The sequence below is a fragment of the uncultured Pseudoteredinibacter sp. genome, assembly GCF_947500695.1.
Taxonomy (GTDB): domain Bacteria; phylum Pseudomonadota; class Gammaproteobacteria; order Pseudomonadales; family Cellvibrionaceae; genus Pseudoteredinibacter.
On the sequence record NZ_CANMSS010000006.1, the window covers coordinates 115,343 to 230,685 of the forward strand.

Annotated in this window: 90 protein-coding genes and 1 tRNA gene (2 of these 91 running past the window's edge); 51 read left to right on the forward strand and 40 right to left on the reverse strand. The window is 46.4% G+C overall.

The window, feature by feature from the left end; all coding sequences use genetic code 11:
• The 5 genes from Q1A08_RS12465 to Q1A08_RS12485 form a co-directional block, all read left to right on the forward strand.
• A protein-coding gene (locus Q1A08_RS12465) for a TonB family protein (RefSeq protein WP_299773367.1) crosses the window boundary here: on the forward strand, positions 1-656 show its 3' portion. Its footprint begins 616 nt before the window's first position; 656 of the gene's 1,272 nt are visible here — the last part of the coding sequence; its start codon lies off the left edge, out of view; it ends in the stop codon at positions 654-656.
• Positions 657-722: 66 nt separating this feature from the next.
• The gene (locus Q1A08_RS12470) at positions 723-2,144 is read left to right on the forward strand and encodes a protein adenylyltransferase SelO family protein (protein WP_299773369.1); all 1,422 of its coding nucleotides are present in this window, start codon (positions 723-725) and stop codon (positions 2,142-2,144) included.
• Positions 2,145-2,351: 207 nt separating this feature from the next.
• Positions 2,352-3,212, forward strand: a complete 861-nt coding sequence (locus Q1A08_RS12475; protein WP_299773371.1) for an HDOD domain-containing protein — start codon at positions 2,352-2,354, stop codon at positions 3,210-3,212.
• The gene (gene sthA / locus Q1A08_RS12480; RefSeq protein ID WP_299773373.1) at positions 3,209-4,600 is read left to right on the forward strand and encodes a Si-specific NAD(P)(+) transhydrogenase; all 1,392 of its coding nucleotides are present in this window, start codon (positions 3,209-3,211) and stop codon (positions 4,598-4,600) included. Before Q1A08_RS12475 ends, sthA begins: the two co-directional genes overlap by 4 nt.
• 257 nt (positions 4,601-4,857) lie before the next feature.
• Positions 4,858-5,742, forward strand: a complete 885-nt coding sequence (locus tag Q1A08_RS12485; protein ID WP_299773375.1) for an MASE3 domain-containing protein — start codon at positions 4,858-4,860, stop codon at positions 5,740-5,742.
• A gap of 43 nt (positions 5,743-5,785) precedes the next feature.
• Here the strand turns inward: Q1A08_RS12485 and Q1A08_RS12490 are convergent, their stop codons facing one another.
• Positions 5,786-7,318 carry a HAMP domain-containing sensor histidine kinase gene (locus tag Q1A08_RS12490; protein ID WP_299773377.1) on the reverse strand — a complete coding sequence of 511 codons (1,533 nt, stop codon included), beginning with the start codon at positions 7,316-7,318 and terminating at the stop codon, positions 5,786-5,788.
• Positions 7,319-7,442: 124 nt separating this feature from the next.
• Here Q1A08_RS12490 and Q1A08_RS12495 point away from each other — a divergent pair, with 124 nt between their 5' ends.
• Entirely contained in the window at positions 7,443-8,192 is a 750-nt protein-coding gene (locus tag Q1A08_RS12495) for a DUF3365 domain-containing protein (RefSeq protein WP_299773379.1), read from the forward strand.
• Positions 8,193-8,217: 25 nt separating this feature from the next.
• Here Q1A08_RS12495 and Q1A08_RS12500 read toward each other — a convergent pair whose 3' ends face one another.
• Positions 8,218-9,090, reverse strand: coding sequence for an alpha/beta fold hydrolase (locus tag Q1A08_RS12500; RefSeq protein WP_299773381.1), 873 nt, complete (start codon positions 9,088-9,090; stop codon positions 8,218-8,220).
• A 121-nt stretch (positions 9,091-9,211) separates the two neighbouring features.
• Positions 9,212-10,390, reverse strand: coding sequence for an acetyl-CoA C-acyltransferase (locus Q1A08_RS12505; RefSeq protein ID WP_299773383.1), 1,179 nt, complete (start codon positions 10,388-10,390; stop codon positions 9,212-9,214).
• Positions 10,391-10,890: 500 nt separating this feature from the next.
• Here Q1A08_RS12505 and Q1A08_RS12510 point away from each other — a divergent pair, with 500 nt between their 5' ends.
• The 3 genes from Q1A08_RS12510 (at position 10,891) to glpK (ending at position 15,120) form a co-directional block, all read left to right on the forward strand.
• Entirely contained in the window at positions 10,891-11,487 is a 597-nt protein-coding gene (locus tag Q1A08_RS12510; protein ID WP_299773385.1) for a LemA family protein, read from the forward strand.
• Positions 11,488-11,579: 92 nt separating this feature from the next.
• Positions 11,580-13,565 carry a M48 family metallopeptidase gene (locus tag Q1A08_RS12515; protein WP_299773387.1) on the forward strand — a complete coding sequence of 662 codons (1,986 nt, stop codon included), beginning with the start codon at positions 11,580-11,582 and terminating at the stop codon, positions 13,563-13,565.
• A gap of 73 nt (positions 13,566-13,638) precedes the next feature.
• Complete coding sequence (gene glpK / locus Q1A08_RS12520; RefSeq protein WP_299773389.1) at positions 13,639-15,120, forward strand: glycerol kinase GlpK; 1,482 nt, start codon at positions 13,639-13,641, stop codon at positions 15,118-15,120.
• Between the two features lie 45 nt (positions 15,121-15,165).
• On the opposite strand, the gene Q1A08_RS12525 is transcribed toward glpK, so the two are convergent.
• Positions 15,166-16,197: a pyridoxamine 5'-phosphate oxidase family protein gene (locus Q1A08_RS12525; protein ID WP_299773391.1), complete on the reverse strand. Its 1,032-nt coding sequence runs from the start codon at positions 16,195-16,197 to the stop codon at positions 15,166-15,168.
• A gap of 158 nt (positions 16,198-16,355) precedes the next feature.
• On the opposite strand from Q1A08_RS12525, the gene Q1A08_RS12530 reads away from it, so the two are divergent.
• Positions 16,356-17,378, forward strand: a complete 1,023-nt coding sequence (locus Q1A08_RS12530; RefSeq protein ID WP_299773393.1) for an AraC family transcriptional regulator ligand-binding domain-containing protein — start codon at positions 16,356-16,358, stop codon at positions 17,376-17,378.
• Between the two features lie 78 nt (positions 17,379-17,456).
• Here Q1A08_RS12530 and Q1A08_RS12535 read toward each other — a convergent pair whose 3' ends face one another.
• Positions 17,457-18,074, reverse strand: coding sequence for a Yip1 family protein (locus Q1A08_RS12535; RefSeq protein ID WP_299773395.1), 618 nt, complete (start codon positions 18,072-18,074; stop codon positions 17,457-17,459).
• Between the two features lie 284 nt (positions 18,075-18,358).
• Here Q1A08_RS12535 and cysK point away from each other — a divergent pair, with 284 nt between their 5' ends.
• The 4 genes from cysK (at position 18,359) to Q1A08_RS12555 (ending at position 22,130) form a co-directional block, all read left to right on the forward strand.
• On the forward strand, positions 18,359-19,327 hold the full coding sequence (gene cysK / locus Q1A08_RS12540) for a cysteine synthase A (RefSeq protein ID WP_299773397.1): 969 nt from the start codon (positions 18,359-18,361) through the stop codon (positions 19,325-19,327).
• Positions 19,328-19,599: 272 nt separating this feature from the next.
• Positions 19,600-20,877, forward strand: coding sequence for a diguanylate cyclase (locus tag Q1A08_RS12545; protein ID WP_299773399.1), 1,278 nt, complete (start codon positions 19,600-19,602; stop codon positions 20,875-20,877).
• 169 nt (positions 20,878-21,046) lie between these two features.
• On the forward strand, positions 21,047-21,370 hold the full coding sequence (locus Q1A08_RS12550) for a hypothetical protein (protein ID WP_299773401.1): 324 nt from the start codon (positions 21,047-21,049) through the stop codon (positions 21,368-21,370).
• 73 nt (positions 21,371-21,443) lie between these two features.
• Positions 21,444-22,130 (forward strand): YafY family protein, encoded by a 687-nt coding sequence (locus tag Q1A08_RS12555; RefSeq protein ID WP_299773403.1) that lies wholly within the window; start codon positions 21,444-21,446, stop codon positions 22,128-22,130.
• Positions 22,131-22,197: 67 nt separating this feature from the next.
• Here Q1A08_RS12555 and Q1A08_RS12560 read toward each other — a convergent pair whose 3' ends face one another.
• From Q1A08_RS12560 to Q1A08_RS12570, 3 genes are all read right to left on the reverse strand, one after another.
• A complete protein-coding gene (locus Q1A08_RS12560; RefSeq protein WP_299773405.1) occupies positions 22,198-23,064 on the reverse strand; it encodes an EamA family transporter in 867 nt (288 codons plus the stop codon).
• Between the two features lie 167 nt (positions 23,065-23,231).
• Positions 23,232-25,160 (reverse strand): TonB-dependent receptor, encoded by a 1,929-nt coding sequence (locus tag Q1A08_RS12565; protein ID WP_299773407.1) that lies wholly within the window; start codon positions 25,158-25,160, stop codon positions 23,232-23,234.
• A 239-nt stretch (positions 25,161-25,399) separates the two neighbouring features.
• The gene (locus tag Q1A08_RS12570) at positions 25,400-27,487 is read right to left on the reverse strand and encodes a GGDEF domain-containing phosphodiesterase (protein WP_299773409.1); all 2,088 of its coding nucleotides are present in this window, start codon (positions 27,485-27,487) and stop codon (positions 25,400-25,402) included.
• A gap of 509 nt (positions 27,488-27,996) precedes the next feature.
• Between Q1A08_RS12570 and Q1A08_RS12575 the strand changes: the two genes are divergently transcribed.
• Entirely contained in the window at positions 27,997-29,715 is a 1,719-nt protein-coding gene (locus tag Q1A08_RS12575) for a S41 family peptidase (protein ID WP_299773411.1), read from the forward strand.
• A 308-nt stretch (positions 29,716-30,023) separates the two neighbouring features.
• Here Q1A08_RS12575 and Q1A08_RS12580 read toward each other — a convergent pair whose 3' ends face one another.
• From Q1A08_RS12580 to Q1A08_RS12630, 11 genes are all read right to left on the reverse strand, one after another.
• Positions 30,024-30,341 carry a hypothetical protein gene (locus Q1A08_RS12580; RefSeq protein ID WP_299773413.1) on the reverse strand — a complete coding sequence of 106 codons (318 nt, stop codon included), beginning with the start codon at positions 30,339-30,341 and terminating at the stop codon, positions 30,024-30,026.
• A 77-nt stretch (positions 30,342-30,418) separates the two neighbouring features.
• The gene (locus tag Q1A08_RS12585; RefSeq protein WP_299773415.1) at positions 30,419-31,252 is read right to left on the reverse strand and encodes a hypothetical protein; all 834 of its coding nucleotides are present in this window, start codon (positions 31,250-31,252) and stop codon (positions 30,419-30,421) included.
• Between the two features lie 137 nt (positions 31,253-31,389).
• A complete protein-coding gene (locus Q1A08_RS12590; protein ID WP_299773417.1) occupies positions 31,390-32,172 on the reverse strand; it encodes a hypothetical protein in 783 nt (260 codons plus the stop codon).
• Positions 32,173-32,247: 75 nt separating this feature from the next.
• Positions 32,248-33,552: a hypothetical protein gene (locus tag Q1A08_RS12595; RefSeq protein WP_299773419.1), complete on the reverse strand. Its 1,305-nt coding sequence runs from the start codon at positions 33,550-33,552 to the stop codon at positions 32,248-32,250.
• A gap of 442 nt (positions 33,553-33,994) precedes the next feature.
• On the reverse strand, positions 33,995-35,518 hold the full coding sequence (locus Q1A08_RS12600; protein WP_299773421.1) for an amidohydrolase family protein: 1,524 nt from the start codon (positions 35,516-35,518) through the stop codon (positions 33,995-33,997).
• Positions 35,519-35,659: 141 nt separating this feature from the next.
• A complete protein-coding gene (locus Q1A08_RS12605; RefSeq protein ID WP_299773423.1) occupies positions 35,660-37,081 on the reverse strand; it encodes a hypothetical protein in 1,422 nt (473 codons plus the stop codon).
• Positions 37,082-37,142: 61 nt separating this feature from the next.
• Positions 37,143-37,625 (reverse strand): hypothetical protein, encoded by a 483-nt coding sequence (locus Q1A08_RS12610; protein WP_299773424.1) that lies wholly within the window; start codon positions 37,623-37,625, stop codon positions 37,143-37,145.
• A 1-nt stretch (position 37,626) separates the two neighbouring features.
• Positions 37,627-38,748, reverse strand: coding sequence for a type 1 glutamine amidotransferase domain-containing protein (locus Q1A08_RS12615; protein WP_299773426.1), 1,122 nt, complete (start codon positions 38,746-38,748; stop codon positions 37,627-37,629).
• Positions 38,749-38,823: 75 nt separating this feature from the next.
• Positions 38,824-40,077 (reverse strand): HAMP domain-containing sensor histidine kinase, encoded by a 1,254-nt coding sequence (locus tag Q1A08_RS12620; RefSeq protein ID WP_299773428.1) that lies wholly within the window; start codon positions 40,075-40,077, stop codon positions 38,824-38,826.
• Entirely contained in the window at positions 40,074-40,751 is a 678-nt protein-coding gene (locus tag Q1A08_RS12625; RefSeq protein WP_299773430.1) for a response regulator transcription factor, read from the reverse strand. The genes Q1A08_RS12620 and Q1A08_RS12625 overlap by 4 nt, the downstream gene beginning before the upstream one ends.
• A complete protein-coding gene (locus tag Q1A08_RS12630) occupies positions 40,726-42,072 on the reverse strand; it encodes a S41 family peptidase (RefSeq protein WP_299773432.1) in 1,347 nt (448 codons plus the stop codon). The genes Q1A08_RS12625 and Q1A08_RS12630 overlap by 26 nt, the downstream gene beginning before the upstream one ends.
• Before the next feature lie 287 nt (positions 42,073-42,359).
• Between Q1A08_RS12630 and Q1A08_RS12635 the strand changes: the two genes are divergently transcribed.
• The 3 genes from Q1A08_RS12635 to Q1A08_RS12645 all read left to right on the forward strand — a co-directional run bounded on the left by Q1A08_RS12635 (position 42,360) and on the right by Q1A08_RS12645 (position 48,303).
• Entirely contained in the window at positions 42,360-43,217 is an 858-nt protein-coding gene (locus tag Q1A08_RS12635) for a hypothetical protein (protein ID WP_299773434.1), read from the forward strand.
• Positions 43,218-43,290: 73 nt separating this feature from the next.
• Positions 43,291-44,832, forward strand: a complete 1,542-nt coding sequence (locus Q1A08_RS12640; protein WP_299773436.1) for a DNA polymerase Y family protein — start codon at positions 43,291-43,293, stop codon at positions 44,830-44,832.
• A gap of 327 nt (positions 44,833-45,159) precedes the next feature.
• Complete coding sequence (locus Q1A08_RS12645; RefSeq protein WP_299773438.1) at positions 45,160-48,303, forward strand: error-prone DNA polymerase; 3,144 nt, start codon at positions 45,160-45,162, stop codon at positions 48,301-48,303.
• A gap of 101 nt (positions 48,304-48,404) precedes the next feature.
• Here Q1A08_RS12645 and Q1A08_RS12650 read toward each other — a convergent pair whose 3' ends face one another.
• Positions 48,405-49,337 (reverse strand): isochorismatase family protein, encoded by a 933-nt coding sequence (locus tag Q1A08_RS12650; protein ID WP_299773440.1) that lies wholly within the window; start codon positions 49,335-49,337, stop codon positions 48,405-48,407.
• Positions 49,338-49,422: 85 nt separating this feature from the next.
• Here Q1A08_RS12650 and Q1A08_RS12655 point away from each other — a divergent pair, with 85 nt between their 5' ends.
• Positions 49,423-50,325, forward strand: coding sequence for a LysR family transcriptional regulator (locus tag Q1A08_RS12655; protein WP_299773442.1), 903 nt, complete (start codon positions 49,423-49,425; stop codon positions 50,323-50,325).
• Positions 50,326-50,565: 240 nt separating this feature from the next.
• Here the strand turns inward: Q1A08_RS12655 and Q1A08_RS12660 are convergent, their stop codons facing one another.
• Positions 50,566-51,099: a TetR/AcrR family transcriptional regulator gene (locus tag Q1A08_RS12660; protein ID WP_299773444.1), complete on the reverse strand. Its 534-nt coding sequence runs from the start codon at positions 51,097-51,099 to the stop codon at positions 50,566-50,568.
• 158 nt (positions 51,100-51,257) lie between these two features.
• Here Q1A08_RS12660 and Q1A08_RS12665 point away from each other — a divergent pair, with 158 nt between their 5' ends.
• Entirely contained in the window at positions 51,258-52,172 is a 915-nt protein-coding gene (locus Q1A08_RS12665) for a glutathione S-transferase family protein (protein WP_299773445.1), read from the forward strand.
• Between the two features lie 349 nt (positions 52,173-52,521).
• On the opposite strand, the gene Q1A08_RS12670 is transcribed toward Q1A08_RS12665, so the two are convergent.
• Entirely contained in the window at positions 52,522-53,148 is a 627-nt protein-coding gene (locus Q1A08_RS12670; protein ID WP_299773447.1) for a TetR/AcrR family transcriptional regulator, read from the reverse strand.
• Between the two features lie 430 nt (positions 53,149-53,578).
• Here Q1A08_RS12670 and Q1A08_RS12675 point away from each other — a divergent pair, with 430 nt between their 5' ends.
• The 8 genes from Q1A08_RS12675 to Q1A08_RS12710 all read left to right on the forward strand — a co-directional run bounded on the left by Q1A08_RS12675 (position 53,579) and on the right by Q1A08_RS12710 (position 63,663).
• A complete protein-coding gene (locus tag Q1A08_RS12675; RefSeq protein WP_299773449.1) occupies positions 53,579-54,433 on the forward strand; it encodes a 3-keto-5-aminohexanoate cleavage protein in 855 nt (284 codons plus the stop codon).
• Between the two features lie 45 nt (positions 54,434-54,478).
• On the forward strand, positions 54,479-55,354 hold the full coding sequence (locus Q1A08_RS12680) for an SDR family oxidoreductase (protein WP_299773451.1): 876 nt from the start codon (positions 54,479-54,481) through the stop codon (positions 55,352-55,354).
• Between the two features lie 45 nt (positions 55,355-55,399).
• The gene (locus Q1A08_RS12685) at positions 55,400-57,013 is read left to right on the forward strand and encodes an acyl-CoA carboxylase subunit beta (protein ID WP_299773453.1); all 1,614 of its coding nucleotides are present in this window, start codon (positions 55,400-55,402) and stop codon (positions 57,011-57,013) included.
• Positions 57,014-57,047: 34 nt separating this feature from the next.
• Positions 57,048-58,205, forward strand: a complete 1,158-nt coding sequence (locus Q1A08_RS12690; protein WP_299773455.1) for an acyl-CoA dehydrogenase family protein — start codon at positions 57,048-57,050, stop codon at positions 58,203-58,205.
• Between the two features lie 14 nt (positions 58,206-58,219).
• Positions 58,220-59,032, forward strand: a complete 813-nt coding sequence (locus Q1A08_RS12695) for an enoyl-CoA hydratase/isomerase family protein (protein WP_299773457.1) — start codon at positions 58,220-58,222, stop codon at positions 59,030-59,032.
• A 66-nt stretch (positions 59,033-59,098) separates the two neighbouring features.
• The gene (locus Q1A08_RS12700) at positions 59,099-61,105 is read left to right on the forward strand and encodes an acetyl/propionyl/methylcrotonyl-CoA carboxylase subunit alpha (RefSeq protein ID WP_299773459.1); all 2,007 of its coding nucleotides are present in this window, start codon (positions 59,099-59,101) and stop codon (positions 61,103-61,105) included.
• Between the two features lie 14 nt (positions 61,106-61,119).
• The gene (locus Q1A08_RS12705) at positions 61,120-61,947 is read left to right on the forward strand and encodes an NAD(P)-dependent oxidoreductase (protein ID WP_299773461.1); all 828 of its coding nucleotides are present in this window, start codon (positions 61,120-61,122) and stop codon (positions 61,945-61,947) included.
• A gap of 132 nt (positions 61,948-62,079) precedes the next feature.
• Positions 62,080-63,663, forward strand: a complete 1,584-nt coding sequence (locus tag Q1A08_RS12710; protein WP_299773463.1) for an AMP-binding protein — start codon at positions 62,080-62,082, stop codon at positions 63,661-63,663.
• Between the two features lie 531 nt (positions 63,664-64,194).
• Here Q1A08_RS12710 and Q1A08_RS12715 read toward each other — a convergent pair.
• Entirely contained in the window at positions 64,195-64,548 is a 354-nt protein-coding gene (locus tag Q1A08_RS12715; RefSeq protein ID WP_299773464.1) for a 50S ribosome-binding protein YggL, read from the reverse strand.
• Positions 64,549-64,825: 277 nt separating this feature from the next.
• Between Q1A08_RS12715 and putP the strand changes: the two genes are divergently transcribed.
• Positions 64,826-66,253 (forward strand): sodium/proline symporter PutP, encoded by a 1,428-nt coding sequence (gene putP / locus Q1A08_RS12720; RefSeq protein WP_299773466.1) that lies wholly within the window; start codon positions 64,826-64,828, stop codon positions 66,251-66,253.
• Positions 66,254-66,681: 428 nt separating this feature from the next.
• Here the strand turns inward: putP and fghA are convergent, their stop codons facing one another.
• From fghA to Q1A08_RS12735, 3 genes are all read right to left on the reverse strand, one after another.
• Positions 66,682-67,515 (reverse strand): S-formylglutathione hydrolase, encoded by an 834-nt coding sequence (gene fghA / locus Q1A08_RS12725; protein WP_299773468.1) that lies wholly within the window; start codon positions 67,513-67,515, stop codon positions 66,682-66,684.
• 12 nt (positions 67,516-67,527) lie between these two features.
• Entirely contained in the window at positions 67,528-68,634 is a 1,107-nt protein-coding gene (locus Q1A08_RS12730) for an S-(hydroxymethyl)glutathione dehydrogenase/class III alcohol dehydrogenase (RefSeq protein ID WP_299773470.1), read from the reverse strand.
• A gap of 147 nt (positions 68,635-68,781) precedes the next feature.
• Positions 68,782-69,084, reverse strand: coding sequence for a cytochrome c (locus Q1A08_RS12735; protein WP_299773472.1), 303 nt, complete (start codon positions 69,082-69,084; stop codon positions 68,782-68,784).
• Positions 69,085-69,592: 508 nt separating this feature from the next.
• Between Q1A08_RS12735 and Q1A08_RS12740 the strand changes: the two genes are divergently transcribed.
• From Q1A08_RS12740 to Q1A08_RS12755, 4 genes are all read left to right on the forward strand, one after another.
• Positions 69,593-70,159, forward strand: coding sequence for an RNA polymerase sigma factor (locus Q1A08_RS12740; protein WP_299773474.1), 567 nt, complete (start codon positions 69,593-69,595; stop codon positions 70,157-70,159).
• A gap of 268 nt (positions 70,160-70,427) precedes the next feature.
• On the forward strand, positions 70,428-71,405 hold the full coding sequence (locus Q1A08_RS12745) for a FecR domain-containing protein (RefSeq protein WP_299773476.1): 978 nt from the start codon (positions 70,428-70,430) through the stop codon (positions 71,403-71,405).
• 179 nt (positions 71,406-71,584) lie between these two features.
• Positions 71,585-74,530, forward strand: coding sequence for a TonB-dependent receptor (locus Q1A08_RS12750; protein ID WP_299773478.1), 2,946 nt, complete (start codon positions 71,585-71,587; stop codon positions 74,528-74,530).
• A 61-nt stretch (positions 74,531-74,591) separates the two neighbouring features.
• Positions 74,592-75,068 (forward strand): hypothetical protein, encoded by a 477-nt coding sequence (locus Q1A08_RS12755; protein WP_299773480.1) that lies wholly within the window; start codon positions 74,592-74,594, stop codon positions 75,066-75,068.
• 164 nt (positions 75,069-75,232) lie between these two features.
• Here Q1A08_RS12755 and Q1A08_RS12760 read toward each other — a convergent pair whose 3' ends face one another.
• On the reverse strand, positions 75,233-78,118 hold the full coding sequence (locus Q1A08_RS12760; protein WP_299773482.1) for a TonB-dependent receptor: 2,886 nt from the start codon (positions 78,116-78,118) through the stop codon (positions 75,233-75,235).
• A 534-nt stretch (positions 78,119-78,652) separates the two neighbouring features.
• Between Q1A08_RS12760 and Q1A08_RS12765 the strand changes: the two genes are divergently transcribed.
• From Q1A08_RS12765 to Q1A08_RS12775, 3 genes are all read left to right on the forward strand, one after another.
• The gene (locus Q1A08_RS12765; protein ID WP_299773484.1) at positions 78,653-78,946 is read left to right on the forward strand and encodes a hypothetical protein; all 294 of its coding nucleotides are present in this window, start codon (positions 78,653-78,655) and stop codon (positions 78,944-78,946) included.
• Positions 78,947-79,269: 323 nt separating this feature from the next.
• Entirely contained in the window at positions 79,270-79,557 is a 288-nt protein-coding gene (locus Q1A08_RS12770; RefSeq protein ID WP_299773486.1) for a hypothetical protein, read from the forward strand.
• A gap of 190 nt (positions 79,558-79,747) precedes the next feature.
• On the forward strand, positions 79,748-80,008 hold the full coding sequence (locus Q1A08_RS12775) for a hypothetical protein (RefSeq protein WP_299773488.1): 261 nt from the start codon (positions 79,748-79,750) through the stop codon (positions 80,006-80,008).
• 69 nt (positions 80,009-80,077) lie between these two features.
• On the opposite strand, the gene Q1A08_RS12780 is transcribed toward Q1A08_RS12775, so the two are convergent.
• The gene (locus Q1A08_RS12780) at positions 80,078-81,460 is read right to left on the reverse strand and encodes a hypothetical protein (protein WP_299773490.1); all 1,383 of its coding nucleotides are present in this window, start codon (positions 81,458-81,460) and stop codon (positions 80,078-80,080) included.
• A 374-nt stretch (positions 81,461-81,834) separates the two neighbouring features.
• Between Q1A08_RS12780 and Q1A08_RS12785 the strand changes: the two genes are divergently transcribed.
• The 4 genes from Q1A08_RS12785 (at position 81,835) to Q1A08_RS12800 (ending at position 88,386) form a co-directional block, all read left to right on the forward strand.
• On the forward strand, positions 81,835-82,878 hold the full coding sequence (locus tag Q1A08_RS12785) for a dipeptide epimerase (protein ID WP_299773492.1): 1,044 nt from the start codon (positions 81,835-81,837) through the stop codon (positions 82,876-82,878).
• A gap of 103 nt (positions 82,879-82,981) precedes the next feature.
• A complete protein-coding gene (locus tag Q1A08_RS12790) occupies positions 82,982-84,004 on the forward strand; it encodes a helix-turn-helix transcriptional regulator (RefSeq protein WP_299773494.1) in 1,023 nt (340 codons plus the stop codon).
• Positions 84,005-84,143: 139 nt separating this feature from the next.
• Positions 84,144-86,357: a TonB-dependent receptor gene (locus tag Q1A08_RS12795; protein ID WP_299773496.1), complete on the forward strand. Its 2,214-nt coding sequence runs from the start codon at positions 84,144-84,146 to the stop codon at positions 86,355-86,357.
• 151 nt (positions 86,358-86,508) lie between these two features.
• Positions 86,509-88,386 (forward strand): serine hydrolase, encoded by a 1,878-nt coding sequence (locus tag Q1A08_RS12800; protein ID WP_299773498.1) that lies wholly within the window; start codon positions 86,509-86,511, stop codon positions 88,384-88,386.
• Between the two features lie 91 nt (positions 88,387-88,477).
• Here Q1A08_RS12800 and clpB read toward each other — a convergent pair whose 3' ends face one another.
• From clpB to rluD, 3 genes are all read right to left on the reverse strand, one after another.
• Entirely contained in the window at positions 88,478-91,111 is a 2,634-nt protein-coding gene (clpB, locus tag Q1A08_RS12805; protein WP_299773500.1) for an ATP-dependent chaperone ClpB, read from the reverse strand.
• A gap of 192 nt (positions 91,112-91,303) precedes the next feature.
• Positions 91,304-92,086 (reverse strand): peptidoglycan editing factor PgeF, encoded by a 783-nt coding sequence (pgeF, locus tag Q1A08_RS12810; protein WP_299773502.1) that lies wholly within the window; start codon positions 92,084-92,086, stop codon positions 91,304-91,306.
• Between the two features lie 36 nt (positions 92,087-92,122).
• Positions 92,123-93,145 (reverse strand): 23S rRNA pseudouridine(1911/1915/1917) synthase RluD, encoded by a 1,023-nt coding sequence (gene rluD, locus Q1A08_RS12815; protein WP_299773504.1) that lies wholly within the window; start codon positions 93,143-93,145, stop codon positions 92,123-92,125.
• 389 nt (positions 93,146-93,534) lie between these two features.
• Between rluD and Q1A08_RS12820 the strand changes: the two genes are divergently transcribed.
• Positions 93,535-94,539: an outer membrane protein assembly factor BamD gene (locus tag Q1A08_RS12820; protein WP_363323532.1), complete on the forward strand. Its 1,005-nt coding sequence runs from the start codon at positions 93,535-93,537 to the stop codon at positions 94,537-94,539.
• A 78-nt stretch (positions 94,540-94,617) separates the two neighbouring features.
• Here Q1A08_RS12820 and Q1A08_RS12825 read toward each other — a convergent pair whose 3' ends face one another.
• The 5 genes from Q1A08_RS12825 to Q1A08_RS12845 all read right to left on the reverse strand — a co-directional run bounded on the left by Q1A08_RS12825 (position 94,618) and on the right by Q1A08_RS12845 (position 99,169).
• Entirely contained in the window at positions 94,618-94,908 is a 291-nt protein-coding gene (locus Q1A08_RS12825; protein WP_299773506.1) for a transcriptional regulator, read from the reverse strand.
• The gene (locus Q1A08_RS12830; RefSeq protein WP_299773507.1) at positions 94,901-95,380 is read right to left on the reverse strand and encodes a hypothetical protein; all 480 of its coding nucleotides are present in this window, start codon (positions 95,378-95,380) and stop codon (positions 94,901-94,903) included. Before Q1A08_RS12830 ends, Q1A08_RS12825 begins: the two co-directional genes overlap by 8 nt.
• Before the next feature lie 118 nt (positions 95,381-95,498).
• Positions 95,499-96,110 (reverse strand): hypothetical protein, encoded by a 612-nt coding sequence (locus Q1A08_RS12835; protein WP_299773509.1) that lies wholly within the window; start codon positions 96,108-96,110, stop codon positions 95,499-95,501.
• 197 nt (positions 96,111-96,307) lie between these two features.
• Entirely contained in the window at positions 96,308-97,672 is a 1,365-nt protein-coding gene (locus tag Q1A08_RS12840) for an APC family permease (RefSeq protein ID WP_299773511.1), read from the reverse strand.
• Between the two features lie 135 nt (positions 97,673-97,807).
• Positions 97,808-99,169 (reverse strand): aspartate aminotransferase family protein, encoded by a 1,362-nt coding sequence (locus Q1A08_RS12845; protein ID WP_299773513.1) that lies wholly within the window; start codon positions 99,167-99,169, stop codon positions 97,808-97,810.
• A 299-nt stretch (positions 99,170-99,468) separates the two neighbouring features.
• On the opposite strand from Q1A08_RS12845, the gene Q1A08_RS12850 reads away from it, so the two are divergent.
• The 3 genes from Q1A08_RS12850 (at position 99,469) to Q1A08_RS12860 (ending at position 104,402) form a co-directional block, all read left to right on the forward strand.
• On the forward strand, positions 99,469-100,371 hold the full coding sequence (locus Q1A08_RS12850) for a LuxR C-terminal-related transcriptional regulator (protein ID WP_299773515.1): 903 nt from the start codon (positions 99,469-99,471) through the stop codon (positions 100,369-100,371).
• A 272-nt stretch (positions 100,372-100,643) separates the two neighbouring features.
• Positions 100,644-102,965: a TonB-dependent receptor gene (locus Q1A08_RS12855; RefSeq protein ID WP_299773517.1), complete on the forward strand. Its 2,322-nt coding sequence runs from the start codon at positions 100,644-100,646 to the stop codon at positions 102,963-102,965.
• Between the two features lie 63 nt (positions 102,966-103,028).
• A complete protein-coding gene (locus Q1A08_RS12860) occupies positions 103,029-104,402 on the forward strand; it encodes a glutamine synthetase family protein (RefSeq protein ID WP_299773519.1) in 1,374 nt (457 codons plus the stop codon).
• Positions 104,403-104,661: 259 nt separating this feature from the next.
• On the opposite strand, the gene Q1A08_RS12865 is transcribed toward Q1A08_RS12860, so the two are convergent.
• Positions 104,662-104,949 (reverse strand): helix-turn-helix domain-containing protein, encoded by a 288-nt coding sequence (locus Q1A08_RS12865; protein ID WP_299773521.1) that lies wholly within the window; start codon positions 104,947-104,949, stop codon positions 104,662-104,664.
• A gap of 148 nt (positions 104,950-105,097) precedes the next feature.
• On the opposite strand from Q1A08_RS12865, the gene Q1A08_RS12870 reads away from it, so the two are divergent.
• On the forward strand, positions 105,098-105,649 hold the full coding sequence (locus Q1A08_RS12870) for a carboxymuconolactone decarboxylase family protein (RefSeq protein ID WP_299773523.1): 552 nt from the start codon (positions 105,098-105,100) through the stop codon (positions 105,647-105,649).
• A gap of 252 nt (positions 105,650-105,901) precedes the next feature.
• Here the strand turns inward: Q1A08_RS12870 and Q1A08_RS12875 are convergent, their stop codons facing one another.
• Positions 105,902-106,582, reverse strand: coding sequence for a class I SAM-dependent methyltransferase (locus Q1A08_RS12875; RefSeq protein WP_299773525.1), 681 nt, complete (start codon positions 106,580-106,582; stop codon positions 105,902-105,904).
• Positions 106,582-108,792: an EAL domain-containing protein gene (locus tag Q1A08_RS12880; protein WP_299773526.1), complete on the reverse strand. Its 2,211-nt coding sequence runs from the start codon at positions 108,790-108,792 to the stop codon at positions 106,582-106,584. The genes Q1A08_RS12875 and Q1A08_RS12880 overlap by 1 nt, the downstream gene beginning before the upstream one ends.
• Positions 108,793-109,177: 385 nt before the next feature.
• Between Q1A08_RS12880 and Q1A08_RS12885 the strand changes: the two genes are divergently transcribed.
• The 6 genes from Q1A08_RS12885 to Q1A08_RS12910 all read left to right on the forward strand — a co-directional run bounded on the left by Q1A08_RS12885 (position 109,178) and on the right by Q1A08_RS12910 (position 114,995).
• On the forward strand, positions 109,178-110,698 hold the full coding sequence (locus Q1A08_RS12885) for a peptide MFS transporter (RefSeq protein ID WP_299773527.1): 1,521 nt from the start codon (positions 109,178-109,180) through the stop codon (positions 110,696-110,698).
• A gap of 178 nt (positions 110,699-110,876) precedes the next feature.
• Positions 110,877-111,968, forward strand: coding sequence for a redox-regulated ATPase YchF (gene ychF, locus Q1A08_RS12890; RefSeq protein WP_299773528.1), 1,092 nt, complete (start codon positions 110,877-110,879; stop codon positions 111,966-111,968).
• A 13-nt stretch (positions 111,969-111,981) separates the two neighbouring features.
• Complete coding sequence (locus tag Q1A08_RS12895; protein ID WP_299773530.1) at positions 111,982-112,947, forward strand: DMT family transporter; 966 nt, start codon at positions 111,982-111,984, stop codon at positions 112,945-112,947.
• A 121-nt stretch (positions 112,948-113,068) separates the two neighbouring features.
• A tRNA-Met gene (locus Q1A08_RS12900) sits at positions 113,069-113,145 on the forward strand.
• A 111-nt stretch (positions 113,146-113,256) separates the two neighbouring features.
• Positions 113,257-113,913, forward strand: coding sequence for a hypothetical protein (locus tag Q1A08_RS12905; protein WP_299773532.1), 657 nt, complete (start codon positions 113,257-113,259; stop codon positions 113,911-113,913).
• A gap of 35 nt (positions 113,914-113,948) precedes the next feature.
• Positions 113,949-114,995, forward strand: coding sequence for an energy transducer TonB (locus Q1A08_RS12910; RefSeq protein WP_299773534.1), 1,047 nt, complete (start codon positions 113,949-113,951; stop codon positions 114,993-114,995).
• A gap of 109 nt (positions 114,996-115,104) precedes the next feature.
• Here the strand turns inward: Q1A08_RS12910 and Q1A08_RS12915 are convergent, their stop codons facing one another.
• Positions 115,105-115,343: the final stretch of a PhoX family phosphatase gene (locus Q1A08_RS12915; RefSeq protein WP_299773536.1), read on the reverse strand. The gene runs 1,657 nt beyond the window's last position; the window shows 239 of its 1,896 coding nt (coding positions 1,658-1,896); its start codon lies off the right edge, out of view; it ends in the stop codon at positions 115,105-115,107.

Sequence of the window (115,343 nt, forward strand, 5' to 3'; positions counted from 1 at the left end):
TGGCCCAATCTATCCAGCCTAGTAGAGCTGAAACTCCCGCGCCTGCCACTGCCGTTAGTACGCAGCAAACCAGCGCCACTATTGCGCAAAATAACAGCACGCCTGAGCCCGAAACACCCGAGCCAAGAGCCGCGGAAGATACTGCTCCAAGCCTTACTCCCGCAGCAGAAGCCGTTATTGCTCAGCCGCAAATTGAAAAGCCTAATATTCAGCTTGGCACTGGCGCTCCGGAAGAAGAACAACCGGAGCCAGAGCCTGCACTAGCCGCTCAAGAGCAGGCTATTATTAGCGCAGATGACCTAGATGAAGAAGAGCTAGACGGCGAGGAAGATATTGCCGCAGAGCTAACCGCTGAGGCGCTTCTCAATCGCCAGCTGTATCACTCAAAGCTCGTTAAGTGGGCCTACCAGCACGTTAATTACCCGAAGCGCGCTATCGTTCGTGAACAGCAAGGCAGCGTGCAAGTTGAATTGGTGATCGATCGCAACGGTGAAGTGCGAGACTTCCAAGTGATCGAGCCTTCCAAGTACGCCACCTTAAACCGCGCTTCACAAAAGGCTATTGAAGCGGCATCACCTTTCCCACCGATGCCAGAAACAATGAACCAAGAAGAATTCCGCTTCACATTACCCATAGTTTATCGTCTGCCCGATTAAACTAGCGGCACGCACTTCAACGCTATGATTTAATAGGGCCTGTAGTGAACCTCCAGGCCCTTTCTTATGCTCGACCAACTAAAACAAGATTTCGCCCGCTTAGGCCATGACTTCGCCCGCCCGGTTAAAGCTACACCACTAGCCGGTAGCCATGTTCGTCACATCAACTGGGCACTGGTAGAGCAGCTAGGTCTGCGTGATCACATTAAAACGCCAGCCAATCTTCAGCTTATCGCTTCGGCCAACTGCCAAGGCCTGGCGATGAAATATTCTGGCCACCAATTTGGCGTTTTTAATCCGCAACTGGGCGATGGCCGAGGCCTACTATTAGGTGAATGGCAAGACTCCAGTGGTGAACTTTGGGACTGGCACCTTAAAGGCGCTGGCCAAACGCCCTTCTCTCGTTTTGGCGATGGCCGCGCCGTATGGCGCTCTAGCCTAAGGGAACACTTTATTGGCGAAAGCCTCACGGCGCTGGGCATTGCTAGTACTCGCAGCCTTTGCCTTGCTAGTAGCCAAGACAGCGTGATGCGCGAAACTCCTGAACAAGCGGCCACTGTTATTCGCGTTGCTAAAAGTCATATCCGCTTTGGCTCTTTCGAAGAGTTTTTCTACCAACGAAAATACCCACAGCTGCAAGAGCTGGCTGATTACTGCTTGCATCGCTACCTACCCGGAGCGGCGCCAGGAGATTACCAAGCGCTACTCGATATGGCCGTAGCTAATACCGCCAAAATGATCGCCTTGTGGCAATCCTTTGGTTTTAACCACGGCGTTATGAATACCGACAATATGTCAATTATTGGAGAGACTTTCGATTTTGGCCCCTACGCCTTTCTCGACGATTACGACCCTAAATTTATTTGTAATCACTCCGACCACCACGGCCGCTACAGTTTTGAACAACAGCCCAATATCGGGTTATGGAACCTTAACGCCCTGGCACATGCGCTCTCAACTTTAATGGATCAAGACCAGCTTCGAGAGAGCTTGATGGCTTATCAAAAGCAATTGGCCAATCACTATCAAGAAAGCTTGAATCGACGCCTGGGCTTAGACTCTGTTCGAGAAGCTGATGTTGCGTTGGTGCAGCAATGGCTACAACTTTTAAGCGAACAGAAACTGGACTACAACTTAAGCTTTCGCGCCCTAGCGTCCTGGCTAAGAGATGGTGCGTGGCCAGATCAATTTGAAACCCTAGCGAGCAACGACAAGGCCGAGCAATGGCTGCATAGCTACCAACAAAGAATTAAACAGCAATGTCCTAATGAAAGCGCTCATAAAATGGACAGTTATAATCCGCTATACCTGCCTAGAACTCACCACCTGCAAGCCGTCATTGAAGCCTCTCAAAATGGTAACGATGGCCCGATGGAAAACCTGTTTCAATGTATCCAACAACCCTTCAAACGCCATCAAGACGACCTTGGTTTTGACCTCTCCCCTACAGACAGCGATAAAGGCCTGTGTTTGAGTTGTTCCAGCTGAACTGGTATTTCCTAGCCAAAGCAGCAACTCAAGCCTTTTCTTAGCAAAATTATTCCCCATTTTCCCTTAAGTAGCGGATGAAATGGCCGATACCTAGGCCATACGCTGCAATCCTTCTGAAAAGAGCCAGTTTTTGCACCTGTCTTTTCTGAGGACTGGACTACACTTAAACACGAGCCACCGTTTATGCCCAGCAAAGCCAATACTATGTCACAGGTTATAAAAATGGATGTAAAAACTCAGATTTTGACGCCCCTGCTCGAAACTCTGATCAAAGAGGAAAATATTGAAGTGCCGATGTTGCCCGAAGTGGCAAATAAGGCCGTGACCCTAGCCCAAGATCCGGATTCTGACGCCAATCAAATGGCACAGCTGATTACCGGCGATCAATCCTTGGCCGGTCACGTTATGCGAATTGCCAACTCGGCTGCGTATACTCCAAATGCCTCTCTCGTGTCATTGCAGCAAGCCATCGCCCGCTTGGGCATGGGTTTGATTAGTGAGATTGCTGTTGCCGCGTCTATCGGCACTAAAATGTTTCACACCCCAGGTTTCGAACAACACATCGCCTATATTTGGCAACACGCCCTCGCCTCAGCGTTATGGGCAAAAGAGATTTCACGCACTTGTCGTCGCAACGTAGAAACCAGTTTCCTATGCGCCCTGCTGCATTCAATTGGTCGCCCTGTTGCCGTGCAAACCATTTTGGATTTAAGCCAAAAGAAAGGCCTGCAAATGCAGGAAGAAGAAGTGCTTAAGGTTGAAGATGCCTACCACCAAAAAATCGCCATTCAAGTACTTGATACTTGGGGCATGCCAGAGTTGATCAAAGAAGTGGTTGAATACTTTTACGATTACCAAGCGGCGCCAAACGCTACAGGGCAAATAGCCAACGCCAAAGCAGCAGCGGCTTTCGCAACACATATGCTCAAACCCGAAGAAATGAGCCGCGGCCAACTCTTCGAACTTGAAGTATTGGGCGATCTCAATTTGTATAACGATGAGATTGAAGAGTTGCTGGATAAAACAGATCTTGTGAAATCCAGCATGGAGGAGATGTCAAAATGAGTAATACCTACGACTATGACATGCTGGTCGTGGGTAGCGGCCCAGCAGGACAGAAAGCCGCCATTCAAGCTGCCAAGGCAGGCAAACGTGTAGCTCTGGTAGAGCGAGACAATCTCTTTGGCGGTGCCTGTGTGCACCGCGGTACCATTCCTTCAAAGACTCTGCGTGAAAACGCCTTGCGTGTAAGCCACATGCGACAAAATGCAGCCCTAGCTGATTTTGAGCTTACCGAAGATGTTGAAATGTCCACCTTAATCACTCGCTTAAACGATGTCCTGGTGGCACATGATATGTATATGTCGCGACAGATTGATCGCAATGGTATTGGTCGCATTAAAGGCCGCGCCAGCTTTATCGACAATGAAACTATCCGTATCGATAGAGTTCAGGCTGAGCCTCTTACTGTGCGCAGTAAAACCGTGGTATTAGCGACGGGTTCTTATCCTAGAAATCCGCCGAATATGCCAATCGATCACGAAAATGTGCTCGATAGTGATTCAATATTATCCTTACTTTATTTGCCCAAAAGCTTAACCGTATTAGGCGGAGGCGTGATTGCCAGTGAATACGCCTCGATCTTTCAAGCTTTGGGTGTAAAAGTCACCATGATCGACAAATACCCTAAGCCATTGGGTTTTCTTGATCATGATCTTTGCGATACCTTTGTAAAAGTATTCGAAGAAATGGGTGGTACTTGGATCGGCGACTGTGAAGTTGAACATGTCAGCTGGGATGGTATTTCAGAAGTCACCACAGAATGCAGTGACGGTACGATTGTACGTAGCCAGAAATTGCTTTGCGCGGCCGGCCGTATCGCCAACGTTAAGAATTTGAATATCGACAATGCAGGCTTGAGTTTAAATGAACGTGGCCTTATCACTGTCGATGAAGATATGCGCACATCCGTGCCCAACATTTTTGCCGCCGGTGACATTATCGGCCCACCTTCCTTGGCTTCCTCATCAATGGAGCAAGGACGTCGTGCCGCTAGCCGTGCCTTGGATATCGATGTCAGTAATATGAACGATATGATTCCTTCAGGCATCTATGCAATTCCTGAGTTATCGGCGGTTGGACTTAATGAAGCGCAAGCCATTAAAAAATACGGTGGCTCTGTTGTCGGCCGTGCCAATTTTGATGAAATCGCACGCGGACAAATCTCCGGCAACACCCACGGTATGCTGAAGCTGATCTGTGACGACAAAGGCGAAAAAATTGTCGGCACTATGATTGTTGGCGAAGGTGCTACCGAACTCGTCCACATCGGTATGATGGCCATCGTGAATGAGATGGAAGTTGATGCGATGGTAGACAGTATTTTCAACTTCCCGACTCTGGCCGAAGCCTATCGAGTTGCCGCATTAGATGCGATATCAAAACGTCCTTAGATTTTATTTCACAGCGATCTAAAACAAACCTTTAGATCGCTGCGTGCCTCACTTTTAGCTCAGCCCCCTCGCCTGACTGCTTGTTTATCCATTCGCAGGGCTGCTCATCGCAATAGCAATACCCCCCCCAGACTTTAATCGCTAAAGCTAAAACCGCAGATCAAAATTCCAAGTTAACCACTTTGCCTACGCCTTGACTGGCGCCCGCGACAGGAACATCTACACTGAAAATATAAGCAACAATTTGGGTGTAAAATATGTCTAAACAGGACACAAAAAACGTCAAAGGAATGTTATTTACTGCGGTTTTCGCCGTTTGCTTTTTGCCCTTTTTGGCATCTATTCTCGGGATCGACTTCGCAACCCCCGGCATTCAATCTCAGGACAACGAATTGGCCGATATAGAAAAAAGCTTCTTGTCATTACGAGGCGGCCTAGTTCACGCTCTATTGGAGTGGAGTGCCGTTACCATCGCTCTGCTAGTGATGATCATCAGTTTGCTGCATTACCACTTTCACAAAGATATCACCATCCCCATTATCGGCACGGCCCTGCTGTGCGCCGGTTTTACCGATGCTTTTCACACACTAGCTGCAATGAGAATCATTGAAGCCAAGGCCGAAAACAGCGATTTTATCCCTTTCACCTGGGCACTATCCCGTATGTTCAACGGTGCAATTATTCTAGTGGGTAGCATTTTATGCATATGGCTATTAAGCCTTAAGAAACCCACTGAAGGGCAGCATTGGAAGCACAGTGCATTCCTTATCGCCATCATTTTAGTTTTCATTTTGATAGCTTATGTCGTAGTAAACTCAGCGGCCATGAGCTCGAACCTACCCAAAACCACATTTACTGAAGGATTGATCAGCCGACCATTTGACGTACTGCCGCTGCTACTATTCTCTATCAGTGGAATTCTATTTTGGAGCTGGCACAATGCTAAGGAAAGCGTATTTCGCTACGCCTTGATTCTCAGTGTCATTCCCAACATCGCGACACAGTTGCATATGGCTTTCGGCTCAGAACAACTTTTTGATAACCACTTTAATATTGCCCACAGTTTAAAGATTCTAAGCTATTTTATCGTGCTAATTGGTATCACCATGGATGCCGTAGTTACCGTCCAGGATTCAGAGTAACAATCGAAAGCCCAAATCAAACAGCATGAAACATTAAAAACGATTAGCTAGCTTCGGCTAGCTCTTGGTTCTCCACCTCGAAGTGAAAAGACGTCCCAACCCCTACTGTGCTTTCGCAACTAATATCGCCTTTCATTTTGGAAACCGTGTTATAAACAATGGAAAGACCAAGCCCAGTTCCCCCAGAATTCTGAGTCGTTGTATAGAATGGTGTAAAAATCTGTGACAATTCATCCTCGCCCATGCCACGGCCATCATCACTGAAAGTAAATTTCACTTTATCCCGATCAGCCGACTCAACATCCAAAACGATACAACCTGCCTCTTTGTCTTTAAAGGCATGATTTATAGTATTTAGCAGTAGATTGGTAATAATTGAGTACAGCCCCCCTAGATCGCTTTTTAAGGTGATGTCTTCGGGGCAGTTTAAGGTAATGTCGACATGATGCTCGTTCAATTGATGGTCGAAGGAGGTAATGATATCCCAAAGCGCTGCGTGTAAATCGAACTCTCTCACTTCATTTCTATTTTGTTCTACTGCCACTTCCTTAAAGCTCGCCACCAGATTAGCACTGCGCTCTAGATTCCGCTTCAATAAGCTACTCAAATTATCGCTGCGGGCAATATATTTTTGCAAATCCTCGAGAGACAAGCTTTCCTGCTCTAATTTCTTATTAACCTTGTCAGTGTTTTCTTTCAAAGTTGAGTTAGCGGTGATGCATACTCCTATAGGAGTATTAAGCTCATGCGCCACACCAGCCACTAGCTGCCCTAGGGCAGCCATCTTCGCCGATTCGACCAACTCTCCTTGAATAGATCGAAGCTCTTCAAAAAGATCATTAAAGGCCATAGCCATTTTATTTAGCTCTTGGTGCTGACAATCCTTATCAATTCTATGGGAGAGATCAAAGTTTTCTCTTATCTCTTCGATTCTTCGGCATAAATAGTCTATTGGATTGGTCAGGTGCGAGGCGAATAAATAGGCAATAAGACTGGCAATGACAGTAGATAAAATAAGAGCAATGGGGATAAACGACATGATAAAGACATTGTCTGATTTTGCGGCTGCCGTCGAGCTATCCACTCTATCAACAACAGAGAAATACATATTATCAATCTGTAGATTGAGCTGCTCGGAAACCTCAAAAGCTTGCCTAATACGACTATTGCCCAACAACAGCAAATCTTGAATATAAAAGTCAGTCGCCTCAACCATATGTCCGTAATAGTCGTCAATATTGGCCTTCGTTTCTCGGGCAAACTCCGGATACCGATCTTGCAGGCCAATCAAGCTTTCTTCAATAGCCTGGCGTCGCGATTCAGATTTATGTTTCGACTCAGAAAGATAAGTTCTTGAATAATTGCTTAACCAATATTTTAATTCCTCTACTTGAAACCTAAGCTCGGATATTTTTCGGATTTCACTGTTTGATACTAATAAATTGTCCAGCTGTCCAGAACTCGACATAACCTTAAAATAAATCAAACTTACCGTTGTCACCATGATAAGAATCAGCAAGGACACCAAAGCATAGACCTTACTCTTTAGGCTTACGCCACCGTGTAAATTAGTCATATTTACCACTCATCGTGAAGATTATTACAATCTCCACCCTCTGCTTTATTTAGACAACTCCTGTCTTATACTTTAGTTAAAGATTGACCAATTCGCCCACACAACCGACAGAATAGACAAAACAATGAGAATTATAAAAACTGTCATGACAATCAGTTTACTGATCTTAGCGAGCACAGCTATCAACAGCCACGCTACGGACTATTCCTCCGAGCAAAAGGCCGCTATGGCCAAAGAGTTTGCCGATTTATTTATGGCATTTAAGGTGAGTATTTTTAAACTGCAAGGACATATCAACGACCCAGAGATTGGAGACAAAGGCTTAACTGGGGCCAAAATGGTTGAGCATGCAAAAAAAGAGTATCGAGAATTAACGGGTAAGGACTTTGTCTTATCGAGCAATCCAGACTTATTGTCGGCTCAATTAGATTTGTTTCAAGCAACCAATAGCATCATGCAAAAGATGGCGCCAGTTATAAACCGCAAAGGTTTAGGTTTTAAGGGCTTCATTACGGCAATTTTTGTACGTATGGTGGCCAGAGAATTTTCCAGTCGCTCATCACGCTGGAATTTTAAATTTACTGCACCCAATGATTTATTGCGCAGCCAAGCCAATGCGGCCGACAGCTGGGAAAGTTTGGTATTCAGTGATAAGTTTCGCCAGGCCAACTGGCAGGCAGAAGAAAATTACAGCGAACATACCGCCACTGGCTATCGTTGGATGATGCCTATCTACCATACCTCGGTATGCTTAAGCTGCCATGGAGGCCCCAAAGGCAGCCGCGATATTACTGGCGCCATTAAAGAAGGCACCAAGCTGGGGGATTTGGCCGGGGCCTTTAGCATTGTATTTTCCGATCTAAAAACGCCCTAAATGGTTTCTCACAACAGCTTTATATTTAGCTGTTAGCATCTAGCCAGTTAGAAATCTTGGGCCACAAGGCTTCTCGACTGTGCTTTTGAAACAAACCATTGTGGCCGAGCTTTTTAAGCCCTAGGGCTTCTGGCTCTAGCATATCAACAGTACTTTGACTGTTGCAGAAAAAGTCTGCCAAATAGCGAATATTATTTTCGGGCGCCAGCTCATCGTCACTGAAGCCCAAGCTCCAAAGCGGGCACTCTATTGCCTCATAGCCGCTTCTATCTAAGCCGTAATCTGCGCTTAGTAAATAGTCTTCACCGCGCATCCACTGTGCCCAACGGGCAATAAATCGGCTCGGTATGCGAATATTCCCAAGCCCTAAGGCAGCAATAGGGAAAGGTTCTTTTAAGCGAGCTAACACAGGAATCAGGACAAAGCTCAACAACCATAATTTAAAACGCCCAGTTCCCTGCCAGCGCTTCCAATAAGGTGCCGATGCAGCCACTAAAGTGATCGAGCTTAGTTTCCTTGCCGATGGCGCTAGGCCAAGCAACTGCCCACCGATGCTGTGGCCGATAAAGTGGACCGTACGACCATGAGTTAAAGCTTCTTGTATGACAGCTTCGATATCCAAAATACCCCAATGTTCAGTACTCACACTGGCGCTTGGCGATTCGCTTTGCTCACCTGTTCCACGGTAATCAAAACTCAAACATTCATAGCCCTGCTCACAAAGATACTCTGCGAAGCGTCGATAGAAATTATGGGACACCCCCAGGGCACTGCCGATTATTACCATCGCTTTCACAGGTTCAGAGCTCTTTGACTGGTAGTGACGATATGCAAGTGGATAGCCATCTTTACAATGCGCAACCTTATCCACGTAATGTGTGCTGCTTTGCTCAACCATTATTGTTATCTCATTGCTTTTGTTTTGCTTTTTTTAGTTGCGACAAATTTCAGCCAAAAAAAAGGCGACACTATTGTCGCCTCCTTTTGGGTCGCCTTTTTGATCGTCGTAAGACTAAATCTTACAAACGCTCAATGGCAATCGCAGTTGCTTCGCCACCACCGATACACAAGCTAGCAACGCCCTTGCTCTTACCGTAGGTTTCCAAAGCCGCCAATAGCGTAACCACGATGCGAGCACCCGAGGTACCTAGTGGGTGACCTAGAGCAGTGGCACCACCGTGAACATTCACTTTACCGTGATCTAGATCTAGCTCTTTCATAGCCGCCATAGCAACTACAGCAAAAGCTTCGTTAATTTCAAACAAATCAACATCGTCCTTCGACCAGCCGGCTTTCTCTAGCAACTTCTTCATAGCGCCAACAGGAGCTGTGGTAAACCACTCTGGCTCATGGGCATTTTGAGTGTGCGCGCGAATAGCGGCTAATGGCTTTAAGCCACGCTTTTCGGCTTCTGATTGACGCATAAGAACCAAAGCGGCCGCACCATCAGAAATAGAGCTGGCGTTAGCGGCTGTTACGGTGCCGTCTTTTGCGAAAGCCGGACGCAGAGTTGGGATCTTCTCCGGCTTGGCATTGCCTGGCTGCTCATCGATTTCAACAACGCTTTCGCTGCGACGAGTTTTAACAGTAACCGGAGTAATCTCACGGCTAAACTTACCTTCGGCAATCGCGGCATTCGCACGACGTAAAGATTCGATCGCGTAAGCGTCTTGCTCTTCACGGCTAAAGGTATATTTGCCGGCACAGGCTTCAGCAAATTCACCCATCAAGTTGCCCTGATAAGCATCACGCAAACCATCAAGGAACATATGGTCCTTAACTTCGCCATCACCTAAGCGATAACCAGAACGCGCTTGAGGCAAAATGTATGGCGCATTACTCATGCTTTCCATACCGCCTGCGACTACGATATCGGCATCACCTAAAGCGATCGCATCGTGGGCCATCATTAGGGTTTTCATACCTGAGCCACACACCTTGTTTACGGTGGTACATGGCACATGATTAGGAACGCCAGCACCTAAAGAGGCTTGACGTGCAGGCGCCTGGCCCAAACCGGCTGGCAGTACACAGCCCATTAATACTTCACTAACATCACCCGCTTCCACTTTAGCGTCTGCTAAAGCACCGGCAATGGCTTTGGCACCTAGTTCTGGAGCACTCATAGCGCTGAGAGAACCCTGCATGCCACCCATTGGGGTGCGTGACATACCTACAATTACAACTGGATCTGACATTATTGACTCCAACTCTGTTAAGCATTGCCCCGAGTGTCTATTTTTCAGGCAATGTCGATGCATCCTAGGTGCTGGCTATGATTTCTGATTGTTAATGCCGGCTACCTAGGCTGACAGAATGGCCGCATAAGGGCCCCTAATCCGTACTAGGGTTGGCAAGGCAGCGACGTCATTTTCTCAATAAAGAACTATACGTGACTGGCCAAACCTGCTTTACGTTAACGTAAAGGAGCTCGGATTATAGCGAAGCCTAGGCCCATGCACTACCGCCCAAGATGACATCCGGACCAATAAAGGGCATAAATAGGCTACTTTTCAGGCAATTATGGTGGTAATAAAGCTGTAATTTCACCTACTTAGGTAGCAATGCTAGACTCTAGCTCAAACACTGCCTGTGGCCGAAATTGCCCCCTTAACAGACTTAGTTCGTCTAATAAGCATACGGTAAGCCCATAGGCGCCATTAGATTTACTAGCCATTTATTTATATAGGGACCCAATATGGATATCTCAACCATCATCTTTTTAGTTGTTATTGCCGGCCTAATTTTTTATGTAATTGGCTTCTATAACAATCTTGTTAGCTATAAAAATCGCTATGAGAACGGCTTTTCTCAAATCGAAGTTCAACTCAAACGCCGCTATGACCTAATCCCCAATCTAGTGGAAACCGCCAAGGCTTATATGAAGCACGAAAGCGAAACCCTAGAAGCGGTCATCAAAGCCCGTAACGAAGCTATGGGTGGCTTGCAGGCTGCATCGGCCAACCCAGGTGATCTAGCTGCTATGGGCAACCTAGCAGGCGCCGAAGGCGCACTGAGTGGCGCACTGGGCAAATTAAGTGTTGTGATGGAAGCCTACCCAGACCTAAAAGCTAATGAGAATATGATGCAGGTTTCTGAAGAGCTAACCAGCACCGAAAACAAAGTGGCCTTTGCTCGCCAAGCCTTTAACGATGCGGTAACCACTTACAATACCTATAAGCAAACCTTTCCACCGGTATTGTTGGCGGCCACTTTTGGTCACGGCCCAGATGCCAGCTTATTAGAATTTGAAGACAGCGCTGAAATTCAAGCAGCCCCGAAGGTTTCATTTTAAGGGCTTCTTTCTAAAAGCACTTCTTTTGCTAGGCCGTTATCGCGGCCTAGACATACCCCCTCTTTCTTTCACCAGAGAAAAGCATACGAGCAATGAACTTTTTTGAACATCAAGATCGCGCCCGTCGCAACACCAAGAAGCTGGTGTTTTTACTGCTTTTAGCAGTATTAAGCCTGATCGCCATTACCATCGTAATGGTGCTATTTCTGCTGAACTACGGTCAGTTACAAGGTGAAGAAAGCATTGTTCAACATATGCTAAATACCGCTGATGTCGAGCTGATGATTAGTATTGCACTAGGCGTTTTAGCGGTGGTGAGTTTAGGCAGCCTTTATAAACTCAGCCAACTCAGCTCTGGTGGCAAGGTAGTCGCCGAGGCCATGGGCGGGCGCTTGCTCAATATTCAAACCCGCGATGCCGATGAGCGTAGAGTTTTGAATGTTGTTGAAGAAATGGCACTCGCTGGCGGCACTGCCGTACCCCCAGTGTATTTAATTGAAGATGACAGCATCAATGCCTTTGCCGCTGGCTATAAAGGGCAAGATGCGGTTATTGGCATTACTCGTGGCTGCATTAAATTATTAAACCGCGAAGAGCTACAAGGCGTAATCGCACACGAGTTCAGCCATATCTTACACGGTGATATGCGCTTAAATATTCGCTTAGTCGGCATATTGCATGGCATTTTATTGCTCGGTATTGCCGGTTATTATCTTATGCGCAGCGCCGCTTTTAGCGGTGGCGATCGACGCAATAATGGCATGCCTTTGTTAGCACTCGGCTTGGGCTTAATGGTTATTGGCTACTCAGGTACTTTTTTTGGTAACTTAATTAAGTCAGCGGTTAGCCGTCAGCGCGAATACCTTGCTGATTCCTCTGCAGTGCAGTATACCCGTAACCCTTTTGGTATCTCAGGCGCGTTGAAAAAAATTGCCGCGCATAGCCAAGGCTCCATGCTGCAAAATGAACACGCACCTGAATTTAGCCATATGTTTTTTGGCCAAGGCGTAAAGATGGCCTTTGGCAGCATGATGGCGACCCACCCACCCTTAGAAGAGCGCATCCGCCGTATTGAGCCCAATTGGGATGGCAGTTTACCCAAATTAAATTACGGCTACGGTAGCCAGCAAGAAGACGATTCCAGTAGCGATCGCGAAGATAAGCGCAAGGCCATGCTTGGCGCCGCCGTAGCGGTTGGCGCAGCGATTAACGAACAAGGCCGAGCAAGCGCTCAGGCTGCTCAAAGCAAAACGCAAGAGAGTAGCAGTCAACAAGCCAGCGCTATGGATTGCATCGGTGTGCTTTCAGAAGAGCATGTTGAAGCGGCTCAAACTACCCTAGCAGAAATTCCGGATTCTATTCGCGAAGCGGCTCATGAGCCTTTTTCGGCGCGCGCTTTGGTTTACGGTTTATTGTTAGACGCCGATGAGCAGGTACAGGCGGCGCAGTTAAAGCAGTTAAAAGAGAAGGCTCACCCAGCTAGCTTTAAAGCCTTAGAGAAAATTCTAACGGAGCTGCCAAGACTTGATCGCAAATTACACCTACCGATTCTTGACCTGTGTTTGCCAGCGCTAAAGCAGCAATCACCACAGCAGTATCAAATCTTTAAGCGCAATATGATTATCTTGATTCGCGCCGATAAGCATGTGGATATTTTTGAATGGGCCTTATATCGCATTGTTTGTCATGGTTTGGAGCCACAGCGTGATATTTTAAGCCGCTATAAACTCAAGCAAACCCAAGCTGCCAGCCAACTACTGATAAGCGTTATGGCACGCGCTGGCCATGAAGACGAAAACGAAGCGCTGCGCGCCTATGCCGCCGCCGCTAAAGAGCTCGATATCGCCGCAGTTGGCCTATTGCCAGAAAGCCAGATTAATCTACAAATGCTGGATAAAGCGCTAGAGCAGCTAAACCTCTTACGTCCACTGGATAAACCACGCCTACTAAAAGCCATGGCTGCCAGTATTAATCATGACGGTGAAGTCACTGCCACTGAAGCCGAACTATTCCGTGCCATTGCCGACAGTTTAGATTGCCCTATCCCGCCACTATTACAAGGACAGAAGCTGGTTTAAAACTATTTACTCAGACCGGTAGCTTAAGGCGATATTGCAGAGCAAAAGCTAAAACAATAATAAGGAACAGCGCGTGAAAAACTATATTTTATCCATAGACCAAGGCACGACATCGTCTCGTGCCATTGTGTTTAGTAGCCAAGGCGAGGCTATCGCCACCGGCCAAGAAGAGTTCACTCAACACTACCCCAATAACGGTTGGGTCGAGCACAATGCCGATGATATTTGGCAAAGCACCTTACGCAGCTGTCATGCGGCCATCAAAAATGCAGGCATTAGCAGCGATGAGATTTTAGGGATTGGCATCACCAATCAGCGCGAAACCACGATCATTTGGGATCGCGCTACTGGCGAGCCCATTGCCAACGCCATCGTTTGGCAAGATCGTCGTACCAGTGATTATTGCCAACAGCTTCGCAGCCAAGGCCATGAGCAAAGCATCCAAGAAAAAACCGGCTTATTGTTAGACCCTTATTTTTCGGCCAGTAAAATTCGCTGGCTGCTAGACAGTATTCCTGGCGCACGATCCAAAGCCGAAGCCGGCGAGCTGGCCTTTGGTACAGTCGATAGTTTTTTATTGTGGAAGCTGAGCAATGGTAAAGAGCATTCCACCGATGCGACCAATGCTTCGCGCACTATGCTGTTTAATATTCATGAACAATGCTGGGATGAAGAGCTATTAACACTGTTTGACATCCCCCCTAGCCTATTACCCAAAGTGAAAGATTGCGCCGCCGATTATGGCCACAGCGCCAGCGAATTGTTTGGGCAAGAACTACCGATCCTAGGTATTGCTGGCGATCAACAAGCCGCCTTAATTGGCCAGGCCTGTTTTGAACCTGGCATGGCCAAAAGCACCTACGGCACTGGCTGTTTTTTTATGCTCAACACTGGCGAGCAGGCTTTGAATTCCAACAACCGGCTATTAACAACAGTAGCGTATCGCTTACAAGGCAAAACCCATTACGCCTTGGAAGGCAGTATTTTTATTGCCGGTGCCGCCATTCAGTGGCTACGTGACGGCCTGCACTTAATTAGTGATGCCGCCGAAACCGAAGCCCTAGCCAAACAAACTGATAGCGACCACGGCGTGTATTTAGTGCCTGCTTTTACCGGCCTAGGTGCGCCCTATTGGGACCCAGAAGCACGCGGTGCCTTATTTGGTTTAACACGCGACACCGGCATTAAAGAGCTGGTCACCGCCGGCTTAGAATCGGTGTGCTACCAAACCAAAGATTTACAAAAGGCTATGGAAGCCGATGGCCAAAGGCCGGTTAATATTCGCGTGGATGGCGGCATGACCAAAAACAATTGGGTGCTGCAAAAGTTGGCGGATATCTTGGGCGCAACCATCGATCGTCCAAGCTGTGTTGAAACCACCGCCCTAGGTGCCGCCTACCTTGTCGCCCTGCAAGCCGGCGTTTTGGAATCTAGCGAAAGCATCGCTAATTTATGGCAGCTTGATAAGCGCTTTGAAGCTCAGCTTAGCAAGCACGAGCGCGATCGCCGCTATCAAGGCTGGCAAGATGCCGTAAGCCGCGTTCGCAGCCAGTAATCCCAAAATTCGATCCAGATCAAAAGTGCGCTTTCAATTGCGTTTTCAATAAAGAGAGCGCATATCCTTTTTAATCACCCCCGCTACTACAACTTCTGTTAGCTTCGCTTTTAAACCAGTACCACTGATATGCTCATTAAAGGCTTTTGCAAAGCTTCGCAGCTGTGGTTTAGGCATACCCTCGCTGCATGATTTTGCCTTAAGCGTTTTGAGGTCTGCGCTATAAACCCATTCATATGTACAATGCCTGAGTAATAAACCAAGCTTCGCGGGCTTAGAGTTCACACTACTGTTTTTCAATAAACTAGGCGCGGTAGAAATTTCAGCTTCTGCACTAACTCTCAACAAGCGATCGCAGCCGGGAATAATAATCAGCAGTTGCATTTGGGGATTACTCAATACATTACGCAAACTGACCGCCACCTTATTGCCCGGCCGTTCGGGAACAAATAAGGTATTATCATCCAAACGTTGAATAAAGCCGGGTTTATCACCACGAGGCGACAGCTCTAGCTTACCCTGAGCGGAAGACGTTTTTAACAGTGCATAGCTAGCTTTTCCTAGGCTTTCACTAATCGAAGGTTCCTGCTCTTTAGCTGCAGAACATGGAGCAACCTCGGCTAGCTGCGACCAAAGCTCGGCCCTTGCCGCCGCCCTTGCACAATGCAAATAAAGATAATCGATATCCAATACATAGCGGCCACCCTGCTTTCGGGCACCCCCATTAATTCGCAGGCCATGGCCAACACCTGCGATTAAAAAATAAAGACTCAGTCGTAGCGGCTTGCCAGAAAGCCCATAACTTTCATCGAGTGTGATGGCAATTTGCTTATTGCCCAGCAGCTCTAACTTATTGGCTGAAATAATATTTATGCCCTTATCATTACCCCCGAGGGCTGTTTCACTTGTTTGATTATCTTTTGGTGAATAAGCCAGTGCCAGTAAACTGCTGTGTTCAATAATTTCTAAACTTACGGCATCCAACTCGGTTTTTATTCGTTTTTCCATCACGGATGGATAATTTGGAATAATTTTTCTAAGCTGGGCTTCACTATTTATGGCATCTTGTTCAAACATGAGCAACCTCAACTGACAGTCATCGCTAACGTAAATTTTTTTGCTTTTCTTGGATAAACGAAGAGTAAGCTCCAGGCCCTTAAGGCGCTATTGCGATTGGTTGCAGTACACTGGCATTTGGTGTCACCATTAGTCTTTAAGCTTTATGATGAACATTTATGACCTCAGCCAAGCATAAACCGAACCCTTGCATCACAGCCTCAGCCATTGCCGTGATTGATCTTGCCAATGAGTTAATACAGCGAGCCGGCCTAACGTCAGAGGAGTTAATAGAGCTTGGGCCAGAATTTATGGCGGTATACAAGCAGTGGCAGCAGCAAGATAGTATTCAAGAACAGCGGCTCGACGAGCAATTAATCAAACAGCTGTGGCAGTGGGCCGAGAAAAATAGCGAACAAGCTGATCTTGGTCTTGCTATTGGCAGCAAGGTAAACCCAGCAGCCAAAGGTATTCTTGCCAATTGGCTGGCCCAGTGTGAAAGCTTGGCCGATGCCTTTGAGGTTTTTAGCCAGCATATTCATTTACTCAACCCCAATGAGCTGTGGCAAAAAGAAAACACCGAGCATGGCATTAAGCTTAGCTGCCAGTTTTTAGATGCTGACTACCCCTCAATAGCCATAGACCGAAGCCTTGCCGCTATGATGGCCTGGGGCAGCTATTACACAGGTACAGTTTTGAGGTTACAAAAGCTGTGCCTGCAACGGCCAAAACCTAGCAGCCAAAAAAGCTGTGAGGCTTACCACCGCGTATTTGGCTCCAATATTGTTTTTTCCCAGAGTGAAAATGCACTGTATCTTGATAAATCGACTTTTCAGCAGAAGATCCAAAGTGCCAACCCTTATCTTAAAACACTAATAGCCAAACAAGCTGAGCAACTCTCTGTCTCAAAAACAGAGCACAGCTGGAAGCAAGCGCTGCAAATCTTATTGCAAGGTGATCTACAAGAGTTCTGTCATATTGAGCGCGCTTGCCAAAAACTACAGCTCAGCCGCTCGTCTCTTTATCGTCGTTTAAAAGAAGAATCTTGCAGTTTTAGTGAGTTATTAGAAGAAGAACGTATAAGGCGCCTTCAGCAATTAAGCCAAAGCGAGCTTAGCCCAAGCGAAATAAGCAGCCTACTGGGCTTTAGCGACATCACTTCTTACTATCGCTTTAAGAGAAAACATTCCCCGAAAGAATGATAAGCCTGCACCGCTAGCCTTGCAGGCACAAAAAAGGGCGGTAAAAACCGCCCTCAAAATAACCATTTTTCACTGAGATCAGTCAGCGTATACGGGGCCGACCCCCATACTCCACAAAATAACCGAACCCACTCGTACCATTACTAGCATCACTAGGCCCACGGTAACCACCGAAGAGGCGTACATAAAGGCGCGATCTTTATCGATATTCATCAAAATCGGAATACCTTCATAGACTAGGTAAACCGCATAGGCGCCTGCCAGAATGTGAACCACCGAGTAGATCACCGGATCTGGGTATAAGCCCACAATACCTGCTAAAAATACCGGGGTGGTAATATAAACCGCTAAAGCAGTGCCTTCATAGTGACGGCGATCAGCATCATCTGATACACCATATGTTTTCGACATCCAATTAATAAACTCGCCCAACACTAGAACCCCAGCGAGCATGGCGACATAGGTTAAAACACATAACCAGAGGGCGCTCTCGGTGGTAAGCTTAACGGCACTCCCATCGCCGATGCTCCAACCAACCTGAGTGACACCATAAAACATGGAAACACATGGAATAAGTGCCAGAATCGGCACGTGACTGAGAAATACCTGTGCAAATGAGTGACGTTCATTACGAATGGCTTTCCATTCGCTATCCGGGTGAAGCAGAATACCAAGAGTATGTTCCAAAATGGCCATACAGCACTCCTTAATGTTTCTATTATTCTTGTAGGGCTCGATTAAGAGTATTAAAGACTTCGCGCCCAGACACAAATAGGGAATTGAAATTAAAAACCAGCCCAATATTATCTTTAATTATTATGGGAATAGATTGCATGAATGCGCTATGGTTAATAAATGGGGGTTTTCGCTTGCACCCCACCATGAAATTGGATTGAATAAAACTATTGAAATTAACCGTTAAGTCTTAGTGCTTCTGCGATAAAGAAGTCCAAAACTTGGGTCTAGCAAAGGGCAAAACCATGCAAGATATCTTCAGCGATAACTCCAAAACCATCGGCAACACCCCCTTGGTTCGCTTAAATCGCATTACCGATAAAGAGGTGTACGTAAAACTCGAATCCCGTAATCCAGCTGCATCTGTTAAATGCCGTATTGGCTCGAGCATGATCTGGGCCGCCGAAGAAGCCGGCATTTTAAAACCCAACACCACGGTAGTAGAACCCACAAGTGGTAATACCGGCATCGCACTTGCCTTTGTCTGTGCCGCTCGAGGCTATTCTCTGACACTTACCATGCCAGATACCATGAGCCTAGAGCGCCGCAAGCTGATCAAGGCGCTGGGGGCAAACCTAGTGCTTACTCCGGGTGCAGAGGGCATGAAAGGTGCCATCGCCAAGGCCGAAGAGATTTGCCGTAATGATCCTGCTAATACCTGGATGCCTCAGCAGTTTGAAAATCCGGCTAACCCCTTAATTCATGAGAAGACCACTGGCCCAGAGATCTGGAAAGATACCTACGGCAAAGTAGATATTCTGTGCGCTGGCGTAGGTACAGGCGGCACCATCAGCGGTATCAGCCGCTACATCAAAAAAACGGCCGGGAAAGCCATTACAACGGTTGCTGTTGAGCCCGAAGGTTCACCTGTTATTAGCCAAACCATGGCAGGTCAAGACCCGACCCCTTCCCCACATAAAATCCAGGGAATTGGTGCAGGCTTTATTCCGGGTAACTTAGATCTTGATTTGATTGATGAGGTGGAAACCGTAAGCAATGAAGAAGCTATGGCGAACGCTCATCGATTGATGAAAGAAGAAGGTATTTTGGCCGGAATTTCTTGTGGTGCGGCATTAACCGCAGCACTTCGCCAAGCTGAAAAACCCGAAAATATCGGTAAAGTTATTGTGGCCATTTTGCCAGATTCTGGCGAGCGCTATCTATCCAGTCCACTGTTCGACGGCGAATTTGCCGAGCAAGAATTAGAACAGTAATTTATTGGCGTCCAGGTCCATGCCTGGGCGCTAATTGCCTCATCTACAGTAGCTTCCGCGCGATTTAGACCTCACATAAAAAAGGGCCATTCTCTTTGCCATTCCGGCTACGCATTTTTTTCTCTTCAACTATACTGAAAACATCATTTAGCGCTATAGAATTCGCAGCTTAGGCCGAATAAATTATTAGCGTAATATTGCGTGGTCAACCAATGGACGGTGGTCACTAGGGATATAAATAGCAAGGAAGGGTGTAGCAGCAGAGAATAACAATGAAGAAAATTCTAATTATCGAAGATAGCCACACCGTAATGAAAGTGTTGCGCTACTTCGTAAACTTAGAATCCGATTTTATTGGCCTATATGCGAAAAGTTATGGCGAGGCTAAAGAGATTGTTGAGCGCGAAGGTGATCAAATTTTCGCCGCTCTGGTTGACCTTCACCTACCCGATGCCGAAGATGGCGAAGTCGTCGACTACACTCTCGACAAAAAAATCCCCACTATAGTACTAACTTCCAGTTTCGACGAAGAGCGAAGAAAACACTTATTTAGTAAGGGTATTATCGACTACGTTACTAAAGAGGGCCGCTTTTCTTATCGCTATGCCATTGGGCTATTGAACCGCATTTGGCGCAACCAACAAGTTAAAGTGTTGGTCGCAGAGGATTCATCGACTTCTCGTCGCTACATTAGCGATCTACTCAAACTGTACTTATTTGAAGTTTACACCGCCGTCGATGGTCAAGACGCTATCGATATTCTAATGCAGCAGCCCGACATAAAAATGCTAATCACCGATTACCATATGCCCAATATGGATGGTGTACAACTAGTGCGAAACCTACGCAATAAATATGAGAAATCTGATTTAGTCATTATTGGTTTATCAGGTGAAGGCGAGGAAGCCCTATCGGCTAAGTTTATTAAAAACGGTGCTAACGATTTTTTGCATAAACCATTTAATCGTGAAGAGTTTCAGTGCCGGGTAATGCACAATATCGAAGCCATGGAGCACTTAGAGCAGGCTCGCAATACTGCCAACCGCGACTTCCTAACTGGCGCCTATAATCGACGTTATTTTTTCACCAATGCCAGCTGTGTTCACAAACAAGCTAAGACAGAAAACACTCCCCTCGCCGTTGCCGTGCTAGACATCGATTTTTTCAAAAAAATTAACGATACCTATGGCCACGATGTAGGTGATGGCGTATTAAAGTTTTTCTCTAAAGCACTTAATGAAGCCCTTGAGCGTTTTATCGTGGCTCGTGCTGGCGGTGAAGAATTTTTCGTATTAATGCCCGGATTAAATAACCAACAAGCTTGCACCTTGATGGATAAAGTGCGGGAAATTATTTCCCATAGCCCCATCGAAATTGACAACAATACCCTAACCATCAGCTTTAGTACTGGCATCTCCAATATCTATATGGATAGCATCGATGCCCAGCTAAAAGTAGCCGATGAAGCGCTTTATAAGGCCAAGGAATCGGGCCGTAACTGTGTTATTGGTGACAGCATTGAGCAACAAGTAATGGCAGCGGACGGTTAGCCGTTGCCCCAACCCGCCACTTAAATCCGCTCCGGCAGCTCTGCTGCTCATTCACGGGCCATCCTGCAACTCCTGTAACGTGCTACTGACAGAGCTTGTCAGCACCACCAGCTTATTATCTCTACTCGGGCACTGCCCTTTCTTCTACCCTCAAAAAACTGGAGATAGCATGCAAAATTCTGTGATTGAATTAGTGACTTTTCGTTGCAAAGAAGGCGTTGGCAGCGATGCCATGAGCAGCACCGCCAATGCCATGGAGGCTTTTTTACACGCCCAGGCAGGTTTTATTTATCGCTCCTTAAGCTGCGATGAAGACGGCCTTTGGCACGATATTGTGTATTGGAAAAACCTAGAAGCAGCCCAGCAAGCCAGTGAAAATTTTATGCAAAATACACTCTGCCAAGATATGATGGCCCATATTGATACTGACACGGTGCGCGTGCGCCATATGCAGGCCTGTAGTGAAATTATGTCGCTAGCCGAATCCGCTTAAGTATAAGCGACTCTTCTATATCGACAATAACTGGATAGCTAGATAACAAGGCCTGTAAACATTAGCCCAAACCATGAATAAAGCCGAACGCCTGCTAAAACTGCTGACCCTTTTACAAAGCCGAAGACGCGCTATTACCGCCGCCTCTTTGGCCGAAAAACTGAATGTGTCAGAGCGCACGATTTATCGCGATATACAGGCGCTCGAGCTCTCAGGCGTGCCTATCAGCGGTGAAGCTGGGGTTGGCTATATGTTGCAGGCGGGCAGCACATTGGCACCGCTTATGTTTAATGAATCAGAGCTAGAAGCCCTTATTCTGGGCGTGCGCATGGTACAGGCTTGGGGCGATAGTGGGCTGGCAGAGTCAGCCGATCAAGCATTAGATAAGATCAAAGCCATCCTGCCCGATCGCCAGCATTATTTACACAGCATTGCTGAAGAAACCCTGATCGTACCGGATTTTGAACAGGGCAATAGCACCCAATACAGCCAAGAGCTACGCCAAGCCATCAAGCAGCGCGAGAAGCTGGACATTCATTATCAAGATGAAAAACAAGCTACCAGCGAACGCACCATTTGGCCCTTGGGCCTAGTTTACTGGGGCAAGGTTTGGACGCTAGTGAGCTGGTGTGAGCTACGCGACGATTACCGCAGCTTTCGTATCGATAGAATACAAAAGCTGGCCGGCGCCAATGCTCATTTTGAGGCTTCTGATGAGATCAGTTTGAAGAACTATTTATCGCGCTTTAAAGAACATTAATCAAAGAACACTGATCAAAGAACACTGATCAAAGAACACTGATCAAAGAGCACGAATATAGATTTAGTTAGCTCGCCCTACGACGCCCCAACAACAAAGCAAAGCCAATCAAAACCGCCCCCAAGCCCAAGCGTGTTAGCTCTTCTACCGTGCCGCCTTTTGCTTCGGCAAAAATAAACAGCGAAGCAAACATAGCCAGCGGCACTACGGCATTGTTAAAGGCTGCCAATATGCCGGTAGTCGTTAAAGTAGCGCCCTTGTTCCACATAAAAAAGCCAAGGCCCGAAGCCACTAGGCCCAAGTAGAGCAATACCGCCCACTGCTGCGCATTCGCCTCAAGGGGAATTGGCCCCTTGCCAGAGATAAGAGCAGCCGCAAAGGCGGTAAATAAAGCCCCTCCCAAATACAGCCAAGCAAAAACTGCACTATGCGCTAGCTCTGGGCGAGCCTGCTTCCAATCGCGATAAGCCACCTGTCCAAAGGCAAAAGCTAGATTGGCTATTTGTATCAGCGCAAAGCCCAGCCAAATATCGGCACCTTCGGTATTTTGCGCTTTAATCACCGCCGCACCGGCCACCGATAAAGCCGCCGCCAATATATAGTCGATCGAAAAGTAACGCTTACGCAGGCTATCGATAATCACAATATACAGCGGGGTTAGTACTGTAAACAGCGCCACCAAATGAGAAGGCAAATAGCGAAACGAAGACAGCAAGCAGGTATACATCACACCATATTGAATGGCGCCGATGGCAATAAGCTGCCACTTTTCTTGCCTATCAGTTTGCTGCCATTTTAAAAAGGGTAAAAACACCAACAGCGCCAACATTAAGCGCACATCCGCTACCTGCAATGGGTCAATACCTTTTAAGGCATTGCCTATTAAACCGAAGGAAAAAGCCCAAATCAGAGAGGTGATAGCAAGATAGTGCATAGAGAGTTTTCTAAAATCTACTGTTGATAGTTAAAGTGCTTTCGCAGCCATGGCTGAGCCATAGACAAAAGAAAAAAGAAAAAAGAAAAAAGAATCCAAAAAAGCAAAAACGTGAGCTTAAGACAACAACTTCGCCTTTAGCTCACGCTGTCATCAGCTATATAAACTTACCAACGATAAGTCACACCAAGAGAGTACTGATCGCCACGGCCCGGTGTGCCTGGCACTTCTTCAAAGGATTCATCCCACAGATTATCCACGGCAAATTTCACCTCTAAGCCTTCTAACTGCTCGGGGAAGTAGCTGGCGGTTAGATGGGTGAAGAAGGCATCGTCATCGCCATTGCGCAGAGCGTTTTCCTGCTGCTGGCGCCATTCATTATCGATACGCAGCTCGATGCCATCCACTGGGCGCCAAATGGCCGCTAGGGTAAAGCGGTGATCTGGGTAGTTTAAGGCGTAGAAGCTGGCATCCACATCGGCGCTGCCTCCAGTCATAGCATAGTCTTCCGATTTATTCAGATGAGTATAACTGGCTACAATATCGGCCGTATCAAAACGCTTGGTCGCGATAAGCTCGATACCCAAAGTTTCAATATCCACCGGATTGGCCGAGCGTGCCGATGTGCTATCAAAGCTATAAGTCCAATCGGTCAGCTCATTATCCCAACGATAAAATAGCGCTGCATCTAGGCTCCAGCTTAGGCGATCTAGCACCATACCCAACTCTAGGTTTTTGGTTCTTTCACGGCCAAGGTCATGGTTACTGCGGAACAAGCCACCGGTTTCGCTGCCACCAATAGCGGTGTAACCAACCACTTGGCTAGCTTCGGCATAGGATAAATAGAAGGTCTCAGAGCTGGCATCGCTGTGATTAATTAACCAGTGAATATCCGCAATGGCCGAAACCTGGGATTCATCACGATTGGTTTTATCAAAGGCTGCCCCCAAACGCAGTTTTAATTGCTGATCATCTTGCAGGGCAATTTGATATTCAGGCAATACACTTAACTTCATATAACGGCGCGAGGTGAAGTTTTGCTCAAGCGTGGTGGAATCGATGGAATCTGCCGTAAACTGCGCCGAATAATTTAGGGCTAAGGCCTCATCCAAACCATGACGACCCGATACGGCCAATGCTTTTACTGCGGTTTTATGAAAAGCCTGGAAAGCCGTTGGTCGCTCGCGTGAGAAAATATAATGATCGCTATTACGGCGATAATAAGCCGAAACTTCAAAGCTGTTCTGTTGGCCATTTGCTGCACTGCCATAGTTTTGCTGATGATTAAACATCAACAATTTTGTTTCTAAATCTTCGGTTTCATTTACGCCAAATGGGGTGTACATATTTGGCCAACCAAAGAATTTACTTTGATAACCAAAAAATAAATCGGTTTGGGAATCATCACCCAATAACTGAACGCGACCCGATGCGCGATCATAATCGTGATCGCCGTGCTCGATGCTGCCATCGCTTTCTGAGCGGGAGTATTCCGCTTCTAAGCCCAAGGTCCAATCTTCAGCCGAATCCAGCTCGGTTGTCATAGCGCTGTGTACGCGCTGTACATTTAAGGCATTGTTTCCTGCTGCAGCCGATACGCTGCCACCAGCACGCACTGGCAACCAGGCGTAAGAGATGCTGCCTACGGAGCTGTTTACGCCATATAGGGCGTTATCGGCACCGGTTAAGACATCGGGTTTGCTCAGCATTTCTGGGGCAATGGGAATCTCGGCAAAATAGTGACCGGTTTGCGGGTCAATCAAGGTGGCGCTGCCGATGCGAAAGCCGGTGCTTTCAAAGATGCCGCCACGAATGGTGACATCGGCCTGGGCCTCGGCCATATTGCGCGATTGCAAATCAATACGCGGATCGTATTCTAAATTGGATATCGGTGAGCTATAGGTGCCCACTGGTTGATTGTTGGCGGTCATTACGCCCTGCACAATCACTTGCTCTAGTTTTGAGTTGTCTTGCTTGTTGGCTTCGCTATTGGCTTTTTCAGCGACATTCTGGGCGGCCAAGCTTAAGCTGCTGCTTAGTGCAGCAACACTTAATACGCTGCCATAAAGGGCCGCGTTACGTACAAAAGCTGTCATCCTGCTCTCTTCCTACTTCTCTTTGCTTGTGGTTAACCAGTGATTATCACTGGGTTAACGGCGCAGGATTGTACATGATTGGTTATGGATGAAGTAGGAAATTTGATAATAATTCGCAAATAGCCTGGTATTGGTGGTATTTATAATGGTTGAAATTTGAGCAGACATTTAGAGTTTGATTGCACTAGATATTCTATCTGTAATGTAACAAGAGCCACATATGGGTATATCGATAAGCTCTAGCAGGCTACTAGTTTAGGTTTATCAAAATAATACCCTTGCTGGTAATCTACCCCCATATCACAAAGCTGTTCACTAATAATTTGGTTTTCCACAAACTCAGCTGTGACCTTAAGCCCAATAGTATGAGCAATCGACACGATAGAGCCGACAACGGCCAGGTGCTTTTCATTCTCGCAAATATCCTTAATTAAAGAGCCGTCAATTTTAAGGATATCAACCGGAATCTTAGTCAAGTAATCGAAGTTAGAATAACCACTACCGAAATCATCAATGGCGATTAGACAGCCATACTTTTTTAAATCTTCCACAAAACGAAGAAACAATAAGCTATCCATATCTAAACTTTGAGACTCGACTAGCTCGAAAGTAATTAAAGGACCTAAACCTGTCTTTTCCAACAAAGCAAATATCAGCTGACAAGTAACATCGTTGTAGATATCGTTCCGCTCGATGTTAATGGACACTCTATTCTGTGTATTCGCACAATAAGCAAAGACCTTACGAATCACAATCTGACTAATTGGATCATACAAGCGCGCCTTTCTGGCGTAATCCAGGAATTTATCTGGTGAGATATAGCTGCCTTCCCCTTCTTTATAGCGCAACAACATTTCAGTTGAATATTCTTCACCACTCGAATGACAGATTTTTTGCCCAAACATCTCAAAACTTTCAAGGCGAATCGCACTACTAATCTTTTGAATCCAAGCCAATGAGCTCAATATATTATCTTGCAAGCGATCGTTTCTCTGGAACACAGTCAGCGGCAAGTCGCTCTTACAGGCATAATCAAGTGCAAGGGATGCATTATTGAATGCTCTTTCTGATTCAACCTCTGTTGACACGCCAAAAGTTGTAGAAAGTGATATCTCAGCACCATGCGCACTGAATTTTCGGCTCTTTATATTTTCAGCAATAGACAAGCAAAAAGTAGGCAAATCCACTTTTCCCATTAGCGAATTCACTAAAAATGCAAACCTGTCTACTCCCACACGATATATACTAATTTCTGGAGTTAAGTTTGATTTAAAGAAATCGGACAAGCTCATAAGTAAATCAAGATAATCTCCGTGGGAGTAAATTCCTTGAATATCGTTCAACTCATTAACTTGGCATATCGCCAATTCACTGCCAGCACCGACAGAGATTTCATCTAAAAGCTTGGCTTTGTTACCCAGCTTCGTTTCAGAATCTGAAAGACTGGATAAGATAATATTTTCTTTTTCGTAAAGTTCAGTAATATCATGTCTAATCGATATAAATTCTTCGATTTCATTATTGCGGTTCAAAATTGGAGTGATCGTACTCGACACATAGTAGGATTTTCCGGTTTTGGTTCTATTCTGAATTACACCCTGCCAAACATCCCCCCGCATAATAGTTTTCCAAAGCTCTCGAAAAATTTCACGTGGCATTTCTGGATGATTGATCATCTTATGAGTATTGCCAATCAGCTCATCCCTGCTGTAACCAGAGACCTTACAAAAGTAGTCATTTACGTAAGTAATTACACCTTTCGGGTCTGTCTTAGATACAATTGCACTCATATCTAGAGCGCGCTTATGTTGATGTAAAAGCTCATACTCGGTAGAACTTGATTTTGTACTTGCAGGCTTAGCCTCTACCAAGCCCTTCGCACTGCTTACCGTCTCATCAAGAGTATTTACCAGCTCCCAGAATACGTCCTTATAATCTGCAAAGGTGAATATTTGAGCAAAAAAAACTTCTTCATTATTTGTTGAAATATCGGTTAAGCAAACGAATACTCTTCTCAGCTTGCTGGTAACTGTTTGATGAACCCAATAGAAGTGATGTGAGCCGTATTGGCGGCTTTGGGCAAACATCTGCTTTTCTTTGTCATGAGACCGTGAACCATCGGGTTGATAAACAGGTGATAGCTCGCTGGGGTGAGTAGCCAGGCAATCTTGAAATGAATTTAGCTCAAAGAATTCAACTGCTGCTTGATTACAATCTGCTATTTTGTTGCCTGATAAGATAAATATTGGGTCTTTGCTTTTTTTAAATATGTCGTGCCATTTATCCGTAACACTCGGGGAGTTAAATCCTTTATGCCCATCAGTCATAAGTCACCCACTTTACCCTTCGAAAAGAACCCTCACAAAGAAGCCTAGATCTATATTAAGTTTAGTTCCTATGCCGCGACAAACAAGGCAACTTTAGCGGTATTTTGGGCTAATTTCGTAGTAATATGAGCCGCAATTGAGAAATGCTATCGAATAAGACAAACACAGCCAGATTGCGCACCAAAAGGATGCAACCAAGGGTTAGCTAATCCTATATTGAGCTATGGGTAGCTTAACGGTCCTTATGTTGAAACTCTGGTGTCGATGGCTGTTTCAGAACTAATTCCTTATATGTACATCCATCACCAATTAGATGGATTAAGGGATGTAACAGACACATAAACATCAGTATTTACTGAGTTTTTAACGGTATAGAGCCTCTAAGGATAATAACCTGAACTTGCAATAGTGAGAGATCAATAAATAGGGCTATATAGACGTGTGGCATCTATATTCAGCCTGAAAATAACGAACAGATAACTAGCATTAACCATAAAAGGATTTAGCCAATGAAGGCCTTTGCCAAGCTTATACTCCCCTGTTTTTTCCTCTTTTCTAATTTTTTATATGCAGAAACCAATAACAACATCAGCTCTGAGGGGGCTTACGATAAAGCCCAGGCCATGCGCAGTAGCGCTTATAAATTTATAGACGCTAACAAGATTCAAAAATCGGAAGAGACTTTAGAAGCAGCCTTAAATTTTGTGCGTCAGCCTGACATTGTAGCGATGTACCAAGAGAACCAATATTTGGCTGGAAGGCAGTGGGATATTTTGCGAGATTTAATCATTGTAAACGCCTTGCAACAGGATAAACCAAACGCCTTAAGCTATCTACGACAGTTAACAAAAGCAAAAAAGTCACTTGCTCGCATCGCAAAGGATGAAGATGTCGCTGCGTTGCTAGCCGAAGAGACTTTATTTGTAAACGCCGTGAAGGCCGAAAAAGCCTGGGCACGCATTCAAGCCAACGATGGATTAAGCAGCCCCTATACAGAAAACCTAAGCGATGCCGAAAAAATTGCTGGCCTATCTACTATTTGGTCAGAAGCCAAACACGGCTTTGTCTATTTTGATCAAGTACCCAGTTTAGATTGGGACAAGCTTTACCAAAACACGATCCCTAAGGTGTTAAACACCCAAAGCACTCTAGCCTATTACCGTGAGCTGGAGCGGTTTATCGCACAACTTAAAGATAGCCACAGCGATATTAGCTACCCCAAAGCTTTAAGAAGCAAAGCCTATTCACGCCCACCCTTTAGAACCCGCCTAATTGAAGACAAGGTGATTGTTACTGATATATACAGTAAGAGCTTGGGCGAACTCGGTATCGCGATTGGTGATGAACTACTAGAAATAGAGGGGCAAGCGGTTCACCAGTACGCTACTGAACATAAAAAGCCCTTCAACAGTAGCTCGACTCTGCAAGATTTAGAGGTTAGAACCTATCGCTATACACTGCTTTCAGGGGATAGCGAAAAAAACTTAAATATAAAGCTCAAAAAGGCTGACGGTAGCCACAAAAACCTATCTGTACCTCGAGAAGGCTATAGCGATACCCGCTATCCAGAAGCTAATGAGTTTACTCTGCTAGAAAGTGGCATCGCTTACTTCCGCACAAACTCTTTCGCTTCCAACAAAGCCGCCGAACACTTTAAAAACATCTTGCCGCAACTTAAAAACGCCAAGGGTTTAATTATTGATGTTCGCCAAAATGGCGGCGGCTCTAGCACCGTTGGCTTTCGCATATTGCAGTACTTAACCGATAAAGCAGTTAGCGGCTCATACTCCTACTCACGCCTTAACCAACCCGTAAGAAAAGCCTGGGGCGATAACAGAACCCACTGGAAAGATCTAGGCGGCAATGACTTATACCGCACGGCCAAAAAACAATTTGATAAGCCCGTTATGGTACTCGCCGGCCCACAGAGCTTTTCCGCTGCTGAAGATTTTTTAGTCGCCTTTAAACAACTCCAACGTGGCCTAATCATCGGCGAAACCAGCGCCGGCAGCAGCGGCCAACCATTAGTATTTGAATTGCCCGGCGGGGGCTCGGCTAGAGTCTGTGTAAAACGCGACCAGTATAGTAATGGTGACGACTGGGTGGGCGTGGGTATAGCACCGGATATTGTGGTGAAGGAGAGTGTTGAGGATGTGAGGGCTGGGGTTGATGTGGTTTTAGATGCGGCTGAGGAAAAAGTTTTAGAGGGGTTCAGGGCAAGGAATTGACATTGTATGGAGCTTGCCGCTTTCAGCCCTCACTAGCCTTGGCTTGGAACGCTCTTAAACCATCCAAGGCGCTCGACTTCGCAGCATGGATTCGCACCATCCGGATGCTCAGCCTTCGGCCAAGCCCAAATCTCCTCCAAGGAGATTTGTCATGCTGCTCTACGGTTCCTGGCCAGGCTAGTGAGGGTTGAAAGCTGCATTGGGGTTCTAAACAAGTGCTCTTGTAGATTTTGACTGCTATTTTGATATGAATAATGATCAACATATTGATATCGGACAGCTTCTTGATGCACAAATTGACAACCTTGCTACATCTCATCGATAGGCTCTACTAACCATTGCTTATTATCTAAATAGGCTAAGTAACCAGGCTTTAAATCCTTGAATTCAGCTATCCATGGAAATTTCGTAAACAAGCAGCCCATACACACAACCATTCCATCATCGGCATCATCAGTGGTGTTGCACATAAACTGCCAATCACCGTCTTTCCAATGAAGAACCTCTACAATAGGCTGCTCATCGTTCATGACAAACTTAGTAGTAACCACTCCAACATTCTCATCAAAATCAAACGGCCAGTCTTCTGGGTCGAATGAGTGTTTATGTTCTTGTACTTTTTGCATAGTAAAAATTAGAATTTAAATTCCCGACCGACCAATACCAAACACTTCGCAGATTATTGTAAAAGCAAGCACTTACGTCAGTACACATCAATGATCTTAAAATTTTGATCCGCCTCTGACCACTCTACTACTGTGGTATCACCCACTTCAGGAAAGTTTTCGATAACGCTTCGCCCTTCAAGTCCTCTTAAGAACTCACCTTTAGAAGGCGCTACCACAAAGCGGGTTGATTTAACTTCTATACCATTAACAAATAGTGTAAAAGTATGCTCACCCGCACCATAGATATTCCAGTTAACAACGCCGCCATATCCCGTATTTGAATCCGATTGAGACGAACAAACACTGTTGGTATCAGGGCGGGATGAGCCATAAGGCAAGCGATACAATGGGCCTGTGCCATCAATTTGATATTCAACTCGCGGTGAATTTCCCGCTAATGAACAAACCCAACCACGAATAACACCAACACCACTGACTACCTGATCTTGTTTCGGTGTTTCCGCGTTAAACTGTACCGCAAACTCTCCCGAAGCTTGGTAAATATACAGCTGACTCGTATATTCATTACTCCTGTCGACATCTCTAGAGGTTACGGTATACATGCCGCCCGGCAGAGGGCCAAGCGTTGAACTAGTGAGCGCCACAAGAGTTGGCATTGGATCTAACTCCGCACAAGTGCCCGAGTCCGCATCATCCGCCAAATTTAATTCAACATCGATATCAAACCCATCCACCGTAACGGTATGCTGGTACTTATCTATGCAAGATGTCCTAGACTGCACATAAATAGTTTGCAGCTCAAAGGGGTGATTGCTGAAGATAACCGTCGGGGTAGTTGCTATTTCTATGCTGGTTTGGGCATTAACAGACAGCGGAAGAAGTAAGGGAAGAAGATACTGCTTTTGCATTTTAAATCCTTTTATTGAATAACTTTGATTAACACCTCAAGAACTCGTTACGTTGTGACGAAGACTCACTTTTAACGGTCCGCATCCGAAGGCTGGCCCCACCCGATAAAGCGGACACACTCCCTCTGCCACACTTGTTACATTTCAGCATGCAGCATCTTATTTTCTACTCTCTTCAGCATAACAAGAAAAGCGTCTAGAGATTGCTGCACAAATGGCTGACGCTCCTCCCATGGTTCAATAAATAAGAATGCCTTCACCATGACCATCACACGCACTAAGCGAAGCTCAAAGAAGCTGCCTTTCAAGTCTTCAATGACAGGGTATCCATCAGGCCCTGCATACAGTATTTTATTTCTTTGATTGGCTTGCTCTCGTACATATTTCAGGATATCCGAAGCATTTTGATCAGTAAGAAGTTTCTCAATTTGAGGCCTAAAACTTAGCTTTTTCCCGTCTGAAGAAACATCAAAGTTTAGTGGCGGAATCGGATATGCCCACATATCTTGACCATTGATCACTAAAGGCAACACGACCCGTAATCTCGTATCGCCATTTTCTTCTTTTATGTGGAACTTTGGCAAAACCCTGCTCGTTTCTGAAAATTCGCCGAAAAAAAACAATAAAATTTGCATAAATGGTGCAACTGCGCTTTTGTGAACATGATTCTTAGGGTTGATAAGGTGGGCGTTATCATACTTCCTATATTTTAAGGCATGAAACAAGCCTGCAGCAGCCTCTTCTTCGGCTGTAATTGCGCGAAATACTGCCATTTCTGGATCTTTTTCCCGGATATTCCAACCTCTTTTCAAGTGATTTACAGCACTTCGTAGAGAATGTCGTCCACGGCAAGTGGTCTCCGATTCTTCGACCAGCTTTAAGCAACGCTCCTGAAATGGTGAAAACTGTAAATCAGTCATATTAAGTTATAAAACCATGCTCACCAGAGAAATGGAGCGCAGCGTAATTTTGTCGTGTGCAACTCCTTATCAGCACTACTTAACCCAGTGTGCATAAACTGAAGCTGATTTAGTGGGCACCGATGATGGATCAATTAACTTCACAAGTTCTTTGAACCGGTTTCGACAGCTAGAATGAGACTTAACTCTTTCACCTATGGTGATTTTCCTGCTCGGTAAACTGAGCATTATTTCGACCTCACTAGGCGAAAATCCTTGTATGATTTTGTAATAATGAGGCACTGCCGCAGTTGAAACCCCGTATGGATTACCAGTCGCACACGTAACTACGACAGTAACAAGCTCCTCCTTTACAGTATCAGGAATAGCCCCCTGCTGAGTCAGTTGTAACAATCTTTCAGCGAATGGCGGCTCGTTATAAAAATTATCCATTGCCTGATGAACGCCCAATAATCTTTTCGATGCATTTGACAATAATGCATGAAACTCGTGTTCACCTAACAGCGCAAGCATTCCGAGCTTTTCAAAAAATTGCTGTGATGCTTTATGCCTCTTCTCATCACCTTTAGCTATGTAATCATGATGCCGATTAATAAGATCCGATTTTGCTTTAGGTGTGAAATGTGGCGAAAAGGCAGAGGCAATCATTAGAGAATTTACACGAGATTGCTCAACGCTTGCCGGATCACTGTAAATTCCGTGTAATGTTCCAAAAAGAAGATATTGTTGCGCTTCATGAGTGCGAGTTATTCTCTGCACCCATTGGTTCTTTTGCTCTTCAGAGAATTTTGTACCCTTCACAGCAACCATGAATGCCGAAATATCTACACCCACAGGATTATGCTCGTTACCTAGAGCATATTTAGCACAACGATTAGCAAAGCCTATAAATTCGTGATCATCTATTTTTCCAACAACGGGGTGTGCAGCAGAAAAGTTATTTCTAATATCTCTGCATTGATCGAGAAAGAAATAACCGTCTTCTGTGATCAGGTTTAACTTAAGACAGAGGCTTAATAATTCAGCATCCTTCAAATCAAGCAAAGCTTGCTCGTCAAAATTTGATTTGCTAAGCAACTGTTCCACGACCGGCAAACCAAATCGCTTTACCTTTTCTCTAAGCTCAATGACAGATGTGTTCCAAATGTAATTTATAGCGCTATCAAATAGCCCCGCCGCAACCGCGACGCACATACGCGCTAGCCCCTCCGTGCGTAATGCCGGTGGAATTTTATTCATTACTCCAGGCAGGTTATTCCATGCTATTTGAATTTCCTGATCAGAGGCAAGAATATCCCTTGGCACACCAAGAGAAGTTGTCAGCTGGTCGAGCACAGGGAGAGTATTCCCTACTACTGCGGGTAGATTTACGTCTGTCATATTCCTTCCTGACGATTTTTATTCGGTTGATAGTGCTAACAGTCGATTAAACAGATAAATCTGCAATAATCAGATTCGTTTTAGAGGCTCAGAGGTAAGAGAAATACAAGAAAGGAGTCCATTTAAATACCGCTTGCATTCCCTTGCCCAAGTGCGTAAACCACTGTTTTACCACACTTTTCATGCGTATTAATAATTTAGTACCAGATTTGCAAAATTTGGCACTTAAAGCATCTTTTATTCGTGGTAGTTTTGCTGCCTTAAGTCTTTCGATTAAAAAGTGCTCAGCATTTTTTGATTGGGGCAGTTGTTACTGCCCCATTAACCCCAGCACCCTAATCAAGGGAGTTGCTGCCGGGGAGAGGGATGGGTGCTTTGGGGTTGCTGGGTTAATTGAGGTTAGGCTTCAAACCACTTCCTTGTGGTTTGGCCCTGCTTGAATTTAGTGTGTTACTTCTACTAATTGGCCTTCCTTTACGATCATTTCGGCTGTGAAGACGTTTTCTATGTTTTGTAGTGGGTTGTTTGCTAGGACGATGAAATCGGCTTGCAAGCCTGGCGCTATGGCCCCTACTTTATTGCTTAGTTTATAGGCTTTGGCGTTGCCTGCTGTGGCGGCTTGTAGGATTCTTTGATTGCTTATGCCGGCCTTTTTCCATTCGCGCATTTCTCCTAGTAGTGAGTAGGCGTGTAGTGTTCCTGGGTTTCCGGCGTCGGTGCCAAAGGCTATGTTTACGCCCGAATCGATAATGCGTTTGAGGTTATTGCCTTGGATTTCTACGGCTGATTTTGCAAAGTTTGGCTTTAACTGTTCAACGATTGATCGCTCTTGTTCGTTGAGGTTTTTCAGTGCCTCTTCTGGTGCATCTACATAGGGGGTGTATTTCAGTAGCAGCTGGCTCATTGAATCTGTTTTAGGGATATTGGCCATTAGCTCTGCGAAGCTATTTAAAATGATTGGGTCACCGTGTTTTTGTTCTAGGCGATTAAAGCTCACCGCCCCTTTAAACATCTCGGAGTAATGCGCGGTAACCGATAAGGTGGGCATATAGCTGGCATTGTGAGCCTTCATCAATTGGATAAGTTCTTCATCAATAGGCTCGGATATCACTCCGTGTACTAAGATATCGCCACCCGCTTCAATCGATCTTTTGGCATTGGCCAAATCTTCTACGTGTACGGCTACTTGTTTATTATGCTTATGGGCGGCTTCGATCACTGGCTTATATAAATTATAAAGCTCGTCTGTCGTCATTCCTGTTTCCTGGCTCCATACGATTTTTATAATATCGGCCTGCATGGCTATTTGCTGCTTAAGGGTATTTAGCGCTTCTTCCTCTGTGGCGACCTTGCTAAAGGTTTTTCCATTAAGGCTCAGCTTTGGCATATCCATTGGCGATAACAATGTGCCTGCCATCAATAAATTAGGTGATGGCTTATGGCTTGCTAGCTGACGATGGTGAGCCATATATTCCGAAGGACCACCTAAATCTACAATCGTTGTTACCCCCATATTCAAGTAGCTTTCAAATATCGAACGGGCATTATCGAGTAGCCACTGCTGATCTTGTTGGTAAGGTGATATTTTTGTGGCATCCAGCGTATCTGGTCGTGTAAAAGCACTTCCCGATTGGGCTAGGTGAATATGGCCATCAATCAAGCCCGGCATAATCCATTTATCTTTAATATTAAGGACTTTAAACCCTGCAGGAACTTCTTCCTCGTTAGAAAGAACTTTTAAGATTTTCCCGCCTTCTAGCAGAATCGTTGCATTATGAAGAACCGAACCACTTTCGGGATTGATTATATGCCCGCCCACAAAGGCCGTTTTTTGGCCGTTCTTGATGCTGTTATTTGTATCGTTTGTATTTACATCGCTTTCAGCTTTAGCCTCTGCTGTTGCAGGCATTAACATAAGCAGTGAAGCGAACATGGTGATTAGTGCGAGTATCTTTCTGTATATCATCAACTTGTATGACCCTCAGTATTGGTCTGTAAAATTCTGATCATCCAACTTAATCAGAATGGAGATTATTAATATGTTTTAAAAGTAGTGCTTTGGGGCCTATTGCAAGCTGTCGATATGTTCTTCTTGGCAAACATTATATTACTTAGCACAGATGGGGCTTTTATAGCGACCAATAATTGATTTAACTTCCTTGCTAGACAGTAGCCTTGGGCTTCGCCCATCAATATATGTTTCGATATCCAGCTCTAGCTCATTTACTTTCCCAATAAAAGTCTTCATATCTTTAAAGGGTCTGGCCGTGCCGTTCTCATAGATGGTTCCAAAATGATCATGTGAATAGAGCATCTTTTGCTTAGGTAAATAGAGGACTAGGTTTTCGGCAGCATGCGCTGTTGCAAGCTTTAAAATACGAACATCGCCAAGTGCTGCCTCCTTATCCACAAGCAACAGCTCTTCTTTACTGATATCCCTACCCAAGGTTTTATTGATTAGCGCAAGAGCGTTAGAGCTTGTGACAATGCTGGCATTTAGAGCAAGGGCAGGCTTAATTAGCTGAAGATGCTCGGTATGGTGATGGGGCAGCACAACATATTTCAGAGGTTTATTCGAGCCGGTTTTGGCTAATAAGCTTTGGTAGTTTTTATCAAGCTTTCGCCCGCCACCTGATGCAATGTAGTAATCATCGGCCTCTACAAATATAGATTGTGATCGTCCACTACCCACTAGATACACCCCGTGCCCTAGCAGACGTGGGCCCTTAGCACTCGGAGCTGCCGGCTTACCCCAAGCAGAAAACCCTGCCGGCTCCTGAAACGCCCTTTGAGTATCTGGGTTGAGATCTAGGTTTCTATATATCGATACCTTTCTAGCTTTGCCACCCACAAAATAACTTAGATCACGGGCATAGCTGATACCCGCTTTGGATTTGTGGTTTGAGAACACATAAACTAATTCGCCAGCACGGGCGTGTTTTGCTGTAACTTTTGCTATCACCCCTGTACGGGAGTCAATCAAGATTTGATGTGGGCTATTGCCAAATAGGGGCAGCGATACTTGATAATGCTCTACACCCCGATACTGCGCTAGCCCATCGAAACTGAGCTGAGCTGTATTTTCTAATAACTGCTTTGCGATTAAAGTATCGCTACTTCTTTCTATGGAGCGCCCGGTATTTGAATAGTTGTACCAACTGTCATCAAAATACTTCTGATAGACGAGATCATAAACCCTTCCACCTTCTTTTGACGAAATATACTGCTCAAAATCGGTAACCGTGCGTACCTCCCTCCATGAAAGTAGGCTTTTTCTTTGTTTAACAAAGTCTATTAAAAGCGTTTCTTTTAACTTCCAAAAATCGGGTAAGTCAGGGCTTTCATCTTGACCAGGCCAGAGGCTCTTATTGTAATCATAGATTTTTATACTGTTTAAGTTCTTCAATTTGTCTGCATTATAAGCTTTGGACAGTAACTGAATGACTGGCTCAGCCTTGTCGCCTGCCATTGCTGGAAGGTGTGCAAACAGCAGCACCATAGCAAATACTGTATTTAGTTTTTTTGTCATCATGGTTTGTAGAGTTATTGATTAGTGTTCATTTTCTGTTGATGCGAGTATTTCTTTATGGCTACCACAGCTCTTCGACTAAGGATATTTTCCCATCGCTAAAGCCAAATACGGCTAACCGAGGCTCTTCAGGATGCCAAACACCGTCCTCCTTCACTACGCCATGTGAATACTCAACCGCTATGTGAGATTTCCCATCGATTGCCCGCAAAACTCGGGCGTGATGAGCATTGGTTTTGTTATAGAAATTCCTATTGAGATTTCTGATAAAGGCTTTTCGCCATTTGTCTTTATCAAAGTCAGCGCCGTACTCAAAATGGATATATTTAACATCCTCATGCATCGCCTCCAGCAAAGAAGCAATATCCTCAATACTTGACCCTTGGCGCGAAACTCTGGCCAAAGCAGTGAAATAGGTTTCAACTTGATTTAATTTGCATTCCTTATTGCAATCGGTTGCTCCTGCTGAAGACCAGAAAGCTGACAGCAGTACCATTAGGAATAACTTTGTTTTGCAGATCATAGTTTTACAAGTCAAAGCCATCTCACTTCGCCTTCTCATTAAATAAGCCTTTAAGATCCGCCATCTTTTCATGATCTGGATAAAGGTCTTTAAACTTTTCAAAGTTCTGCTTTGCTTTGGTTTTCATGCCCTGTTCAACTTCCGCTGAGATAAGTTTGGCCAGGTATACCGGGTGTTCAAAATTACGCCCAATGGCCTGCATGATATCGAGCTCTACTAGCTTGCTGGCTTTATCTTCGGCTAGGCCGTAAGCATAAAAACCGTATAGAGCCATATAATTCATGTCGTACATTTTAGGCTTAGATTTAACGGCCAGATCGATTAGATAAGAGCCGCTGCTTCTGGCTTTAGAGATCAGTGTCAGTGTGGCTTCATCTTTGAATGGTTTTCGGTCTTTAATATCCACCCCAGCTTTCGTTAGCAAAACCTCTGCAGCTTGAGCGACGGCGCCTGGGTTTTGAGCGGTAATTAAGTTTCCATCCACAGAGATATAAGGCAGCATTGGGGCATTATTTACGAAGGTGGCGCCATGTTCTTTTAGCTTATCTTCAAGCAGAAAAGGTAAATCATCGATCACATCACTACCGAAGGCTCGCTCTTCTGCATTGGTAAATGCATTTACCTTTTTATTCGCCACAAAATAGCTGCCATCTTTTTTCTTTATATTAACTAGGGCTGCAGGGCCATGACATACAGCGGCGATTGGTTTGCTGCTATTCACATGCTTTTCAAGAAAGGTTTGGGTAGCTTGATCAACCGACAAATCAAACATAGCGCCACTGCCACCAATAACCAGCACGGCATCGTAGGTTTTATCAATGGCTTCTTTACTCGATAGAGTATTGGCGAGCTGCTTTAGGGCGGGAGTTTCGTTTTTAAAACGCTGAATAAAAGGCAGTTGGTCTTTGTTGTTTTTGACCAATACCGCACCGCCTTTAGGGCTTAGCAGGTCAATACTCACCCCATTATCATGCAGGACGAGATAGGCCTGTGCTAGCTCTTCTAAATCGTAGCTAAGATTCTCCCGCCCCTTTTCCCCATAGCTGGAAATAAGTATGCCAACGTTTTTGGAAGTCTCACTTGCATTCGCAAAAGGAACAAGTAAGACAATTAGAAAGCTTAATACTGCGTTGAATGGTCGCATGATATTCTCTACTGGCTTAAATTAACTAAGCGCTAGAATATCAAGGCGTTTGTCGTGATTTCGTGAAATGTCGTTTTATAAGTTTTTGGGGGAGGTATTAATGATTATTCTGAATTGACCATTACTTACTTCAACATCCACTTCCCAGCTTAGAGCCAAACACACCCTTTCCACTAAGAACAAACCCAAACCAATCCCCTGGCTGCTCTCCCTCTTCACCTTAGGAGAGATTGGATTATCCTTATGGATATAATCTGTCTCGTTTTCAAAGATGATAACAGCACCCTCGTCTGAATAGATCTTTAAACGATGATCAGAGGAGTAATGGATGGCATTAGAGATTAAATTATTAATCAGTAATTGAAGGAGATTTTTATTGCCCGATACCTGTAAGGATTCAGACACATCCATCTGGAGAGTAAAACCTTCATGCTTTGACAGCTCAAAATGAGATACCACCACATCTTCCAACACATCAATAAACCTTATAGGCTCTAGCAATGTCGCCTCATTACGGGCCAGCGCCAGCAAGGTGTTTATGATTTGCTCGATGCGAAGTGTATTATCCTCAAGGTAATTTAGCTGCTTTGCAGATAAGGTATCGTTTTGCTTCAGCTCGGCAATAACATTTTTTATCACCGTGGTTGGTGTACGAAGCTCATGGCTAACATCACGTGTGAAGTTCTCTTCCCTGCTGAGTAGCTCTTGGGTCTTTTTGAAGCTCAGCTCGATAGTCTCTGCGAGCATTCCAATTTCGTTTTTGGGAAACTCACCAGAAAACCCATCATCTATACTGGGGTTTAAATCTATCTTATTAGTCAAACGCTCCAGGGGCTTGAGTGTTTTTTTTGCTAAGTAATAAGCCATATAAGTTGCTAAAGCCGCAACAACAGCCAATAGGGCCAGCAAAGCCATGGATACGACCGGGAGATAATCTCGACCCACTTCGTATTTTGTAATATCCGCTACCAGTACCGCACTTTCGCCTTCAATCTCTAGAGGGTGAACATATAAGCTAATGCGATCGCCGCTTTTAAATTCAACCTGATTAACATCTTTCAAATGCTGCAAATATATATCGACCGGCAGCTCATCCCAGCCTGGGTATAGGGTTAAAAAAGGAGCCCTAGGTTCTACCAGCTTCTTCTCTTCTTTGTAGATCTTTTCAATATAGTTCGCTTCCTCGGTGACTATTCTATTAAAAATATTATCTTCCACTATCCAAGAATAGCCCAACAGCAAGATACTATAGATGAGGGATACTACGAGTATGATGCCAACAAATAGATGAATAATGCCTTTATGAATGCTTTTATCTTTATAGTTCATTCTTCTGTGAGCCTAAAACCCGCGCCATGAATGGTTTTTATCATTGGGTACTCAAATGGCTTATCAATTGCTTTTCTTAAGGTGTATATATGAGAGCGAAGCACATCGCTATCGGGAAAATCCTCGCCCCATATTTTTCGAGTCAGCTCGTTTCTGCTAACCGCCGAAGGAAAAGCCTTAGCCAGCTCAAGTAAAATAGCAAAGTCTGTAACGCTTAGATTTATTGATTGGCCATCTCTGCTGACTAGCTTTTTCTTACTATCAACCAGTAGGCCACCGATAGAAATAGATTCGCTTTGATTCGCTGAGCGCCTTTTCGCCAGAGCCTTACAGCGCATAGCGACTTCTTCAAGCTCAAAAGGCTTAGTCAAATAATCATCCGTCCCCGAATCAAAACCTCGAATCTTGTCATCCAAGCTATCTCTAGCCGTCAGCATCAAAATGGGGACGTTAGCATCAACTTCAGCTCTTACTGTTTCGCAAATATCCAAGCCATCCATATCGGGCAACATCAAGTCGAGTATGATTACATCGAATTGATTATCTCGTAATAATTGCAGCCCTACCCTGCCATTGTGTGCGTAATCGACAATAAAACCTTTTCCCGTCAAGAAATCGATCAACTGCCCCGCAATAGCTTGATTATCTTCAATGACTAATAGATGAATGTTCATTTTTGATCAGTTCTAATGCTTTTATAACTTCAGCGTCTTTATTATCCAGCAGCGATGTCCGCTTAAATTCGGTGACATAATCAGGTTTAACCCCTCCCAACTCTAGAGAGCCACTTGGACGTACAAGCATTCTTGTTGCGATATACGCTCTCAGTTTTGAATAAGGCAAGTTAAATAAATTACCTTGGGCCGTTTGATTAGCATTGCCACCAGTCTCTTGGCCAATAAGCGTTGCAAAGCCGTAGTCTTTCATAACCGAAGCAAACACTATCCCAGAAGAATAGCTTATTGGACTGATAAGCACATAAGCCTTTCCCTTAAAGCCGTTACGGCCTATAGGCTGCAGCCAATCATCCCATTGTTCCTCTATGATGTCACCCGGCTCTCCTCGGTAATTGAATACACCGGCATTATCAGTGTTAATCTTCTCTTTGATGGTCGAAATCATTCGGAATTTATCTTTGGCCAAATATCTGGATAGATAGCTTGCCGTATCAGTATTGCCGCCTGTGTTATCTCTTACATCTAATATGAGCGATGCGATCTTGTCCTGATTTATTTGTGCAAAAGCGTCATCGACAAAGTTTTCAAACCAATCGGGATCTATATCAAAGTGGCCTATATACAAATACGCAATACCTGGCTCTAACTTTTTGTAGTAGAAATCCTGCTTGGATTGCGCATCTTCGTTCGGGATATCCCAACTATCATTTTTATGAATTGTTAAATCATAAACTGAAGCTTTGTTTTCTATCGATAAAGTAAACTCGTCGATAAATCCATAAACTGCCCATAGATAAGTTGCTATGCGCCTGGCCACAAACTGCTTTCTCAAATAAGCCGATTCACCACCGGCGTATTGCTGCATTGTATTAAACAGCTCTTCAACAGAAACCCCATTAATAGCAAGCAATCTAGCGCCCGATGAAATCGGCTCACGTCCTTTTGCCTTGTAAGCCTTCTTAAAGAAAAGCTGATCATCGCTGTTGATAGTGACTTCAAATGGAAAGGGCTTGTGGCCAGAGCTTGTAAACTGCTCAAACTCAGGATAAGGCCACAACAACATAGAATGACCATCGTTAAACATATGACTTAGCTGACCAACGATTCTAAAGAACTCAAGCCGTGTCATGGGTTTATCTATCTGGCGTTTTAACTCTGATACCTTACTTAGTAACTCCGTTTTATTGGCATACTTCGCCAAATCAGGATGCCTCTCGATTGCGCCAAAATAGTAGGCATCAATATCCTCTTTCAACTTATCTGGATCGATCTTAGCCTCGGTAAGTTGTGGATTTTCTAATTCTGGGAAAATCTCCAAATGCTTACTGGAGCATCCATATAGACATACAAGCAGCAATAAACCACTGAAAACTCTAGCTTTCATTCAAAATACCCACTCAATATCACTGGCAGCATGTTAATCAAGTAAGTGTGAAGACTTCGTCAAATCATGCTTTGAGGTTCTCAAACTTAACTCACCGGCACTTTAATTTACCCTCTGATGCCAGGCCACTTGCCATTTTCCCAAAGTCAGATTACTGTATAAATATACAGTATATTTTAATTGGGAAAGTTAGCCCGAAGCACCCCGTGAGCAAGAGCAGCATGAATAAGAGCACAACAACACCCAAGGCCAGGCCTGCCGATAAGCCGCTGAATGCGGCGCTGCTGCAGGAGTTGCAGCAGCGCCAGCAGATCTGGCGGGCTAGTGAGCCCTTACCTATTGCGAAGGGTATTACCGCTGAGTTAGAGCCTAGTCGCTACCCTGAGCTGGATAATGCCTTAAATGGTGGGCTGCCTAAGCAGGGGCTGATGTTAATTAATAGCCTATTTGCCCTGGGTGAGATTCGCCTGCTGCAGCACTATTTGCGCCAGCGTTTGCAGGATCGCTTGCTGGCGATTATTGCTCCGCCACAGCAGTTAAGTAGCGATGCCTGGGCGGCGATGGGCATTAATATCGATCAGCTGCTATTGATCAGCGATACCCAACGCGATGAAAGCCTTTGGAGCGCCGAGCAGTGCCTGCAAAGCGGCCGCTGTGCAGTGGTATTGCTGTGGGAGGAGCTATTACAAGAGGGCAAATCGCTGGAGCGGCAAGGTAAAAAGCGAGTAGTTACTAACCGTCAAGGCCAGATTAATAGGCCTGCTAATAGATCGATTAACAAGCCCATCAATATGGCCGAGGCCAAACGCCTTAAGCTGGCCGCCGAGGCAGGCTCTAGCACTATGATTGTGTTTAGAAAGCCCCATAGCGCGAAGCTGGCCGCCGATTTACATATCGAGCTGGAAGCCAAACCTCGAGGTCTGTGCCTGCATATTCCCAAGCGCCAAAGGGGCTGGCCGCTGCGTAATATCCATATCGATTTCAGCCGCGATTGGCCGGAGCTGTGCGTGCCCAAACGCCCACAAAATGTTATCTCGCTTGCCGGTAAAAGACAGACTGGCAAACAGCAGGCCCACTAACACCCGGGCTCTTAATAATAGACCCTCAATACTAGGCTCCTAAATAACAGGATCATCAACAATAGGTTTTTGAATGCGCTGGCTTTATCTGCACTTTTATCAACTGCAACTGGATCATCTCTATCGAGAAGAGCGGCTGGTGGCTGATGAAAAAGAAGGTCAGGCAGCCTCTAAAACAACATCTCAAGCCACATCTCAAGCTCTTTCTCAAGCGACTATCATCGTAGACGGCCAAGGCAATGAAGTTTGCCAAGCCTGCGAGCTGGCCCAGCAACAAGGTATACGCCTAGGCATGGGCCTGGCGGCGGCCATCGCCATGCAAGCCAAATTACGCGTACTGGATTACCGCCCCCTATTAGAACAAGAGCTACTGCAACAACTGGCCGAGCAGCTCTACCCCATCAGCGCCAACCTAGTACTGCAAGCCCCCCAAGGTTTACTGCTCGAAATTCGCAGCATGCTGCGCTATCACCAAGGCTTAGAAAATTACTGGCAACACATCCAACAACAACTACAGCCCCTGCACTACCACTACGCCAACGCCCACTCCCCCTGGGCCGCACAACTACTGGCACGCAACGGCTACCAACAACTGCTCGCCGATACCCCCGAAGGGCAACAAAGCCTAGAGCAAAGCCTAGCCCGCATCCCCTGCAGCAGCCTGCCGCTAAAAAAAAACAGCCTAGAAAGACTAAGCAGCTTGGGCATTCACCATCTAGAGCGCCTACTCAAATTACCCCTAAAAGAAATCAGCCGCCGCTTCGACGAAGAAATGCTGCTATACCTAGGTCGCCTAAACAACGAACTCAAAACCCCTTTAGCCTATTACCAGCCCACAGAAATATTCGAACGCCAGCTGCAACTGTTTTATGAAATTTACGACAGCGAAACCCTAAGCAAACCCATCACCCCCTTACTAAAACAACTACAAGATTTTTTGCAGCAACGCGATCTACAAGCCCAGCAAGTGGATATACAACTGCAACTGCGCAATAGCGAAAGCCTAAAGATAGAACTGCGAGCCATACGCGGCGAAGAAAAAGCCGAACGCTGGCAAGCCCTACTCAAATTACGCTTAGAACGCCTAGAACTCCCCGCCCCCGTAGAAACCATCAGCCTACGCTGTGAAAAACACCAACAACGCGGCCAAGAACACGCCGAACTGTTCAGCCAACACCAAGGCCGCCTAAGCCAAGAACAACTACTCGATAGCCTACAAGCCCGCCTAGGCAAAGAGCGCATCCACTTTCTACAAGCCGGCAACAGCCACATCCCCGAACACAGCCAACAACTGTGCAACAACGCAAATAGTTCTCAAGGCACTTCAAAAGACAATTCACAAAACAACCCTCAAGACAAAAAAGGCAGCAGCAAAAACAACACAAACTTACCACTGCCCGAAGGCCTAAGACCCAGCTTCTTACTCAAACAACCCCAACAGCTGCAAGAAGAAGTCCTACTCTTCTATGGCCCCGAACGCATACAAAACCCCGGCTGGAATGAAAAACAAAACTGTGAGCGCGACTACTTCATCGCCCGTAACCAAGAAGGCCGCTGGTTATGGCTCTATAAAACGCCTAACAAACATTGGTATGTGCATGGGTATTTTGCTTGAGGTGAGCACTGTTCCCGCGCATCCAGCGCTCCACAGCATTTGTGCATCCATGCACGGCATGTGAGAAGGGAGATGTAAAACGAAGAAAGCAATACCAGTAATTACTGCAGCAGGTAAAAGGTGGGGGAGGTCTTGCGAAACAATAAAGAGCGAGCGCCGAAGGAGCGAAAAAGACTCGCGTCTTTTTGCGAGGCTTTTTCGTGATAGAGGGAAGCCTGGAGGGCCGCCGATCGTTTCGCAAGACCTCCCCCACCTTTTACCGACCTACAAGCACTAACTAAAAAACCAGCACAAACAAAGTAAACAAAGGAACCCCAAACACCACTTATGAGCTATGCCGAACTAATGGCCCAATCGAACTTCAGCTTCCTCCAAGGTGCCTCACACCCCGAAGAACTCGTTCGCCGCGCCGCCTTCCTAAACTACGAAGCCATCGCCATCACCGACGAATGCTCCCTCGCCGGCGTCGTACGCGCGCACCACTGCATAGAACAAGAAAAGCTCAAACTCAAACTTATCATCGGCAGCTACCTACGCTACCAAAACGAACTCGAGTTAATCCTAATTTGCCCCAACAAAAACGCCTACAGCGAACTCTGCCGGCTTATCACCCACGCCCGCCGCCGCGCCGAAAAAGGCCAATACCAACTCGACCCCTGGGATATCCGCAGCCTACAACACTGCCTCATCCTCTGGTTGCCTTTAGAAGTGAACCCAAAGCGCAACAACACACAAGACAAACAAAACCAACACTACAACGATCACTGGGGAAAATGGCTAAAACAAGCCCAAGCAGAACGACTATGGCTAGGCTATCGCCGCCAGCTAAAAGGCGGCGAGCACCATAAAATACAATACTGGCAAGCGCTGGCCGAAAACCTAGAACTAGAAGCCTGCGCCTGTGGCGGCGCCCTCATGCACAGTCCCGAAAGACAAGCTCTGCAGCATATTATAAGCGCCATTGATAGCGGCAAAGCCGTTAGCGAACTTGGCCGCGAGCTAAGCAGCAACCGCGAAGCCTGCCTGCGCTCAATAGAAAAGTTGCACAAACTGTTCCCAGAAAACCATATCAACAACGCCCTAGGTATTGCCAGACGCTGCCACTTTTCCCTGCGCGAACTTAGCTACCAAAACCCCAGCGAATTAGTCCCCAAGGGCCTAAGCGCCATCGAACATTTACGCCAACTGGTCGTCCAAGGTTGTGAGTTTCGTTTCCCAGAAGGCACACCTCAAGATATCCAAACCATTATCGATAAAGAACTTAGCTTAATAGAAGAGCAGCGTTACGAATATTTCTTCCTGACTATTTACGATATCGTACAGTTCGCTAAAAAACAGAAAATTCTGTATCAAGGACGCGGCTCGGCGGCCAACTCTATTGTCTGTTACTGCCTAGAAATCACTGCCGTAAACCCTGCCAAAATCTCCGTACTGTTCGAACGTTTTATCTCCAAAGAGCGCAACGAACCACCCGATATCGATGTGGATTTTGAAAGCCAGCGCCGCGAAGAAGTGATTCAATATATCTACCAAAAATACGGCCGCGAGCGTGCCGCCCTTGCAGCCACCGTGATTACCTATCGCCTAAAAAGCGCCCTGCGCGAAGTGGGCAAAGCACTGGGCTTTACCGAAAGCCGCATGGATTATTTTATAAAAAATATTAACCGCCGCGACAGCACCCCCTGGCCCGAGCAACTACAAGAGCTGGGCCTAGATTTACGCAGTCGTCAAAGCCAGCAACTGGTGCAATACGTCGAAGAGCTGCGTGGCTTCCCCCGGCATTTATCCCAACACGTGGGCGGCTTTGTCATTGCCGCCGGGCCACTGCATCATCTAGTGCCCGTCGAGAACGCTGCCATGGATGAGCGTACCGTGATTCAGTGGGATAAAGACGATTTAGAATCTCTGGGTTTATTAAAAGTAGATATTTTATCCCTGGGTATGCTCAGTGCCATTCGCCGCAGCTTTGATTTAATTCAAACACGTTACCAGCATCGCTATAGCATTGCCGATATCGGCCTGCTGCCCGAAGACCCGCAGGTATACAATATGATTCAACAGGCCGATACCGTCGGCGTGTTTCAGATTGAATCCCGCGCTCAAATGAGCATGCTGCCGCGATTAAAGCCCAAGGATTATTATGATCTTGTAGTGCAAATCGCCATCGTACGCCCCGGCCCCATTCAAGGGGATATGGTGCACCCCTATTTAAAACGACGTAACGGCGAAGAAAAAGCCGATTACCCCTCCGAGGCTTTACGCTCAGTATTGGGCCGCACCTATGGCGTGCCTATTTTTCAGGAGCAAGTCATTCAAGTGGCTATGGTAGCCGCCGGCTTTAGTGGCGGCGAGGCCGATCAATTACGCCGCGCCATGGCTAGCTGGAAAAAAACCGGCCAGCTGCATGGCTTTCGCAAGAAATTAATTGATGGCATGAACGAGCGCGGTTACCAAAGTGATTACGCCGAGCGTATTTTTAATCAGATACTGGGCTTCGGTGAATACGGCTTTCCCGAATCCCACTCAGCCAGCTTTGCCATATTGGCCTACACCTCAGCTTGGTTAAAATATTACTACCCCACCGAATTTTGCTGTGCTTTGCTGAATAGCCAACCCATGGGTTTTTACAGCGCCGCGCAGCTTATCCAAGATGCTCGCCGCCACGGCGTAAAAGTATTGCCCGTTTGTGTGCAGGCTTCCAATTGGGAGCACAGTATAGAAGATGGCAAACTGCGTTTAGGTTTAAAACAAGTAAAAGGCTTGAACCAAAAGGCCGCCGAAAAAATAGAACAACAACGCCCCAATAGTCTGCAAGAGCTGCAAGCCTTAAACTTACACCGCAACAGCCTAGAAGCCCTAGCCAGCGCCAATGCCCTGCAAAACTTTAGTGAACATCGCTTTCAAGCTCGTTGGGATAATGCGATACACCATAACCATAGAAACAAAAGCAACAAACAATCCAACACCAACTCGAACAAAAACCCCAATAACAAACAACAAGCTGATTTAATTAGCGAGGCCGAAGGGCATTATCAATTAAACTTCGCACCCAACAAAGAAGAGGACATGCTAGAAGATTACCGCAGCCTAGGCCTAAGCCTAGAACACCACCCCATCACCCTATTACGGCAGCAAGGCTTGTTTCAGCACTACCCCAATGCACAAAGCTTACATCAATGCCGCAACGGCCAAATCGTCCAAACCATTGGTCTCGTCACCGGCCGCCAAAGCCCGGGCACCGCATCGGGAGTTACCTTTGTCACTTTAGAGGATGAATTTGGGCAAATGAATATTATTGTGTGGGCAGCAACAGCCAGAGCCCAGAAGAAACCTTTTTTGCAGGCTAAGATTTTGGAGGTGAAAGGGATTGTGGAGCAGGCTGCGGGGGTGACACATATTGTGGCTGGGAAGTTGGTGGATCACAGTGATTTACTAGGGCAGTTGAGTAGTAAATCGCGAGATTTTCATTGAGTGGCTTCGATGTGGGGTCAGACCCTATAGGGGTCTGACCCCGGCATAGGAACAATCGGGGTCAGAACCCATGGGTTCTGACCCTACTACAGGCACTTAACTTAAGCGCCAGCCAAATACTCTTCAGCAGTCATCACTGCACCATAAGCAAAACCCAAAGCGGCCATCATGGTGTTATGCACTTGCTTGCCTGTTACACCCACCGCTTCGATCGCAGGCGCTGCGCAGGCATCTGCAATAATTGTGCACTCATAACCGGCATCGCTGGCATGACGAGTTACTGCATCAATACACATTTGCGACATAGCGCCGGTGATTACTAATTTCTTAATGCCTTTAGCAATCAACAAATCTTCCAGCTCGGTATCTTTAAAACTGTTTACCGCCGATTTGATTACCACAGGCTCTCCGTTAGCAGGGGTTACACTGCTGTGAATTTCATTGCCCTTACTTTCAGGGGCAAAGAAGCCAGCCGAGTCATCATTGAAAATATGGCGAATATGAACAACTGGCTGTTGTTGCTGGCGGAAGTGAATTAGCAGCTCAGCTGCTTTATTAGCCGCCGCGGCGGTATTTTCTAAAGGCATGGAGCCGCCTTCAAAATAATCATTTTGCAAATCGACAATTAATAAAGCGATGTTTAATGCATTGTCATGGCTTCGGGCCTCGTTAACTGCCACGATGCTGAAATCATCTTCCACTAAGCGCCATACCCCATCGGCTTCTTTTTGCCATAGCTCTTTGCTGATAAAACCGCTGCCCACATTCATCGACCAAGTCGCCGATAGCACCGCGCGATCTTCACCTTGTGCATGAATTTTTACATTGCGATATTGCAAATCGCCGGGCTTTGCCTCATCCACAAAGGCCTGCCAAAACGCTGCAATCGAGTCGCGTCCGGCAAACTGGCCATGGGGATAAACCTGCATGGTGGCTTCTGCACTGTAGGTGTTAGCGCACACTTCTAGCTCGCCGCTATTAAATGCTGCGATCCAGGCCTGGCTGGCTGCCATTACTTCTTGTTGGATAGTCACTGTTGATTCCCCTTGGAAAGATGTCTTTGTGGGGCACATTGTATTAATATCCAAAAATCAAACAATTGGGGGTATATAGAACTGTATGTTCATAAATAGCGAACAAATAGATAAGCGTAAGCTGAGTTATCGTATGCTCGTGCTGTCCCAAGTAGCACTGCAAGGCTCCTTTACCAAGGCCGCCGCAGAGCTTGGCCACACTAAATCGGCAATCAGTGCCTATATCAGCGAGCTAGAGCTGATGCTTGGGCACCGCCTGCTTAACCGCAGCACTCGTCGCTTATCGCTCACTCCGGTGGGCGAGCGATTTATTGAGTATTGCCACGGTATGGATGATTTGATGCGGCGAGGTTTAGATGAGCTAAGGGCATTGGATGATGTGCCCAGCGGCCGAGTGGCCATCACTGCGCCCCATGCTTTTGAAGACGACATTATCGGCCCCGTCATCGCCGAGCTTTGCCAGCAATATCCAGAACTAGAACCCGAGATTATTTTTAGCGATGAGCGTTTGGATTTACTGCAAAACAAATTGGATCTGGCGATTACTGTAGGCGAACTATCCGATAGTAATTATCGCGCAATTCCATTGGGAGAGATGAACTCGATCTTGGTCTGCTCGCCGAAGTGGCAGCATCATCATAAGGTGGAAGATATCGAGCAACTCAGTGATATAAAAAGAATCACCCCCAACTGGCGGCAAGATTTTATTTTAGAAAATATTCACGATAAGCAGCGCTTTGATTTAAAAGGTGGATCTCAAATTGTGGTCAATACGCTAACAGCGGTGATCTCTATGTGCATTATGGGTAGCGGCAGCGCGCTAGTGCCCGAGGTCTTTGTGCGCAAAGCATTGCAGGAGGGTAAGTTGATACAACTGCTGCCCGATTGGCAGGGTGAGACTAGGCCAATATATGCCGTGCATGCATATGAAAAGCAACTGCCTTTTGTGTTGAGGTTGTTGGTTGAGGGATTGCGGGAGCGCTTATAGATCACGGCTTCGATACGGGGTCAGATCCCTCGGGATCTGACCCCGCTTTATTGCACTTATAAACAACACCGGGGTCAGACCCCAAAAGGGTCTGACCCCATTTTATGGCACGGAATAATTTACCAAGTTACTGTTTATAGAAAGCATTGGGCTTTGGGTGGTATTTTTTGAAAGTCGCCTGAGCCCATAAAGATCTCGGCTTCGAATGGGGTCAGATCCCGCGGGATCTGACCCCGGATTTTAAAACCACTGTTCGAGGTAAAAGCGTTTTAGTTCGCTTAGGTATTTTCTATCTTGGCCGGCCCTGGCTCGAACGGCTAGGGTGTGCAATGCGCCCTGCACGGAAGCTGCCATTAGCTTGCTATTTGCATCGCTACTTAATTCACCATTCTCCTGAGCCTTGCGAAAGCGGTTTTCTAAGCACTCATCAATCGACTCAATAAACTGAACCAAATCGCCTTTAATACTGGGGTGCACAATAGAATCTGCAACCGCCGTGCAAGCGATAAAACAGCCTTTGGGCTGCTCGCCTTCACAATAAACTTCAAGCCCCTGCTCTAGAAAAAGATCGATATCCTCTTTCAGAGTTCGCTCCGAATCACTTAATGCCTTCACCTGCTCTATCACCTGCTTGCCAAAGAGCTCTAAAGACAATCTATAGATAGCCTCTTTGTTGCCAAAGGCGCGATAAATGCTTGGGCGATTCATATCCATAGCATCGACCAAATCATCGTAAGAGGTTCCGTCAATACCGCGACACCAGAAGGTTGTCATAGCTCCTGTTAGGGCCTCTTCATAGTCAAATTTACGCGGCCTGCCTCGATGTCGTTTAGCGTCCCCAGACATATTTTTGTACCAACTATTAACATATTTGTAATTTTGACATATATTATTGTACTGATCATTACAATATTAACGATAGGAGGCCCAAAGTGCCCAAGATTAGCCAACATTCCAGTGATATTGTCCCTTTACTGCAAGGCATTCACCTATTCCATGACGATATCGCCCCTTGTGCACAAAGGGTGCGTTTTGTTCTTGCTGAAAAAGGCCTAACGCGTAACCCCGACACTAAATTCGATGATGTCAGCGCAGCGTCTCTGGTAGCAGCAGAAGGAAGCTGGAATAGCCGAATAGTCTCGCTGATAAGGAAAGAACAATTTACAGAGGCCTACTCCGCCATTCAGCCCAATTTGGTAATTCCTGCTCTTGTGCACAATGGCGAGCTGTATACGGAATCGATCGATATTATTGAGTACCTAGATAGTGTTTTAGCGGGCGATCGCTTAGTGCCTTCACAGGATGATCCACGTTATGAAGATTTTCACTATCTAACAGAGCTTGGTAAAAAACTGCATTGGTCGATAAGACATGTGACTTATCGCTGGGGCGGTGTTGGTAGGCTCAATGCCAAAGAACAAGACAAGGTCGAGTCATTATTAAAACGCGGCCGAGATGAAGAAAATCTTGCTGAGTTTTATCGCGATTTTAGTCAGGGGAAGATAAGCCAAGAAACTTACGACGAGCATTTACGTGCTATCGGGCAGGGCTTTGATGAGCTAACAAAACGCCTTCACGATGGGCGGCCATTTTTAACAGGCGATTCATTAACAATTGCTGATGCGATTTGGGCCATGAAAGTTATCCGCTTGGAAGAAATGGCCTACCCTACTAATGAGCTACATCCAGAGATAGCTGAGTGGTTTGCTAGGATTGCTGCACGGCCCTCTTATGAAACCTTAGTGAGTAACTATCGTGTATTGCGCCTGGTTTTTAAGGTTAAATCGTGGCTGGAGAAAAAACTGGGGACGGGTTTGTATTGGGCAGCGAAGAGGGTTGTTTCATAAAATGGTGAAGTAATTATAGATCTCGGCTTCGACCTGGGGTCAGATCCCTTGGGATCTGACCCCGTTTTGTGGCACGGGGTGATTTTTTAAGCTGTTACTTATAGAAAGCGCGAACTTTTAAATATGAGTTTTCTTGAAGACTGGCGAGGCGCTTGTAAATCTCGGCTTCGATCTGGGGTCAGATCCCTTGGGATCTGACCCCATTTTGTGGCACGGGGTGATTTTTTAAGCTGTTACTTATAGAAAGTACGAACTTTTGAATATGGGTTTTCTTGAAGGCTGGTGAGGCGCTTGTAAACCTCGGCTTCGATGTGGGGTCAGATCCCTTGGGATCTGACCCCGGTGGAACTTAGCTAGGCAGCGCAGCGGTTAGTGACACTTGTTCTACTAGCTCATCTAGGGAATAGTCACCATCCAGATGGAACCAGTTCGCCGTCTCTGCCAAGGCTCCGCGTAAAAAGTGTCGCAAGAAAAAAGGCTCTACCTTAATTAAGCCTTGTGCTTTGGCTTCGGCATAAACACCACGATGAAACGCTTCATATTCATCACGTAGCTTCAATACTTCTTTTTGACTCGCCTCTGAAAGATAACGCCACTCCGATGACAATAATGTAAAGCCAACACCGGTAAAACCGTGAATAGCCTCTAGCTCACAACGCACTAAGGCACGAAAGCGCTTAGGGATACTCGCCTCTCCCTCAATGGCGTTGCGCATACGCGCTAAGGCCAAATAAATAGCCTCGTTCATTACCGCCAGCAAAATACTTTCTTTATTGGGAAAGTGATGAAAAATACTACCCGATAAAATACCTACCTCAGCGGCAATATCTCTAACCGTGGTGCGTGCAAAGCCCTTTTGTTTAAACAGCGTTGCCGATGCATTCAGCAGCCGCCCTTTTGCAGAGTCAGGGTCAGTGATGACACCATCGGCCACTAAAGAAGGTATTTCAGGCAATTCGTTTAATGCACTTCGCACGATGTATCCTATCTCTCTAAATATGGTTTATGTGGTCGCGGTCTCAGCGCTGTCTGTTCAGCGAGAGCAGGCAAAGCCACATAGTGGTATCAGCCAAGCATTATAAAGCATGCGACCCAAGGCTAAGCTATGAATAGGCCAACAATAAGCCGTGGCCGCTAAAGCCACCCACGAGATGACCAATTAGCCTTTATAGAGGCTCAGGGCCAATTGACCAAAGTGCTCAAAGCTTTTCTCTATAGCTATCTAAAAGCCGATTCAAGCCCAGTTGTCACGAAAAATTCAAGCTCCCGTATTGACAACCAAGCGCCCGCTTGGTTAATGTTGCCATTATCAATACCAAGCGCTTGCTTGGCAAGTAAAAACTGCCACAAGCGATCAATTTTTAAGCAGCTAGATACCTAACAAAAGACAATAGCGGGAGCCAACCATGTCTAATAAGGCCGTAATTACCTGTTCTCTAACTGGCGTATTAACCGATCCTAAGCAGCATCCAGTACCTGTTACCGTAAAGGAAATGGCCGATTCTGCTCGTGACGCCTATAACGCCGGCGCAGCTTGTATGCATGTTCACTTCCGTAAACAGGAAGAAGGTCAAGGCCATATGCCTAGCTGGGAGCCAGAAGTTGCCCTTGCTATCTCCGATGCGATTCGCGAAGCCTGTCCAGATGTGATCCTAAACTTCTCTACTGGTGTTCCAGGTCGTAAGCAAGAAGGTCCAATGGCGTGCTTGCGCTCAGGTAAGCCAGAAATCGCCGCTATGAACTCCGGTAGCTTGAACTACCTAAAAACCCGCTCTAATGGCACTTGGGCATGGCCACCGATGTTGTTCGATAACCCAGTAGAAAAGATTCAAGAAATGCTGGATTGCATGAAAGAAACCGGTACTCGCCCAGAGTTTGAGTGTTTCGACGTAGGTATCGTGCGCTCTGTGAATATGTTCCAAGACGTGGGCATGGTTGAAAAAGCTCACTATAACTTCGTTATGGGTGTTGCTTCTGGTATGCCTTGCGACCCTCGCCTGCTTGAGCTTTTGGTGGATTACATGAAGCCTGGCTCACAGTGGCAGACTACCTTAATTGGCCGTCAGGAAATTTGGGATTGTCACCGTAAAACTGCCGAGCTAGGTGGTAACCTGCGTACTGGTGTTGAAGATACCTTCTTCCTACCTGATGGCAGCCGCACTACTGGTAACGGTCAATTGATCGAAGCCCTAGCCAATGTAGCTCGCGAAGCTGGCCGTGAAGTAGCCAGCCCGCAAGAAGCTCGCGAAATGTTCCTATAAGCCGTATCGAAAGATAAATCGTCATTCGCTAATTAGGAGCAAAAAATGAGCTACCAATCTACCCTAGCCGCTGGCAGTTTTGCCGGCCAAACCATTGTCGTTACCGGTGGCGGTAGCGGTATTGGCCGCTGCACCGCCCACGAGCTGGCTAACCTTGGCGCCAAGGTTGTACTACTTGGCCGTTCGGTGGAAAAACTTGAGAGCACCGCCAAAGAAATCAAAGCCGACGGCGGCGAAGTGGAATATCACAGCATTGATATTCGCGATGAAGAAAAAGTCACCGAGGTCATCGCCGAGATTCTCAAAAACAATGAGCGCGTGCATGGCCTGGTAAACAATGCCGGTGGTCAATTTCCTTCGCCTTTAGAAGCCATCAGCCAAAAAGGGTTTGAAACCGTAGTTCGCTCCAATTTAGTGGGTGGCTTTTTGATGGCCCGCGAGCTTTATAAGCAGCACTTTCAAGCTCACGGCGGCAATATCGTTAATATCACCGCCGATAATCTCAACGGCATGCCGGGTATGGGTCACTCTGGTGCTGCTCGCGCAGGCATGGAGAACTTTACCAAAACCGCCGCTTGGGAATGGGGCCGCTATGGCGTACGTGTTAATGCTGTAGCCCCTGGCTGGGTAGCCTCTTCTGGTTTTGATACCTATCCAGATTGGATGAAAGAAAGCATCCGCAACTTAAAAAATCATGTGCCTTTAGGTCGCATCGCTAGCGAAGCCGAGATTGCCTCGGTGCTGTGCTTTTTAATGAGCGAAGGCGCTAACTTTATTTCTGGCCAAATTCTTCGCGTCGATGGCGCCGCCAGCATGGGCTCGGCACCGGCTGTTTTTCCATTGCCACCGGGCAAAGTCGATAACACCAGCACTTATAACGGCTTTCACCGCGCAGAATTGCCCGAAGTTCTAAAAGACTAGCAGCCTGTAAAGCCAAAACGGGAACAGGATTTAGAGAAAAAACTTATGCCTATTATTGAATCCCAGATCGATACTCATTCCGATGAGTTTGCGCAAAACCAAGACGCCATGCAGGCGGCCATGGATGTAGTGCGCGAAATTGAAGATAAGGTTTATCAAACCGAAGTTTCTAAAAAAGAACGCTATGCCAAGCGTAAAATGATTTTACCCCGCGAGCGTTTAGCGAAGCTGCTAGACCCGGGCGCCCCTTATCTAGAGCTGTCCTCTTTGGCCGGCTATAAAATGTTTGACGATAAAGATGGTACCGGTGCAGGCGCAGGCTCCATTTGTGGTATTGGTTATGTATCTGGCGTGCGCTGTTTAGTGCGTGTAGATAACTTCGCCGTAAAGGGCGGCACCATTACCCCAATCGGTTTGGAAAAAGCGCTGCGCATGCAGCAGATTGCTTTTGAAAACAAATTGCCTAGCGTTACTCTGGCGCAAAGTGGTGGTGCTAACCTAACTTACGCTGCCGATACTTTTGCCTATGGCGGCAAGGGCTTTGCCAACCAAGCGCGTAAATCAGCCGCGGGGATTCCTCAGGTTACTGTTGTACACGGTAGCGCCACGGCGGGTGGTGCCTATCAACCAGGCTTATCTGATTACACCATTATGGTTCGCAACCAAGCCACCATGTATTTGGCTGGGCCGCCATTATTGAAAGCCGCAACCGGTGAAATCGCTACTGACGAAGAGCTTGGTGGTGCCGAGATGCACACCAGCGTACCAGGTACCGGTGAATACCTAGCAGAAGACGATGCCGATGGTATCCGTATCGCTCGTGAAGTGATGGCGACTCTTCCCTGGAATCAGCAGCTTCCAGTCATGAACAAACCCGATTTTAAAGAGCCACTGTATAGCCCGGAAGAATTGCTAGGTGTAGTGCCTTCAGATTCTAAAAAGCCATACGATGTACGTGAAATTATTGCCCGCCTTTCCGATGGCTCCGAATTCCTAGATTTTAAAGTGGAATACGATCAGCAAACTGTTTGCGGCCACATGTGGATTGAAGGTCAAACGGTTGGCGTTATCGGTAACAACGGCCCTATCACCGCCAATGGTGCTACTAAAGCCGCGCAATTTATTCAACTGTGTGAGCAAAGCAATATTCCTATTTTGTTTCTACACAACACTACTGGCTTTATGGTCGGCACAGAATCAGAGCAGGCCGGTATTATCAAGCATGGTTCTAAATTGATTCAGGCCGTAGCTACTGCCAGCGTTCCTAAAATCAGTATTGTAGTCGGCGGCTCTTATGGTGCCGGTAACTACGCCATGTGTGGTCGCGGCTTTGACCCTACCTTTATTTTTGCATGGCCAAACAGTAAAACCATGGTTATGGGCGGCGCCCAAGCTGGTCAGGTTTTGCGTATTGTTGCCGAAGCTAAGATGAAAAAAATGGGCCAAGTCGACGAAGCAATGCTGGACGGTTTAGAAAAACAAACCGCCGATATGCTAGAAGAGCAATCGACCGCTCTGGCCTGTACCGCTCGCATGTGGGATGACGGCATTATCGACCCGCGCGATACCCGTAAGGTATTGGCCTACACTCTAGATATTTGCCGTGAGTCTGCAGCCCGACCACTGAAGAAAAATACTTTTGGCGTTGCTCGTCTATAAGCAAACCCTACAAAAATTTTAAGGATTAAAGATCATGTTATACAACGAACAACATCATGAAATCATGCGCACCACAAAAGCCTTTGTGGAAAAAGAAATTAACCCCTATGTAGAAGAGTGGGAAGAAGCGGGTATTTTTCCAGCGAAAGAGCTATTCAAGAAAATGGGCGCACTTGGCCTACTCGGTATTGCCAAGCCAGAAGAATACGGCGGTATGGGCTTAGATTATAGCTACCAGATTGCCTTCTCTGAGGCACTCGGCTCAGCTCACTGTGGCGGCGTACCTATGGGCATTGGTGTACAAACCGATATGGCCACTCCGGCTCTTGCCAAGTTTGGTAGCGATGAATTACGTCGTGAATTTTTGGCCCCGGCTATCTCTGGTGATGCCGTCGTTTCTATTGGTGTATCAGAGCCACACGCGGGTTCGGATGTGGCCGCTATCAAGACCACGGCCCGCAAAGACGGTGATGACTACATCATCAACGGCACCAAAATGTGGATCACTAACTCCACCCAAGCCGATTTCATTTGCTTGCTAGCCAACACCTCTGACGACAAGCCTTATGTGAATAAGTCGTTGATTGTTGTACCTACCAATTTGCCAGGAATCAGTTTTTCTGACCGCTTAAACAAATTGGGCATGCGCTCATCCGATACCGCACAAATCTTCTTCGACAATGTACGCGTACCACAACGCTACCTAATTGGTGAAGAAGGTCAGGGCTTTACCTACCAAATGCTGCAGTTCCAAGAGGAGCGTTTATTCGCCGCCGCCAACGGCATTTTAGGTTTAGAGTTGTGTGTAGAAGAAACCATTAAGTACACTCGCGACCGTAAGATTTTCGGTAAATCAGTATTGGATAATCAAGTAGTTAACTACCGCATGGCCGAGCTACAAACCGAAATTGAAGCTCTGCGCGCGCTAACCTACAACGCGGTTGAAGGTTATATCAACGGCGAAGACGTAACCCTAAAAGCTTCTATGGCCAAATTAAAGGTGGGGCGTCTATCCCGTGAAGTGACCGACTCTTGTTTGCAGTATTGGGGCGGCATGGGCTTTATGTGGGAAAACCGCATCGCTCGCTTCTACCGTGATACTCGCTTGGTTTCTATCGGCGGCGGTGCCGACGAAGTAATGCTTGGCATTATCACCAAGCTTATGGATATCTCACCACGTCATAAAAAATAAGGCTGGAGACAAACATGAGTACTGAATTACCACAGTGCAAAGAGCTGATTGTTAAGCAGCAAGATCATGTCTTGTACATAACCATCAATCGCCCTCAGCGTCGTAACGCTATGACCTTAAGCATGGTGTCGGAAATGATGGCGGTATTTGAAGCCCTTAAACCACGTCGCGATATTCGCGCCGTGGTATTTCGTGGCGCTGAAGGTCACTTCTGTGCCGGCGGTGATTTAAAAGATATGTCCGGCGCTGGTGAAGCCGCCGCTGCTGGCGATCCTGATGCTTTTTTCAAACTGAATCGCCACTTTGGCAAGATGATTACTCTAGCCAATCAAATACCCCAGGTACTAATCACCGCATTAGAAGGTGCCGTGATGGGCGGTGGTTTTGGTTTAGCTTGTATCTCGGATTGGGGGATCGCCCATCCTAGCGCACGCTTTGCTTTACCAGAAACCAGCATGGGCCTGCCACCCGCACAGATCGCCCCTTTTGTGGCGGCTCGTATTGGCTTAACTCAAGCCCGCCGCTTGGCGCTATTTAATGTACGCATTAAAGCTGATGAAGCCAAAGAGCTAGGCATTGTACATAGCGTTGCCCAAGATGATGAAGATTTCGAAGCGCAAATCAAAGCCGCCATCGAACAAGTTAAACAGTGCGCACCTGAAGCCAATGCGGTGACTAAAGCCTTACTACTGCGTGTAGGTAAAGAAGATCACGAAACTTTGCTGGATGATGCTGCCCGCAAATTCAGCGATGCAGTAACTCAAGGTGAAGGGCCGGAAGGAACCATGGCATTTGTAGAAAAGCGTAAGCCTAAGTGGGCTAATTAGCGACAACTACAACAGCACCGTGTTTCCAAACGTACTGTAAAGAACAAATCACGTAGAGTGAAGATTATGTCTGAACAAAACGCAATTAATACTATCTTGGTGGCCAACCGCGGCGAGATTGCCTGTCGTGTTATTCGCACCGCCAAGTCTTTGGGTTATCGCACTGTGGCTGTGTACTCACAGGCCGATGCCAAAGCCCTACACGTTCAAGCGGCTGATAAAGCCGTATGCATTGGCCCGGCAGAAGTCGGCCAATCCTACCTTAATATGCCAGCCATTTTGGATGCCGTTAAGCGCAGCGGCGCGGATGCGGTACACCCTGGCTATGGCTTTATGTCAGAGAACGCCGAGTTTGCCGACGCCTGTAGCGCCGCTGGCGTTACCTTTATTGGCCCACCGGTAAAAGCTATCGATATGATGGGCAATAAGCGCCAAGCGAAACTGGCTATGCTGGATGCAGGTGTGCCTTGTATTCCGGGTTATAGTGGCAGCGATCAAAGCGACGACACCATGGTGCGCGAAGCTAATGAAATTGGCTATCCCGTAATGATCAAAGCCACCGCCGGTGGTGGCGGTCGCGGTATGCGTATCGCCCATAGCGAATCAGAAATGCGTGAGCTGATTGGTTCAGCGCGCTCTGAAGCGGAAAACGCTTTTGGTAATGGCGAAATTATTTTAGAAAAAGCCATTGTTGAACCACGCCATATTGAAATCCAAGTATTTGCTGATAAGCACGGCAACTGTGTATACCTTGGCGAGCGTGACTGCTCTATTCAGCGTCGTCACCAAAAGGTGGTGGAAGAGGCTCCTTCCCCTTTCGTTACGCCAGAGTTGCGTAAAGCCATGGGTGAAGCGGCGGTGCGCACCGCACAAGCTTGTGACTATGTTGGCGCCGGTACGGTAGAGTTCTTGGTAGACCATGAGCGTAACTTCTACTTCCTAGAAATGAATACACGCTTGCAGGTTGAACACCCAGTTACTGAATTAATTACCGACACCGATTTGGTAGCCTGGCAAATTAAAGTAGCGGCCGGTGAAACACTACCGAAAAACCAAGATGAAATTCAGCTGAACGGCCATGCCATGGAAGTTCGCTTGTACGCTGAGGATCCGCGTCAAAATTTCCTACCACAAACCGGCGATGTTGCCTTATGGCGCCAAGCCGATGGCGATGGCCTACGCTGTGATCATATGTTGGCAGACGGTCAAACCGTATCACCTCATTATGATCCAATGCTCGCTAAGATGATTGCCTGGGGCGAAGATCGCGCCGATGCTACCCGCCGTCTAAAGCGCATGTTGGAAGATTCGGTACTGTTTGGTGTTGAAAATAACCGTCACTTTTTGGCTAAAGTTATTGATAACAATGTCTTTAAAGCCGGTGGCGCAACTACGGCCTTTTTACCGGATCATTTCGCCGAAGACCCAAGCATGCAAGCGCTGAATGCCAACAATGAAGATTGGGCATTGGCCAGTATGATTTTATCGGCCAGCAATAGTACACAACACGATAGCCGCTCAAACTGGAGCAGCTTTGAGCATCACAGTGGCAACTACAAGCTACGCCAAGGTGAAAATATTGCCGATGTTACCCTGCGCAGCAATAGTCGTGGCAGCACAATCGCCGGCGAAGTAGTGATCCTACAAGCCGAGCAAGATGCCGCAACAGTTAACAATCTAGAGCTAATCAGTATCGAAGATAACCGTGCCTTGTTTAGCCGCGACGGCGTGCAACAAAGCTGCTGGTTTACGGTAGAAAACAGCAACTTATATTTGGCCAGTGACAATGGCGATTTGTATTTTGAAGACATCTCTCGCCTACCAGCCCTAGGTGCCGACCAAGCAGGCTCAGGCCAAATCAAAGCCGTCATGGATGGTGCCATCGTCGATATTAAAGCCAATGTAGGTGACAGTGTTCAAAAAGGTGACCTTATCATGGTGATGGAAGCCATGAAGATGGAACACCCAATGAAAGCCGATGTCGATGGTGTAATCACCAGCATTAATGTACAGGCTGGCGATCAAGTGAAATCCAAACAACTATTGGCTGAAGTTCAGCCCAACGAAGAGTGAGGAGCAAAGCCACCATGTCGAACCTAAAAGGTAAAACGATATTTATCACTGGCGCAAGCCGAGGCATCGGCCGCGAAATCGCCTTAAGGGCCGCCAAAGACGGCGCCAATATTGTGATTGCGGCGAAAAGCGATGAACCCCATCCAAAGCTGCCTGGCACCATCCACTCTGTAGCTGAAGAAGTTCGTGCGGCGGGCGGACTGGCCTTGGCATTAAAAGTTGACGTACGTGACGAAGCGCTAATAAATGAAGCGATGGATAAAGCCGTCGCTGAGTTTGGCGGCATTGACGCACTCATCAATAATGCCAGCGCCATCAATCTAACCAATGTACAAGCTACCGAGTCAAAACGCTTCGATTTAATGCACAGCATTAATACTCGTGGCACCTTGCTTTGCTCAAAAGCCGCTATACCTCATTTAAAGAAATCCGATAACGGCCATATCATTACCTTGTCGCCGCCGATTAATTTAAATAAGCACTGGCTCGGTGGGCACATTCCTTATACCGTGACTAAATATTCCATGTCCTTAATGACATTAGGAATTGCTGAGGAGCTACGCGCTGATGGCGTGGCAGCTAACTGCCTGTGGCCTAAAACCACCATCGCAACAGCGGCAGTAGAGTTTGCGATTGATGGCAGTCTACTCGCAAAATCTCGCACACCTGAAATTATGGCCGATGCGGCTTATGAAATACTTATCAGTGACAGTAAACAGCTAAGTGGCGAAACTATTATTGATGAAGACATTTTACGTGAGCGCGGTTATGAAGATTTCAGTAAGTATTTGAATGACCCAGAGTGTACCGATCTGTTTATGGATCTATTTGTAGACGCATAAGTACTTTTTTTGCACGCTACAAAACAAAACCCGAGCGTTTAATCGCGCTCGGGCTTTTTGCTTTTAACAGATGTTGCTCGAACTGTGAAAAGTTAGAAAAGACAAATACATATAATAACGGAGCCAAACGCGATGACCGACAGCAGCCTAAACCAAAATATCATTGAACGCGTCGCCATGGGCGATATGCTACGCCGCCGAAGCCGTGACAGTGGTGAGCAAATAGCTTTAGTAGACTTCCCAGCAGGCAAACGCCGCGAATATAACTACGCCCAACTCAATGCCAGAGTAAATCAAATGGCGCATGGCTTAATTGCCAAAGGGATTAAGCAAGGCGAAAAGCTGGCCATGGTATCCAGCAACCGCAGTGATATGTTTGTCACCTACTTTGCGTGTTATAAATTAGGCGTGGTGGTTGTCCCGATCAACTTTATGCAAGGCGCCGAAGACATTCGCTATAACCTGGAGCACAGCGAAACGGTAGTAGTGATTTACGAAGACATCTTGGCCGATGTTATTCGTCCGTGCATGGAGGGCAATGACAACATTCGCCTGAATGTACAAATGGGTGCTGAGCAAGGCGATTCCGATATCAGCTTGGATGCCCTTATTGAAGGACAAAGTGACGAAGAAATTCTTGATCGCATTATTCAAGATCGAGACACCGCTCATATGATTTACACTTCGGGAACGACATCACGTCCGAAGGCTGTTGAAACCTCACACCTTTCCTTGATGATTGCAGCCTTAACTGGCGCGCTAGAGCTTGAGGTAAAAGAACACGGTTGCATGCTGTTGATCTTACCGTTGTTCCACTGTGCAGCGCTGTCTATGTCATTCCCAACACTCTTACGTCGCGGCAGCATTGTAATTCAAAGCAGCTTCGACCCGGCTGCTGTAATTGATGCCATCGAAACTGACAAAGTACATAACGCTACCCTCTTACCTATGATGTGGAATGCACTCACAGCTTTCCCAGGTGTGGAAGAGCGCGATCTGTCTTCCTTTGAATTGGGCATTTACGCCATGGCCCCTATGGATGCCAACAGCTTGCAAAGAGTACGTGATGTATTCGGCTGCAAAATGCATCTCGGTAGCGGCCAAACAGAATTTGCTCCAGCCGCTTGTTTGTTCCTAGATAAAAGCCCGACCGAATTTGGTGAGGGTAATTACTGGGGTAAGCCGGTAGCGACTGTTGAGCAAGCTGTTATTGATGATGAAGGCAATGAAGTACCACAAGGCGAAATCGGCGAAATCGTATGGCGTGGTGCGCAGGCTATGAGCGGCTACTATAAAAATCCAGAAGCTTCTGCAGAAGCGAGCCAATTCGGCTGGCACCACAGTGGCGATTTGGGCTTGATTGATAAAGAAGGCCAATTGCTATTTGTGGATCGAAAAAAAGACACCATTAAATCCGGCGGCGAAAATGTATCTTCCATGAAGGTTGAGCAGTCACTGCTATCGTTTGGTGGCATTATGCAAGCGGCCGCATTTGGTGTACCTCATCCACACTGGGGAGAAGCTGTATGTGCTTGTGTTGTACCAAGTGGCGAGAAAGAACTGGATGAAGAAGCCATTATTAATCACTGCAAACAGGAGCTAGGCGGCTTTGAAGTACCGAAGAAAGTCTTTATTGCCGAAGCACTACCGATGACAGGAACCGGCAAAGTCAGAAAAGTGGAACTGCGCCAGATGCATCAAAATCTATTCTCCTAATACCTAACGGAAGCCACTCAACGGGGTCAGAACCCATAGGTTCTGACCCCACATCGGAGCCACATCACTCAAAACCACCACTCAACTCTCAAACCAGCACCAAGCCAAACCCAGCAAGCCTCGACCGGTTTCAATACAACCACAAACAAAAACGGCCCCGAAACCGGGGTCAGAACCCACGGGTTCTGACCCCACATCGGAGCCGCTTCACTCAAAGCCACCACTCAACTCTCAAACCAACACCAAGCCAAACCCAGCAAGCCTCGACCGGTTTCAATACAACCACAAACAAAAACGGCCCCGAAACCGGGGTCAGAACCCAAGGGTTCTGACCCCACACCGGAGCTGCCTCATTCAAAACCACCACTCAACTCTCAAACCAGCACCAAGCCAAACCCAGCAAGCCTCGACCGGTTTCAATACAACCACAAACAAAAACGGCCCCGAAACCGGGGTCAGAACCCACGGGTTCTGACCCCACATCGGAGCCGCTTTTCTTAAAGCCAGAAGCTATCGCTTCTGACCCCGTTGTTATGAGGCTAGCTGACGCTCGCCATAGAAGGCATCGATCAAACCGCCAACTTCAACGTTTTCAGCAATCGTCTGGGCATCCAAGGTCGCTTTAACCGCAGCGATATCCTCTTCAGTTGCCGAAGCGTAACGCTCACCAGAGGTTACGATACCGTAGAAACGACCATCGCAATCACCCAAGTTAACGTACAAATCACGAGAACCAATCACTTCTACCAACGCTTCGAAGAACTGATCATAATCTTCCTGAGAAGCTTCTTTAACATCACAAGCAAACTCAAAACCCTGGATCGCAAACTCATCCAAGTACAATTTCTTACGCAAACGACGGTTGCGCTTTGGGGCATCACTCATCTTACTGACCTTTCTAAAAAATAAACCTGTACAGCGCCTAAGCCCTAGCCTAGGCCCTATACCTTGAAAATCGGCGCCATTATAACCAAGTTGCTAGAAGATTGTTGCCTCTGCCTGATGAAACCCTATATCTTGCCGCTACAGCCCCCTCTGAGCTTATAAAGCCCTTAAATCGAGCCAGCACCCCAACGAATCTTAGGAAGCCCATTTCCAAGCTGGACATTTGCCAGCCCGACAAGTAAAAAGAGGCCACACTAACTATAAAAGCCTCTATTTTATGCTCGAACTCAATTCTGCCGTCATTATCACTTTCGTGCTGTATTTAGCCGTTATCCTAGGTATTGGCATCTACGCTTGGCTTAAAACTCGCAACGCTAGTGATTACTTTTTAGGCGGCCGTAATCTATCGCCTTTTGTTGCCGCTATCAGTGCCGGCGCCTCGGATATGAGCGGTTGGGTACTCTTGGGGCTACCTGGGGCTGCCTACCTATCCGGTCTGGACAACCTCTGGATCGCCCTTGGCTTGTTAATCGGAGTGGCAGCCAACTGGATGCTGTGTGCCAAGCCATTGCGACAGGCCAGCCAAGAGCTGGATGTTGTAACCCTGCCCAAATACTTACAGCAAAAATTTGATCCAAGCGGACGCGCTCTACAGGCGATTGCCTCTATCTTTATTTTATTGTTCTTCTTGTTTTATGTAGCAGCCGGTCTTATCGGGGGCGGCAAGCTGTTTGAAGCGGTATTTGGCTTAGATTATTACTGGGCCGTTATTGTGGGTACGGCTATCGTTATCTTTTATACCCTGTTTGGTGGTTTCTTGGCGGTTTCCTGGACAGATGTATTCCAAGGCTTGCTGATGTCTGCGGCGCTATTAATGGTGCCCATCGCGGTTATGAACAATGTCGGCGGAATTGATCCCTTCTTTGCCGAGATCGACAAAATTAATCCGCATATGTTGAACCCTTTGACCGATAAAAACGGTGAAGCATTAAGCGCTATCGCCATTATTAGTTTAATGGGTTGGGGCTTGGGTTATTTTGGTCAGCCCCATATTTTGGCGCGCTTTAAAGCTATCGCCTCTGCAGATCAGGTGAAAAGCGCTACTAGTATTGCCCTAGTGTGGACCTTCCTTATCTTTGTGGGGGCTATTCTTATAGGCCTTGCTGGTAATGTGCAATTCGCCACGCCGATTGATGATAGCGAAAAAATCTTTATGGCTTTGGTTAGTGCTCTCTTTCATCCATTTGTTGCCGGTATTTTATTGGCCGCAATCTTAGCGGCGATTATGAGTACAGTGGATTCCCAGTTGCTGGTGAGCTCTTCTGCGCTGGCTGAAGATCTCTATCCTGTAATCCGCAAAGAGCCACTAAGCCCGGAGCAGCGTTTACGTATCGGGCAATATGCCGTTGCGGGTTTATCTATCTTGGCTGTTCTTTTGGCGATGGATAAAAACAGCAAGGTATTGGATGTGGTGTCTTATGCTTGGGCGGGTCTTGGTGCTTCTTTAGGCCCGGCTATTTTGTTGAGCCTGTATTGGAAAGGTATGAACAAACACGGTGCTTTAGCGGGTGTTATTGTTGGTGGTTTAACGGTAATTATTTGGGCTCAGTTTAAGCAAGATTTATGGGGCTTGTATGAATTAATCCCTGCGTTTGTATTTTCATTTATCAGTATCCTGCTGGTAAGCCGCGCCACTTCAAAATAAACGCCCCCCACCGGGGTCGGAGCCCTGTAGGCTCTGACTCCACTTCGAAGCCGAGAGCTTAAAATCCCCACCTGAAATATCGAGGCTGCAAGAGCAATCACTTGCGAAGTATTCGCGTCGAGACTTCTTCGGATTAATTGCCGATTGCGAGAACTCGACTTCGATAGGGGTCAGACCCCTTGGGTTCTGACCCCGGGGGTTTGTTGAATTACTTCGGGGGTCGGAGCCTTGTAGGCTCTGACCCCACTTCGAAGCCGAGAACTTAAAATCCCTCACCTAATATGTCGAGGTATTACAAGCAGACAGTTGCGAAACATCTGCTTCCAGATTTCTTCAGATTAGGTGCCGACTTAAATTTCTCGGCTTCGATAGGGGTCAGAACCCATGGGTTCTGACCCCGGGGCTTGCTGCCCCTGGGGTTTGTTGAATTACTTTAAAAAACGAGAATGGAATCGTAGGTGCTCTTCAATAAAGCTAGCGATAAAAAAGTAGCTGTGGTCGTAACCTGCATGCAAGCCATACTCTACCTCAACCCCTTCTACTTTCGCAGCGGCCAAAAACAACTCAGGCTTTAACTGCTCCTGTAAAAAGTTATCTGCTTCACCTTGATCAATTTTGATGGGCAGTTTACAACCGCGCTCTAACATTAGGGCTGTTGCATCGTATTCCTGCCAGGCGGTTTGATCGACACCTAAGTAGCCCGCCAAAGCTTTATGCCCCCAAGGACACTGGCTAGGCGCACAGATCGGAGCAAAGGCCGAAACGCTGCTATATTGCTCTGGATTTTTAAGGGCAATCGTTAGCGCTCCATGGCCACCCATTGAATGCCCCATAATTGAGGTGCAGCTCAAATCTAAAGGCAATTCAACTAATAAGCGTGGCAACTCATGTACGACATAGTCGTACATTTTATAGTGCTGATCAAAAGGCGCTTGGGTGGCATTAAGATAAAAGCCGGCCCCTAAACCAAAATCATAAGCTGCACTTGGATCATCGGGCACTTGTTCGCCACGCGGACTGGTATCTGGGCACACAATAGCGATACCCAGCTCGGCAGCCACTCTTTGTGCCCCAGCCTTAGTAACAAAATTCTCATCAGTACAGGTTAAACCTGACAACCAAAAAACCACCGGCACCACTTCGCTCTGTGCTTGCGGCGGCAAATAGACCGAAAACACCATATCGCAATCTAAGCAGCTAGAGTTATGCTTGTACTGGCGTTGCACACCGCCAAAGCTCATTTGTTGACTGACTAATTCCATATCACTAACGCCTTAGTAGAGAATAACTGAACGAATACTTTCGCCTTTATGCATTAAATCAAAGGCTTTATTAATATCGTCTAGCGGCATGGTATGAGTAATCATATCGTCGATGTTAATTTTGCCATCCATATACCAGTCAACAATTTTAGGTACATCAGTACGACCGCGAGCGCCACCAAAAGCCGTCCCCTTCCAAGAGCGACCAGTTACCAACTGGAATGGACGTGTAGAGATTTCCTGACCAGCACCGGCAACACCAATAATATAAGATTCACCCCAACCTTTATGGCAGCACTCCAAGGCTTGGCGCATGGTATTTACATTACCGATACACTCAAAGGAATAATCCGCACCGCCACCAGTTAGTTGAATAATATGATCCACCACATTTTCAACATCTCTCGGATTAATAAAATCCGTCATGCCAAATTGCGCGGCTAACTTTGCTTTCTCAGGATTAAGATCAACACCAATAATTTTATTGGCGCCCACCATCTTCGCACCTTGAATAACATTCAAACCAATGCCACCCAAACCAAACACTACGACGTTAGCACCCGGCTCGACCTTCGCATCAAAAGCAACAGCGCCAACGCCTGTAGTAACACCACAACCGATATAACAAATTTTCTCAAAAGGCGCGTCTTCACGAACCTTCGCCACAGCGATTTCTGGTAGTACGGTGTAATTAGAAAAGGTAGAGCAACCCATATAGTGCAAAATAGGCTGGCCATCTAAAGAGAAACGGCTGCTGCCATCCGGCATTAAACCTTGACCTTGAGTTTCGCGAATGGATTGACAGAGATTGGTTTTAGGATGCAAACAGAACTTACACTGACGGCACTCTGGCGTGTATAAAGGAATAACATGATCACCCGGCTTTACGCTAGTAACACCAGCACCTACATCGACAACAACTCCAGCACCTTCATGACCAAGAATCGCTGGGAATGCACCTTCAGGGTCATCGCCTGACAATGTAAAAGCATCGGTATGACAGACACCGGTTGCTTTAATTTCAACCAGCACTTCACCGGCCTGTGGGCCCTGTAAATCAACATCCACAACTTGCAGGTCTTGCCCTGCTGCAAACGCCACGGCTGCACGTGTTTTCATCGCTAATCCTTACATCAATTATCATCAAAAGCTGACTATAGATGACTTAGCGGGAAATAACACTAGAGGGGAATTAAAATGTGTTTTAAAACACAGAGACGGAAAGAATGGAAAGGAAGTTGGCGGGCTTGCACCCGCCAAGGTAGCTTACTTCAAGCTGGCGTAATAAGCCGCCAAGTTTGCCATATCGGCATCAGACAACATCGCCGCCTGTGCTTTCATTACAGGATCTGGGCGCTTGCCAGATTTAAAGTCTTTCATTTGCTTTAGTAAGTACTGTTCTTTTTGCCCCGCCAAATTTGGGTACAAAGGAATTGCACTAACACCATTGGCTCCGTGGCAAGCTGCGCATATCGCGGCTTTTGCCTTACCTGCCGCTGGATCAGCAGACATAGCCAGTGGCGCTACAGACATGGTGGCACCTAATACAACTAGGGCTAATTTCTTCATGGATTACACTCCGTTTATCAGACATATCACGTTGGGTACTTCTTAAAGGTACTACTCATTTTTAGATATGCGGTTCCAGCCAAAGCCTGCCGCAATTATTAGTAATCATGCATATTCAGTATAACGAGCTAGCCTGAATGGTAACATGCTGGCCACTTCGAGAGGATAAGTTCAAAGCTTTGCCCAAAACCCCTATCGAGAGCTGCCCATAACTATAGTAAATTTAGACAAATTGCAGAGATTTGACCCACCGCAAAGTGACGACAATTAAAAGCCTAATTAATAGCGCTAATCTGCCCAACTGCTGTAGAGCCTAGGCTTTGCTTTTGCTATGATGGCTCGATAGGCCAATAATAAACATGCGCAAATCCCCACCATTTAGCGCAAACTTTAAACAACAGGCCAGCACCGCCAAAAGCGGGAAGAATAAGAGTAAAGAATGTACAGATTGAATTGGCGTACGGCCAAGCAATCCTTATTATTCAAGACCTATATTTGCTAGGGATTAATGAGTAACAACAACAAAAGCAATAGCTCCGAAGGCAAGTGTCCAGAAAAAAACAAAACTATTCTGGAACAGTTGTTTAACGAACATGCTCCGGGCTTGGTTAGATTTCTTGCCCGTAAAACGCGCAACCAAGAAGACGCTGAAGATATTGCTCAGGGGGCCTTCTTGCGCATTCAAAAACTCGAAAACCTCGATAAACTCGACAACCCTCGCGCCTACCTCTACCAAACCGCCTCTAATCTAGCTATCGACCAGCTGCGTCGTGCCAAGCTGCATCGCGGTTATCTGCAGAGCGAAACCCCGACTGCGCCGGAAATCGAAGAGTCTTCAGGCAACTATGTTGATCAAGCCACCCCAGAAAGGCTGCTTTCAGCGAAGGAAGAGCTCGTTCAAATCGAAGAAACCATTTCCGATCTACCCTTCAAGGCTCGCCAAGCCTTCTTGCTTCATCGCACCAAGGGCTTAGCTTATAGCGATATCGCCAAAGAAATGGGCGTCTCGGTAAGCTCCGTTGAAAAGTATATCTTGCTCGCCTTGCGACAATGCCACCAAGCTTTAAAGCACTAAACTTCCCCCCAAATCTGCCGTTAGTCTCACCGTTAATCCGACTCACCGAGAAAATTCAATTTTTTTGAATTTAATAATGCGGAAACTGTCATATTAACCGTCTAAGCTATGTATAAACCGGAACAATTGGGAATACAAAAAAACGAATGCCAAATTTTATTTTGCGCTTCAGCATAATTACCAATTTTTTCACCTTGATATTTGAAAATTAGAACCAGTTACGCGACATTCAGCCAAAAACGAAAGTTTTATGTTGCAAGGAACGACAGTGACCCCCGAACACAGCAGTGCCGCTAGCGGTGCTTTAGACCAAAAGCTGCTTGACCAAGCCGCTTACTGGATAGTCAGACTACGCTCTGACCGCTGTGCCCTGTCCGATAAAAAAGAATTTTCAAATTGGCTGGAAAGTGACCCTCAACACGCCAACGCTTTCGACCAAGTACTAGATACCTGGCAGACCAGCGCCCACGTTAGCAATGAGCCCGAACAAAATCATCGCTCAAGCCAATGGCAGTATATTAGCGCCATGGCAGCCACCGTATTAGTGGCTGTAGCGGCCATACTGTGGCAATCAAACAAAGACGCCAATATCTACCAACAGAGTTTCAGTACCCAAGCTGGCGAGTTTGCTCAAGTTGAGCTTCCTGATGGCTCCGTTATTGAGCTGAACACCAATTCCAAGATTGACGTGCATTTCGATGATAAGGCACGCCATATCACTCTATACCAAGGTGAAGCCTACTTCGACATCAATAGCGATAATCAGCGCAGCCTAGACGTCGATCTTGGTGATGCTACCGTTAGCGTATTGGGCACAGAGTTCAACATCCGTAAAAAGAGCGATAACAGCCATATTATTGTGACCGAAGGCCGCGTGAAGGTAAGCGAAAAAACCGGCCACGAGCAGATCGCCGGAGACAAAGCTGTACTAAACCAAGGCCAGCAGATCAGCGTATTCAAGCGTACCGGCCTAGGCCTGGTAATGCCGAAGCAGAACAGCCAAGATATTAACTGGCGTGCACGCACCCTAGTATTTCAAGAGACCAACTTGCAACAGGCGCTTGAAGAGCTAAATCGCTACCTAAAACAACCCGTTGATACCAGCGATGAAAGCCTGCAGTATTCAAAGGTTTCAGGCACATTTAGCCTTGATGAGCCCGATACCACGCTTTCTGCCCTTATCGAAACCTTCTCTATAGAGCAGGAACAAGGTAACGACGGCAAGACTCGCCTGTTTATTAAATAACCCCCCTCACCCCCCGCTTAAGTAATATTTCGCGACAAATTTGAGCTATCGCCTCAATTCAGTTATAAATGTGCAATTGTTCTTACTTTTGTATACAAAATAACAAGGTTCAACCGGCCTATTTAGACAAAATATCAGCCGCGATGGACCACAAACGCTGAATTAACGAGCACCAAGTTTTGCATAAGCTTTCATTGCAATGGCCCGCCCTTATTGCCGCCAGCATTGCTTCTAGCTATCCGCTAGAACTCGCCGCGGAGGCTCCCGCTCGCCAAGCGCAAAGTCAGCAAGAAAGCTCAATCACCCTAGACATCCCAGCTCAAAGCTTAGCTCGCAGCCTAATTCAATTAGGCAAAAGCCAAAATATCAGCATTGTATTCCCAACCCAGCTGCTAAACGGCAAGCAAGGCCCTGCAATCAAAGGCCAGTTCAGTATAAATGGCGCCCTAAATGCTCTATTAAAGGAAAGCGGCATCGAACACTTAGCCTTAAGCCCAAAGGTTATTCGCCTTAAGGCCAGCGGCGAAATTGAGCAAGCCAATGAAGCGCCATTTCAATATGGCCCCATGGAAGAGATCTCTGTTATTGGCCGCCCCTTGACCGGAAGCCGACTAAAGCGACACGATCTAAACGGCAGCGCCCCAGTTGATATCATTTCAGCCCCCCAAATTGCCGAGCTCGGAGTTCAGTCCGTTGGTGAACTACTAAAATTTATGCCTGCCGTATCTGGCAACTCCACATCCACCTCCATAGGCAATGGCGGTGATGGCACGGCGACAGTTACCTTAAGAGGACTACCCGCCAGCAACACTCTTGTATTAATTAATGGGCATCGAATCGCCAATAGCGGGTTTGCCGGCGAAGCCGTTGATTTAAACAGCATCTCTACAGATAGTATTGAGCGCATCGAGATTCTTAAAGGTGGCGGCTCAGCAGTATACGGCTCAGACGCCATTGCGGGCGTAGTTAATATTAACCTCAAAAAGGAATATAGCGGCGCTAGTTTTAATCAGTATTACGGACAAAGCAGCCGAGGGGGTCTGGGCAGCTTAAATAGCAACCTAACTCTTGGAAAAGATTTTGATAAAGGCAATGCGCTGCTGATACTTTCGCATCAACAACGCGACCCAATCTTTAGCCGAGACCGTGAGCTTTCTGCCAGCGCCGATGGCCGCCCGTTCGGCGGCAGCGATAGCCGATCGAGCGCCACCCCTGGCGGTCGATTCACATTGAGCGACGGCAGTGTAGTAACTTACGATAAACAACTTGAGGATTTTAGACCGGCCACCTCAGAAGATTTGTATAACTTTGCTGAGCAAACATCAGCCGTTTCAGAATCGTCCCAAGATGCTATTTACGGCTTTGCAAATTGGCAACTCAGCGACCAAATTGAACTTGCTATTGACCTCGCCTATACCCGCAGTAAAGCCGAAGCAACCTTAGCCTCTACCCCAATCTTTACGGCGTTCAGCCAAGAAGATGCCACCATATCGAAAGACAATATTTACAACCCATTTGGTGAAGACATTAGCGATGCACGATATCGCGCACTTGAAGCTGGCCCCCGCCTACAAAACGATGATTCAAAGAGTTATCGAAGCAACCTACAGCTTGATGGCAACTGGCAGCAGCTAAACTGGTCTACCCAATGGAACTGGAGCCGCAATGAGTCAAGCGAGACGCTGACAGGAATCTTCGACGGCGCCCGTCTACAAAGAGCGCTAGGCCCAAGCTCACAGTGCCAAGGCGCTAATATTGATGGCTGCGTGCCACTCGATTTATTTTCTGGCAATATCCCACAAGATCAGATCGGTTATATACGCACACAATCTTCAGCTTCAGGCTTTACTGAGCTCAATGAATTTTCCGCAACCCTTAGCGGCAACTTGAATATTAGCCCAGCCGGAACAAGCCAAGCCTTAGGCGGACTCAGTTATCGCACAGAAAAAACAAAATTCTTATCTGAAAATAGCGAGAGCTTTTTTGTTGGCGGCAGCGTATTGGGAGATACCGCAGGCGAGCGCCAAGTAAAAGAAGCCTTTTTTGAACTGTTTGTTCCCCTGGCCAAACCCAGCAAATGGGTAAATATGCTGGATATAGAGTTCGCCGTTCGCCACTCGTCCTTTAGTGATTTCGGGAAAAACACTTCACCCAAAACCGGCATTCGCTATCGACCAAATAATGACATTTTATTTAGAGCCAGTTACGCAGAAGGCTTTAGAGCCCCCAGCCTGCAAGAGCTGCACGCGGGCCGCACAGCATCGTTTTTAACCCTAAACGATCCATGCTCCAACCCTGATAACATTGCCACATTACCTGGCTGCCAACAAACTTCAGACCCAAGCTTGAATCAATTCTTAACCTTAAAGAAAGGCAACACCGAATTGAAAGCTGAGCTGGCCGACACTAGCACAATTGGTTTTGTCTGGACTCCAAGAGCAATCTCAAAGCTATTTCTCAGTATCGATTACTTCGACATTAGCCAACGTAACGTTGTAGATTCAAGCGCCCAGTTTATTATTAATCAGAACGCTCAATTCGCTCATTTTTCAGATTTAATTGAGCGTGATAGCGCAGGCAATATCCGACAAGTCATTGCCCCCAATTTAAACATTGGCCGACGCAATATCGGCGGACTGGATATCCAGCTGCACTACCGCACCCTCCCAATGCTTGGCGGGCATGTTGACCTTTCGCTAAACGCCGCACACATTTATCGTTATCAAGAACAGATTAGCCCAGAACAAAGTAGCGAAAACTTAGCAGGCACCTTTAGAGACGAAGCCTCAGAAGGCAATGGCGCACTACCCAAATGGAAAGTAAGCACCGGAATCCGCTATAAGAAATCTCGCTGGCAGCTCAACTACAATATTCATTATGTAAGCCCGGTTGAAGAGGTCCTAATGGACAGCCAGGAATTTCGCAAGACCGCCAGCTGGCTAAACCAGAATCTTCAATTCAGTTACGACTTCAGTCAAAAAATGCGCCTAAGCCTAGGGGTGGATAATATCTTCGATCAAAGCCCACCATTTTTTGACTCCGCTTTTCTCGATAACCACGACGCGCGCACCTATGATATCAAGGGTCGTTTTTGGTACACTCGGTTCAATTATCATTTTATGTAATAAGAAACTTATCCTGCGATAAGCACTCAAACCTCTATCAATAATACTGGACCAACCGACCATGAAAATAACGAAATCTTTGTTAGGTACTGCTATATGTGCAGGCGCACTCTTAGCAGGAAACAGCTATGCCAGCGATGACTTCCCTGGTGTTAAGAAATTGATGGACGAAAACGAGTTTAAGCAGAGCGGTTTAGATAAGCTTAGCGAAATAGAAATCAAAGCCTTAAACAAATGGCTAATTAAATATACCGCTCAAGATTCAAGCCTGATCCGTCAAAATGTTAAAGCTGTACAAGAAGAGTCAAAAACAGAGATTCGCAGTCGAATTAAAGGAACTTTCAAGGGCTGGAAAGGCAACACCAAATTCTATTTGGAAAATGGTCAGGTTTGGCAACAGCGGAACCAGAAAAGTGGAACACGCTGGGTGGCAAATATGGAAAACCCAGAAGTACTTATCAGCACTAATTTCTTTGGCCTGCAAGTACTGACAATAATAGATAAAGACAAGAGCACAAAAGTTAAGCGCATTCGCTAGTTAATAACATATCTTGGGCTGAATCCTCAGCCCAAAGCTCCCTCGCCATACAAAAGCCCCAAGCAACAACCTTACCCATCTCTCTAAAAAACATTTTTTGCGAGCATAAAAAAAGCCGCAAGCAAGCTTGCGGCTTTTTCTAGCTAAGCTAACTAATCAAAAGATTAGAAAGACATGCTAGCACCCAAGAAGATGTAACGACCTAGAGCGTCGTAAGTACCTGGGAAGGTGTTACCGTTACCGAAGATAGATGGACCACCGTCAGCGAACGGAGGCTCACGATCCAGAACATTCTGAACACCAGCACGGAAGGTAACTTCTTCATTCATCTGGTAGATAGCACCTAGATCCCAGTAGTTACGCTCGCCCAAGTCTTGCTGACCATCGCCTTTAGCTTCAATTTCGCCGATGTGACGAACAGTTGAAGATAGGCTTAGATCCCAAGGAGTGTGCCAAGTTACACGCAAGTTGTTCTTGAACTCGTGAGTTGGGCTACCACAAGCACCACCCCAAGCACCTTCACAACTTTCGATACCAGCACCAGGGTATTCTTCCTGGTCATAGGCCATTACGTAGTTACCATTGTTCATGATAGATACGGAGCCCATGTCAGCAACGTCGAATTCATATTCAAAAGTGAAATCTACACCTTCAGTTTCAATGAAGCCGATATTGATATCAGTCGCTACAATATTATCGTTACCCAACCAAAGCGTACCAGAAACAGGGCCACGATTAACCAAGCTACAGAATTGTTGCGCGCCGGTCTCCAAACACTGGTTCAAAGTTGTTTCTGCAGAAATCGCTTCAATCGCATCAGTAACTTCGATGTTGTAGTAATCTACAGTTACAGTCAAACCATCTACAAATTCAGGAGTCCAGATGAAACCGTATGATACTGTTTCAGAACTTTCAGGTTTTAGATTTGGGTTACCACCAGCTAGTTGGTTGTACTGACCAGCAGGAGAATCGGCAATGGTGCCGTATTGAGCCGCCGTTACACCAGTTCTCGCACACTGCTCAAGAGTTGCAGTTGGGTTGGCGCCTGCACATGGGTCAGAAGCCATGTCATACAAGCCAATAGACTGAGGACGGAATAATTCACGGATATTAGCGTGACGAACCGCTTTCTGGAAGCTACCACGTACTTTAAAGTCAGTAGTTGGCGCCCAACCTAGAGCAATTTTGTAGGTATCAGTATCAACATCAGTAGAGTAGTCAGAGTAACGATAACCTAGATCAACAGTTAGCTCTTCAGCAAACTCACGACCTTCAACTAGAGGAATAGAAACCTCACCGTAGATCTCCTTAACTTCGAAACCACCCTCAACAGCTGGAATCGGACCACCCTGACCGGCGCCATCACCGCTCTGGTAGTTCAGGTCTGGGTTGTAATCTAGATTATCTTTACGATATTCCAGACCTACCGCTACCTGGATACCATTATCAGCTGCCGGCATCTTGATATCGTAGTCACCTAGGTCACCAGTAACAAATGCAGAGATAACTTTCTGATCGGTAGTACCGCGATCAAATAGTGGAATCTGCAAATAATTGATTTGCGCATCAGTTACGCCACCGGTTTGGAAGACGTTCCAAGGCACACAGTTTGGATCAGAGCCGTCTACAACAGAACGACATACGATGTTACCATCGTCATCACGCACCGCATCTAGAGCACGACCGATGCGAGTAGTAGACAATTCGTTGTTATAAGTACCCTCGTAAGAAACTTCAGAGTACGAGTAGTACATGTCGTATGACCAAGTTTCGTTCAGGTCACCACGAACACCGAATACACCACGGAAAGAGGTGTGACGAATATCTTGGTTACGGAAACCGCCTTCTACGTTACGACGACCGATAAACAAGTTCTGAGTATCGTCACGGGTCAAACCATCAGCCGCACACACTGCCTGGAACTGCTGCTCAGACATCAACGGGTTACCACACGGTAGAGTGTTGGTTACAAAGAAAGCACCGGAAGGAGCGATCTGAGCATTAGTCTGATCGTCCATGAAGTTCAACTCGGCGTAGAACTCAGCCTTGTCATTCAATTCATAACGAGCGAAAACACCAGCAGTGTAGCGCTCATCTGGGCGCTGATAGAAGTTTGCTGGAGCGTAGTTGTACAACAGACCATCACGTGGAACGAACTCGTTGCCCTGAGTGATGAAGTCGAAGCTGTTACCGTTTACCGCGGTACCGAAGTCAGTAAAACGACCTGTAGGTAGAGTCGAAGAACCGCCACAACGAGTTAGCGCACCATTCAATGCACAGTTAGAGTAGTCACGGTTTTCTTGTTTAATTTGATCGATCTCACGGTAAGTAGCGTAAGCAGTTACATTACCTTTACCGTCGTCGAAGTTACCGCCAATGATCAAAGAAAAGTCATCAGTATGGCCATCTGAAATGCTGCCAGAAGGAGCTGTAAAGCCGTTAGCGGCGTTCAAGCCCTGCATATAAGCATTGTCATTGTCGTGCTGGTAGAAGCTGTGCTGATAATCAACCTGCACACCTTCAAAATCGTCAACCATGATAAAGTTAGCAACACCAGCAATCGCGTCAGAGCCGTAGGTAGAAGACGCACCACCAGTCAACATTTCTACACGCTTAATCAAAGCAGCTGGGATTTGGTTCAAGTCAGAACCGGTACCGCCACCTACTGGAGAACCCGCTGGCAAACGACGACCGTTAACCAATACCAAGGTACGCACGGTACCCAAGTTACGCAGGTTAAGAGTTGCTGTACCAGTTGCGCCATTCGCGTCACCAGAACTGTTAGAAGCCGCTACCTGAGGTAGGTCGTTTAACAGGTCTTCCACACGGGTAATACCACCAACCTGAATGTCCTCAGCACCGATCTGAGTTACAGGGCTGGAGCTTACCAAGTTCGCTTTTTGAATACGCGAACCAGTTACCATTACTTCTTCAAGCTCTTGTGCAGCGTCGCCAGACTCTTGCGCGTACACAGCGCCAGGCATAATCAGAGCAGCGGCAGAAAAGCCGATCGCGCTCTTAACTGCAGATGAAAGCAGTGTTTTCTTCATGTGTGCATCCCCTCAATGGATTTTTATCATGATGCTTTTTCTAAGATTTGGCGGCAGGAAAACCGCCGTCACGATATAAACGAAGGTATGGGGTCCCCCCTCAACAAAATATGTAAAAAAATGAATTAATTAGCATAAAAAGTGGGAACTTTGCATAAAACTGACATACACGTCGCTTTTTTGAACAAATTCAACCGAGAGAGAAAGGCTTTAAGCGCCAAATCTTTACAAACCTCCTATTTCATCTTCCGTTTAAAATAGCTAACACCTATTAGAGGTCTCCGCCCCATTAATAAAAGCAAATTCAAATATTCGCCGACCCATTTGTATAGTTATTGAACTGCTCAGAGATTCATAACAACGTTAATACTTCTCGCAGTCACTTTTATGCACAAAAATGCATAATCTTTAGCAAACGGTTTGCACGACATTCACCCTGAGAGCGCGAGCGTTTTTCACGCTCAACACGTCTAGAATTAGTGCGAGAAAATAAATCATTAAATAATCGATCGAGCATCAAGAGGAATTATAAAAATGAAGTCTTTTACTAAGTTAGGAGTTAGCATCTTAAGCGCCTCATTGTTGAGTTTAGGAACCGCATCCATGAGCCATGCGGCTGAGGCAAAAGATACAGCGAAAGATGACAACCGCAGAGTCTGCAAAAAGTATCGCCCGACCGGTACAAGAATTGCCAAAAAAACCTGTATGACCAAACGCCAATGGGCTGAGCTTAAGCGCCGCGCCCAAGAAGCAGCCCGCACTGGCCAGCGCTTAGGTGGCCATCAGAATATGGAAAATCCATTGCACCCTGGCTCAGGCAGAAACTAAGCAACCATATAAAGGGTGGAAGGTTAACAGCCCCACCCTTTTACTACTAACACCCAGCTTCTGGCATGCCATTCAGTGCAGTCACTACATCACAATAGCGAAACAAAAGCGCTCGCTTTTCGGCAACTTTCCCAACCGGTTCCGTCAATAATTAAAGTCCCCGCCATCTTCTCTGGCACAAAAAACAATTTATGCTTGCAGAAAAGCAAACCCCATAGTCCCGGCACTATTCAACTCTGTATATTCCAGTACTCCGACCGCTTGCTTGATCCCATCAGGACAATCGAACAAGCCAAACTCTGCTGTTAATACAAGGAACTGCTATGCCAGTAAAGACCATAAAAACAAGTTTGCTCGCCGTAATTACCTTAGCGCTCTTTAGCTTCTCACTTGTCAGCTATGCCAATTCAAGCGACGAGGAAAATGCTAAAAACGACAAAAAAATCGTTTGTAAAAAGTATCGTCCAACGGGGACAAGAATCGCCAAGAAAACCTGCATGTCAAAACGCGGATGGAAAGAATTAAAGCGTCGAGCACAAGAAGCTGCAAAAACCAGCCAAAGGCTTTCTTATCAGTTTAACAGGGAAGAACCTCGAAGCAGAGGCAACTAACTCGCACCTTAATTCTCACTTTTTAAGTCAATAGTTCCCAATAAACCGCCTCACTAATTTTAGTAGTGCGGTTTATTTTCTTGGCATTTCTTCTAATATTGGATAAGGTTGCACCCTTAGACTGAGTTATGTCTTTCATAACCTAAATCTAATGTATGCCGTGATAACAATGTTAACTAGGAGCTCTATTGTGAAATTACTTAAAACTTCTTTGATCCCAATGATCGCCATCGCGGCGTTGGCGACGTCCCCAGTACATGCTGCTGACGACGAAGCAAAGGCTGAAAAAGCAAATAAAAAGATTTGTAAAAAATATCGCCCGACAGGTACCCGTATTGCAAAGAAAACTTGCATGAGCCAGAAAGCTTGGGACGAGTTAAAGCGTCGCGCTCAAGAAGCTGCTCGTACTTCGCAGCGTTTGAGTGGCCACCAGGGTCGTGAGAGCGGTTAATACCTAGCTCCTTGAATTGCCGCCTAATTTAGGCGGCAATTTCTTACCAACTAAGAATCTTCTCTCAACTTAGTTATCTCTTCTCCAAGTTTCATTTTTCAGCCGTTGCAAGCGAATAGCTATCTGTTCCTTCCTTTCCTCGCTTAAGCTATTCCACCAATCACTTACAAATTCACTATTGTGTTTAGAGAGCCGTCCTTGCCGTGCATTTGCTGCAGCGAGAAAGTTCGAGAAATCGTCTGTATCTAGCCCTGCTTGCAAAAAACTTAAAACCAAATTTAATTGCAAATCTAACATGGCTTCAGCCTCTGTCTCCCCTGCTAGAATTCGAGCAAGCAGCCCTGGCAACAAAAGGCTCGCGTCACTAAATGCAAAGTGGTGACTCCCCTTTACAATATATGAGTAGAGATTTTTTTCACGCCCAGCATGGGCAAACCGCTGCTCAGAAAAATCGTTATATAGCAGCTCTGTATTTACAGGAAGTTCTGGTTCGCTTTGTTGCTGCAAACGATGAACATCATGAGCTAAGTGTAGTGTAGGAACAGTAGGTGCAGAATTTATACCAAGGAAGTGAGAATCCGCCCCATCCAGATTTATAGTCACAGCGCAACGCTTGCTCAGCCGACAAGCCGCAACCGCTGTACTGCCACCAAAGGACATCCCAGTAAATGCTATCTTGTCATAACGTCCTCGACTTGCGACTGCTCGCACACGTGCTGGCAGCTCCCCTTCAACGAGGTAATCCGCAACAAATAACTGGTCAGCAACCCACTGCGGTGCACTACGCGTCAATTTAGAATCGCTGGCTGCATAAGCACGCTCTATATACTGCATAAAAAAATCGAAGCGTTTATTTATATCTATTTCGCTATAAGCCTTTTTACGAAGTGCCTGAATTTCCCCCTGCAATTGATTCTGCTCTGGTATATAAGCCTCAAGTAACTCGCCAGAAGAAAATTCTACAGCGGCCGCATCGTAGGGGTGATGAATGCTAAAAACCAAATACCCCTCACTCGCAAGAGATTCCAAAAGAGCTGTGCTTTGCCACATGTAGGAGTACAGACCATGACTGAAAATAACCACCGGCAATTGCTGTTTATCAATGACGGGAGCATTCTCCACGCTATTCGTAGTTACACGGCTAAAATGGCTAAAGATCCCACCTGGCAATGACATTAACTTAGCCATGCCAGCCATAGTTCCGGAAACTTCGGATTCACTGGCATAGGAGCGCTTGGCTCTATTCCCAGCATTTTTCGCGGGGTACCACATTCTTAGCCGCAGTTTTCGATCTTCACAGCTTTTTTTCTGACACAAAAGCTCAGGACGGCCATGATCCGTCAATTCGAAATCAGTAACCCCTACAGCATAGCGGCCTGTTGGTTCAGGTAATGGATCTACCGGAAACTGCCAGGGTATATAAGCGGCTACGAGAAATAGTAGGAGCAACATTCCATTCGCCAAATTGAAAAGCTTGGGGAATCTACCTACCGCCCGGTGAAACTTCTTCCTTAGCGCCACTATTATCAAGCACAAAAGCGAGCCATACAGCAAAAACTGCCCGTGCCAACGTAAGTCCAGAAAAATAAAAAGTGAAGCCGCTACAAGGAACCATTTAACACTCCCTTTTCCCTTGAAAGGTGGCAAGAAACCCAGCAAGCAAAAAAGCAACAAGCAAGTCGACGCGACCACCTCATTCAACAACATAAACCCAACCCTGAAAGCCATTCAAATTATCGCAGTTTAAATCAACAGTATATTTGCACCAAGCTACGAGCAACATCGAAAGCGCCAGTCCTGCTTCGATGTCGTTTTTCATTGTCACTTTGACAGCGGCTTTATTGTTCTCACTGCTCATACTTCGCAATTTAAATATGAGTAAGTATTTAGCTATGGAATTTAAGTACCATTTTCACAAACGTAGACTCCGACAAGCTCTTTTAATTAATGATTATAAATTTGAACATGTCGACACATTAGAGGTTGAGCTGTCAGTAGACGGTTACTTCGGCAAAGGGGAAGCAGCGGGCGTCTATTATCTCAATGATAACCGTGATCATATGGAATCTCAGTTGGTCCAAGTGCAGCAAGCTATTCAGGAAGGTGTTGATTCTCAAAGCTTGCAAGAACTACTAACAGCAGGCGGAGCCAGAAACGCAATCGATTGCGCACTTTGGGATTTAAGCTGCAAGCGTGACGGCAAAGATATTTGGCAAAAATTAAAACTTGTACCTAAAAGATTACATACAGCTTTTACAATTGGGTTAAATACCCCCGAAGTCATGGCCGAACAAGCCATTAAAGCGAATGGCTTTCAACGCTTGAAATTAAAACTCAACAATCAACAAGTGATAGAAAGGCTAGCCGCTGTACATCGAGCCAGGCCTGATGCAGAACTTATACTCGATATCAATCAAGGTTGGAATGAAGATGAACTTATTGACTTACTTCCACAGCTTAAATCCTACGGCGTTGCTCTACTCGAGCAACCACTTGCAAGGGGGGCTGATGAGTTCTTAAAAGGCTTAGATAGCGACATTGCTATCGCTGCGGACGAATCATGCCTCGATTTGAAGGACTACCATCACATTAAAGAACGCTATGATGTCATCAATATTAAACTGGATAAATGTGGCGGCTTTAGCGAAGCTTTAAATCTGGTTAAACAAGCAAGAGCTGATGGCAAACAGCTCATGGTGGGAAATATGATCGGCAGTTCATTAGCCATGGCGCCTGCCTACGTGATAGGTCAATATTGCCAATTCATTGACATTGACGGCCCCCTACTCCTCCAAAACGACTGCCGAAATGCTATGCGATTCCACAAAACCGGATTATGCGAAGCCCCAACAGCTGCTTTATGGGGCTAGAGGATCGCAATTTTACGATCTGCATATTTAAATTTCTTAAAAGCACAGTTACATTGTTTGATTATGTGTAACCTCGTCGCTTTGCTGCTAAGAAGTATAATTTATGCAACAACATATTCGCAGAGAAATTTCCGACGCATTTGCCTCTTCAAAAGACGCCAGCTTGCAGGAAATGATTCGGGAAAACACACTGGAAATTGAGGCTGAGGAGTTTTTCCCCGGTGGTCATATCACCCGCTATCATGTACACAATCAAGCTTTGTATGGCCGGCAGGAAATCGTTCAAATCAATCGTGACTTTTCAGTTATAACCAGCAATATTGAAGCGACCAAAGCCTCTCAAACTAGTTACAGCGGCGCTGGCTGGCTGGCGTTGCAGCTTTGTGTAGCCGGTGAATATGAAGTTTCTATTAATAAACAAAACCCACAGATTCTTAAGGCTGGTGATTGTCGATTAGATATATTTAGCAAACGCGGTACCTTAAATCGCTACCAGCAAGGGGGCAGCCGCTATCGCAATGTTGCGCTATATATGAGCTTAGAGTCCTTCAAGCAACACCTAAACGTTGGCCAGCACGCCGAGCGCATGCTAGAACAGCTGTTTCAAGAAGAGCTTATTCACCCACACGCCTCCAGCACATTCGAAGCTTCTAAATCTCTTATGATCTCCGCCAATGAGCTTTCGGAATTTGGCCGCTTTGGGGGGCTACGGCCCGCCTATATTAAGGCTAAGGCCATCGAGTTTATGGTTTATGCGGCGAATTTTGCCCGCTGGCAAGGCCGTGGAGTTTCAGGCTTGAGAAGTCGAGCGAAGCTATCTCGCAGCGTCGACATTGCCCAACAAACTAAAGCTATCATTGATCGAGAGTATTCCATGGCTCATACCATCGATGAATTGGCTCAACGAATTGGCACCAATAGGACCACCTTGAGCCAATCATTCAGGGCAGAATTTCAAGAAACACCGATGCAATATAGGCGACGTCTCAGGCTCGAAGTGGCTAAACAAATGCTGCAGTATCATGAAGGCTCGGTGGGAGAAGTTGCCGAGCACGTAGGCTATGCTGATGCCTCTTGTTTCATACGGGCTTTTAGAGACTACTATGGCGAAACCCCTGGCAGTTGACCATTCCGCAATTAACCTCTTATTTGTTTAGTTCACGATTTATTTTTACTCTTCGCAAATTTTTTTTGCTTCAAATTCTTCATGCTACACGCCCTAAAATAATCTAAAACACTAAAAATTCTGTAGCAGGAGAATACCCATGATCCCCAAGTATGCCCAAGCTGCCTTATTGTCGTTGAGCGGCTTAAGTAGCAGCCAGGTCGCCATTGCCAACACTCAAGAAAAATCGGTTCAACTTGAAGAAATTGTAGTTACCGCAAGCCGACGCGAGGAGAACTTACAAGATGTTGCTGCTTCCGTTGCCTCTATTGACCCACAAGCGCTTCAAGCTCAAGGTTTCAATGAGCTACAGGATATTATCGAGTACACCCCGGGCGTCAACTGGGAAGACGGTGGAGGCCGAGGTGTCGGAACCATAACCATGAGAGGAATTCCTCAATCAGGAGCCATTCGAACGGTGGGTATTTATGTCGACGATACCCCCTTAATAAGCGCAAGCGGTTTTAGTGGAGCTGCTGGGGGCACGATCGATGCCTCCTTGATCGATTTAAGCCGTATAGAAGTTATTAAAGGCCCTCAGGGAACCTTGTATGGCGCTTCTTCGGTGGGAGGTATGATTCGCTACATTAGCCGTGCGCCTTCTTTACATGAAGTGCGAGGGGAATTCAGTGTGGACCTTTCACATAATAAAGGTCCAGGCAGCCATAATACTATCGTAAGCGGCCGATTGAGTGGCCCAATCATTAAAGACTCCCTGGGCGCTACCCTGTCGGTTTTTCAGGCAGATGATGCTGGTTTTACGCAAGTTGTAGCTGCTGAGAACGGAAACCCACTACGTAAACGCGCTGATCAAGCTCAAAGCAAAGGCGTTTCAGTTGATCTGCTTTGGGAAGTTAATGAATCAGCCCAGATTAAATTTAAGTACCTAAAGCAAGAAGGCGAAAGTGATTTACTCAGTAGCGTTACTCTATTACCGGGCACGGACACACCGGCCTTTGCACATTACAGCACAATCAATCAGCCACTACCTTTGCAAAGTGAGACCAAAATCAGCTCCGTCAGCTTTGATTATAATTTTGAGTGGGGACAATTGAACTCCGTCAGCAGTCTTTCGGATCGCAGTGTATTCGTCAACCTCGATCGTAGTGCTCAGCTAGCACCGGTAAACGATGCTATCTATGGCCTTAGCCCTGGGAGTACTGAGAGCGTCATCACAATTTCAAATCAAGACATGCAACGTTTTGTGCAAGAGATTCGTCTAAGTTCCCAGCAAAATCAAAGCTTCGAGTGGATCTTAGGCTTATTTTATATGAATGAAGATAGCGGTAATCGACAACAAGCGATACCGGAGCCTTACCTAGGTACAGGGCTCTTTGATGTTAGTTTCCCTTCCGCGTACGAAGAGTTGGCATTTTTTGGTGATGCAACTTGGTATTTTAACGAAGACCTTGATGTCACTTTGGGCTTACGCTATAGCGATCATGAAACGGAAATGGAAAATATTAGCAGTGGTCCACTGACCGGGCCGGGACAAGACCTAAGCCAATTTAGCGATCAAACGGTAACTTATTTGGCTACTATACGCTATCGCCCTAGCGAACAACTTTCGGTTTATACGCGAGTTGCCAGTGGATATCGCCCTATATCAGCCAACCTTGCACTTTTAAATCCAGCGACAGGCGAAAACTTAGCTCAAACCTTTGTTGAATCCGATGAGATTTGGTCCTACGAGTTAGGCTTCAAGGGTTTCAATCACGATGCCAGCCTGCAATATGAGCTCTCGCTGTGGTATTCCGATTGGGATAACTTTCAAACTCGCTTTGCTTTTAATGGCGTGTCTGTAGGCGCGAACGCTCAAGGTCGCTTGATGGCAAAAGGGGTAGACTTCAATTTATCGCAGCAATTATTCGAGCGATTAAATCTACAGCTAGGAATTAGCTATAGCGATAGTTACCTAAGTGATGACGAACCCGGCCTTGGTGGAATAGCCGGAGAACGTTATCCAGGACAAGCCTTATGGAGTAGCTCCATTCAATTGGCATATGAACTCGGTGACCTCCAAGGTTGGCAGGCTAATCTTCTTTTTGCTGGGCGATATATTGGTCAACTTGACTCGAGCTTTTCTCGTTCAAGCACACAACAATCTATCGAAGTAGATGCTTATACTGTAGTAGATAGCAGTCTAAGCCTTGAAAAAGAATCACATCAACTCAGTTTTTATATGAACAATCTTCTCGATACGCAGTCAATAATGAACCGTACGGATACGATATCTGGCAATGGAGCCCTATCATCCTCGGCCATTTTTACCTCACCAAGAACGGTGGGCTTGAGGTATCGCTACCGGTTTTAAGCTTCACAGAATACATACTCTCCGGCGTTGTTTTGCCGGTCCCCCCGTAAGGGGGGTCTTTTTCCCCAAATGTACTAGTATCTGCAGAGCTAAAAACCAATACAGAGCTGCGATCAACAGCGGCAACGATATTTACCCTGAGATTTCCAATATGCCAGCAGTTATCCGAAACCTTTTAATACTGTCTCTAAGCCTGTTCTCTCAAGTCTCCTTCAGTAAAACTATCGAAAATTCTGAGAGCCTAGAAAGCTACATTGACGGCCTAGTGCTTAACGCAATGAAAAAACACCACAGCCCCTCAGGGGTGGTAGCAATCTACAAAGATGGTGTTCCATTAATTAGCAAAGGCTATGGCTGGCAACAATTTGCCAATGCCGACAACAAAGGCATTACTATAGATGTTAAACGCAGCTTATTTCGGCCGGGCTCTATCTCTAAACTCTTTACTTGGGTAGCCGTGATGCAGATGGTAGAACGGGGAAAACTCGATCTCGACACTGACGTCAATCAATATCTGCACCAATTCAAACTGAAAAACAGCTGGCCCGGGCAAGCGATAAGTCTGCGGCATATAATGACTCACACTACTGGGCTAGAAGATGGTGCTCTTGGCTATCTAATTTTGGATCAGGAAGAGTTTGTATTGCCCCTAGCCGAAGCGCTGGAAAAATACCAGCCAGAACGAATTAACCCTCCTGGTAAACATACTGCTTATTCAAACTGGGCCACAGCTTTGGCAGGCTTAATCGTGGCCAACGTTAGCGGCTTAAGCTTCGAAGATTATGTTCAGCGCCACATCTTTGATGTACTTGGGATGAAATACGCGACCTTTATAGAACCTCCACAAGCTCCACTCGATAAACATATAGTGCAGGCTTACAAGTGGTCTGCTGGTGGGTATAAGCCCACCCCCTATGAAAGAATTGCCAGTTTTGCACCAGCTGGGTCAGCAGCCATTTCTGCAGAAGATATTATTCGCTTTGCTTCAGCCCTACTTAATGGCGGGGAATTCAATGGCCGGCGTATTCTGGAGCAAGAAACCCTGGCGCAAATGATATCTGAAGGTTTCAGTCATGACCCCAGAACTCGAGGAATGGGACTTGGATTTATCAAAAGGCGATTTGGAAATGACAAGCTAAAAATCTTTGGTCACGAAGGCGCCAGCGCATGGTTTTATTCCCATTTAGGTATTTCCAAACAAGAAAAGCTAATCGTATTTGCCAGTTTCAGCGGAGCTGGTGGCCGGCAGGTATACCAAACCTTTCTTTCTGAGTTTTATTCACATTACTTTACCGCCCCAAACTCAACTCCTGAGTACCAATCACTAGCAATCGATAAGCTGCAAGAGTATCAGGGGGATTATCTCCCCTGGCGGGCGAGTTTCAGTAAAGTTGAAGCCTTACTTCGTGTACTAAACGGCCGCACCATAGAAGCAATAACAGCCCAACAGCAGTCTTATCTATTATATCGTGACAAACGCTATCAAATGGTCGATAAAGATTTATTTCAAGAGCTGGGCGGCTATGGGCGTATTGCTTTTCAACGTGATAGCGCTGGAAAAATAGATAATATGGTCGAGGATGGTAAAGCCTACACCCAGTACTATAAAGCCTCGTTCTTTGAAAGCAAGACAACGGTATTACTGTGCCTGATTATTATCCCAATGCTATCTTTGGCTATTCTAATCCACCTTTTATATCGACGCGGCCAATTACTAAAAATTTCTGGGGCTCTATTTTACAGCCAGCTTAGCTGGTCAGCTTTTACATTGCTGTTTTTCATAATGATGACACTGTCCTTGCTAAGCCTACCCACCATCGTCAACGGCTTCCCCAGCTCAATTACCTTGGCCTTGTTTTTGCCAATACTTTCAAGCTTCTCAGGCGCAGTTCTAATACTCGGGCTTGTGCAAGATCTTTATAAAAGAAAACCTCAGTATCCCTCAGCTTGGTTTACCATGGTACTAGCCCTTTTTACGTTGGCCTTCTATTACTACTGGAATCTGCTAGGTTTCAACTACTTTGGCTAAAAGAAGCTATTAAACTCGAATCCTTACAAATAAAAAGGCCAGTGAAGTATAAATACTACACTGGCCTTTATCTTGCTTTTCTGCTTATTTATTAATGAGCTTCAAAGGCTAATTTATTGCCATTTAAACTTGCCACAATGGTCTGTCCTGGCGAAAACTTACCAGACAAAATATCTTCCGCCAGTGGATTTTCCACTAAGGCCTGAATTGCCCGCTTTAAAGGCCTCGCACCATAGACTGGATCAAAGCCCGCTTCAGAAATCATATCCATGACCGAGTCATCAAGCTCTATACTCAGCTCACGTTCTGCCAATCGCTGACTTAAACGTGCCAGCTGAATATTTGCAATGCTCTGAATATGTTCCTTACCCAACGGATGAAATACTACTGACTCATCAATTCGGTTAATCAGTTCAGGGCGAAAGTGTTGAGTAACAACCTCCATAACCGCTTCCTTCATTGCCGCATAACGAGTTTCCGTTAAGGTAGAGTCTTCAGCGGGCGCATTGAAATCGATAGCGTCGTATGAGCGGTCATTTGCCAAATCCTGAATTCGATCCGAGCCCATATTCGAGGTCATTACCACGACGGTATTGCGAAAATCGACCGTGCGCCCCTGGCCATCGGTTAAGCGGCCGTCTTCTAAGACCTGCAATAGAATATTGAAAACATCTGGGTGCGCCTTTTCGATCTCATCTAGTAGCACCACAGAATATGGCTTACGGCGAACGGCTTCAGTTAAATATCCGCCCTCTTCGTAACCCACATACCCAGGAGGCGCACCGATTAATCGAGCAACGGAGTGCTTCTCCATAAACTCCGACATATCGATTCGCACCAAAGCGTCTTCGGTATCGAACAGGAATGTCGCTAAGGCTTTACACAGCTCGGTCTTACCGACACCGGTTGGCCCTAAAAATAAGAAGGAGCCATTGGGGCGATTCGGGTCTGATAGGCCAGCGCGAGAGCGACGTACCGCATTAGATACAGCAACAACAGCCTCACTTTGGCCTATGACACGCTTGTGTAACACACCTTCCATTTGCAGCAGTTTTTCACGTTCTCCTTCGAGCATTTTACTGACTGGAATACCTGTCCACTTGGAAACAACTTCCGCAATTTCTTCATCGGTAACTTTGTTACGCAGTAGCTGCATGGGCGCTTGTTCGGCGGTGTCAGCAGTTGCTATCTGCTTTTCCAGCTGAGGAATCAAACCGTATTGCAACTCCGACATGCGCCCTAGATCACCAGCACGGCGGGCGGATTCTAGGTCAAGCTTGGCTTGTTCCAACTGGCTTTTGGCTTCGGCGGAACCGCTGAGCGCCGATTTTTCGGCGCGCCATATTTCATCAAGATCGGCGTACTTGCGTTCAACCTCTAAAATGTCAGCATCCAGCAACTCTAACTGTTTGCGTGCACCTTCTGATTCATCTTTTTTCACCGCTTCACGTTCAATTTTTAATTGAATTAGGCGGCGCTCCAAACGATCCATATCCTCTGGTTTGGAATCTATCTCCATGCGAATTCTACTCGCCGCTTCATCCACAAGATCGATAGCTTTATCCGGTAACTGGCGATCACTGATATAGCGCTGGGACAGTTTGGTGGCAGCAATAATCGCGGAGTCGGTGATATCAACACCGTGGTGGACCTCATAGCGCTCTTTTAAACCGCGTAAAATCGCAATGGTATCTTCTTCTGTTGGCTCATCGACCTGAACCTTTTGGAAACGACGCTCAAGTGCGGCATCTTTTTCAATATACTGGCGGTACTCATCTAGTGTGGTTGCACCCACACAGTGTAACTCTCCACGCGCCAAGGCAGGTTTTAACATATTGCCAGCATCCATGGCGCCATCGGTTTTACCCGCCCCTACCATGGTGTGCAATTCATCAATAAAGAGAATAACTTGCCCTTCTTGTTTTGATAGCTCATTCAAAACACTTTTTAAACGCTCTTCAAATTCGCCGCGAAATTTTGCACCCGCCAAAAGAGAACCAAGATCCAAAGATAATAGCTTTTTATCTTTTAGGCCTTCGGGTACTTCACCATTAACAATACGCTGAGCCAAACCTTCAACAATCGCAGTTTTACCCACACCTGGCTCACCAATTAATACTGGATTGTTTTTAGTACGGCGCTGAAGCACTTGTACGGTGCGACGAATTTCATCGTCACGACCAATCACCGGGTCTAGCTTACCCGCCAATGCACGCTCGGTTAAATCTACCGTGTATTTATCTAAAGCTTGGCGATTGCCTTCTGCCTCTGGGCTATCCACAGATTCACCACCTCGAATGGTTTTAATGGTGTTTTCTAGATGTTTAATATCACCATGGGCTTCTAAAAGACTGGCCAATGAGTTGCTGCCGTCTTTCCAGGCAGCTAATAAAACCGCCTCACTGGCAATAAACTGATCACCATGTTGTTGCGCAGTTTTATCAGCGAGATTTAAGAGACGCGCCAGCTCACTGGATAGCGGCACCTCGCCCGTAGGATTGTTAACCTTAGCAAGCTCAGCCAGCTTTTTTTCAATAGCTTGATTTAAACCCGCCATATCAAAGCCGGCTTGGTTTAATAGCGGTCTCACCGCACTACCCTGTTGCTGCAGCATTGCTGCTAACAGGTGTACGGCATCTAATTGGGTATGGTCTTGGCCAACGGCCAAAGATTGCGCTTCAGAAAGGGCGCTTTGTAACTGATTAGTCAGACGATCGAATCGCATAATCACCTCTATGTGTTTTACGAGCCATCAGGCCTCGTATCTATCACCCGCCTTGCATTCAAGCACGAGTCGCACATGGGGCAGCCCGCCCCGCTCAGCCTTTATATATACTATATTAGGCTCTATATATTAGATGGGGACAAGCTTTGAGAATTCAACAGTTACCTAAAAAACACGGTTGCTTTCGATCGCTTATTTGCGCCAGATCAAACTGGCCATGCGGCCGCAGCGGCTGTCGCCAGCCTGACTAGAGCGACGGAAGGAAAAGTAATTATGCTCATCAGCAAAGCTGCATTCATCGCCACCATAAATATTGGCAAGCCCCAAACTTGCTAGCTGCGCTTTAGCAATAGCGGCCAAGTCTAAGTGATACTTCAAAGGGTTGTTTTTAGATGGCAAGGATGCCGCTGCTATAGCCTCCAGAATATCGGCATTTGGAGCGACCTCAAAAAAGGTCTCCAATACCTCAACACCCACTTCAAAATACTGCTGGCTAATCGCAGGCCCTATATAGGCCTGCCATGGGCTGCTTTTATTACCCTGCTTATTTAGCTCGCCAAAATTGTCCAATAAAATTCCGTTCGCTAAACCACGCCAACCCGCATGAATTGCCGCTACCGCCGAACCATCCAAACGCCACATTAACACCGGCAAGCAATCAGCCGTTAAAACTGCACAGGCCAGCCCAGCTTCAGTGCTAAAGCTGGCATCAGCATTTGGACACTGCTCTTGCCCAGCCTGAATCATCTGGCAGCTGTGCGTCTGATTTAGCCATTGGATGCGCTCGGCAGCGGACATCGAATTTAACAGCAGCTCTCTGTTCGCGGCAACCGCGGCCGCGTCATCAGCAACGTGATCCGCAACATTAAAACCGCTGTATGGCCCCTGACTCTGGCCTCCTAAGCGCCGAGTGACGAGCAGGCCAATATTCTCTGGCAAAGGTATATCGGGTGTGTATTCAAAATCAGCTGCCACAGAATATCTCCTTATCCTAAGAGCCCACTCTAAAAATCAAAGCGTTTCAAATCCGGTTTGGGATGCTTTAAGATCAGCAAGCAAATCCACCATATCCGCAGGCAGCTCAGCATCCCACTCCATATATTCACCGCTAGTTGGGTGAATCAAGCCCAACTGCGCAGCATGCAAGGCCTGGCGAGGAAAGCCACGTAGTTTTTCTATAAGTGCTTTATCTAAGCCCTTAGGAATTTTAAAGCGGCCGGCATACGCCGAGTCCCCTACCAAGGGGTATCCTATATGAGCCATATGAACACGAATTTGGTGAGTTCGACCTGTTTCAAGCTTCAAGCGAATATGAGTATAAGCATCAAAACGCTTAATCACTCGATAATGGGTGATGGCCTCTTTACCACCAAAATTCAGCACCGCCATCTTAGTGCGCTGCTTAGGGTGGCGACCAATATTGGCTTCCACCATACCACCGCCTGTCATCACACCTTGCGAGATAGCTTCATATTCCCGCGATACGCTACGCTCTTGTAACTGTGCAACTAGGTCAGTGTGGGCTTCCAAGGTCTTCGCCACCACCATCAAACCAGTGGTGTCCTTATCCAAACGGTGCACAATACCAGCTCGGGGCACATGAATTAGATCGGGGCAGTGGTGCAATAAAGCATTTAATAAGGTACCCGTATGATTCCCCGCTGCAGGGTGCACCACCAAGCCCATGGGCTTATTCAGCACCAGGATATCGCTATCCTCATAAACAATATCCAGATCAATCGCCTCGGGCTGCCAGCTACCTTGTTCTTGCAACTCAGCTTTTAGCTCAAGCAGCTCCCCGCCTAGCATCTTATCTCGTGTTTTAGCTTTTGACCCATTAACAGTGAGCTCTCCGCTCTTAATCCATGCTTGTAATTTAGAGCGAGAGTAGGAAGAAAACAATTCGGCGGCCGCCTGATCTAGGCGCTGACCACTGGCCGTCTCAGCAACTGTGGCCGATTCTTCGACCCGCTTATTAACTGCTTCTTCAGATAAATCGTCTAGCTCATCTACAGGAGGGATATTTTCATTCATTCTAATGTCTACCTATGGCCTGCCGGCCAAAATCTGTGCAGCGTTATTGCCACTGTGTATTTTCAAGCTTAAAAACAGTCTAAACGCCTGTTTTTTGAACAACACAGGACTTAACTGCGGCATTAAGATCGAAGGATTTGCCTTATTTTTGAAGGCCTTAACAGGCAATCAAGCTATATCGGCTCAGGCAGAACGAATACCTTGGGGTTTCGCTCGGCCTTGTGTTTAAATAGCACCCTTAACTTTTTGTCGGCCAAATGCTCGCAGCTTTACTGTGACATTCTGACCATCAGACAACAAGCGATCGATAACTCGTTTGGGCGGAAAGTGGTTATTTTAAACCGTTTCCACAAGAAAAACTAAAACACTCCTAATAGAGAGTTCTGAACATGCAAAACTACCCCTACATCGGGGCCAAGCTGGTCTTAAGCCTTTTATTGGCACTCACCTTAAGCGGTTGCTCTTACTTCCAAGATGAAGAAGAAGAGGATAAGCCTCAGTATGATACCGAGCGTCAGTTTTACGAAGCCGCAAAACGCCAGTTGGACACCAAGCAGTGGGAGCGCGCAACCAAAACTCTACAAGCGCTGGAAGAGAGCTTTCCCTTTGGTAAATATGCCGAGCAAGCTCAGCTCGAGTTAATTTACGCCTACTATAAGAGCTCTGAAACTGAGGCCGCCTCTGCCGCTGCCGATCGCTTTATTCGCCTACACCCTCAACACCGTAATGTAGACTATGCCTATTATATGAAAGGCCTCTCTTCATTTTCTGAAGGTAAAGGTCTTTTTGAACGCTTCTTACCTACTGACCTTACCCGTCGTGACCCAGGTAGCGCTCGCGAATCATTCACCTACTTTTCACAGCTGATTGCTCGCTTCCCTAATAGCCCTTATGCGCCGGATGCTGAAAAGCGCATGATCTATTTACGTAACTTGCTAGCGCGCTATGAAATTCACGTAGCTAACTACTATTTTAAGCGTGGTGCTTACGTAGCAGCCACTAATCGTGGTCGCTATGTGATTGAGAACTTCCAAAAAACCCCAGCGGTACCTGATGGCCTAGCAGTAATGGTTCAAGGCTACCACGCTCTAGGCATGGATGATTTAGCCGAGACAAACTTAGCGGTTCTTAAAGAAAACTACCCAGAGCACCCAGCAATCGGCAACGATGGCAGCTTCAACTACCAGTTCCATGCCGATTCTGGCGAACGCGGCTGGTTAAGCAAAGCAACCTTTGGCTTTATGGACAAACAAGACCCACCAGGATTTGATAGCCGTGCGGTTTATAATCCAGCCTATAAAGCTGACCGCAAAGCCCGCCAAGCAGTTGATGCACAAGAGGCTAGCGGAGATCGTCCTTGGTATCACCGTATTACTTTTGGTTTGTTTGAATAATCGAACCGACGAAAAGCAAACAAAAAAGCCTGCATTCGCAGGCTTTTTTGTTTCTTCTGATTTGATATTCTTCGCAAATTAATCATTTAGCTCAGCAACAATTTCTTTTAATGCTGCCACATGACCACTAAAGGCTTGCCTGCCTATAGACGTCAAAGCAATCCAACTTCGCGGTCGCGCATAGTCACTTCGTTTGGTAATGCTGATGTAGCCTGCTTCTTCCAAAGTTTTTAGATGTTTCGATAACACCGAATCACTCACTTCCAACTGCTCTTTTAGGAACTTAAACTCCAGTTCAGAAGCCGTAGATAGCGCGGCGCATATCTGCAAGCGATTCGGCGCATGAATAACCGTATCTAGCTTACTCATTGTTACTTCCAGCCCTTTGCAATTCTCCGGCTGGATGCCAATGCTGAAAATACATCATTAACGCGGCACATAAAAATGCGGATACAAAAGGCGCAAACTCAAAACCCAGCAAACGTAGCTCTCTTCCGGCAACCAATAAGAACGCTAAAACAATACCACTCAGTAGATGAAACATCGCACTGCTACTGGTTTTAGGAAGGATATTGATCTTCATTCCTAGCAATTTGGAACTATAAACTGCTAATAAGACAAAACCAAAAAAGAAAGCTCCCCCAATCCACATGGCCAGAGCCCAAAGGTTTTCATGTTCAGTCATACCCCAACCAAATACAATAAAACCATAGCTAATGCTAATACAGGCCGACATCCATAAAGGCACCCTTAAGGCCTTCTGCATATTCTTTTGGCTGCTTTCAATTTCATTCAAGGCCGCCTGGGCGGCTTTTGCATCGATAGATTCATTATTACTCATTCGCTCGCTCCTACACAGTTACTTTCCAACATGGAAAGTAACTATAGCTATTACTTTCCATATTGGAAAGTAATATTTTAGATTTATAAAAAAGTGCTTTTAAAACAACAAGATAAGCTTAATGAAGGGCTAATGATTTCTTAACTCTATGGGCAGAAACGGTTGGAGCTGCCATTAGAACCGATAGATAAGTTCCCAGCAGGAAGACTACCGTGAGCGCGAGACTATAAAGCATATCCGACACTGTAGCGCTCTGCTTGAGAACAACAACAGCCACAAGGCCCATAGAACAGAGATATAAAAATAATGCCGAGCCAAACAAATAAACAGCCAAGAAGTAGTCTCCCCAAGCAATATTAACCTGCAACTTTCCTGCCGATAACTTAACGAAGTTACCCGCTCGATGATAATCTCTAATGGGAAGTTTTTTGGGGCATGACTTGAATGCCAATAATATCGCCTCGCGAAGTTTCTTATCTGCATCCAAGCCTGTACATAGGCGGTAACTTTCCTGCGCTAACGATTCCTCAAGGCACTCCCTGCTTATGCCGCATAACTGGGGAAGCGCCAAAGCATCAATCATTGCTTGTTGTTTACTAAAGCGAAAGTTCTTCCAAAAGGAGAATAAAATAGGCGTTACAGCAATTAACCAAAAAAGCGCTACAACGATAAACTTAGAGGGATCATTCCCGTTCAACAGACTGACTAATTCCTGCAGTAATAGATCCACAAACACTCCTTAAGATATGACAGATAAAAAGGAATAATTGCAGAAGCAGGCTACAGTCTCCATGACGTGATATTACGCTTGATAGAGACCGCAGCAACAGAAATCAATATGCCAATAAAAGACAATAGATCAAAGGGAAAAATCTTGCAGCAATAGATCAATTATTGCTGCAAGATTACAAACGAAACAATCGAAAACTAAGCTCGTTCGCCCTGAGACTCAGCTACGCGAACCAGTACTTCACCCAACAACATCGTCACTATAGTGCCAATCAATACCGGCCACTGCATGCCCTCTTCCGGTACATAGATAAATAGTACGATTGCCAATACGATGACGGCCAAACAAAGATAAGCCAACAAGCGCGCAACAAAAGGGCCGCCTGGCACTTTAAATGGGCGTACTGTATCAGCATCATCACGACGTAACTTTAAGAATGACAGCATCATGCCGATGTAGGTTAACAAGAAGATAACCGCACTGAAGGAAAATAAAGACCAGAATAAATCTTCATTGGAAGACGCCATCAATCCGTACAGCAATAACACAACTGTACTTACTACACCCATCGCAATAGCGGCACCGACAGGCGTACCGAAACGCTCATGTTCTTTGGCGAAGATTTTCGGCAACTCACCATCAATAGCGGCTTCGGCCATTGAGCGGTTACAACCCATTGCCCAGGTAACACCATTTGAGAAAAAGGTATATAGCGCAGCCACACCCAGCACCATCACAAAAGCAGCGCCCAGGCTTGAACCACCAAACAACATATTTAAGGTATCTACCAAGCCTTCCACTAAGTTTACATCGGCAACTGGAACCGCAGCTAAAACAGCAAAGGTACCTAAACTGTAAAACGCTAAAATTATTAAACCAGAAATCAAAATTGCTTTAGGTATATCTCGCGCAGGATTTTCCATTTCTTCACTACTCGAGCTCATTAGCTCGAAGCCCAGCATGCCGTAAATAATGGCTGGAATATACTCTAGACTGCTACTCCAATTGGGCGCAATTGTGCTTAGGTTAATTTCATTGGCCATGCCTTCGTTTTGTACATGCACCAAGCCACCTATGATCAAGGCGGCAAAAATTACAATCTTTAGAATAGCCCCTAAATTGGGCACCCACTTGCCGATGTTGAGGGTCATAATATTAATGACTACAGCCACCCAAGAAAGCGCTATCCCCATCCCGATCTGCCATGCAAGCGATAAGTCTGGCGCAAACAGTTGCTTAAAGACACCGGCAAAAAGAATAAAAATAGCCGGATTCCAAAGCGCGGTGTTTACCCAATAGGCCCAGGAGATTCTCGATCCCCAGCGTTTACCAAAGGCATTTCGCACCCAGGCATATACACCACCCTGCTCAGGATAACTGGTGCCCATTTCTGCGCTAATCAAACCGAATGGTAAAAAGAAAATTAAACCTAAAAACAGCCACCAAAAAATACTCGACACCCCCACTGCAGCAGCAGCCGCCAATGTGTCTAATAATAAAATGGCCGAGACAGTAAACAGAGTTAGGTCGGGTAATCGGAGAGATTTAATATGCTTGCTCATGAGGTACCTGAATCTATCGCTTAGATGCCGCTTAAGCGGCTTTTATAGTTTGTGTTGTTATTATGCTACCACCCCCACCAAATAAGGGGCATAAAAAAAGCCCCAGTCTTTTCAGGCTGGGGCTAATGCACTACATCAAGTCAACTTGCTTAGAGTGATGTCTAAGGCTTTTTTCGCCTTCTCCACCAACTCATCAATCTGTTCTTTAGTGAGCGTTAGCGGTGGCGCTACCACCATCATGTCGCCAACGGCGCGCATCACCAAACCACTTTCGGTACAGGCATCTCGACAAATTGCACCTGCGGTACAATCATCGTCAAAGCGCTCGCGGCTTGCTTTGTCTTTTACCAGCTCTAAAGCTGCCAAGAAACCTACGCCACGAGTTTCGCCAACTAATGGGTGCTCGGCCAACTCAGCCCAGCGTTTTTGCAAATAAGGGCCAGTCTCTTCGCGAACACGTTCGATGTACTTGCCTTCTTGCAAAGATTTAATGGTCGCGATGGCGGCAGCACAAGCTGCAGGGTGACCTGAGTAAGTAAAGCCGTGGGTAAACTCGCCGCCTTTGCTTTTTAGAACATCAGCTACGCGATCGGAAACCATTACGCCACCAAGAGGCTGGTAGCCATTAGTAACGCCTTTAGCAAATGGCATTAGATCTGGCTTGGCGCCGTAGTAAGTAGAACCGAACCACTCACCGGTACGACCAAAGCCACAAATCACTTCGTCACATACCAACAAAATGCCTTTTTCTTCACAGATGCGTGAAATTTCAGGCCAGTAAGATTCTGGTGGAACAATCACACCGCCGGCACCCTGGATCGGCTCGGCAATAAAGGCGGCAACCTTATCAGCGCCTAGCTCATCAATTTTAGCTTCTAGCTGGCGGGCAACCTGAACACCAAACTCAGCTGGATCAGTATCGCCACCTTCACCAAACCAGTAAGGCTGATCGATGTGGACAATACCTGGTAAAGTAGCGTATTGCTTGTGCATGCCATTCATACCACCAAGGCTGCCTGCAGCAATGGTAGAGCCGTGGTAGCCATTCTTACGAGCAATAATCGTTTTGCGCTCTGGCTGCTCTTGCAGATCCCAAAAGCGGTGGATCATACGAATAACAGTGTCGTTAGCCTCTGAACCCGAGTTGGTGTAGAACACATTGTTCATATGCTCAGGTGCGATTTCAGTCAGCAGGCGCGACAATTCGATCGAAGGCGGGTGGCTACACTGGAAGAAGTTATTGTAGAACGGCAGCTCGGTTAGCTGCTGATTTACTGCTTCAACAATCTCTTTGCGACCGTAACCTAGGTTACAGCACCACAGACCAGCCATACCGTCTAGAACCTGATTGCCTTCGCTATCGTAAATATAAACGCCTTCGGCCTTAACGATAATACGACTGCCCTTTTCGGCCAGCTCTTTAAAATCGGTAAATGGGTGCAGGTGGTGCTTGGCATCCAATTCCTGCCATTGGGCGGTGCTACGTACTTCGCTCATTCTCTTCTCCAATTCAGCCAGTGGCACCATGCTTTTGATAGCTGCTGCCTTGATGATAGGGCCGTGGTGATACAATTCGTGGATTACCTGCTTATGGGATCATAAACACATGCCCAGCAACAACACCCCAACTGGGGTAGGCCCATGGAAATCAGCAAATTGCTCTTGGACTATCATTAGCCTTTAAAAACAATCAATTAGCGGGACTTGGCCACTAAAGCAAGATTTGACAAGGCCCCAGCGCAAGATTAGATTGAGGGAATACCATAAGCATAAACAAACGCCAGAACCTACAAATCATGCCAGATCAAGCCACTAGCCCTATCGCGCTGCCTAACCTAGCCCAATGGAATCAGGCCCTGGCTCAAATTGTAGACCACTGCGGTAAAGAAGCTTTCTTTGCGCAAATGGTGGCGGTATTGCAACAGCACCTAGAAGTGGATCACCCCCAAATCTGGATGTTTCGCCGCGACTTAGCGCCTGAGGCCATTTACTACGAGATCGCCAGTGAAGAAGTTGATGTTCAAATCGATCGCTACATCGATGGTGGTTATTTACTAGACCCCTTTTATCTTTCCGGCATTAAGAATCAGAAATCCCCTGGGGTCTATCGCATTACCGAGATTAGCGCCTCACACTTTAAGCAAAGCGACTACTACCGCAGCTACTATGCCCAACTGGACACCAGCGATGAGATTGCCTATATCATCGAGCTAGATGACGATGCCTGCCTGCACATCTCTCTGATGCGTAATAAGCAAACCCGGGCATTTAGCGAAGAAGAACTGCGCTTCTTGCAGGAAATCGAGCCGAGCATTCGTAGCATCTCACAATTACACGCACGCTTAGCCAACTTGGTGCAAATGGAAGGTGAGCGTATTGATGTGCGCGGTGTGAATAAAAGTGTTCACCGAGCTTTTGACCTGTTTGGCCGCTCGCTTCTCACAGGTCGCGAGAAGGACGTTTTGGGCTTGATGCTACAAGGTCATAACACCAATCTATCTGCCGAAAAGCTTGGCATCTCCCCCGAAACCTTGCGCCGTCATCGCAAGAATATGTACCAAAAACTGGATGTTAGCTCTCAAACCGAGCTGTTTTCGCTGTTCCTTAACTCTCTCTCCCACTTTGAGCAATCTCCAGGGGAAGACCCGCTGGCCAGCTATTTTGCCAAACCCGAATCGGCCAGCGACAACGATAACTAACCGTATTTTATACGGCTTAAGAGCCCCCAAACCGCCAATCCCAATGAAGCACTTACCCCAAACGGGGCATTGTTTGCTTTACTCACAGCGCTAGGATGTCATAAGGCCTGTTAACAGGCCCCCAAAGCTCGTTGGGCCCAGCTACATCAAGTGCAGCAAGCCCGCGAACTTAGACTATTTTAATAATGCGTTTGCGCAATATAAGACCGAAGCCCTGGAGCTAAGGTCACAGCCAAAATAACACCTATAAAACTCCAGTGGAGAGTCTACCCATGAGCAAAACTACGCAATATTTTTCCAAAAGCCTTCTGTCTGTGGCGATTGCTGCAAGCAGTATGTCTGCTGTCGCAGTGGAGATTGAGGAGGTTGTTGTAACCGCCCAGAAGCGCGAACAAAGCCTGCAAGACGTGCCATTAGCGGTAAACGCTTTTAGCCAAAACTTTATGGAGCGCGCTGGCGTTGAAGACGTTCGCGATCTCGTTGTACTTTCCCCAGGCTTCAGTGGTGCCACTGAAGACAGCTTCTCTGATGCAATGGCCATGCGCGGCATTAGCACCAACGATTTTGGTGTTGGCGGTGACCCATCAGTAGCCGTATTTGTTGACGGTGTATGGGCCGGTCGTACCGGTGGTGTACAGAGCTCCTTCTACGATATGGCTGGCGCCGAAGTAGTAAAGGGCCCGCAGGGCACACTATTTGGTCGTAATGCCATTGCCGGTGCAGTAAGCATCAAAACTCAAAAGCCAGTAATGGATGAGTTTGAAGGCAAAGTAAAAGTAGGCATTGCCGAATATAACCGTTTTGAAACTACCGGTACCGTAAACGTACCACTAAGTGAAAACTGGGCCATGCGCGCCAGTGTTTACGGCTTAACCGAAGACGGTTACCTAGAAAATATCCAAGGTGGTGATGACTTTGGTTTCCACGACCGTAGTTCCGCACGTGTTGCTTTGCGTTACTCTGGCGATACCGTTGATGCCACCATTACTGCTCAGTATGAAGACCGCGAGCAGAACTCTTCAATCTACTGGGACGAAACCCTTGGCCTACCAAAAGATAAAGTTAGCCAAGATCTAAAAGGCAAAGACGCTATCGATGAAGGTGAGATCGCCAATATTACCGCTAATGTTGAAATCGATCTAAATGAAAGCATGAGCCTAACTTCGATCACTGGCTGGAAGACATACAACTTTTACTACGTAGAAGATTATGATGCCCGCCCTACATTGATCGACAATTTCTTCCTAGATACCGATGTTGACTACTTCAGCCAAGAGCTACGCTTAAACTTTGAAGCAAGCGATACCCTAGTGGGTTTCTTGGGCGCAAGCTACTACAACGAAAGCATCGATGCCAACACCGGCACCATCGCGGACGAAGATGCGCTGTGTAATGCGATTGGTCGTACCGACTCCCCAGATTTTGATGGCCCGGTAACTGGCGGCTGTGCTGATCCAAACTTCTTACGCTACTGGCTAGAAGAAGAGCCGACAGCTGATGATATCGCCGAAGCTCGTGACTCTGTTCTAGATGGCAAGCGTGAAGATATTTACAACAAAGTTGAAGCTGATGGTTGGGCGGTATTTGCGGATCTAACTTGGACTCCAGCTGAAAACCTAGACATCATGTACGGCGTTCGTTACACCGAAGACACTAAAGAAATGGGTCTACGTGTAGCTGATTCTGGAGGCTACCTAGGTAACAACTTTAACTTTGAATATGTAATCCCAGATTTCGTTTACGACAAGCAAACTTGGAGTGACACCACCCAACGTATTGCTGCCAACTACCAGTTAAGCGATGAAATCACCCTATATGCCAACTATGGTCAGGGTTATAAGTCCGGTGGTTACGCGACCTACGGTGCTATCTTAGTTGATAACGATGAAGATGGTGTAGCCGACCCAGGTACCAAGCCAGAAGCCTTTGCACCAGAAACTGTAGACAGCTTTGAGATTGGTATTAAAACCAAACTGCTAGAAAACACCTTGCAAGCCAACTTCGCTTTGTATTCTTATACTTACGAAGATTTGCAGTTGTCATATTTTGATAACGGTGCCACCAAGGTTGAAAACCTAGGTGAAGCTGAAGGTACCGGTTTTGAATTAGACATTCGCTACTTGCCAAATGAAAACCTAGATTTGTTCTTCACCGCGTCTTATCAGGATACTGAAATCTCTGACGATACCGACGTTGTAGGTACGGCTTGTAACGAAGCCTGTGAAGGTAATCAGTTGCCATTCTCACCTAAGTTCAGCACCTCTACTGTAGCTACTTACAGCATGCCAATGGAAGCTGGTGAAGCCTACGTAACTGTTGAGCACTTCTTCCAAGGTAAACAGTACAGCGACCTAGACAACAACTCGCAAGTTTCCCAGGACAGCCACCACGAAACGAATCTTCGCATTGGATACGATGCCGAAGCTGAGTGGAGTGCGGTACTTTGGGTAGAGAACATCTTCAGTGAAGAGTACTTCGAGCGCGGTTGGGCAAACGGTGACTTGAACAACCAATACGGTTACGGCATTAACAATACTCAGGTTTGGGTATCTAAGCCACGCACCGTTGGTGTTGAGTTCAGCTACAACTTTTAATTTGTTTTAACCCGGAGCACGGAGCCAATTTTTGGCAAAGTGCTCCATGCCAAAGGCATTACTATGAACACATCCAGCTCGATAGATCCCCAGTTACAACAAGCTAGGGATTTTCTAGCGGCTAACCCCGACATTAATACCATTGAAGTTTTTCTTTGTGACTACAATGGCTTGCTACGCGGCAAACTGATTCCAAGAGAAAATCTGGAAAAGGTTTTTAAGGGTAACTTAAAGCTGCCCGTTACCGCATTAAGCATGGATGTTTGGGGGCGTGATTTAGAAGAGATCGTGTTCGCAACCGGTGATGCCGATGGCCTGTGTTTGCCTGTGCCAGGAAGCTTACAACGCGTACCCTGGCGCCCAGGCACCGCTCAAATGCAAATTACCATGGCCGATATGGATGCCCAAGATGACGATAGCGATCCGCGCGTTATCTTGAGTAATATTAGCCAGCAGTATGCCGCCAAGGGCTTGCGCCCTGTGGTTGCTGTAGAGATGGAATTCTTTTTATTAAAAGCCGAATTAAATGCCGACGGCAGCCCACAGCACAGCAGTGTGGAGGCCGACGGTTCTGCAAGTTTAGGTGGTCAACCTTACCATCTAGACAGCATGATCGAGCAGCGCGAGCTGCTGGATGAATTGCGTAGCGCTTGTGAAGCACTAGATCTACCTACCGATACTTTTGTAAAAGAAGCGGCACCTTCGCAGTATGAAATTAATTTAAACCACCTGCCAGACCCAGTGGCTGCTGCCGATGCCGCTTTTTTACTAAAGCGTGTTATTCGTGAAGTATGTCGTAAGCATGGTTACATTGCTTCGTTTATGGCCAAGCCTTTTGGTGATGAAGCTGGTAACGGTATGCACGTTCACTTTAGTTGCATCGATGAAGATGGCGAAAACATCTTTAGTGACGGTGGTGAAAAAGGCAGTGCAGCCTTGCAACATGCCATTGCCGGTACAGCAGCAACCATGAAAGATTGCATGGCGATTTTTGCACCTAATTTAAATTCCTATCGTCGTTTTCAAGCCGGCTGCCATGCCCCTACCTCACCTTGCTGGGGTTATGAAAACCGTACCGTAGCTTTACGTGTACCTGCAGGTGATGCCAAGGCTCGTCGTATCGAACACCGCATTGGTGGCGCCGATTGTAATCCTTATTTATTATTGGCCGCTATTCTGGCCGGTGCTCTAAAAGGTATGGAAGAAAAACTACCGGCGGATGCACCTATCGAAGGCGACGCCTATAGCCAAGTAGAACCAAGCTTGCCTCAATTTTGGCCAGAGTCTTTAAGCTTGTTTGAACAATCCGAGTTTATTCCAGCAACTTTCGGTGAAACCTTCCACCACCGCTACGCACTGTGCAAGCGCCAAGAGCTAAATGAATTCCACAGCCGAGTAACCCAGCTGGAATACAGCAGTTACTTAAAGTACATCTAAATCCCCTCCGAACGGGGTCAGATCCCTCGGGATCTGACCCCATATCGAAGCCGAGACCTACCGGCAAAGAAATTCTAATCGAAGCCCCCCAGACCGAACCAATAATCACGCCACAAAAAATACCATCGCGCTCTAGCTCCCTCGAATCAATCCCTTCGAATAGAAAAACAACACCCCAACAAGCCGGCCCCGAAAGCGGGGTCAGATCCCTCGGGATCTGACCCCACTGACCCCAAATCGAAGCCGAGATTTATGGGCCTTACAAATTTCTATCCGCCCAGATATTCAGCTGTAAGAGCTGCTCCGCCAACTCTGCCCCCGCCGCCGAATACGCAAAGCCTTCCTCATCATGCTCAACAATACCCAACTCCCGTAACTCTTTAAGCCTGCGATTTAGACTGGTCGGCGACAAATCATCGCAGCGGGCCTGCAACTGCCTAAAATTCATCGGTCCATTACGTAGCTCCCATAAAACCCTCAAGGCCCACTTCTGACCCAGGGCATCTAACAGACGCATAACGGGCCGTGACGAGTTATTTGTGCTCATAAAACATCTCTCAACCGGGATAAACGGGAATCTTTACAAATCTTGCTACATAAAGTGTAGCAAATTAAAAACCAGCAAACTATATTTGCTACACATTATGTAGCAATAGAATGAAGACAACATAGGATTGATTTCAAAGGAGAAGCCAATGAGCGAAATACTCAGCCCACTGGAGGCGCCCTACCCAGCCAGCATTAGTGAGACCCTAAAGAAGTACCCAGATATTGACGGCTATATACTGGCCTTGTTTCGAGTCTTCGCCAACAGCGAGCGCTTCTTATCCTACAGTGGCCCAAAAAACTTGCTGGATAAAAATAGCCCGCTGAGTTTGCGCGAGCGTGAGATTATTATCTTACGCTGCTGCGCTCAGCTCGATTGTGAATACGAATGGGGGGTTCATGTGGTGGGTTTCGCGGCAAAAGCTGAGCTAAATGAAGATCAGATAAATAGCTTATATCTTGGCTCAGGGCTTGATGATTGCTGGCCAGACAAAGAGGCCGAGTTAATCAACTTAGTAGACCAGCTGATTCATAAAGCGCGAATTAATTATGATGAAAGCCCAAGTTTCAGTAAATACTGGAACAAAGACGAGCAAATGGAAATTTTTGCACTGGTGGCCAATTACCATTTAGTAGCTTTCGTCTCTAATAGCAGCAAGCTCGAACTAGAACCCTTCGCCACACGTTTTCCTAAACCTTAAAGACCCGGCCTCGAACAGCGGGGTCAGAACCCACGGGTTCTGACCCCAGATCGGAGCCGAGATCTATAATCTTCAAACACCCAATCGAGGCAAGCCCTATTCTATACAAACTAGTATTAGCGCCAAATCAAATACTATTAATTCTAGAAAAGCGTACTCAAATTAGTTTTTTAGATAGGAAAATCAAAAGCTGTAAAACCCGGCCCCGAACAGCGGGGTCAGAACCCATGGGTTCTGACCCCAGATCGGAGCCTATATTGGTAAGCAGGACCAACTAAGGGTTAACAGCCGCTTAGGCCGACCAAAATTTTGGCAGTCTGCTTCAGAGATTTCAAAGTTATATTGCCTTTGGGGGAAAAGTGCATCCAGCTCTCCCACCACCCCCATACAGATATAGCGCAACACTTCTTCAGTATAAAAAACCTTCAAGGTCTCCTCGCCCTCTTCCATTCGGCGAAAATAACCCTGCTCATCCGCTTTATCAGCACCAAAATTAATATCACTTCGATGATTAAAACGGGCCACAAACTGGCCAGGCGCTTTAAGTAATCTTACTAAGCCAAGTAGTGTTTTCTGCAAGGCTTCATGAGGCATATAGTGCAAAGAAAGATTCGCCAAGATGAAATCAAAACTCTTCCCCCCTAAAATACTGGGCAAGCTCTCAGCATCGGCAAGCAATACATTCTTTGCATACCCCAAATCTTTCGCCTGCTGCAATGCGGCTTCGCTGATATCGCTACTCAGCACCTTAAAACCCAAGTTAGACAAGCAGGCGCTATCCAAACCCAAGCCACAACCAATATCCAATGCAGAAGACTGCTCATTAAGCGATAACAATTGAGGCAGTATTAAAGACTCTAACCAAGGCTCATAAGGAATATCCAGATCAGCATTTAGACCTTGATAAAATTTATTCCAGTATTGAGTCGACATTAGGCAGGGCTTAACTCAAGCTCACCACGACGATAAGCTTCGCAAAATTGAATAAACTCTTGCATCGGCATAGGCTTGGCTAAATAGAAGCCTTGGATATAGTCGCAATTAAAAACATTCAGAGCTTCTAATTGTTCGACATTTTCCACGCCCTCAGCTATCACACCAATACCCAAAGCTTTGCCCATTTTAATAATCACCTCGACCAAGGTTCTGTCTTGGGTATTATCTAGAATATCCATCACAAAAGAGCGATCGATTTTAATGAAATCGACAGGGTAATTACGCAGATAGTTAATGGCTGAATAGCCGGTACCAAAATCATCAATCGCAAAGCGAAAACCATTGCTACGCATTTGCTTCAATTCATCTACCGGAGACTCATTACCATCCATAAATAAGGATTCAGTAATTTCAAAAATAATTTTTTCAGGATCGATACCATGACTAGAGACCAGCTCTTCCCATTCTCTATGGGAACCCGCCGGATAGAACTCACTGACTGAGCGATTTATTGAAACCGAAATATCCAAGCCCGCCAACTGCCACTGCTTATAATCTTTACATACCCGCTCTAAAACCCAACGTCCTATCGATCGGATAGCGCCGGTATTTTCAGCAACACCTATAAATTCATTGGGCGGGATAAAGCCTTTCTCTGGGTGACGCCAACGAATCAGCGCCTCACACTTTGTTACATCGCCAGAATCAATATGCATAATAGGCTGATAAAAAACATCAAACTCATTGTGCTCTATCCCATTAAGGATTTCATTGTGCATCAATAGTTGATACTGAGCCTCATCGCGCATGGCATCGTTAAAGAACGTTACTCGGTTACGCCCCGCACGCTTAGCCGCATACATGGCAGTATCGGAATGGCTTAATATCGCTTCTGCGGTTTGACCATCATCCGGGAAGACGGCAATACCAATACTGCAACTCACTGAAAGCTTTTGACCAGCAATATCATAGGGCTGATTTAGATAACCCAAGATGCGATTAGCTAATAGATCAACCTGGGTAGCACTTTCAGCATCATGCATGAGCACCACAAACTCATCACCAGCCAAACGGGCGACCACATCGCTCTTGCGCACAAAGCCCATTAAACGGCTTGCCAGTTCCTGTAGTAATTCATCACCTGCACGGTGTCCCCAGGTGTCATTAACCTGCTTAAAGAAATCCAAATCGATAAACATCAAGGAGAATTTTCTTTTTAAGCGAGTATGAGAGTTGATTGCTTGCTGTAACTGATTGGAAAAGAAATTGCGATTAATCAGGCCTGTGAGTGCATCATAATTGGCTCGATAATTAGCCGATTGCACGGCCTGCTCTCGGCGTGCATAACTTTTTGCTACAACATAGGCCGCCAAAGCAAACAAGCTCGAAACAAATAAACCAAAAGCAGCTGCCATAGCTAATCGAAAACCAGCTGAAGCCCAATTGCTTTTATCAACATCCACCGCGGCCAACCAGCGAGCATTGGGCAATTCAATATTAAGCTGCACACTGGAGCGACTAAAAGAAGAAGCATCCCCAAAGAAAACCTGCGCCGGAGAGCCATCATCAGCCAGCCAACGCAGTGCAACATCCTCGGGTAAATTAGGTGAATCCACCCCAGCACGTGACAGCATAGCACTGTGATCGACGACACCAACTACCATACCCAGCAAAACATCTACCTGGTACACCGGCAATAGCATATATAAGCAGAGCTTATCTTCATGCAAATCTGGCCCAGCAATAACTAAGCGCCGGCTATCAATGGCTCGATTGATGGCCGATTCAAAAACCTCCAAATCCAATGCCGGGTGCCCCTGGCTACGCCCTTGGCCGCTATCAAGCTTTAGCGTACCACTGACCACCGGTATCCAACTTAGGCCTTTCATTTGGGTGCTATGCCCCATTAAGCCCTTGGCCAGCATCTCGAATTTGCCGGCCTCCATATTGGGCTCCAGCATCACATTGGTATGTAAGCCTGAAAGCATCATGCTGTTGCTGGTCATTAAACCTTCTAAACGAGCTTTAATGGCCAACATCTCGGTGAGTGCATTGTATTGACGAAGGCTTTTGAGGCGATTGGCCTCGTAGAATAAAAGAATGGTGCACAGTGCAAATGATAAGAGGAACACTGCTGCTGCAGACAATAAAGGATGCCGTATAAACGCCCTGAAAGGGTTACTGCTTGGGGCCGTTTCGTCTGTCATTCGAAGCTCTTTATGTCCTGCGATAACTCTGTGTCGCTATGTGCCATAAGCTTAGGGAAATACCACTCAAGCTGGCGCGCACCATAAGCATTTTAGATCATTTTGCTTGGGGTCTACTACTTTAGCGGGAATTACAGGTAAATATTTAGCCAAATTGCAGCGTATTTTGGCTAAATGTTCCCGCAAAAGATAAGGAATATTAGTTGTGCCCCCTATACAGCTATTAATAGCTCAAAAAACAGGCCAATCGATTATTTTGGAGGGGTTTGGTAGGGCGTTCGTTTAGCTCTTTAACCCTTTTTAAAACACCTAGACAGGGGTATAGGCGTTACCTTTTTAGCAGGGTTTGAATTCCTACAGATTATAGACCAATAAAGGATATCCAATGAACCAAGAAGCGAGCTCCAACTCAGATACTAGCTTTTTCGGTCATCCGGCAGGTTTAACCACACTTTTCTTCACGGAAATGTGGGAGCGGATGAGTTACTACGGCATGCGAGCGCTTTTAGTGCTTTATATGTCTGCCTCTTTACAAGAAGGCGGACTATTCTTCACTGTGGCCGCAGCTACTGCAATTTACGGCCTATACACAGGCTCAGTATATTTTATGGGCTTACCAGGTGGCTGGTTATCTGACCGTATGTTTGGTGGTCAAAAAGCCGTATTCTATGGTGGTGTCATCATCATGATCGGTCACATAATTCTGGCTGTACCAAGTAATGGCACATTCTTTATAGGTTTGATTTTTGTTGTATTAGGTACCGGTCTTTTAAAGCCGAATATCGCTGCTCTTGTCGGGGAGTTATACTCAGAAACCGACAAACGTCGAGATGCCGGTTTTGCGCTTTACTACATGGGCATCAACATTGGTTCAGTGTTAGGAAACATCATATGTGGTTGGCTGCAGGTTAACGCAGGCTGGCATTGGGCATTTGGTGCTGCTGCAGTCGGGATGGCAATCGGACTCATACAATACAAGCGCACCGAGCCAAAACTAAAAGGGATAGGATCTCAGCCCACCGAACCTCTATCCCCTGCAGGGCGACGAAAAACTTGGGCAGCTATTGGCGCCTTCCTTGCTGCACTAGCTATTATTACCGGCCTCACATATAACGGAACTATTGTTATAGACCCTGTAAAGCTTGCACAGTATGTAGCCATCTTTTTTGCTGTAGTATTTGTTATTTATTACTCTCGCATATACTTCTGGGGTAATTTAACTAGTAACGAAAAACAGCGCCTCCAAGCACTGTTACTTATTTGTGTCGCATCCATTTGCTTTTGGTCAGGTTTTGAACAAGCAGGCTCATCTATGAACCTATTTGCTCTCGATTTCACAGACCGCATGATCGGGACCTTTGAGATTCCCACAATTTGGTTCCAATCCGCCAATTCAATTTTTATTATTGCACTATCTCCGTTCTTTGCAGCTCTTTGGATTAATATTGGAAAACGCTTTGTAAGCCCAGTATTCGGTATAAAAGCAGCTATCGGCTTAATCATAATGGCATCTGGGTTCTTAGTAATGTTCTTTGCAGCACAGTACGCTGCTAGCGGCTTGAAAGTAGCGCCTTACTGGTTAATCACCACCTACTTCCTACACACCGTAGGTGAGCTATGCCTAAGCCCTGTTGCACTGAGTGCGGTAAGCCGCTTGTCACCGCGCCGCTTCCTAGGCCAGATGATGGGTGTATTTACCCTAACCTACTCAATCGGCAACATTATCTCTGGCTTGTTGGCCGGTAACTTCGATCCTAATAACGTAGAACAACTTCCAAGCTTATACATGCAAATACTAGTATTTGGCGTTGGTATTGGTGCAGTTGTACTACTTATTGGACTATATACCCGTAAGCTAGAAAACCTACCGGCTGACGACGACAAGTTCGAAGAAAAAGCCGCCTAAGCGTTTCAAAGCTAGATAGGTAAAAGCCTAAATGCTCATTTAGGCTTTCTTAATCGATAGAAGTGGTGAAATGAAAATACCGCTTCTATCGATACTCCCTTCCTTGTAGTAGAATGCCCGCCTATTTTTTGTGCCCCTGCATGGGCGTTGATTCAGAATTTAAGCGAGACAGAACACTATGGGCTTTAATTGCGGCATTGTTGGCCTTCCCAACGTTGGTAAATCCACCCTATTTAACGCCTTAACCCAGGCAGGTATTGGCGCCGAGAACTTTCCCTTTTGTACCATCGAGCCCAATGCTGGCGTCGTAGCGGTACCAGATCCACGCCAAGATAAATTGGCTGAGATTGTAAAACCTGAGAAAGTCATCGCCACCACCATGGAGTTTGTGGATATTGCAGGCTTGGTAGCTGGCGCCTCCAAGGGTGAAGGCTTGGGTAACCAGTTCCTAGCAAATATCCGTGAAACCGATGCTATCGCCCACGTAGTGCGCTGCTTTGAAGACGAAAACGTTATTCACGTTGAAGGCACCATCAACCCTGCTGCCGATATCGATGTCATCAATACCGAGCTGGCGCTGGCCGATCTAGAAAGCTGCGAAAAAGCACTGCAACGCTTTACCAAAGCTGCCAAAGGCCAAGACAAAGACGCCATCAAGATGAAAGCCTTGATGGAAAAGATCTTGCCACACTTGAACGAAGCCAAGCCTTTGCGCTCTTTTGCTCTAAATGATGATGAGCTACAGCTATTAAAACAGCTTAGCCTGTTGACCCTAAAACCAACCATGTACATCGCCAACGTCGATGAAGAAGGCTTTGAAAACAACCCACATCTAGATGTGGTAAAAGGCATCGCCGCTGAAGAAAATGCTGTGGTCGTTACCATCTGCAACAAGATCGAAGCGGAAATCTCTGAGCTGGACGATGATGAGAAAGCCGAGTTCCTAGAAGAGCTAGGCCAAGACGAGCCAGGCCTAAACCGTGTAATTCGCGCGGGCTACGAGCTACTAGGCCTACACACCTACTTTACCGCTGGCGTAAAAGAAGTCCGCGCTTGGACCATCCCTGTCGGTGCTACGGCCCCACAGGCGGCTGGTAAGATTCACACCGACTTTGAAAAAGGCTTTATCCGCGCCGAAATCGTAAGCTACGACGATTACATCGCCAACAACGGCGAATCAGGTGCGAAGGATGCCGGTAAATGGCGCCTAGAAGGTAAAGACTATATTGTGGCCGATGGTGACGTGATCCACTTCCGCTTTAACGTATAAGTAGGGCAAAGCAATGCATCAGCCCAGCGACCGTTGGCAGCTGGGCTTAGCCCTCAGCCTTTTCACGGTAATTCTTTGGGGCTCGCTACCCGTTGCCATCAAAGGTCTATTGGCCAGCATGGATGTAAACACCATTATTTGGTATCGCATGCTGGTCTCGACCGCTCTAGTGGGTGGCTACTATGCCATCAAAGGCGGCTACCAATGGCGTAAGATGGCCCAGCCGAAACTTGGCATCCCCATGCTGGTTGCCGTTATTGGCCTATGCGGCAACTACTTTCTATGGGTACGCGGCTTAGATCTTTCCAGCCCAGAAGCCGCCCAGCTGGTTATTCAAGTGGCCCCTATGCTGCTGCTCTTAGCCAGTGTTTGGCTATACAAAGAAGCCTTTCGCGGCTGGCAAAAGATAGGCGTAGCAATATTTACCCTTGGCCTCTTACTCTTTTTCAACCATCGCCTAGCAAGCCTATTTGGCGGGGGCGACAGCGGCGAAGGCGATAGCCAATACAACTTAGGTGTAGTCATCGTTTTTATCTCGGCCCTAAGCTGGACAATATACGCCCTAGCCCAAAAGCAGCTTTTAAAAGAGTTTGGCTCCCAAGAGGTACTACTGACCATCTATATCGCCGGCGCCATTATCTTCTTCCCTCTGGCCAAGCCAGAGCAGCTCTTAGAGCTAAATCGCACCGAGCTGTATTGCCTGATATTTGCCAGCATCAACACCGCCCTATCCTATGGCGCCTTCGCCATGGCCATGGAGCACTGGCAAGCGAGCCGAGTAAGCGCCACCATCACCATCGTACCGCTCACCAGCCTCTTCTTCGTACACCTAGCCGCCTGGCTAATGCCCGACATGATCCAAGCCGAGGCCCTAAATTGGCTAAGCTGGCTGGGCGCATTTATGGTGGTGGCAGGCTCCATGACAAGCGCCCTAGTCAGGCCCAAACAGCAGCCAATCGCCAGCGTCGAAGCAAAGTGAAAAAAAGCTGAAAAATTAAGCCCTTACCTCTTGACAGAGCAAGGGCAAATCGCGAAAATACGCGCCCTCTGAGACACACAGAGCACTTATTAAAGCGCTCACCGTGACATCAGGGTCCAGTGGCTAGGTAGCTCAGCTGGTTAGAGCACAGCACTCATAATGCTGGGGTCGGCAGTTCAAGTCTGCCTCTAGCTACCACTATTCGAAAGGCCAGTAGGTTTACCTACTGGCCTTTTTTATTACCCACCTATTCCATTAAATATGTTTTAATTCGGTCGCGACTCAACAAACAACCTAGCCAGAAGTAGCATGGAAGACACTTCACTAAACAGCCCTCAAAACCTAAAGAAGCTAAAAGACTGCATTGAACTAGTCCATAACACTGCACATGAGTTTGAGTTAGTCGGCACTAGAAACACCCTCTTTGGAAGGTTCTCTCAACTTACTACTTCACACTGCTCCGGCGTACAAGTACTTTGTGAAAATAAACTCCCTGCCTCTGCCTTTTCACTATTAAGGCCATTGTTTGAAACATCCTGCCGGGGTTTATGGGTATATTGGTGCGCAACTGAAGATCAATTAGAACGGCTCAGCAGTAGAAAAGAGAAGTTTAACTGGAAATCTATAGAGAAACTTGCCAAGCAGATTGATGATAAGGTTAAACATAGTGATGGAGCTCTCACAAAGATATGGCAATTACACGGAAACGAGCTTCACGGACTAACCCATGGAGGCGTAGAAGCCATCTCTCTTTCTTACTTTAACCCAAGTGTAATAAGCATCTCGGCAACAACAATGCAGCTACACCAAATAATGCAGCTAGTGGCGAATATATTATTTCTAAATTTTATGACTTTAATTTACGCTTCAAATAGGCATGACCTCTCTCCCAAGTTAGAAACACTAGGGAAGATGATAATGGACTGGTACCAAGACCATTTAACTGAACAAACACAACAGCGATAATCAAGAATATAAAATAAAAAAACAAAGGACGCACAATGTACTCGCTTTTCAATCATCCAAATTTGTATTTCCTCTCTTTTCTACTTTTTTCACAGCTTAGTTATTCAAATGAATCCAGTAATGGGCTGTATGAACCACCACAATCTCTCAGCACACACAAACTCAGCTATCCTAAAAAAGAACTTTCATTAGGGCGCGAGGGATCTGTCATTGTTAGCTACGTTGTGAATACAGATGGCTCAGTAACAGACGCGGTTATCGTTGATTCAGAGGGAGGGGTAGGTTTTGAAAAGCACGCTCTAAAATATATTCGTAAGGCCAAATTTATTCCGGCGAAATTAAACGGGGTCAGTATAAAGTCATCCAATCAAAAGCATAAGCTCACTTGGGCATTAAACTCAGGGAGGCGGGGTGTTTCAAAGAAGTTCTTAGCAAAATACCGAACTCTTCAGATTCAACTTTCTAACAACCAACTTGAAGAATATGCCAAAACTATTTCCGGTTTCGAAGAAAAACTTGTAAAAAACACAGAGGAACGCGCATGGTTTAGCTTATTGCAAGCCAACTACTATAGATTGGTAGGCGACAAAGATAGCTATCTGACTTACTTAAACAGAACGCTAAGCTACGAATCCCCTCAAATCCCTAAGAAAATGCATAGCTCCGCTATAGCTAGCTTGTATTCAGAACAAGTAAAACAGAGAAAATATGTTGAAGCCTTCGAGACCGCGGAAAGAATATCGAGTAAATACAACAAGCACCCGATGCTAGACGAGATACTAAAACACAAAGCTAAGGTAGTCGCATCGCTTGAAAAGACACAGGTCATTACTACCAGCGGTAAAATATCAACCTCTGAACGTCCTTGGCACCATAGCCTTTATAGAAGGCATATTGGTGTTGAAGTTACCGAAGGTAAGTTAAACAAAATGGATATCCGCTGTGACCGCAAAGCTACAACCATTGAGATTACAAGCCAAGCACAATCTTGGAAGATCCCAAAGTCTTGGGGGCATTGCGTTGTTCAACTCTGGGGGGATCGTGACTCTCGTTTTAGATTACTTGAACAAATAGAACTCTGACAGATCAACACTGCGTTAAAGCGCCAACAACCCAGTAAATCTTACCGGGTAAAAAATATCACCGTTGAAATAATATTTGGTTAAAACCCAGCCCTATCTCCATAAATTATTAAGCCTCCCCCACCATCTTCCCATCCTTATGCCTAATCGCCATCACACTCGGCCGTGGTGGCAAGCTCTCATCGTAATCAGGCCAGCGGTGCGCCGGTTTATCATAGCTAGAACCTTCCACATCTGCTGGGTGCTGAACGGCGACAAATAAGGTGCTGCCATCAGGGGTGAATTCTGGGCCACAGAGCTCTGCACCTTGAGGACAGCCAAAGAAGTGCTTGGGTATGGCGCGATATG

Excerpts from the sequence above, each read along its gene's own strand:
- Q1A08_RS12880 (WP_299773526.1), bottom strand. The coding sequence starts at position 108,792 with ATGACAGACGAAACGGCCCCAAGCAGTAACCCTTTCAGGGCGTTTATA.
- Q1A08_RS12710 (WP_299773463.1), top strand. The coding sequence starts at position 62,080 with ATGACCGACAGCAGCCTAAACCAAAATATCATTGAACGCGTCGCCATG.
- Q1A08_RS12660 (WP_299773444.1), bottom strand. The coding sequence starts at position 51,099 with ATGACAACCTTCTGGTGTCGCGGTATTGACGGAACCTCTTACGATGAT.
- Q1A08_RS12740 (WP_299773474.1), top strand. The coding sequence starts at position 69,593 with ATGAGTAACAACAACAAAAGCAATAGCTCCGAAGGCAAGTGTCCAGAA.
- Q1A08_RS12595 (WP_299773419.1), bottom strand. The coding sequence starts at position 33,552 with ATGACAGACGTAAATCTACCCGCAGTAGTAGGGAATACTCTCCCTGTG.
- clpB (WP_299773500.1), bottom strand. The coding sequence starts at position 91,111 with ATGCGATTCGATCGTCTGACTAATCAGTTACAAAGCGCCCTTTCTGAA.
- Q1A08_RS12850 (WP_299773515.1), top strand. The coding sequence starts at position 99,469 with ATGCCAGATCAAGCCACTAGCCCTATCGCGCTGCCTAACCTAGCCCAA.
- Q1A08_RS12530 (WP_299773393.1), top strand. The coding sequence starts at position 16,356 with ATGACCTCAGCCAAGCATAAACCGAACCCTTGCATCACAGCCTCAGCC.
- Q1A08_RS12875 (WP_299773525.1), bottom strand. The coding sequence starts at position 106,582 with ATGTCGACTCAATACTGGAATAAATTTTATCAAGGTCTAAATGCTGAT.
- Q1A08_RS12735 (WP_299773472.1), bottom strand. The coding sequence starts at position 69,084 with ATGAAGAAATTAGCCCTAGTTGTATTAGGTGCCACCATGTCTGTAGCG.
- Q1A08_RS12640 (WP_299773436.1), top strand. The coding sequence starts at position 43,291 with ATGCGCTGGCTTTATCTGCACTTTTATCAACTGCAACTGGATCATCTC.
- rluD (WP_299773504.1), bottom strand. The coding sequence starts at position 93,145 with ATGAATGAAAATATCCCTCCTGTAGATGAGCTAGACGATTTATCTGAA.
- Q1A08_RS12760 (WP_299773482.1), bottom strand. The coding sequence starts at position 78,118 with ATGAAGAAAACACTGCTTTCATCTGCAGTTAAGAGCGCGATCGGCTTT.
- Q1A08_RS12790 (WP_299773494.1), top strand. The coding sequence starts at position 82,982 with ATGCAACAACATATTCGCAGAGAAATTTCCGACGCATTTGCCTCTTCA.
- Q1A08_RS12800 (WP_299773498.1), top strand. The coding sequence starts at position 86,509 with ATGCCAGCAGTTATCCGAAACCTTTTAATACTGTCTCTAAGCCTGTTC.
- putP (WP_299773466.1), top strand. The coding sequence starts at position 64,826 with ATGCTCGAACTCAATTCTGCCGTCATTATCACTTTCGTGCTGTATTTA.
- Q1A08_RS12470 (WP_299773369.1), top strand. The coding sequence starts at position 723 with ATGCTCGACCAACTAAAACAAGATTTCGCCCGCTTAGGCCATGACTTC.
- Q1A08_RS12865 (WP_299773521.1), bottom strand. The coding sequence starts at position 104,949 with ATGAGCACAAATAACTCGTCACGGCCCGTTATGCGTCTGTTAGATGCC.
- Q1A08_RS12645 (WP_299773438.1), top strand. The coding sequence starts at position 45,160 with ATGAGCTATGCCGAACTAATGGCCCAATCGAACTTCAGCTTCCTCCAA.
- ychF (WP_299773528.1), top strand. The coding sequence starts at position 110,877 with ATGGGCTTTAATTGCGGCATTGTTGGCCTTCCCAACGTTGGTAAATCC.
- Q1A08_RS12825 (WP_299773506.1), bottom strand. The coding sequence starts at position 94,908 with ATGAGTAAGCTAGATACGGTTATTCATGCGCCGAATCGCTTGCAGATA.
- Q1A08_RS12715 (WP_299773464.1), bottom strand. The coding sequence starts at position 64,548 with ATGAGTGATGCCCCAAAGCGCAACCGTCGTTTGCGTAAGAAATTGTAC.
- Q1A08_RS12610 (WP_299773424.1), bottom strand. The coding sequence starts at position 37,625 with ATGGCTTTGACTTGTAAAACTATGATCTGCAAAACAAAGTTATTCCTA.
- Q1A08_RS12905 (WP_299773532.1), top strand. The coding sequence starts at position 113,257 with ATGGAAGACACTTCACTAAACAGCCCTCAAAACCTAAAGAAGCTAAAA.
- Q1A08_RS12515 (WP_299773387.1), top strand. The coding sequence starts at position 11,580 with ATGAACTTTTTTGAACATCAAGATCGCGCCCGTCGCAACACCAAGAAG.
- Q1A08_RS12840 (WP_299773511.1), bottom strand. The coding sequence starts at position 97,672 with ATGAGCAAGCATATTAAATCTCTCCGATTACCCGACCTAACTCTGTTT.
- Q1A08_RS12685 (WP_299773453.1), top strand. The coding sequence starts at position 55,400 with ATGCCTATTATTGAATCCCAGATCGATACTCATTCCGATGAGTTTGCG.
- Q1A08_RS12500 (WP_299773381.1), bottom strand. The coding sequence starts at position 9,090 with ATGGTTGAGCAAAGCAGCACACATTACGTGGATAAGGTTGCGCATTGT.
- Q1A08_RS12855 (WP_299773517.1), top strand. The coding sequence starts at position 100,644 with ATGAGCAAAACTACGCAATATTTTTCCAAAAGCCTTCTGTCTGTGGCG.
- Q1A08_RS12590 (WP_299773417.1), bottom strand. The coding sequence starts at position 32,172 with ATGACTGATTTACAGTTTTCACCATTTCAGGAGCGTTGCTTAAAGCTG.
- Q1A08_RS12730 (WP_299773470.1), bottom strand. The coding sequence starts at position 68,634 with ATGAAAACACGTGCAGCCGTGGCGTTTGCAGCAGGGCAAGACCTGCAA.
- Q1A08_RS12845 (WP_299773513.1), bottom strand. The coding sequence starts at position 99,169 with ATGAGCGAAGTACGTAGCACCGCCCAATGGCAGGAATTGGATGCCAAG.
- Q1A08_RS12635 (WP_299773434.1), top strand. The coding sequence starts at position 42,360 with ATGAATAAGAGCACAACAACACCCAAGGCCAGGCCTGCCGATAAGCCG.
- Q1A08_RS12690 (WP_299773455.1), top strand. The coding sequence starts at position 57,048 with ATGTTATACAACGAACAACATCATGAAATCATGCGCACCACAAAAGCC.
- Q1A08_RS12820 (WP_363323532.1), top strand. The coding sequence starts at position 93,535 with ATGCAAAACTACCCCTACATCGGGGCCAAGCTGGTCTTAAGCCTTTTA.
- Q1A08_RS12505 (WP_299773383.1), bottom strand. The coding sequence starts at position 10,390 with ATGTCAGATCCAGTTGTAATTGTAGGTATGTCACGCACCCCAATGGGT.
- fghA (WP_299773468.1), bottom strand. The coding sequence starts at position 67,515 with ATGGAATTAGTCAGTCAACAAATGAGCTTTGGCGGTGTGCAACGCCAG.
- Q1A08_RS12545 (WP_299773399.1), top strand. The coding sequence starts at position 19,600 with ATGAAGAAAATTCTAATTATCGAAGATAGCCACACCGTAATGAAAGTG.
- Q1A08_RS12555 (WP_299773403.1), top strand. The coding sequence starts at position 21,444 with ATGAATAAAGCCGAACGCCTGCTAAAACTGCTGACCCTTTTACAAAGC.
- Q1A08_RS12895 (WP_299773530.1), top strand. The coding sequence starts at position 111,982 with ATGCATCAGCCCAGCGACCGTTGGCAGCTGGGCTTAGCCCTCAGCCTT.
- Q1A08_RS12655 (WP_299773442.1), top strand. The coding sequence starts at position 49,423 with ATGTTCATAAATAGCGAACAAATAGATAAGCGTAAGCTGAGTTATCGT.
- Q1A08_RS12600 (WP_299773421.1), bottom strand. The coding sequence starts at position 35,518 with ATGATATACAGAAAGATACTCGCACTAATCACCATGTTCGCTTCACTG.
- Q1A08_RS12495 (WP_299773379.1), top strand. The coding sequence starts at position 7,443 with ATGAGAATTATAAAAACTGTCATGACAATCAGTTTACTGATCTTAGCG.
- Q1A08_RS12475 (WP_299773371.1), top strand. The coding sequence starts at position 2,352 with ATGTCACAGGTTATAAAAATGGATGTAAAAACTCAGATTTTGACGCCC.
- Q1A08_RS12570 (WP_299773409.1), bottom strand. The coding sequence starts at position 27,487 with ATGACTGATGGGCATAAAGGATTTAACTCCCCGAGTGTTACGGATAAA.
- Q1A08_RS12830 (WP_299773507.1), bottom strand. The coding sequence starts at position 95,380 with ATGAGTAATAATGAATCTATCGATGCAAAAGCCGCCCAGGCGGCCTTG.
- Q1A08_RS12680 (WP_299773451.1), top strand. The coding sequence starts at position 54,479 with ATGAGCTACCAATCTACCCTAGCCGCTGGCAGTTTTGCCGGCCAAACC.
- cysK (WP_299773397.1), top strand. The coding sequence starts at position 18,359 with ATGCAAGATATCTTCAGCGATAACTCCAAAACCATCGGCAACACCCCC.
- Q1A08_RS12705 (WP_299773461.1), top strand. The coding sequence starts at position 61,120 with ATGTCGAACCTAAAAGGTAAAACGATATTTATCACTGGCGCAAGCCGA.
- Q1A08_RS12485 (WP_299773375.1), top strand. The coding sequence starts at position 4,858 with ATGTCTAAACAGGACACAAAAAACGTCAAAGGAATGTTATTTACTGCG.
- Q1A08_RS12620 (WP_299773428.1), bottom strand. The coding sequence starts at position 40,077 with ATGAACTATAAAGATAAAAGCATTCATAAAGGCATTATTCATCTATTT.
- Q1A08_RS12780 (WP_299773490.1), bottom strand. The coding sequence starts at position 81,460 with ATGTTGCTCCTACTATTTCTCGTAGCCGCTTATATACCCTGGCAGTTT.
- Q1A08_RS12560 (WP_299773405.1), bottom strand. The coding sequence starts at position 23,064 with ATGCACTATCTTGCTATCACCTCTCTGATTTGGGCTTTTTCCTTCGGT.
- Q1A08_RS12695 (WP_299773457.1), top strand. The coding sequence starts at position 58,220 with ATGAGTACTGAATTACCACAGTGCAAAGAGCTGATTGTTAAGCAGCAA.
- Q1A08_RS12565 (WP_299773407.1), bottom strand. The coding sequence starts at position 25,160 with ATGACAGCTTTTGTACGTAACGCGGCCCTTTATGGCAGCGTATTAAGT.
- Q1A08_RS12700 (WP_299773459.1), top strand. The coding sequence starts at position 59,099 with ATGTCTGAACAAAACGCAATTAATACTATCTTGGTGGCCAACCGCGGC.
- Q1A08_RS12580 (WP_299773413.1), bottom strand. The coding sequence starts at position 30,341 with ATGCAAAAAGTACAAGAACATAAACACTCATTCGACCCAGAAGACTGG.
- Q1A08_RS12510 (WP_299773385.1), top strand. The coding sequence starts at position 10,891 with ATGGATATCTCAACCATCATCTTTTTAGTTGTTATTGCCGGCCTAATT.
- Q1A08_RS12860 (WP_299773519.1), top strand. The coding sequence starts at position 103,029 with ATGAACACATCCAGCTCGATAGATCCCCAGTTACAACAAGCTAGGGAT.
- Q1A08_RS12550 (WP_299773401.1), top strand. The coding sequence starts at position 21,047 with ATGCAAAATTCTGTGATTGAATTAGTGACTTTTCGTTGCAAAGAAGGC.
- Q1A08_RS12535 (WP_299773395.1), bottom strand. The coding sequence starts at position 18,074 with ATGGCCATTTTGGAACATACTCTTGGTATTCTGCTTCACCCGGATAGC.
- Q1A08_RS12910 (WP_299773534.1), top strand. The coding sequence starts at position 113,949 with ATGTACTCGCTTTTCAATCATCCAAATTTGTATTTCCTCTCTTTTCTA.
- Q1A08_RS12575 (WP_299773411.1), top strand. The coding sequence starts at position 27,997 with ATGAAGGCCTTTGCCAAGCTTATACTCCCCTGTTTTTTCCTCTTTTCT.
- Q1A08_RS12675 (WP_299773449.1), top strand. The coding sequence starts at position 53,579 with ATGTCTAATAAGGCCGTAATTACCTGTTCTCTAACTGGCGTATTAACC.
- Q1A08_RS12490 (WP_299773377.1), bottom strand. The coding sequence starts at position 7,318 with ATGACTAATTTACACGGTGGCGTAAGCCTAAAGAGTAAGGTCTATGCT.
- Q1A08_RS12765 (WP_299773484.1), top strand. The coding sequence starts at position 78,653 with ATGAAGTCTTTTACTAAGTTAGGAGTTAGCATCTTAAGCGCCTCATTG.
- Q1A08_RS12870 (WP_299773523.1), top strand. The coding sequence starts at position 105,098 with ATGAGCGAAATACTCAGCCCACTGGAGGCGCCCTACCCAGCCAGCATT.
- Q1A08_RS12755 (WP_299773480.1), top strand. The coding sequence starts at position 74,592 with ATGAAAATAACGAAATCTTTGTTAGGTACTGCTATATGTGCAGGCGCA.
- Q1A08_RS12625 (WP_299773430.1), bottom strand. The coding sequence starts at position 40,751 with ATGAACATTCATCTATTAGTCATTGAAGATAATCAAGCTATTGCGGGG.
- Q1A08_RS12615 (WP_299773426.1), bottom strand. The coding sequence starts at position 38,748 with ATGCGACCATTCAACGCAGTATTAAGCTTTCTAATTGTCTTACTTGTT.
- Q1A08_RS12770 (WP_299773486.1), top strand. The coding sequence starts at position 79,270 with ATGCCAGTAAAGACCATAAAAACAAGTTTGCTCGCCGTAATTACCTTA.
- Q1A08_RS12585 (WP_299773415.1), bottom strand. The coding sequence starts at position 31,252 with ATGCAAAAGCAGTATCTTCTTCCCTTACTTCTTCCGCTGTCTGTTAAT.
- Q1A08_RS12795 (WP_299773496.1), top strand. The coding sequence starts at position 84,144 with ATGATCCCCAAGTATGCCCAAGCTGCCTTATTGTCGTTGAGCGGCTTA.
- Q1A08_RS12885 (WP_299773527.1), top strand. The coding sequence starts at position 109,178 with ATGAACCAAGAAGCGAGCTCCAACTCAGATACTAGCTTTTTCGGTCAT.
- Q1A08_RS12605 (WP_299773423.1), bottom strand. The coding sequence starts at position 37,081 with ATGACAAAAAAACTAAATACAGTATTTGCTATGGTGCTGCTGTTTGCA.
- Q1A08_RS12525 (WP_299773391.1), bottom strand. The coding sequence starts at position 16,197 with ATGTTTGAACAAGATGCCATAAATAGTGAAGCCCAGCTTAGAAAAATT.
- sthA (WP_299773373.1), top strand. The coding sequence starts at position 3,209 with ATGAGTAATACCTACGACTATGACATGCTGGTCGTGGGTAGCGGCCCA.